Source organism: Paenibacillus sp. J22P169 (assembly GCF_059691995.1).
The window spans coordinates 1,038,087-1,153,429 of record NZ_JCAUAO010000001.1; the positions used below are offsets into that span (position 1 = coordinate 1,038,087).

Sequence of the window (115,343 nt, forward strand, 5' to 3'; positions counted from 1 at the left end):
GTCCCTTCACTTCCATACAAAATAAAAAAATCGCGTAAGGTGACAGCTACATCTTCTCCCGAAACTTCCATTCCCCTTACTGCTTCAATAGGTACTGGCTTTAATGGAGAATTCAATTGCAAAATGTTCCGCGCTTCTCCCCCTTTTACAACCATGAGATAGGTCTTTAAGCGATTTCTAGGATCATGAGTAAAAATATCTAGCACAGTGTCAATGCCATGCATAGCTAAACGTTCACTAAGAAATACAACGCTGCGATGAGAGTAAAACAAATGGCGAGAGCTTTTCTTTTGAAGTTTTTGATGAATCTCATTTCCATTTTCCCCTTCAACCGCTATTACGTAAGATTTGCTGCCGTTCTCGCCACCACTCTTACCTCCATCTGTAGATGAGGGTATGGCAATTTGAAGGGTACATAAAATATTGCCATCGTCTGTCAGATCTAGGGCAGTGCCCATGACAAAAGCAAGATCATTAATTTCTGTACGATCCCAACACCCGCTAATGAGGACACATACGACGAGAAGACTGATATATGTTAGTGATCTCATTTGTTCCCCCACGAACGTTTCGCCCAAATCGGTATCCGAATTAGAACATCCTTCAATGCAGCAACCTTGAATGGCGCAATCGGAGAAAAATATAGAACCCCGAATGAACGTAGAGAGGTCACATGTAACATGATGCCGAGAAATCCTAGAACAATACCATATAGGCCAAGACTCCCCGCTAAGAACAACATGGGGAACCGAAGTAGTCGGATACCATTTGCAAAGCTGTATCGAGGAATCGTAAAAGCAGCAATGCCAGTGATGGATACAATAATGACTACTGGAGCAGATATTAACCCCGCTTGAACCGCCGATTGACCGATGACTAAGCCTCCAACAATACTTATGGTTGGACCTATCTGTTTGGGCAGACGAATCCCAGCTTCCCGCAGGGCTTCGAAAATAATTTCCATTAATAATGCTTCAATCATTGCTGGAAAGGGAACGGCTTCCCTTGAGGCAGCAATACTCAGCACAAGATTAGTGGGAATCATCTCCTGATGGAAGGTCGTTATCGCTACATACAGTGGGGGAGCAAATATCGCAAAATGGATAAATAGCAAGCGAATCCATCGAAAAAAAGTAGCGACTGGCCAACGAACATAGTAATCTTCACTTGCCTGAAGTCCTGTCCAGAAGGTCATCGGGACAACAAGGACAAATGGGGTAGTATCCACTAGAATAGCTACTTTACCATCAAGCAATTCAGCAGCCACCACATCTGGACGTTCCGTGTTATGAACTTGGGGAAATGGTGAAAATGGCTGATCCTCAATGAATTCTTCGATATACGCTGAGTCGAGTATGCCGTCCAACTCAATTGGTTTTAATCTTGCTCTAACTTCGTCAACCAGTGTGTCCAATGCTATACCCTTCAGGTAAGTAATAGCTATTCGAGTCTGGGTATGCTCCCCTAAGGTTATGTACTCTACTTTTAATTTCGATGTTTTGAGTCTGGACCGAATTAGACTAATGTTTGTTGAAATCTGTTCGATGAAGCCGTCCCTTGGGCCACGAATTACTGGCTCAGATGACGCTTCCTCAATACTTCTTTTGGATGGCCCGGGAATAGAAACCGTCATTACATTACTGCTGCCTGTCATTAGAATGGCGGCATGACCTTCTAAGAGGTTTAGAATAATATCCGATACTTTGGTAGAGTTATTCGTGGTTCCTATGGAGATTAATTCATTTTTTAGATCGGCTGTTTCCTTCGGAAACTTATCACTTGTTACACTTGTTAGCATTGGTTTAATTACATGCTCTTCAAGCACTTTAATATCAATCAAGGTATCCATATAAACAATGAGCCAATGCGTGTTATGGTTGCCTTCTACTTTACGGTATACCAAATCAGAACAATCCTGAAACGTTTCTTTTAAAATCTTTTCGTTGTGCTCAATATCCGTTGAAAACTCATTATTATTGTCTTCCTCCAGGCTTATGGTTTTCATTTTATGAAGATTTCTGTTTATTTTGATTTTGCCTTTTTTAAACCATCTCATGAAAGATCCTCCTGGTTGACACAATCACTGCTATTATCCCAATATAAGTAACATAAATGACAAGAACATTATCCCAATCCCTTTTAGCTATCTAAAAAAACTAAAAACCACCCTGTGATTTTAATTTCACATGGTGGCTTGTATACTAGGCTGCGCGAAAACAAAAAAGCCGCGCATGACGCGGCGTGTTTCAACGTATATATCTTGATTCTCGTAAGCGACTACTTCGCTATATGGGACCCTTAACCGTATAGACTTGTCGAATGTTATTGTTTTTAGAATTTTATTTCCTCAGCATCCAATCTTGCGACTTCCTCCCGAACTCGAGGTGCGACTTCCGTTCCCAATAGTTCAATGGCTTTCATAACATCTTCGTGTGACATAGTTCCGACAGGCAAATGAAGGAAAAATCGTGAGAAGCCTAAATGCTTGTACATGTGAATTATTTTGTTGGCCACCGTTTCAGAATCGCCTACATATAATGCGCCTTCTAAGCTGCGTGCAGCATCGAAGTTTGCACGGCTATAATGTCCCCAACCGCGCTCTTTCCCAAAATAATTAAACGAAGCTTGCGTGGGAGGGAAATACTTGTCTACCGCAATCGAAGTACTTTCCGCAACGAACCCTAGGGAGTGTACGGCTATCTTTAATTTCGAAGCATCATGTCCTGCATGAGTTGCGGCTTTCTTATAGAGCGGAACAAGTGGAGCAAATTGCAGAGGACTCCCGCCAATAATCGCCAAAACAAGAGGTAGTCCAAGTACCCCAGCTCTTATAACCGATTCCGAATTCCCCCCACTGCCAAGCCATATCGGTAAAGGGTTCTGGACCGGACGCGGATACACACCAAGATTTGTAAAGGCCGGTCTATGCCCACCTTTCCAGGTCACCTTCTCCGAATCCCTTAGCTTTAATAATAGCTCCAATTTTTCCTCGAAAAGTTCGTCATAGTCTTTTAAATCATAACCAAACAATGGGAACGCATCGACCATAGATCCGCGACCCGCAATAATCTCAGCACGTCCATTTGAAATACCATCGAGCGTGGCAAACTGTTGAAATAATCGTACGGGATCCGCTGCAGAGAGCACGGTAACCGAACTGGTTAAACGAATCCTTTTGGTCATGGACGCCGCTGCCGCTAACACAACAGCAGTTGCAGAATCCCCGAATTCCTTACGATGGTGCTCCCCGACCCCAAATATATCCAACCCAACCTTATCGGCAAGGACAATCTCCTCTACTACCTCTCTCAATCGCTGCGCATGACTTATGGTCTCTCCTGTTTGAACATCCGGAGTTGTTTCGACAAAAGTATCTACACCTATTTCCATTTTTCAATTCCTCCTACATATCATATAAAAAGAAAATCCTCTTTCTGAAAGAATCGGAAAAAGATCCTTTCTTAAGCTCTTATAAATTCAAAACTCTAGTAATATTTAAAATAATATTATTTATTATAATATTAGGATATAATTAGTCTGTCTATTTGTCAACAAAGATAAAAGCAAAAATAATGGTAGCAGCTAATAGAATTGTAAGTATTGCACTTGAACGAACGAAAAGAGGAGCTGCTTTGAAGCAAGCCCCTCAACATTTGTTTTTCATTAGCGTTAGATCGCCGCGTTGTTATAGACGCCGTCGAGCCCACCGTAAACGGCCACGGCATCCTCAACCATTTTCCGCGCCTGTTCGGTAAATAGGTGCGCCTAAGGGTGATGAACGCGCTCCACCATCAACGGTAATTTCTGCTCCCTGCACAAATGAAGAGTCATCGGAAGCGAGGAATAAGGCAACACTGGCAATTTCCTCTGGATCCCCCATACGGTTAAGCGGTATCGTTCGCGCTTGTGTAGCTTCCAGTTTAGCGGTTTCTTCCGGAGTCGTCTTTTTCCAAATGGATGTGCGTGTTGCCCCTGGAACCACAGTGTTTACACGGATACCCCGTGGCGACAGTTCGGAAACGAAAACTCTTGCCATACTGCTGATGGCTCCTTTACTCGCCGCATAAGCAGATCTACCCGAAGCACCGTCAGTTGCACGCGTTGAGCCAGTCAAGATAATCGAAGCTCCTTCCTTCAGATGTGGCAATGCAGCTTGTACCGTGAAAAAGACTCCGGTTATATTAACCTTAAGTACTTCTTCGAAAACCGAAATCTCAGTACCACCTAAAGGGGTAGGAGATGCAATGCCAGCATTCGCGTAAACAATGTCCAGTCTGCCGAAGGATGCGATTGTTTGGGACACTGCATTTTCCATACTTGCCGGATCAGCAGCATCCGCTTGAATTGCAAGTACATTAGTGCCAAGTTCCTCAGCTACTGAGTTTAGCGTCGTTTGATTCCGACCTGTGATCACAACCTTCGCACCTTCTGCTATAAACAATTTTGTAGTTGTCAAACCGATTCCGCTATTGCCTCCTGTAATTAGTGCAACTTTACCATCAAGTTTTCCCACATTCCGACTCCTTTTTATGTACCAGAGTTTCGTAGTTCATTTTTCCAACCATCTGATCCCATTTCTGAAAAATAAAAAAAGCAAACCTGATAAAGGTCTGCTCTCTGCATGGAATACTTGTGTACCTATAGTATTTTACTTTTGATACAAATTGATTCGTCGTAGTATGCCAGTGGTACTGTCTAGAAAAATGATACTTCCGTCTTCATCGGTAGAAAAGAACTCGTGCTGTCTAGTTTTAAAATAATCTGCTTACACGATAGAATTTATTTGCGCGTAGGAAAAATTAGTAGGGAGTAGCATAGCTAATACGTAGAGCAAAAATAGTACTTTTCTTCCCAAGGAATACCCTCCCATTTCACTTTTATTTCCATATTGTAACGATTTCACCTTCATAAGTATAGTGAATTATCCGTAAAATCAGCATTTCACAATAGGTGCTTCAAATGAATTTCTGGCTTGTAAGGGATTAACGGTTGACCATTCCGAAGACGCCGCACGAAATCGGAATTGGCCAGCATTGGCTTGCCAAACGCTGCTATGTCGATGATTCCTGAGCTAATCGCCTCCGCGGCAGAACTCGGAGTCAGACCTCCTACACCGATTATAGCGCCATCCCAACGTTTGCGGACAAGCTCATGCAGGGTTAAGCCGTCCGCCAAAGGCTGTGCGAACGAATTCGTGGACGGATGGATCACACCTAAGCCTGCCTCGCGAAATACGTTGAGATACGCATCTATTTCCACTTCGGGATCCTGCCAGCGGAAGCCGGGTTGATCATCTTTTAGTTCAGAGAATCGAACAATTACGCGGTCCATGCCGACAACCCCTCCGACGGCCGCGAGTACTTCCTTCATCAAGCGAAGGTGCCCCTCTCTATTACTGCCATAACTATCGGTCCTTTGATTCGTAATTGGCGAAGCGAACTGGTCGATTAAGTAGCCATGCGCACCATGGATTTCAACGCCGTCGAACCCTGCTTCCATCGCATGCTTCGCTGCCTGCTCATACTGACGGACAACGTCTCGTATCTCGTCGATTGTTATGGGCTCTGGCATCGCGAAAGGTTTGCGAAGCTTATGCACGAGCCCTTCCGCCTGCAGGGATGACGGGGCTTGTGGCGGAAGTCCGCCGATCAAATCAGGATGAGTCAGCCTGCCGACATGCCACAGCTGTGCAACGATCGTGCCGCCCTCGTCATGTACCGCCTCCGTCACTTTACGCCAAGAGTTCGCTTGCTCCTTCGTATATAAACCAGGCACTCCGAAGGTACCCTTTCCTCTTGGTGACGGCGTAATGCCTTCCGTTATAATTAGACCGATCCCGTCCTGAGCTCGACGCCGATAATAAGCAACGACTTCCTCTCCTACCGTTCCTGTATTATCGTTAGCGAATCCACGCGTCATCGGCGCCATTGTGATTCGTGTCCGAAGTTTCCAATGACCGACTTGCGCAGTCTGCAATAATTCATGATTTGTCATGTGTATTTCTCTCCCCTAAGGCTAATTGTTTTCTCTATATGAATTTTATATAATAATCCCTATTGATCCCATAGCAGTTTCAATCCCTTTGGAGCTTTTATCTTTTAAAATCCTTTTATTCTACAAACATGACCTTTAAATTAAAGGAGCCCTACAAGATGGACGACTTAGACAAACAGATTTTGCTTATTCTGCAGGAGCAAGGACGCATATCGATGACAGATCTGGGCAAAACCGTCTCCTTGTCACAGCCTGCCGTCACGGAACGGGTGCGCCGATTAGAAGAGAAGGGAATCATAGATCACTATCGTGCCGTAGTCTCCCCGGAGAAAATCAACAAGCCGATTGCTGCTTTTGTTCTGTTCTATACAAAAGGATGTGACCGCTTTGTGGAATACTGTAGTGAAATGAGTGATGTGGTCGAGCTGCATCGTATCAGCGGACACCAGTACAATTTTCTCGTTAAACTTGTAACCGAATCTCTTCAAACGCTAGAGAGCGCTTTAAACAAACTAGGAGCTTTCGGCGATTCAACCACACTCATTGTGCTATCCTCGCCGCTCATTCAGGAACCGTTGATCCCTTGAAGCAAATATTATCAATTACATTGGAATAAATTTCCATAAATGTGGGATTAATAATAATGTCAACTAGACATACTCCGTTTCAACACAAAAAGCCAATCGGACCTCTCTCCGATTGGCTTTTCTAATTCTGAACAGTCATCTCCAGTTATCTATGTTAGCATAAAACTAGACATGGCGTGGTTTCTTTGACTTGTGTGTTGATTAAAGTCCCGACTTTCTGCGCACCGGATATAGCATCGTAAAGTCGAAGGTTTCTATTTCCGAATAGGGAATTGTGAGAGAATTCAACGGTTCAAGTGGTACCGTCTCCATCCCGAGTACGCCTTCACCCCGATCAAGCTCATAATCGTGCGACTGCTCTAGCCATGCAAACATCGCATCATATACACGCCACATGTGCGCCTCATCTCCGGATACTCGTGCGCTCGCACAGAGCCCTCCGCGTACATCCAGCGTCTCGATGCCATCCGGTACCTCTCCAAACTCGCTAACCGCCAGTCCGACCCAAAGTGTATCAACTTTCTTGGCCCATTGCTCCTGTGGAATGAACACAAATGCAGAGGGCACCTCAGTGAGCCGCGTATCCTTTAGGGATACCTGCTCTGTTAGCGTGCTCCACGCCACTCGCGTTCCGCTCTTATCAGGTGTCATCCCCGTTCGTACTGCCAAAACCTTGAAAGGCGCCACTTCAACTAACTCAACCGCGGCGGCTTGTTGTTGTTCATTCATTGGTTTTCCTCCAATTATCATTTTAAGTGCTTTTGGAACTGCTACCGGTCGATAGCCTTCTGGCAGTTCTTTATTTATTGGTATTTGGCTCATGGTCCATCCTCCAGTTATATTAACTTATTATTAGTCTCATCCGGATCTAATGTTTGCATCTTTAGGCTATTCACGGCAAATCATTAATTTGTTGCCGTCCGGATCTTTCACAACGAACCAATGGTTATGTTCGATTTCTGTCACAAGCTCTACGCCGAGCTCTTTCATATAGTGTAGTGAACCTTCTAGATCTTCGGTCATCAGCATAAAAGCAGGAGTCTCTATGGACGGCGCTCCACCTGGACGATCGCCTCCCCACTTCGGCATGGTATCTAGAATGAGACCAGTTCCTTCCATCGGCAGCGCACATAAGTGGCCGGAAATGATTTCGCAATCAGCCTCTTTCAAACCAAGAATCTGACAATACCAGCTACGAGATTTCTCGATATCTCGAACAGGGACAAAAATGCTTCCCACTTTGTTTTTGATCGGAGTAGTATGAGTGAGAGCTTCTCCGGTATGTTGTTGTTCATTCATTGGTTTTCCTCCAATTATCATTTTAAGTGCTTTTGGAACCATAACTGGGCGATAGCCTTCTGTCAGTTCTTTATTTATAGGTATTTGGCTCATGGTCTGTCCTCCAATTCTATTTTCGTAAAGAAATGGGTACGCAGCACATCACTTTTACCGATCGCTCAACGTCCCCACCCACTATTAACTCTTTATCAACACTGGACTCAGGTAAAATGTAGTGGGCATACCAGGACCGCTCTCTATCTGGTTCGTAATCGGGGGACGTAACTAGCCATCTGTAAATACGCTCGAGAACCCCCGACATCGAACCGTATGCTCTTGTTAGTAAGCAGGCATAAAGCCCGCCATCCAAACTTGTTATTTGGTTTTGGTTCTCCAGCGAAGGGTCATAATCTTCCGGTGGAGCGATATAGACTTCATAGGTATAGCATTCACCCGGCGGAATGCCGTAACTGCAGCTCATAAATACTTGAATCCGGCTGTCGCCACTAAACCCGTTTCTGTCTAACCAATCAAACGAAGCCTCATCAGCATGTTTTACGCAGTCGACACCTTGGGCTCGAAAAGCAATCACCCCTACCGATGGCCGTTCCAATATCTTGATCGTCTCCGTCTCCTGTCTGCGCTTCACGGGAAGATAAAGTTTCAAGCGAACGATCTGGCCGTTAAATTGCTGATATTCTTCCAAATAACCATGCTCCCCGAGCTCGAACGTACTACGTGGCAGCCATTCCGACAATAGTCGGTTCCATGCGGCAACGATGTCGGGACCGGACCCCTTTGGGGTTCGTGTAACAGCATAAAGACCACCAATTAGTTCAAAAGACTGTAAGTCCTGGTGATCCGCTGGATATTCTCCTTCACCAATGGCGACCATTTGGTAACCGAATGGCTTCGTACTTTCCAGATTGACATTCCATCCGAACAGCCTCATTTGGCCTACATCGAGTTTGTTTATTGATAATTGAGCTTTGAACTGATATAGGGCAGCTTCTTCTAATCCATCCTCACTTTCGGCGGCATACAAATAGCCTATCCCCTTCTGGGGGGCGAGCCGAATGACTTTTACGGAAGGGAAGCGTTCGGATACCTCCCGCTCCTCTGAGTAGGTCACTCGTTCACTCAGGCTGATTCGTTCGAAGCTGTAAATCAACTCGGCTTGCCGGTATTGGCCTGGGGTAAGGCCTGTGTTTTGCTTGAACGACTTTGTGTACGCTTGGTAAGTATCAAAGCCACAACGAAATCCGATGTCGATCGTGGAGAGATCGGTATGACGCAGGAGGCATGCCGCCTCGCTAATTCTTCTTTTGCGTATGTATTCTTTGATGGGGTGGCCTGTCATGGCATAAAACAAACGATATAAATTGGGCACCGACATTGCGGCCGCCTCGGCGATCTGTTCCAACGCAAGTGACTCTTCAAGGTTTTCTTCTATATAGTCAATTGCTTGTTGAACAATTTCGGCAGTTTGCATATCGGCCCCCCTTTTATCTTATTGAGTTGAACTGTATGTATCCTGACGCTAAACTTATCATAGCAAATCGTTTCCAGCTTGAAGTGTATTTTTTTATCAATAATCTATTTGATCTGGTAATTACCTGTAGTAGTCTAGGCTTTTTAAAACAACATCATCGGCTATGTGGTATTCAATTCTTTTGTCTTTTAACCCCTGATCATCTAAAGGGCCATTTACCTTCCCTGACGCAATCTCTATTATCCAAAAATGATAGTTTGTTTCATCAGGAATTTGGTATCCATTTGTACTATTTGGGTCTAGTTTTAAATCAAGTTGTTTCGCAACAATATATGTTTGATTCCATGCGACTTCAGTTACTTTAGTAGGAATAATATTGCTTCCCCACCAACCTTCTCCTTTTTTAGGGGCTATGGTTACATGGTGAGCCGAAGTTCTTATAATCGAATATTCCCCCGGTAAATCAATATCATAATCACCTAAACCAGCACAACTTGTTAATAATAACGGTAGTATGACAGTGCTAATACATTTAAAAAAATGTGATTTTATCAATAACTAACCTCCAATCCTATTACGGAAAACATGATAATAGTTTTAGTAATATCTGAAACATGACATTCATTCATTTTACCACAATTTAGGAGATTGTCGTTTTACTTTTCTGAGCTAATGATGACTTTCCTGAACCGCCAGAACCTAATAACATTATCTTTTTCATCAAATCCTCCGTCCAAATGAAAAACCTTCCAAAGTAAATAAGGAAGGTTCTTTAACTTATCTTATTTTAAGCAAGTATAATGCCATTATCTGATAAATTTATGAGAACAATGTTGATACGCTGTTAGCTGGTTTAGTAGTCCGCTAATTTCTTCATGGTTTTATCCATTCATACTTGATATCTTCAAGCTGCTCTTCATTTTCATGTCCCCTCTCAACAATCTTAAATCCGTTTCTTTCATAAAATTTCTGTGCTTTCTTGTTGACTTCAAAAGTGTATAAAAATAGTCTGCCTTCAGAATGCTGTTTGGCGAGGTTTAGGAGCCTATTCCCAATTCCTCTCCCTTGAAATTGGGTATGAATGTATAATTGATTAACCCAATTCTCGTTAAAGGCTAGTATGCCTACTACTTGCTCTGTTGAAGCTTCAATAGCAAGGTATACTTTATTATTTTTGACCAAAATGTTATTCATAAAAGATACATGATTTTCAAAAGAATGTATCGCTTTTTGACCAATCGCTTGTTCCTTGCTCTCTCTCCACATCTTAACCGTTTGCAACGCGTAGGAAGGGTCATATGAAATAATTGTAAATTCCATTCACTTCAGCTCCTTTTGTAAATTCGACATTCCAATAATCCTGAAGCATAATTCAATCGATCCCAACCGCTTCCCATACCTTCCAATCTTCAAATGAGGTTTTTACGCGGTCTAAGCATTCTTCAATCGATCGTTTCTGTTCTTCAGTACCAGTAAAAAAATATCCACGAGCCTCTAACATCCTAAATCCGCTATAAAAAAGCGCAATAGAATAATCGTGATGAAGCTGGTGAATGCTGTATCCAGAAACACCGCTATTTTTCAATTCCTTATGATAGTGATTTAGAAGATTATGCTCGGTTTCCCGACGGACCTTGGAGGGGATTGATTTACCGATCAAAATAGCCAAATCGTGAGCTCCTTTGATCCTTGCTGTCATTTGCCAGTCAATAACTGCAGCTAACTCATCGTTATCATCAAAGAACAAATTTTCAAAATGACAATCCCCATGAATAAAGGTTACATCCGCTTCGGTTTGAGTACTTTGAAGACGCTTAGCCGCTTCGATGATTTTGTCGATTTTCAACGATACATCATCTAAAAAATCATCTTTCATAGCTTGGGAGAGTTTCAGGATGGCAGGTTTGAAGTAATCGCGGGTTGCGATAGACATTTGACTTACGTGACCTTTTATCCACGGTGCACCCGGAATCGGCTTTTGCCACCACTTTCCGTGAAGTCGCGCAAGGAATGTAACCGTATTCATTAATCGTATCTCGTTACATGCATGTTTCGAACTAACTGAGTGGTACTGATTTAGATCTTCTAGCACGAGAATGAAGGACTTTTCCTCCGGATTACAGTAACTGAAGTAGCATTTGGCAAGTGGAATTAGCTTCGGTTCTGCAAGTTCGGATTGATAAAAGCCATGCTCAGATGCATAAAAGTAATGATGAATGAAATCAGGTACCTTTTGAGAGGCAAATTTCACAATCACAGAGGTCGGAGCTTCGGAAGCGGTATTCGAATCAAACGTCAGACGTACTCGTTTTAAAGGAGCTGTCATCCCTGTGTGTTCAGAAATAGGTTCAACTTCGAAATCAGAAAGCGTCCCATAATCATGAAAAATTTCCTGCAGCCACTGGGCAGTTAATTCATTTTCGTTTTTTGGAATCTTCATATAAATATCCTCCTTAAGCTCAGCTGAAGATGGCTTAGGTTATCCGAATATTGATAATTAGGCTTCTCGAAAATACACGATTTGCTTAATTCAAAGTCAAAATGAACCTCTCCAATTGCATCAATACAGATTTATTCGTCTGTCCGATCGAATAGAATTGAAAAGAGCGGTTTGCATGTCTATCATCCTGAATTATCCAAAAGGCTCGACAAAAAAAGGGACACGTTGCTGACGCGTCCCCTATAAATCGTCTAGAATCGCAGGCAAATCCTTCAGATTTTTAGCGAGCCAGTTCATTTCCTTTGCAAAACGAGTTGGAGGTACACTATGTTTATCCATATCCGCATTTATCCACCAAGGACTTTCCATATACCACAATAACTGCAATGATTTTGTTAAATAACCTTTAGCCACGGATTGTTCTTCACTGTACCCTTTAATCAAAGCTGAAGCGAGGGAGATATCTAAATGATCATCTAAAGCACATGACATTACAGCCCGAGCGACGTCAAGTTGCGGATAATCATAGTTAAGCCGATCAAAATCTAGAATAGCGGATAATTGGCTGTCATGAAATAGAAGATTATCAACCCACAAATCACGATGTGCCCAACCCGTTTCAAGGTTTTCGAATATTGCTATATTAATTTCTTCAGTTGCTCTAAGTTGTACCTCTACCTCAGCACTAAGTGAAGCTTTTCCTTTACTCTTTGTTTGTTGCAGGGTTGAATGCCAATGTTCTATACGCTTCTCACGGCTTGGAGGAAGAAATTGAGGACTCCTTTTTAAACCTACTGCCCCATCATTTAATATACGATGCATTTTACCTGTTGCACGACCTAAATCATGCATTTGATGTATGTTAATTTTACCTGGTTGAATGATCCTGCCTTGGCAATATGCCATTGCCATAAAAAATTCTCCATTACTTGATTTTAGTAAAACATTATTATTGTGTGCTAACAAACGAGGGCATGGTAGCCCATGTTGATGCAATCTTTCTTGTTGAGAAAATGCAAAGATTAGCTTTTCTGGATCATACAATTTATATCTTTCTTTATTATATTGTTTAAGTAAGTATTGTCCTGAATCCGTTGTGAGTTGCCATTTAAGATTTAACCAGCCACGTTTTATAGGGGTAGCATTCAGCACTTTCAAACCAAAAAAATGGTGGAAACACTTTAAAATGTCCTCTAAAATAGCTTCTTCTGAACTAATTGCGTCCATTTTATCAACTCCAATACTGTTTACTTCACCCCACATTAATTCAAGTCGGTATCCCAAAATCCTGCGTGATCTTAATGCTCGGTCAGGTATTTCTTTGCCAGCTCAATGTCCTGTGTTTGCAAAACAATGCCATCTTTATTCGAACTGAAACCCTTACTATAGAAAAACGTAATAAAACAATAACAAAAATTATTGTATCTGAAAGGGAGTGAACAATATATGAAGAAACTGATGTTACTATTATTAATTCTTTCAACAATGTTAATAAGTGCGTGCTCCTTGTTAGACAAAGCAAATGATTCAATCGATTATGCAAATCAAGCTACGGAACACATCAATAAATTGCGCGGTTTTGCAGAACAAGCACCTCAAATGATGAAAGATGCCGCTGTGAATCCAGAGACAAAACAGAAACTTGAAGATCAATTATCCGATTTAAAAATGGAAATAGAACAATTTAATCTAAGAAGTGTCCCTTCGATTGCAAAGGATATTCATCAACAATTGGTTGATAAAAATAAAGTTATATTAGATGAAATAAATAAAGTACTCGTGAATGGCCATTTGGCAATTGATAAACTTCAAAATTCACAAATTATCACTACAATTAGTGATACGACTAACTTAATCAACCGAATTAAAAATTTAGGCTCTTAAGAACTTCACGGATGCGTGAAGTTCTTTTTTTACTTTAAGTGTACGGTGAATAACCTATGCAAAAATGCAGCAAGCCAGCCCCGTATTCCGGAAACCAACTTGCTGCATGTGATATGACGCTATTAAATAGTCGCAGAGGATCCGTGAAATGTTTCAGGAAATTGTTAACGATCCAACATACGCATAATGATCGTTACAGCTTCCGCCCTCGTCGCCCCAGCGAACGGCTCGAACGCATGATTCTCTCGACCGGTTACTAGCCCCAAGAATACCGCTTGCGAAATGGCCGGCAGCGCCCAAGCTGGAATCTGGGAACTGTCGCTAAAGTTAACTGAGGTAGTCATTCCCTCTGCTTGGTTATATGCTCTAATAAGCATAGCAACCATTTCCGCGCGGTTAATAGCTTTATTAGGCCGCAACGACTGGTCTTCGTACCCCTGGAGAATTCCCGCTTCCAGTGCCGCGCCAAGTTCTCCAGCTGCCCATCCCGGAATATCCGCCTTATCGGCGAAATTGTGATCTTTCGCTTTAGGTTTTAAGCCTAGGGCACGGACTAGCATGGCAGCGAATTGTAATCTTGTCATCGGTTCATCGGGCTTGAAGCTGCCATCCGAATAGCCGTTCACGATACCTTTGGCAGCAGCGCGTGAGATGGCATCCGACGCCCAATGATTCAGCGCATCAGCAAATGATTGCTGTTTCGGTGTAGTCTCCGACGGAACTTCCGGTTTTGAAGGCAGCGGGCTGATCGGCACAGGTGCCGGGTTATAACCGGACGAGGAGTCCGATGAAGAATCGCTGCTTGCCGTTGGACGTTGTACCATAATGATATACGTTTTATGCTCACCGGAAGGCAACGACACATCCATTAGAACAACACTGCCGCTTCCAGCAATGGCGAGCGGTCCACTCTCGCTGCCGCTGCGAACTGTTTGCTTCGCAGCTCCGTCTATGCTCACTTGTATGATTGCTCCCGAACTTTCGGAAACCGGCGTAATTTTCAAGCTGTTAATCCCCGTGGGGACCATCGCCGTGTAATAGGTGATATCCGGACTGAATGCCGGTGAGACGGTCAGATTCGGACTGAACTGAAGGCTGTTTAAGACCGGCTTCGCATCTACTACAGGCAAGCTCTTTCCTGCCGCAGGCCCAACATCTGCAGCTTTAAGTGGCCGCTGCGCCAGTTCGATTGCCGGATCGTACTCATCGGCACCTGCATCGGCGGTATGCGTCCGTCTTTGACCGTCCATATCGTCTGATGGCACGTATGGACCTTGAGCCGCATCGACTGCTGGACTTAGCGGCGATAGACGGATCAATCCGTCGCTACTGCGTACCAGCTTCAGATCGCCTTTGTACGTGGCGCTTACGACGGTTGCGTTTGCCGCTACAGCAGCGAGTCCATCAGCCATATTGCCGACATAAGCCGGTCGGCCTGAGGATGTGATATCATTCGTTTCATTGAATATCGTTCCTGCGTTGCTGAAAATAACATTATTATAAATCTGCGTACCCGTTGGCTGGAACGTGCGTTGGGCTATTTTTACGGCAGAAGCTTTATTCCCTAAGTTGATGATTGAATTATTAAATATCTGGACATTATACTGCCTCCAATGTCCGCGCAGCAGCTCCGTTTGTCTCTCCGCCGACAGGCTCTTCAGCTCCGCGAAATCGTTGGCCCCGGTGCCCCAACGGATGATTGGATTCGTGCCTCCGTCCGGCCCAGCGTCTTCCGTTCCACCATCCAACTGAATGGCATCGTCAGTAAGACCTTCCATATAATTGTTATAAATCTTGTGATCATTTCCATAAATGCGGAAGCCGCTCGTTCCGGGCTTCTTACCATCCGCAATAATGAAATTGCCATAAAAGCTATTGCGATGACCATGCCGGGCAACTATGCCTCCGTAAGAATTGAGAACGGTGTTGTACCGGATTGTATTATCGCTGCTCTTCACCGAAACGATCTCATCTTCGCCGTTTAATCCGTCAAATAAATTATATTGAATCGTAACATGACCAGGCGCTAATGATAGTCCGGAAAGCCCGAGACGGATAGCTTCCAATCCATTGCTCACTCGTGGACCGATATCATGAAAGTGATTGTATTCAATCACATCGTATTGCGAAACCGCGTCCTTGCCATCATACGTCATCACAGCGCCAAAACCAGTCTTCGGTCCAATATCATTGTACGCAATCCGGTTATGACTGCTAGTACCTTCTACCTGAATATAATGACGGTCGGTCCCCCCATCCGTGAGCAGCGTTGAGTTCGGCGAATGTGATGTTTCTCCCGTGTATACGAGTCCATTAGGGTCATAACTACTACCATAATGGCAACTATTTGCTACGCCGATGACACACCATATTGGTTTACTTATGTTGTTCTCGACCTTCGTAAAGCGATACTTCTGACCCGTTTCATCCAAGGCAAACGTATTGCGCAAAATAGAGATATTGCTTGAATCGAACAGTTCCACACCTGGGTGCAAACCACTCAACGAAGCTAGCCTGTCTTCGGGAACTGCTCTGCTCCGAAGCGTATCTTCGCCTTGATCCGTTCCGCCGCTCGAGTGAAAAGTAAGCCCCTCAACCATGACATAGTCGGAGTTCTCGATATGGATGTAGCTATCTCCAGCGATTACTGCCTTACCTTGCTCTGCAGCGACAATGCGAATCGGAAGTGCGGCTGTACCCGTTTTATCCTTGATCACGAACGGGCCATTTTGTTGGTACGTGCCGTTTTGCAGTTCGATCGTCATGCCTTTCGTGGCTTGATCCAATGCCGACTGTAACTGACTCGCGGAGCTAACCTTCACCACCTGAACGGGAGGCAGTGGCTCCACCGGTTTATCGCCTGCCTGCGGTGGTCCACTAGGCTCTGTCGGTTCTACTATTATGGGTGCTGTTCCCGTATAAAGTTCAACTTCCGTAATGCTATTCCAGTTTCCTGAACTTCCAGAAGCTGTGTTACCATATCCGACTAGGCGCAAATACCTTACAGCTGAAGGATTACTTATCACATAAGGCTGTATGATGTCATTGCCAGCCTTCAGAACACGGCTTTTCCTTTTGGGCAGCAGCACCGTAGAATTCTGGAAATCCACTTGATTCGAGCCGATAATCTCGAAATTGGTCTGACGATCGATCGCGCTTAGAAAAGCAATATTTAAATAGGTGACCTGCTCAGGCTGCCCCAAATCGAACTGCAGCCACTCACCTTGTCCCGATGCCGACCAACGGACATCATTATTCCAGATACCATCCACCACATTGGCGGGAATATTAGTCGTGTTAGGCTGATAGGAACTGGCAGTAACTGTACTTGCGTTCTGCTGTATGTGACCGTTCGTTCCTTTGGCCGATAGCCGGTAAGCTTGCAACGAATAGGTATTCGTTGAATCGCCGCTTATTAATCGGATCGTGATCTTATTCACGCCCGGCGCCAGAGCCAACTGCGTCAAATCGCTCACCGGTTGATTGAGACCCTCGTTATTTGTCAAGGTCACAGTCGCAGAAATACCGGTGCCAGCTTGCAGCTCTAACCGGATAGGATGGGCATCTTGTGGTACAACCACCTCATATCCGCCCATCTTGGAAGGCGAAAATGCGGTATTCATTCCTAGCTTTTGTCCGCCTGCCCAAACCTCTAGGGAGGACAGTTGGATGGCAGGCATTTTCTCAGCAAAGGTAAAATAGGATCCATTTACCAACTCCGCGTCCACGGCATAATATGCTCCCCCATTCAACTCCACTGGAGCCAAAGGTATTGAAACCGCATCGCTGAAATCACCACTGCTGCTCGTCAAGAGCAATCCACCTAACGGGAGCATCCCTTCAGGGAATGCGACTTGCACCGTCCCGACATTGCCGGTATTCTGTACCTTCCATGTTCGTGAAGACTTCTTGAAGCCCGCACCGTACGGCACCGAAGAAGCAGTACTTCCATTATCTCCCCAGAGTAGATACTGCTTATCAATCAAAGCTTGTTTTGCACTAATAACAACTTGCGATGCTCCACGATTTTCACTACTTCGGCTTGTATCTAGGGACAGTGCTCCTGCTTGATCCCGAACGATGCCCGCTACGTTATTACCAAATGCCGTGTTGGCATCCGAAGGCCATATGACCTGGGAAGACGGACCGGCTGATACGTAATCTTTCCCTTTCAGCGGTGTTCCGAACTTGAGGGCCATGTACGTCTGAACTTGATTTTGCTGTAAGTCGGTAAGCGTATCGCCAAACACGATCATCTCACCGATTTGTCCGTCGTAACCAGAACCCCCTGTAAGAGCCGAACCGAGCGACATCGGATTGCTTCCGTTTCCAAGCATCGGCAGTCGAGTCTGCGTTGATTTGGCGATAATTTGTCCATCTAGCGAAATAGCTTGATAGACGACGTTGGATACTGCTGGTTGCGATTCAAACTGAAAACCCCAACTGTTGTATTGAAGAGGTGGAACTGAATACCCTGTAGTGAGTCGAGGATTTCCAGAAGTGACCGCTCCTGAATCCCATAAAATTTGCGATGTACTTGAAAAGAAAGGGATATAAGCACCGAACTTCCCAGTACCTTGTAAAGTTTCATAAAAAATTTGTGATGTCTGATTCGTTAATGATAGCCCGCCTGTCGTCACATACACACTCGCACGGTTTACGGATTCATTCTGTGCGAACAATCCGTCTCTATCCAATAAGAGACTTCCATTACCTGAACGAATAAATTGCACCGAAGGCTGAAAATTAAGTTGTGGATTGGTAGGCACATACTTTGGCTTCGTCCGTGGACTCTTGTCCCCTACCGTCCCGTCATTCATGAAATGATTACCTAGTGGACTACTATCCCTCCATTCCGTAATTTCACCATTCCCGTTAAGGGTTACGCTAGATGGATCTGCTTTCAGCCACAATTTCAGCAAGCTAGCATCCACGCCACCTGGCGTTCCTGCTTCCGCACCAATTGCAAGCGCTTTAGAAACACCTGTAGGCATTCCTGCAAAGGTTAAAACGGCTGCCAACAGCATGCTGATGGTTCGCTTCGCACTTACTCTTGACTCCTTTATCAAAACAAACATCACCTCTTCTTTATCATAGTGCTCCTCGGCAACAAGGCAGACAAGCGATAAGAGCAACTACACTCATCTTATGGAAACCCTTACAAACATAAAATCGTTAAAACCTCAAACCCATCATCAAAATCCCAAATTCCAATGATCAATTATTAAAGTGAACCATTAAATTAGAAAAGCGGGCTTCAAAATGACCTTTCGCAACGAAATTAATCTTTTCAGGCAAATAAAAAATGGCCGCCTAAGCAGCCATTTACATGTCAATCTCGGTAACTAATTGCGTGTTTGTCCTATATCAAAATATGAAATTATACATATATTAATGTATTGCAAAGGAGGTGCAAGTCAATGTCAGTGAATAAAAATAAGATTAATATTTTAGTTAGGATTCAAAGACAATTGATCGCTATTAACAATGCCGTACTTCTCAATAGAAAGAAAATAATTGACTTTAGACAGACTTGCAAAAAAAGTGAAAAAGAGATCTTATTACAGATTAGAAGACAACTTAGGATAATCAACAGAAAAGTTCTCATTAATCAGCACACGATTGGAACAAAACTAGTTCTTTCAGGCAAACAATACGATAAAGATGCCTTGAAAAGAATACAAAAACAACTTGAAGCAATCAACGAAAATGTTCTTATTAATCAAAAGATGATTGAACGTCTCTTGGTGAGCAAAAAATACAATGAGGAAATCAAAAAGAGTTTGAGAAAAATCAATAAACAACTTAAAACTATTAGCAAAAACGTTCTTCTTAGTGAACGTATTATTGATAATTTAATTCAGCCACCAATTGTTTCATGCCCGGCGGGCCATACTTGTCTTTCTGTGCGTTTGATCGATGGGTTAGGTCTAGACTTAGATGTTGATCCTAGTGATCCAAGTATTAAAATCACTGTGAAAATATTCGGGGCATCTGTTACCTCTGGAACAATAAGTTTGAGGAATCCAACACTTAGCATAGGCGGAGAATTTGGTCTTTTCCTATTAGAATTGACTTTGAGAGGGGAATTTGGAGACCTTGCTCATGGTCATTTTAGACTTATCTTAGGTGGTAGAGCATGCATCGGACCACCAATTGACATTTTACGTACCTGTACCTCATTCAACCAAATCATTTATGACAGATAGTTACTCCGCTATTTAAAATCTGTCGAGTGAATTAGCAAGTGCTAATGCCATGATGAATGGTAAAAGAATGGCTACAGCACTGATTGTAATTGCCATCATACATTTCATTTTATCCGTCTTCATGTTCAGCACACTTACTACAAGACTAATAATCCCACACACAATACCAACCAGCGATGAGATGTATATGCCAAAAATCACTGCAGTCAAACTAAGAATAAGTGCTACATTCCCGTAATGTTTCAAATTTCCGTCATCCTTTCTCCTAGTTGTTGATTCGAATCAAGATCCACAGATCTCCGAGGGAGTAGAACCAACCTCATTCATTGTTTCTTTAAGTATAACATCATTTTTAAGCGATTCTATGTAAATTAGGAAAAGAGGGTTCCCAAAAGCCATTTATGTGGCGGGGAACCCTCTTTATTAATGCTTGCAATCGTGCAACTATTTCTGCCGTCACGCATCATTTCTTCAATAAACATTTTTTTTCATAGGCTACGCCGCAGGAGCAGCGCGTTGTACCGAATAACAGATGATAAGAATGAGGAAACTCCCGGTTGACTCGCTGCACTTCACGGGCGAATTCAACTTGATCTTTCGGCACTCTGCGCAGGGAATCGGCTTTAGCTTGCGTATCTATATGCGCACCAGGCGGAACGAATCGATTGGGTGCAATTCGTACACCGCCGGTAACTACGGAATCCATCGAAATAACTGACCCATGACCTATGAACGCATTAAAGACGATGGATTTAAAACCTACGAATACCTTCTCCCCGATAAAGCAAGGACCATGTATGAGAGCCCCATGAGCAATGGAGACGCTGTTACCGAGATAAATCGAATACATTTTGTTATCCACTACGATATGTTCGTGAGCTAGCCCGTGCAAGACGACCCCGTCTTGAATATTCGTATTATCGCCGATAAAAAAAGGCGTTCCTTCATCCGCTCGGAGGTTGGCACTAGGTGCGATATAGACATTTTCACTAAGCGTGACATCGCCAATTACGCTGGAATACTGGCTGATAAAGGCGCTTTTATTGATTGTTGGGTACCGTTGGACGGGGGTGAAAGTTGTAATTGGATTCGGACTTATGAAACGTGCGAATAAGTTAACAGGTCCGCGAGGTAAATCGCCGGTGTAGCTATTAATTTTAAACTTAGTCGTGGATACAGGTTTCCAAAGACTTTTAATTTTATTCATATGTTCACTCCTAAAGAATTCTCCATGTCTTACATTAAACTATTCAGGATATAGGCGAATGTCACAGAACCGTTCTATTAAGTAACAAAAAAAGCCCACAATGCCCGGTAAAGTGAAGCCGGTTCATTAAGGGCTATTTGAATACATCAATTATTGAGCTATTTTACCCACAGCAGTGGCTGACGAATCGCGATGTTGCGACGGATTTCAATGTCTGAAGTGTCTGGGGCCAGGCTGTTCCAGAGTTCAATATACGCCTTATTTTCAAGTGCAAGTCCTGCAAATAACAGGGATGAAACCTTAGCCGGCCAGCCTTCGAAATGTTCTACATCTGGCGGATACGGCCACGTGGACTTCTCCTTCATATAAGGGAACAGATAGGTTAGTCCTCTACGAATTCCGCGACCATCAGGCAGCTCGAAGTTCCATAAATTATCTTCCGGCGTCGAAAGAATGTGACACAGTGTCACCATATTATCTAGTACGAAAATTGCGTAGCCGTAAGGTTTCGTACGCGCTAACTCACGTGGAAAGCTACCGTCGGGGTCCATTTGCTCAGGGAGCAGCGATTCTTTGTACATTTGGCTGCAAAAACGCAGCATTTCTTCGTTATTCGTAAACCAGGCAAACACAGCCGCCTGTACGCACCAGCAAACTCCATGGTTATTCTCAGCATTCATCTCTTCGATCCCATTCTCATGTGTGCTCATCCATGATAAATAATCGGCAAACCATTGCTTAAGTCCTCGATACATTTCGGCGCTCATGGAAGAAGATGCTTTCAGTGTTTCAATAGCGACTGGCACATCGATCAAATGCAGTGTATCAATAATTCCTATACCTCTACCAGGGCAAACACCGGGTATGGCTTGCGCATAGAGGAGATGCGGATTCATCTTTGTGGCTTCATCCAAGAAAAACTCCCGTAAGAACGTTACCGCTTTCTCTGCGTAGACTTCGTTTGCAGTCATAGCATAGCCAGCGGCCAAGTTCGCCACGTGGGTTCTCATGCTTCTTAAAAGCAATCGATGGCTATCAAAATTAGCGGGATTACTTTCGCCATCCCGCCGCACATATGGCAGTCCGTCTGCGGTATCGGGGTTTGGCCACCAGTAATCACCGTTAGAATAATAATCGTGTATGCTCCCTCCGCTTTTGTCGGCAATAGCATCTGTAATGTGAAGGGGGTTTTCCATCATTGACGCATCGGCTTTTTTAATAATCCAATTCGTATCAAACAAGGAAAACCGTCTGTACTGCTCGCCTGCTTTTGCTAGATTCATCATAATTTTAATCCCACTCCTTGCTCTGTCATTCGTTCGTTTCACAATCGATCATAACATGGATCGTGTCGCCTTTATGCTCATTGCGCAGCTTAAAAGCTTCGGCAATGTCCCTTAAGGGGACCACATGCGTAATCATTTCCTCAGTATTAACCAATCCATCCAGCACAAGCTGCAGCCCTTTGTCGAAATAATGGCGATTATCGATATCCCGCTTCGGCTCCGTTGAGAAAATATCAAGCCTTTTCTTATGTACTTTAAAGAAATCGACCGGCTTATGGCAAGTCCCAATGCAACCGTACATGACGATACGTCCGTTCTGAGAAGCCGAATTAATCGCATCAACCATCCCGTCCCCTTCCAGCAAGCAGGGAATGACGACATCGAAGCCATCTGGGAAGTCTTTGCCCACTATATCCATCGTATTCGCGTCCGAAGACGGAAGCTTATACGTATGGGTTGCCCCATACTTGCGGGCCAGCGCCAGCTTCTCATCGAACAAATCCGTTACTACAAGGTTACGTGGACTGTACAAGCTAACTACTTGTGTCATCACCAGACCACTGACACCTTGTCCGGTGATCAACACATTTTTATGAGGGGATATATCGCCGAGCTCTGCCGCATGAATAATGCCTGGAAGCACTTCAATTAGCGATCCTTCAATGAGAGGAAGCGTCGGTGGTAACACTTTTACAGAAAAAGGCGTACAACAAACATACTCTGCAAATGCCCCCCAAATATAACGTAGTGCGACAGGATCCCCCACCTTAAGCCCGATAACATTGGGTCCTACTTTATCGATAACGCCGGCCACTTCATGACCAAGCCTTGTTGGGTACGAGACAAACTCTGGCTCGCGAGCCCCGCGAAATACTTCCACATCGCTGCCGCATATGCCAACCCATTTCACCTTTACGCGTACTTCCCCTTCGGCAGGTTCGGGAATTAACGCTCTTTTTAACGAGATATTCCCAATCTCCTCCACTACGGCGCACAATTGAGTACCCTCGCCGTCATATTCAACCAATTGCATGGGCGGTACCGACATTTTTCTAACCATTCGTATGACTCCTATCGCTTAATTTATCCAGTATGTGATTAGCCATAATTTTATAACCTTCCGCGTTCGGATGTAGTTGGTCTGGAAGTAGATCAACAAAGGCTTCACCCATAATATCCAAGCCATCTATATACATTAGGTTCGATTCCCCGTAAGAAGTTAGCATTCTCACCGCTTCTTGAATCTCTTTCCTAATCGTAACTAAGTTCATCCCTACTACGTTTTCGTCTGTTTCCCTGTGGGGACAATAAATAGGAGAAAATAAATAAAGTGGCGTGTGGTAATGCTTTTCCCGAATGATTGATACCATGCCAATGACGGCTGAACGAAATGTCCGGATATTCAAAGTATTTCCACCCATCACATTAATGCCGAGGCACAAGGAAATGACGTCTGCCGGAAGGTCACGAATGACGCGTGCAACCATGGGTTCCAAATGACATTGGCCACCATATCCCATACAGGTCAGGTCCCAACCTTTGCTGCGTGCAACGATTGCCGGCCACGTTTGAGCTGGACTTGCAGCGGTAGTGCATTGTGTTATGGAGCTGCCGTACGCAACCCAACGGGGTTGATTGTTTGATAATGGAACGGCCGATGCCCCTTCATCGACCTTTAGTCCTTTTACAATGACGTCTGCTTTTTGAGAAAAATAACATTCTACCCGCTTCATTCTGCCTGGTAAGTTAGTAAATAAACAAGTGTCATCTCCTGCAAGGAGAGTCTTGGTGCCGATGAATTCATCTTCAATAACGATGTCAAATTGTCGATCTTGATCCGTTCTTACGACATGCAGCTCTACGGAAGTGGAATCACTTAGAAAAGCTAGTCTTACACCCGCTGTTTCCCCTGCCTTCTCCACTAATTTAGATGCAAATAAGCTAAGCTGATCGTGAGGCAATCGCCATGGCCGGAGTCCAGTTTCATTCGTTTCGATGGAAACGGCACCCCGAAACCACGCTGTATTGATTTCAATTGTTTGCATACTGCAAGTCACCTTTCAATCTAATATAGCAAGAACATGATCCCATATAACAAAAGAGTCGCATTTACGCGACTCTTTATAAAATAAGGTTCTTGTCAGTCGACTTCAATCTACGATGTAACAGGAATCACGGGCTTATCATGCAAAATATCACTGTAAGCATGCATCCATGCTGCTAATTCGGCGGCAAGCCGTTCAATCGTCCCAGCTTGCGAAGGCTCTGCCGACAAATCTTGTGTTTCCCATGGATCATTTAGGAGATCGAACAACTGGATTCGTTCTGTTCCTGTGTTCGTAATTGGCGAGCGATAATAACGGATTAGCTTCCATCGGCCATCCGTAACCATGCGCTGGAGATCTCGATAAACCGAGCCTACAACAGAACGAACGCCATCACTTTCCCCTGCAAAGATGGGATGAAGACTCTTGCCTTCCGTCTCTTCAGGCAGATCGACATCACAAAGTCCAGCAATAGTAGGGAAAATATCGATATTACTTGCCAGCGCGCGAACCTGCTCGCCCTCCGGCACGCCCGGCCCCCGGAATATAAGCGGAATGCGCACGCTGTGCTCGTAGAGGTTCTGTTTGCCCATCAGTCCGTGTTGCCCGACTGCCAAGCCATGGTCCGCCGTGTACACGATGAGTGTATTGTCATAGATGCCCTTAGCCTTCAGAGCTTCGATGACTCTACCGATTTGCGCGTCCATGTGGCTTATCATCGCATAGTAATCGGCTATATGTTCACGGATTTCACCCTCGTCCCTCGGCCATCGAGCAAGCTTCTCGTCTCGAACCATCATATCGCCAGTATCAAATGGATGCTCTTGCACAAAGTTCGGAGGTAACGTGATGTCGGACTTGTCGTACATGCTTGCGTATGGCTCTGGTGCGGTACGGGGATCATGCGGCGCTGTATATGCGACATACAGGAAAAACGGCCGATCCTCTCGGTAATTCTCAATAAAGTTGACAGCTGCGTTCGTAAACAACTCCGTCGAGAACGTATGCTCTATATACTCTTGTTCCTTCGGGTATATCCCCGTCGGGTCATAATCATACACAGGAACGATGGCATGATCGCTCATCCCGTGAAAGTGCAGCTTATCTCCCCCTTCGAAACTTCGGGCGAAGCTTGCCTTGTCGTTATGCCATTTGCCGACCGCATGCGTCCGATAACCAGCCGCTTGCATCGTTTGCGGCATTAGCCGAACATCCGAGCGAATAACACTCGAATGCTCCCGGTTCATCATGTCCTTGCCAATCGTAGCACGGAAAATTGGCATGCCCGTATGGACGCAAGCTCGGCTCGGCGCACAAACCGCTCCGGTTAAGCCGCCGAATATATGCGTACTCCGACATGAGGTCCCGCTGGCGACGAGCGAATCCAATACCGGCGTCCGCACGGTTTCATTGCCGAATGCGCCAATAGCTTCACCACGATGATCGTCCGCAATGATAAAAACGACATGAGGTCTATCCGCTAAAAACTTCTTGGTGATCTTCTCTTTCATGTTAACCCTCACTCCTACGCGACAAAATTGTGTATGATTCTGGATGTGTTCTACTTTTTGGCTTTATATTGGGTATAGGCTTGTTGATAAATTTCCAAGTAGCGTTTAATGTTCATTTTATCTAAAGTGCTCAAGTAGTTGTTCCACTCTTTCTCAACGTCCAGTGAGCCTGTAACCGTTTTCGCAAAAAATTCAGTTCTGTAGTCCGTGAGTGTCTTCTCAAGCGTAGAAAGCTCCTCGGCTTGTTCGTTGGTGAAGAACAATGGCGGTACAATTTTACTAGGATCAATTTTGAAAGGCTCGTATTTTTTTGTTTCATTATATAAAATGAGCTCAAGTGAATTCTTCGGATCTGCTGCTACGCTTAATCGCAATTCGTTTGTTCGTAATGACGGCCCTGCCTGCGCCCAATGTATGTTTTGCAGCTTGCCAAAGGAGACAACTGGTTTCCATACCGCTTGCTTTCCGTTAACCCCAAGCTCGCCTTGTGCTGGACGTATCCACTCCTGATCAGGACGGCCCTGCGTGCTGCGCAGAGTCGCTTCTTCTGAAAGCAACAAGTCTGCCAAACGGAATGCAGCAGCGGGATTTTTCGCTTTATTCGTAACAACGTATTGACCCGCAGAAACCGCAAATGGATTGTAAGCAGTAGAACGTATACCCGTCGGACCTTTGAGAGGCGGTACGGAGATGTAATCTTTGAATCTCGGGTTATCAACTTCTACAAATACCGTTTGATTTTGCGAAGCAATGGCTCCCACGATAGGGATCTCCGGGTTCATACCCATTTGTTTCAGCTGGTTTCTGTCCTGTGTAAACGTTTGCGGAGATATTAAGCCTTCAGCAAACAATTTATTCATATACTTCAAAGCTTCTTTCCACTCCGGTTGATTATAGGCAACTTGAACCTTCCCATCCTTCACATAGCGCAGGCTGAAATCCTTCTCGATAAAAGCGCTGGGCAGAAATAGATCTAATGTCGAGGAGGGTCCGTTAGTAGCACCAACAAGCGGGATCTCATCTGCTTTGCCGTTTCCGTTCGGATCTTTTTCTTTAAAAGCTTTAAGTACTTGATAAAACTCTTCTGTCGTTTCAGGCATTTTTAGTCCGAGCTTATCTAGCCATGGTTGATATATCCACATCTTTTGGCCGAGTGAGCAATGGTAGCATTCATTCACCTGTGGAACCGAATAAATTTTACCGTCAGGCATCGTAATCAGATCTTTTACATAGGAAACCTGATTGTACATCTTTTTCATTTCAACGCCATATTTATCGATATAGGGATTCAGCGGAATGAATACGCCGTCTTTCCCATAAATCGACTGCTGAACTGGGGAGACACTCATATTAAGCAGCACGTCTGGATAATCACCGCTTGCGAGTGAAACGTTAAGCTTCTCTGCAAATGTTTTCTCTGGAGCAACTTCCCAGTCAATATGAATGTTCGTTTTCTCTTCCAGCCACTTGGTGAACTCGTTCGTTGCAAAGTTTTCGACAATGCTGGAGCCTTTGACCATAACCTTGAGCGTTGTCTTTTCTTTGGTGATCGGGAATTCGCCTGCGGGCGTTACTTGATCATCGATGATTGCTTCCGTCTTCGGGGCAGCTTCCTTTTGTCCGCTGTCTGAACATGCGCTTAGGAGTGCTACAGACGCCGTAATTGCTACTAACGCTTTTAACCCTTTTTTCATGTAAAAACCTCCCTTTAGCCTTTTAATGAACCAATCATCATGCCTTTGACAAAATGCCTTTGTATGAATGGATAGATGATGAGCACAGGCAGCGTAGACACGACGATAAGGGAAAACTTCAACAGCTCCCGCAGACCATCCCTTGCCGCTTGATCAGCAACGTCAGTTATCATCGACGCATCGACCTCGTTTTGCACCAAAATATCCCTTAACACCAATTGAATCGGGTACAACTCCTGATGTTTTAAATAAAGCAGTGCGCTAAAATATTGGTTCCAATGTCCAACTGCGTAGAACAAGGAGATGACAGCTATGATCGGACCTGATAAAGGAATTACAATCTTTCGAACAAACGTAAAATCACTGCAGCCATCCATTTGAGAAGCTTCCAGCAATTCTTCCGGAATGGTCGTTTGAAAATACGTGCGGGCAATGATCATATTCATAACACCAAGCGCTCCTGGAATAATTAATGACCACCTTGTGTCGATCATACCGAGCTCTTTTACTACCAGGTAAGACGGGATCAATCCGCCCGAGAACATCATGGTGAATACGAACAAAGCCATGACGGCATTGCGTGGCATAAAATCTTTTCTCGAAAGCGGATAAGCCGCAATGAGTGTAAACAGCACATTAATCGTCGTTCCCACGACGGTATAAAATACCGAATTCAAGAAACTCGACATAATTAAACGATGTTTAAATACCGCCTCATAGCCCGCTAGCGTCGGCTCAACCGGATACAACCAGACTTTGCCGGAAATAACCGCTGTGGATGAGCTGAAGGAAGCACTGACAATGTAAATCAGCGGATATAAGATCGTAATTGTAAACACGAATAGGATGATGTAATTCAGAATTGTAAAAAGTCTATCATCTGCACTTTCCTTAATACTTCCCGTCATCGATGCGCCTCCTTCTTACCACAGACTGGTTTGTCCTAACTGTCTAGCTATCCGATTAACGAGTACCAGTAGGATTAAGTTAATGACTGATTTAAACAACCCTATGGCTGACGAGTAGGAATAATTAATTGCTGTTGATGCCAAACCGACTTTGTACACAAACGTATCGATGACCTCAGATGAGCTCATATTCAGCGGATTCTGCAAAAGCAATACCTTTTCGAAGCCGATGTCCAGCACATGGCCGGTGTTCATGATCAGAAGAATAACGGCAACCGGCATAATACCCGGCAAGTCGACGTGCCACATTCGGTGCAATTTATTGGCGCCATCCACAACAGCTGCCTCGTGGAGCGAAGGATCAATAGCTGCAAGCGCAGCTAGGTAGATGATGCAGGAAAATCCAACGTTCTGCCAAATACCGGACCAGACAAAAACGTGTGAAAACCATTCGGGTATGCCCATGAAATTGATAGTAGGAAGTCCGAAATATTTCATAATCTTCTGGATGAGGCCAACCCGAGGATCCATCATTTGAAGAATGATGCCTACCATAACGACGACAGATATAAAATGCGGTGCATACGTTATCATTTGTACGGATTTCTTAAAGAAACGAGAATTGACGTAATTCAAGGAAAGTGCGAGTATGATTGGGAACGGAAACCCTGCAAATAAACTATAGATGCTGAGTAAGACCGTGTTTTTCATAATCCGAACAAATTCATACGAATGGAAAAAACGATCGAAATGCTTTAGCCCAACCCATTCACTGCCCCATACCCCTTTCGTTGGAATATAATTTTTGAACGCAATCAAAGCCCCATACATCGGCACGTACTTGAATATCAGCAAATAAATAATCGGCAACAGCATGAGTAAGTAGAGCTGCCAATGGCTAGATGCGTTTTTCTTCAGTCTGAATAAGTAATTTTCCTTTTTACCGACAGCTGTAGATATTGTATTGCTCTTGCTAGCCGAAATCTCCATAAATCCCTCCCTATTTCGATGACCATGACTCGGTATGTGTAATGTACTTCTGTATGTAGCATACAAAAAGAAAGGTATACCGAGCATTGTGTTCATTTACACCGCTATGACTTTTTTTGCACTGGACGACGGCATACGAATCGTAACTTTCGTGCCCATCCCTAGCTCACTTTGTACAGAAAGCCCATACCGCTGTCCGAATACCATCTGAATCCGGTTATGCACATTGAGCAGTCCGATGCTGCCTTCGAATGTGGGTTGCGTATCCACCAGCCTCTCCTGTCGGCTGTTCAGGAGTCGTGTGTTTAATTGCTGAAGGGATTCCGCTTCAATGCCGCAGCCATTATCTTGTACGACAACATAAAAATCCGCTTCATCCTTCCATGCGTCAATAATAATCGTGTGCGAATCTTCGATCCCATTGGGAAATGCATGTTTAAATACATTCTCGACCAAGGGCTGCAGCGTCAAGCGAACCATGCTGTCCAGCAAATAATCCGTGCTAATCCGAACATCAATCTCAAATTCGCGCTGGTTGCGATATTTCATAATCGACATGAAATACAGAATATGTTTAAGCTCATTCGCTACAGTAATTTCCTCCAAATCGGTGCGTATGGAATAGCGCAACATATACGACAGAGAACGAACGATGTCTTTGATCTCGCTTGATTTCTGAATAACGGCGTAACAAATAATTATTTCTAATGTGTTGTACAAGAAATGCGGGTTAATCTGTAATTGCAGCGATTGAAATTCGGCCTGCTGCCGTTTCATTAAATTGTCCTGATTGCGCAGCTCGGTCTCGTAAACTCGGTCAACAAGCTCTTCCAACTTATTGACCATCGTATTGTAACTGATAATAAGCTGATCCATTTCATCTAGGCTTCCAGTGAGAGGCACTCGGGTCCATAGACCTTTTGCCGTCTGACGCATCCCGTTCTCCAGTAGTCGGACCGGACGAACGATCGATTGACCGAATCGATAAGCTAGGAATGTGGCCAAAAATAAGGTAATGATACCTACAATGAGTATCGTTTGCCGCAAATCTGAAATTGGCTGGCGTTGTTCAGAAATTGACATGCTTGCCACCAGCGTCCAACCCGAGTAGTCGGACTTTCGACTAAAGAAAACCCGCCCCGGTTCTCCGGGCAATTCAAATATTTGATCTGTTTTAGCCTCAACCGTATTGAAATGCATACCATCAAGCTGCTTACCGATCCGCCCAGAATCCGGGTGGTAGAGTATTTTCCCACGATCATTGACGATAAAAAAGTACCCTGAGTTCCCGAGCTTAATGCCCTTCCAGAGTGTGTTTAACTCCCCTATCCTTAGTTCAAAGCCCATAAGGCCTTTAAATATAGTAGACGAGGTTCGATCCGCCAATTTGCGAATGAGTGTGAGATGACCGTCCAGAAATCCGGAATCTTTGATCGTCAGCTTTCCATTAATCGTATCGTCTTCCTTCATCTGATCGACATATTCATCAAAACCTTTGTAATTAAAAGGTACAATGTGTGCATTGAAATCCGTTGCTTGGAAACCGTTATAACCGACGATGTAGGTCATTGAGATTTCAGGGTTGTTAATGAGAACGGGTTGAAATACCCCTTTCATAGCCGTCTCGGATGTATAAAACCCAGAAGTGGCATGGTAGGGAAGATCCAGAGCCTCTTTCACTATAGGTGAGATGAGAATAGAAAGCGTTGCCCGCTCGTAGCTTTTCAGAAATAAATCGGTTTCGTGTAAAACATTATCAACGATTTGAGTCAAGAGTCCTTCATACTGCTTCTCCAATTCGTTAGACGACCGCCAATAACCAGTGACCCCCACCGTCACCAAGGCTAATGTGATAATAATGACGAAATAAATGTAAACCTTGCGTACCAGTCTGCTATTCACTATTTGATCCCGAGCAGTCCGCGATATTCGGTGGGGGAATATCCGGTTGCCTTTTTAAATACTCTGGAAAAGTGTGGATAGCTTTCATAACCGACCTCGGCTACAATATCGATGATTTTGTAATGCGGTACGGCAAGCAGCTGTTTGGCTTTATCGATTCGTTTGCGCATCCGGTGTTGCACGAAGGTCTCGTTCGTATGTTTCTTAAAATAATGGCTGAAATAGGTCGGCGTTAAGCCTAGCTTCCCTGCAACCTTGTCGAGTGAAAGCTCCTCCTCGAAAAGATGCTCTTCGATGTACTGGATAGCTGCCTCCAAAACATCGATTCTTTCGTGATTCCGATACTCGCTCAGTCGCTGAATCCAGTTTCTGATTTCGGTCTGAAACCATTCGTACGTATTCGAAATGACCGTATTCTCCTCTAAAGGTGGCTTCGCCTCCATCCTGTAAGCCCCTCTTGCATTCAGTTTCTTGTGAAGCAGTCTGACAGCGTCGGATACTCGCAGGTGTTGTTGGATCTCCGTTTCAACGTCGAACAATTCCTTCTTCCCCTGTTCAAGCAGTTCATCAACTCGATCTTTGTCCATGATCCAAACGGCTTCCTCCAATTGATCGATCCACTGTTCAAAATGCGTGAAGGAAATAAGCGCCGCTTCCCGCATGGCGAGCATTTTATCCAATACCGGAAAAAGCTCGATTTCTGTAATGGGCTTCAGTAAATATTCTTGTACACCATACGACATACACTTTTGCGCATATACAAAATCCCCGTATCCAGAAAGGACAACAACTTTGGTAAAGAGCTTTAGCTCCTGAATATGTCGGCATAGCTCTAGACCGTCCATCCGAGGCATTCGAATATCAGTCAACACAACGTCAGGAGGGTTAGCCATGATGTTCGACAATGCTGACACACCATCAGTAAACGTATCGATCTCATTAAACCGTTTATATTCCCCAATTAGCGTTTTGAGGCCAACCCCGATAATAGGTTCATCGTCAACAATACAGATTCTAGCCATTCGGTTGCCCCCTGTTTCAAAAATGAAAACCTTGATCACTTCAACAAGAGCTCTACACTTTTATTATGTTACGTTTCCCTTTTGTCTGAATACCCATCAAAACCTGAACAGGGTCATCAAAATCGAAAATGCCAACCCTTAATAATGCGAATGAGTATGCAAAAAAAAGACAGACCACCCGGTAAGTCTACCGAGCGGTCTATACATGTTTGAATCATCGAAAATACGAAGAAACAGCAAAGAGCATTATCGGATCGGCAGCCCATATAGGCGCCAAGGCTTGTTTCCTCCAAAATAGCCGCACATATGGCTCTCCACCTGTACAGGTTCGATTTCCCATGAACGCGCATCGGCAGCAGCAAGGTCGGCACTGTAGAGTACAGCCTCTTCGCCTTGCGGCAGGTCAAGTTCGTAAACGCCTCCACCCAGAGAACGAAGCTGTACCGCCGAACTTGCAGACATACGAATGTCTCCCAGCATGTCAGTTTTGATTCGGCATGGCTCTCCGGCTAAGCTTTTTACCCTGATCCACACCGTAGCTCCTTCGGATCGTGTCGCGCTAATAACAAATGCGCCCTCAGCTCGTAAATCATGAAACACCACTTCCTTCCATACGGAAGGAACGGCCGGGAATACTCTAATCTCTTCTCCCCAGCTTTGTAGCAGCATATCGTTGATTGCTTCGGCACCCGCTAGCGGTGACTCGATGACCGGGCCTGCTTCCCTGTACATGGTGTTCGGCTTCAGAAGATGCATCAGCGTCTTCAAGTATTTGAGCGATTCGTCTCCTTCCCCCATTGCGGCAGCAATTGAAGCGGCACCAGTGAACGTGAAACCGCGCAAGTCTCCCTCACGTGAAAACCAATGGCGAAGCGAGCGCACGATGAGCTCACGTTCATCCGGCGTATCACCGCTCATCAGATGTAGCGGAAAGACAGCCATCAAATGGCTGAAATGTCGATGACCAAATTCCAGCGGCTGGTCCCCTCCGACCATAAAGCCAGTCTCATCAACAGGAAGCGGCGTTAATTGCTCCAGTGTCTCTTCCCAACTAGCGCGTCCAGGGTCCTCTACACCAAGGATGCTGCAAATCCGCAGCAAAGTTTGGCAGCCCCAGCGCAGCAATGCCAAGTCATAGTGTGTATCCGGTACGGTTAACTGCAGGAATGAGCCATATTCGGGCGAGATCATTGGGGGCAGATGCAATTTCCCGTCATCGCCCTCCTCCAACAGATGCAAATAGTATTGTACACTTCGCTTCAGTAGCGGAAATAGCAGTTCCTTAAGCATGGAGGCATCCATCGTGTGGCGGTAATGTCTCCATAAGTTATGGCATACCCACGTTAAGTTTCCTACCTCGGTACCGACACTGCCGACCAAATCATAGCTCATACTGCGGCCCAGCCCAGCTGAATCTTCGCGGTACTGTTCAGGCACGTTTCGAATTAATTGCGCCATATTGTCACGAAAAGCACGAACGAGCGATTCGCCGAGTTCCAGACGGCCTGATGTATATACAGGTGAATAGCTCATCTGTACATTCATATTGAACCAGACGCCTGCCCATGGTGTCGTGGTGAGCCATGGTCCTTGGTTGTCCATGATCATCCCGCCGGAGCGGGTTGCCGAAGCCAACTTGTACATTTGGATCCAATAAAAGCTTTCCAGCATCGTATCCGGAATAGAAACAAAGCTTTGGCGATAGTAGTCATGCCACCAACTCCGGTGCGACTCCACCCATGACTCCCATGGCTGTGTTGAAGCACTGCGAACATTCGTTTCAATCTTTTGTTTCACCTGATCATTGAAACCATTCCCAATCGAAAGCCATAGCCGATGACGGTTTTCTCCTTCTTCTGCCTGCGCTTCCAGCCATGCCGTCGTACAACCGCCGTCGTATTCAAATCTTTGTACGGCAACCGTCAATCCATCCTCTTTCGACTGTCGGACGACTTCTGCCTTTGGGATATATTGATTCAAGTTTAAGCCGTCGGCATTTTTCAATACGGGGTCCACTTCACTGAAAGCGTACCATGTCATTCGGGCGTCTTTCTCGCCTTCACTTGTTTCCAGCTCCACAGCCAGCACCATTTCCTGGCTGTGGACGAAAGCGCGGACCTTCACTGTGCCTACTGTCGTTGTAATCTCTGCCCGCATCTCCGCATTCCACAAATCAATCCGTATATTTGACGGTTGATAATACCATCCGGCAAGTTCAAGGTGCAGTTCCCCAACCGGTACGCGTGGCGGAAACCCGCCTCCAGGTTTTTGCGCCGTGACATCCGTGCATCCGAGCACAAATCGCAGCACATTGCGTTTATCGCGATGCTCTTCACTATATATCATGGCCCCGATAAAACCGTTGCCAATAAAAGCCCCCTCGTTCCACGAAATCGGCTTAACGGACCAAGTCAGATCATGTCTTGCCATAAATGAAGGCCAGTCTACCAATGTCTTAATCATCCAATACCCACAACCTTTCTTACATGCTTCATATGGTGCGTACAGTTTGATCGCACCGCGCTCAATGTAAATATACGTTTGTACTTGTCGGCTATCATTGTGTTTATTTATTGTGATATGACTTTTTTTGCTTTTAATCGATCAAGAAAAAAACCTTCTTTCCGCATTTTGCAGAAGGAAGGTTTAGCTTACATCCTATTATTCAAATAAAATAAAACACCTGCTCTGTCTACACTGGTAAATTGAAGGGGATCTTCGTTCATTAGTCGTCTTAATTCATCAACGGAAATCCATCTTGGGTTCTTCGTATCATCACCTGCTAGTAATAACTCACCTTGGACTTTACAACGGAAATACAAACCTAGGGAATCAAAGGGCCCGTTAATGGTCTGATACGCACAGAAGGGTTTCACACATTCCACTTCAAAATTCGGATCGATACCTACGGTATCAATTCTTGTATCCTCCCCTTCAATTTCTATAACATCAAATCCAGTCTCTTCCTTTACTTCTCTAATAAGTGCTGTTACAAACGATTCGTAGGGTTCTATTCTTCCACCAGGAAGTTCAATCAATTGAGCTTCACCGGCTTTATTTCGTGTCTGAACGACAATTTCGATGGTTCCATTCAAAGTTCTTTCAATGATTGCTCGAGAATTCACGAAAAACATGCCATTTCACTGCACCTTTCTTCGAGATATAACCACTTGCCAGTCTCTTAACTACTTATTATATCAACAAGAGTTGCTTCAGTTGCAGCAATTAAATCAGCACCATTTATAAAAATTTGCAACCCACGCCGACCCGCGCTAATACTAACAAGATCCTTAGCCTTTACGGATATGTCTAAATAGATGGGATAGTTTTTCTTAATACCCAGTGGCGAAACTCCACCTCTCACATATCCAGTAAGTTGTAGAATCTCCTTTAGAGGAACCATCTCGACCTTTTTATTTCCACTTTCAGTTGCTAAACGTTTTAAATTGAGCTCACTATCGCCAGGAATACAGGGTACCATCACGCCAGTTTTATCACCTTGGACAATTAGTGTTTTAAAAATTTGATTGGGAAGCACACCAACCTTTTCTGCAACGGTTTGAGCATCTAATTGATTTTCATCCCACTCGTATTCATGTAAAGTATAGGGGATTTTAAGCAAATCTAATTTTCGACAAGCATTCGTTTTAACCATGTTCGCACCTTTTCTGAATGGTAGAAGTATATATTACTACTAATATTAACCTATTTCGGGAAGTCTACAAGGTAGAATAATTTTATAATCAAAATAAGTAGGGATTACAAATCATGGATGGAATTCGCTTACTTTTGTTGAGTTACATTAGAATGTATAGTATAATAAACGTATCTTGAAGGGAGCGATTCATTATGACCAATCTTACATCTTCTTCTATTGAAATAGGAATAAGCACATTCCTCGAAGCTGCACCGAGAGCTAATGGCATCACGCACGCCGAACGGCTCCGACAAGCTGTAGCGGAGATTAATCTGGCCGATCAAGTTGGCCTGGACGTCTATGCAATTGGCGAACATCATCGAGCGGATTATGCGAGCTCAGCGCCAGCTGTTATTCTGGCCGCTGCCGCTTCCACGACCAAACGAATCCGACTCTCGAGCGCCGTGACCGTGTTGTCTTCGGATGATCCGGTTCGCGTGTATCAAGCTTTCTCCACCTTGGATGGTCTATCTAACGGACGAGCGGAAATTATGGCGGGCCGAGGATCGTTTATTGAATCATTCCCTCTATTCGGCTACGACTTAAACCACTATGACACACTATTTGAGGAAAAACTGGAACTTCTGCTCGCGATCCGCGAATCGGAGAAAGTTAACTGGAAAGGCGGTCATCGACCTGCCATCAACAACTTAGGCGTTTATCCGCGTTCTGTACAAGAGCCGTTACCTGTATGGATTGGAACCGGCGGCAATCCGGATTCCGCGATTCGCGCCGGCATACTAGGGTTGCCTGTCGTCTTTGCGATCATTGGCGGTATGCCGGAGAGGTTCGCTTCGTTGGTCAACCTTTATAAGGAATCGGCCGCTAAGGCTGGACACGACGTAAGCAAGCTGCAGATCGCGACGCATTCGCACGGTTTCATATCGGATACCGTCGAGAAAGCAGCCGACTTGTTCTACCCATCGACGGCAGCCCAGATGAACACGATTGGCCGCGAGCGCGGCTGGGCACCATACACGCGCGACTCGTTCGATGCCGCGCGCAGTCTTCGCGGAGCGCTTTACGTCGGCGATCCCGAGTATGTCGCGGAGAAGATCATATTGCTCCGCAAGAACTTAGGCGTAACGCGCTTCCTTCTACATGCGGACGTCAGTACGCTGCCACATCACGAATTGCTGCGTACCATCGAGTTGCTCGGCACGAAGGTCGCACCGATTGTTCGCAAGGAGCTTGCTCGCGACGCAGCACAAGGTTAGTTAGGAATGTCGATTGCTATCGGCATTCACATGGCAAAGGGTCCGAACCAAGGTATAATACCTTGGCTCAGACCCTTTTTTTTACTTCAAATTACGAGAACCTACTTGAAACCTATGATTGGCAATCCAATAACCAACATGCATCCTCTTGCTCCCTGCTCTTCGTCCCCGGATATCTGAAGACTGCCACCCAATTGTGTGAACTGTTACATTATTGATCTAATATCCCCGATTTATATCCACCGATTGGCTAATTCGTTCTTGTCCGTTATCCATTTCTTCGAGCACGGCAAGCAATCCGTCAATCGCTTCATCTACCCCGGTAACAGCAGAAATATGCGGAGTAATGACCACGTTCGGATGATCCCACAAAGGTGACTGTACGGGGAGAGGCTCTTCTCTAAACACATCAAGAATAGCGCTGCGCACCTTGCCTTGTTCAATCGCTACGAGCAGTGCGTTTTCATCCACCGAAGCCCCTCGGCCCACATTGATAAAGCCTGTACCTTGCATTTTGGAAAATAAGTGGGTTCCGAATAATCCATCGGTGAGTGGTGTTAAAGGTAACGTATTAATAACCCAATCGGCCTGTGCTAACAACGAGTGTACTTCGTTAATCGGAATAACCTTACTAAAATAACTGTTCGCTGTACCGCTGCGAGAAATTCCGTATACGGTTACTCCGAATGTTCTAAGCATCCTTGCCACTTCCTCGCCAATCGTTCCGGTCCCGAAAATGACAATGTTCAGCTCCTGCAGAAGCTTCTGCTGTGAAGGCAGCCATAGTCGCTGAGACTGAGATTGCTGAAAATATGCATGACGGTGGACATCGGCGAGAATATAACTTAGGCAATATTCCCCTATTTTCCTTCCAAAGCTGCCGACCGTACGCGTTAACAGGACATCCTTTTTCCAATCACGATTAAATAAAAATGCATCTACGCCAGCCCCAAGTGCGTGGACCCACTGCAACTTGCCGAAATGAAACGATTCAGTTGGTTTAAATGCCACATACCCATCAGCCCAGTCGAAGTGATGCGATCTTACCTCTGCTTCTGGAAGAAACAGATATTCCCTCTTTCTGTCCAGTTCGGCAAGCCTCTCTAGCTCTTTATACATCCGGCCGGTTACAATAATTCTTTTGATATTCATCTGATACACTCCCTGTGAATCCGTAAAACTATACGAAAGCAATTTATTGTGAAACGAAAACAGTTAGCTTGAAAGCAAACCCAAATTCTCGAGAATGCGAAGCTTATTAGCGGGAACATTCTTTGCCAGATCTCCACCTGCTACATCCATGGCCTCTTCATCAGCATAAATGACAAAGGACTCCGTTGCGGGGATCATTCCTTCCCAATTGATCTGGTTAAGTTCCATCGCTACTTCTTGCCAAAGTGCTTTACTCTCACCCCACCAAGTTCTGTGACTCAGTACTGGGTTTTGAGGTTCATGAGACCAATCGGAATGAATTTGCCAATATTGCATTAACAGGTTGAACTTAACTTTTAAAGGATCGTCAGCCAAGGATTCTTGATAATTGACTGGATGTTCGCCAGCACTCCATAGTGTCCATAAGTCCTCACCAGCTTGTAATTGCTCATCACGAATACTTTGTAATCCAGGGTGGAAAATGGGGTCAATTGGGCCTGATGGCTCGTCGTGGAGATATATCCCTACAAAACAAATGGCGTCATTACGAACTTTTTCACCAATTCTTTTTATCGTGTTAATGGATTCATCGACTAGTCCGTTTTTGACATCATTACGAATTTCTTTTACCTGCTCAGCGCTTAGATTCGTGTATGTAACGGCTCCGTTTTCTTTTATCACCGAAAGATTTCCTATTGAATCATATTCGACGTGGAACTCACGATTACGGATAGTTTTCCCCGCATACCAATACTCAGTTCGCTTTATTTGTACTAACATCCTGTTAACATAAATGTATTCTTCTTCAAAATGCCATTCTTGGCCAGGGTTCATGCCATTACGGACTATAAACTCTACATACTTTACCGGAAGTCCATCCACAAGGGATAATTCTTCTACGGAGTCGACTTTGCCATTCCTATACCGCCGATTAAGTAGGTAATCCTCAGTTCTTTCAAAGCATTCTTCTTGATTAGAATCAATAAAGCATAAGTTGTCATTTTCGTCAAATCCGTATGCTATTCCTGCCCCCGATTCCATAAGTGGCGAACGCGGCTCTAAGTTACGTTCAAACCAATATGGGGTCGTATCATAGCGTTTCCAACCGGTATATTCCCAGCGGCATACATCTGATTTGGCTTTTTGTATGTATTGAACTTGATTGATCTCTGCATCTCTGCAAAGAGAAAAATAGTGATCCTTTTCGATCATGCTTAATCACTCCATCTTTTTTATAGAATCCTTATCGTCTACTGCAGCAATACATTATTCTTTATATTGTTCGAAGTCTATAAATTGTTTTATGATTATTTGGATCATTTCCATTGTCATTTCAGGCAATTTATTGGGATTAAAATAACCAAATTCAATTACTTCATTTCTGTCGGGCTTTATCGTGCCTTCATACGTATTCGTTGTGTAAGTTATGGCTACATATTGTATCCTGGATTTAATATAAAATCTTGCATCAGAAAAAATATGGAAAAAGTTTATTTCATTAATATGAATATTAAGTTCTTCTAACATTTCTCTTCTTAATGCATCCTCAACCGATTCCCCAGGTTCTAATAAGCCTCCCGGCAGTCCCCATGTATCATCATTGTGCCGAACAAGTAATATTTCTCCTACCGTATTAGTCAATATTAATGTCGGACGTACTAAGATTAATGGCAAATCACCTGTACGTTCCCTAAGCTCTTTAATATACATGAATGTTCTCCTGATTAGCGAAATGATTGATTAACCTATCAAGTTAATCTAATTTTATCATGATTCGTTCGAACTTCTAGTAGTAACTTTACTATCCCATCGAAACACCTATGTTTGTCTGCTCATACATGAGTTTATGAATACCTGCTCTATAAAAGCATCCACTAAACAATGGGGTGTATCTGGAGTCGAACTTAGCTGGGGTACAAATAGTGTTCCAATAAAAAATGGGTGTTCTGATAACTCAATTATTCTGGGTTCTCCCAGATGATCTATCCCGACTATTTTTAATTCTGATTCTTCTATTAGACTTTGGTAATCAGAGTTAAGCCCATAATTACATCGAAAGTGTTCCTTAGCCATTGGAGTTTGATAAATTTCAAATACTTGTGAAGATGGGATTATCTGAACTTCACCTTGCTGCCCAACAAGTGAACAAGCGAGTTTACTGATAAGTAACTTAGATGAATCCGGAGCTTGCTCCTCGTGTTCTGCATCATCAATCAATAATATGTTCCTGGCATATTCAATGAGAATATGTTGAAAACCTCCGCATGTTCCTAATAGTGGGATATGTTGTTCACGCGCATATTTAATAATTTCCAGGACACCTGTGACAGATTCTGGACTACCTGGAGCGACCCAATATCCGTTGTAACATGGTGTAATTGCACCTAGTTGTTCAGGTATAGATTTAGTAGGAATCCATTGAAACTCAATTTGCATGCCAGACTTCCTAGAAGAATGAATCAACGCTTCATTTGTTGCCTTTTGTGATGGATATTCTGGACTGTAATCACCAATTATACCAATTTTCAATGGTTCCCCTCCTTTACCTTAAAAACCAAATTGCAAAAAGGCAACCGCCGGCTGCCTGGTCCTACGATCTTTTCAATTATCGTTTTTCACTTGAACAATCAAGAAAGCTTAGAATTTGTTTTTTGTGATGAGCATCATGCTCAATAAATTCTTGAACGATGTAACAAAGTGAATATGGTTGACCCGAATGAGGGCAATGTGTTACACCGTTGGCTGTTGTTTCTAATAATAACTCTTCAGATGTCATGCTATTTAAAATAGCAATCAGTTTCATTCTATCATCTGAGAATTCTTGTAGTAGCTGATGTTGAGATACACCTGAATTTGCATATTCATATGCTATGGAATTGTAGGCGTTGAAATCAGGAAATTCAATTCCTCCGCCTTTCCTAACTGACGGAATGACGACATCGATGAGATGAAGATCCCAGTTTCTAAGATGCGCAATAATTTCTGCTATTGAAGCCTTACCTTCTTGAATTGGGCGGTTCCAATCACGATCATTTAATTGAAGTAAGGTATTAGTCCAATTGACCAATTGTTCGTATTCACTGATGGTGTTTTGTATATGCATAAGACATCCCCTTCATCATGATGAATTAATCATAGCACAATTTCGTAAACGAGAACATACGTTTCATTTTTTTCATTAGAATTTCTGGTTCCTGAACTAGCTGCAAATTTATTCCCACAACGAATCCCGTGACAAATTAATGTATTTCAGTTGCTTCATACCATTGAGGAAATCAGGCTTCTGATTGATCATACACATTCCTAAGTTCAAAATTCGCAGGTGCTTCAGCTTCTCAAGCTCGAGCGGCACCTCATGGATCGACGTGTATTGAATCGTAAGCTGCTCCAGTTGTTCCAGCTCTCCAATTTCCGGCGGGATGCGGTTAAGGCTGATCTCTTCCTTCGGCTTAGCCCGATACCCAGGAGTCGGCCGATCCGAACTCGCACATTGAATACAAAGCTCCTTCAGATTCTTCAGCCTGCCTATGGAATCGGGAATACACGCCAAATCCGCCGTCAAGATTTTCAAGTGTTCAAGCTTGCTTAATTCGAACAGCCCTTCTGGAAGATGATAAAGATCCTGTTCAAAAATTTCTAGATCTCGCAGCTCTGTAAGCTCCCGGATTCTCTCAGGAAGTTCTGTCAGCCCATGTCTACTAATATACAGCCAATCCGTTTTATGCTTAATAGCATCATCTAGTAGTCGATCGAGGTCACGGTGAGCCTTTACTTCCAAAAAAAGCCCTGTAATTCGATCCATTAGTTCGATGGCTTCTTCCTCTGTTACTTCCATACCATACATATGTTCATGCACAACCGAGTATAGGTAGTCCCCACCGCCTTCTTTCATGAAACACAAGTCTTCTGGTAAGCTAGGATAAATCCAATCGGACAGACGGTTTGCCATTTGCTTCAATAAGTTCCCACTTTCTTCACAGCATCTATATAAATAATAGGTTCCCGCGCAATAAAAGGCATGACTGCGATAAATATTTCTTATCCTTCTAATTTCATCGATATCATTGCCATGGATAACGATTGTCTTTACCAGGTAAGGTTCCAACGCTTCCAATATATTTGAGTAATGACCCCGTGCCTCAGCAGCCGCAATCTTCTCTCCCAGTACAAAACATTCCGAGTTTCGTATGGCCACATCGATTACCTGCTCGTAAGCTTCGCCTCTTGGATCTGTATACATTCTCATCCCATAACTCTCCATTCCTATTAGCCATCCGATCCCAGACAGGAATCATTACAATTACCTTTATTAACAAATAATCCCAAGCATTTAGACGCTACAAATACTTGGATAGTTGCGTTTAACTCTCCGACAATACAAAAAAGTGGCAGCTAAACTAAGCTACCACCTAACGAAGAGGATTTTCTTTGGGGTCTGGATATGTCAATCTCACCGAATTCGCAATGTTAACTAAAATTTGAACTGGTATTTTCTCTTTTACTCGGTCATTAGTGATTAAAACATACTGCCATTTATTGATTTCAAACGAGAGCAAGTAAAACCGTCCAGTTGGAAACTTTCCGTATTGTGCTTCTGTTCCATCACTGAGCTTGTATGTATCAATCAAATCCCTATTATTCGGAAAATAGTTGACTTTATGTTCGGCTGGTCTTATTCGTATCATGAAGTGATACGCACTCACACGTTCGTTAAGATATTCAATTTCGAGTTCATCATTCGCAGCACTGCCGTTTGTGATAGAACATCTCCCAAGTTGATGCGTAAATACCACTGGAGGCAATTCAATCGGCAATTTGAGATCGCGCCCGAAATGTCTCTCACATGCTGCCACTGCATCTTCAACCGTTGTAAAACCCATTTTAAGATGCATCTCTTCAAATGGCTCTTTCGCCTCCACCAAATCTGGTGTATGACTGATAAACATAATAAGTAAACAAGTAACTGCCAGTCTTCTCCACATGGTGCAACACCTTCCACAATTTTGGATATATACTCTCCAAGATTGTTAGGAAAAATACACCATAAACTTTTTGCGGGATTCCAGATAAGCCGCGATGAGGTTATTTCTTCATCCAAATATTTTTGTACAGATTCGTAATCGTTACTTCGACTATCCCATTAGCTTCAATTGGATCCCCCTTGGGTTGATCACTTAGTAAAAAATTGAATGAAAAACAATCACCATCCTTGTAATTCAATCCACATTGACCTGATGCAGTAGCATTGAAAGTATTACCATCGTAGACAACTGTCATTTTGGCGGTCACGGATGTCGTGAAGGAATTATCGTTGATAGTCTCGTGGTGGATACCTGAAATTAGCGTAGCTCCCGATAAAGAATATGAACCGCTTGATCGAAATCCGATGTCATACTCGCCTTGCGGTGTTCTTTGTAGCCATGCAACGTATATCTTATGCTCGCCATCCTTATAAATCTCTTTACCGATGTTACTTTCAAAATTTGTCAGATCAACGCGAAGTGTATAATTCCCTTCAACTAGGTGACCACTTTTATTCGTAAATTCCTTGGTATTGTTTGCTAGAAATGCCATGCCATCAGACCATAAGCCGATTAACCCAGATGACCAGAGAACTACAATCATTACAACCATCATAATAGTGGTCATGTAAAATGCTTTCTTAGTTCTCATATCTCCGATTAGCCCCTCTCGCTTGCGTCTGTTTATGTATATGATACTACCCACTGGAACCACCCGTTGTCATTGAACGGCTTTTTGCATGTTCCCTTTGGGCATCCGCACGGTCAAAGCAAACATCAGCAAGCCAAGTCCCGCACATGTCCACGCCATAGTGTGCAGGTGCGGTGTCGTAATGTTTTTACCGAAGAGTGCCGCTAGCAAACTCGAACAAAGAATGGTTCCGATAAACCGGGAAGTCATGAAAAGTCCAGAGGCTATGCCGGTTTCTTCTTTCGTTACGAAAGCGTAAAGCGCCGTCTGCATGGCCAAATTGTTAAAGCCGTTGGCGATCCCGAGCACGCAAAGGACAAGGAAGATTGTCACTGAGCTCGCATTGTCCTGAATGAGCAACAGAAGCAAACTTCCCCCAGCGACCAAAGCCGTTCCGGCAATCAGTGGCGGCTTGGATCCGCTCCGGTCAATCCAGCGGCTGACCAGGGGAGTAACAAGTACACTGAAACCGGCGATTGATAACATGACAATACCCGTCTTCTGCGGGTCCATCCGCTGTACGCTCTGTAAGTAAGACGGAATCCCAAACATGATGGAATAAAACGCGATATTCGTTAAAATAAACTGCGCGTAAATACGGGTAACAGTCATATTTTTCCGTAAAAAAGCAACATTGATGAACGGTTTGCTTTGGCCGAGCTCGTATCGGTAAAGCCAGAACGTCAATCCTACGCAGACTATCAACTTCCATAAGCTTAACCCATCAGCCAGCGCAAGGAAAAACAGCAGCCACATGAATATGGTCGCAGAAAAAAGCCCTACGCCCCGCCAATCCATATCGGCTGCGCTTCCAGTGGATTTTGGATCTGTCGGGAACAGCTTCCATGCAAGTACAAATGAAGTAACAATAAACGGAAAGTTGCACAAGAAAATTAATGGCCAATCCCCGTAGTGCAATAACAATCCACCGAGCGAGGGACCGAAAGCAGCTGAGGTACTGGAGAATATCGAGATGATACCCAAAGCCTTCGCTTGATTGGATGTGATTTGACTACGGATCATCCCCATGCCGGAAGGAAACAAAGCAGAACTCCCTAGAGCTTGAATAATTCGAAAACCGATCAACCAACCGAAGCTGGGAGACAGCGGGGCAAGGCTCGAGGACAATGTGACGAGCAGCAGCCCAAGTATAAACACCTTTTTACGTCCAAACAAATCGCTCCACTTGCCCATAAGAGGCTGACCGATCGCGCTGACCAAATAATAGGTGGAAATCAGCCATGATACGTCGGCAAACGTAAGGTGGAAATCCTCCTGAAGCCGGGCCAATGCAACAGAAATCATCGTCGTATTGAGCGGGTTAAGCAAGGTGCCAAGAGCTACAGCAGTAATAAGAAGCATTTCTTTTCGTTGGATCGCAGTCTGTTTGATAGCGGTCTGTTGGAGCGCCATGCTGTCACCTCATTTTCTATGGAAATGGAGAAAATCCTCCATCCTTTGACCGTTCATAGTCAGGGGATCGAGGCATTGAAACGACGCTTGCTGAGTACAGCATATATCTTAAAAACCTATTGGTCTAATATATTATTCATATGATCTTTATAGGAAAAGACAATAAGTTTACCGCGTGTGTACAATTCTCGTTTACTTCTTATTTACAACCTGAAACGGATTTGGGATAAAATCCTTCATTTGAATGTACGCATTTTGCCCACCTGGTCCTATTATCTGGTATACAGCACCGACCTTAGGTATTTGCGTCTCTGTCAGGATAAAGACCGAATTGACCCATAGCTCATCTTTAATCTGACCTTGTTCATCATAGATGGTTGAGTTCTGCGCTAGTGTACCTTCTTTGGCCTTAGCTGGGTCGTAAGCTTGTAAGGAGGACATTGGCACCCACATATCTGCACCATATTCCGCATCATACTGCACGATACGAACTGCTACCCAATCCTGATAGGATTTATGAATAAGAACTACCTTACCAGCCCATAAGTCCAAATGTGCTTCAGTTACGTTATGACCAGGAGCAGAAGATACGGGCACTTCTTTGGCAACGATCATTGCATAAGGTGTTTCAATGTGAACATTGGCAGCTTCCTTACTGAAGTAGAATCCGGGAATCCAGCCTCTTAAAGATTTAGCTTCGACTTGGACGTATTTGTCTTGTATCGCTATTATCCGAAAAGCCTCTCCTTTACTCACTTCAAACACCGGTCCAGACCCTGATATCTCATTTGGATCATACCGAGCACCAATATCTCCCTGCACGGCATAGGTTTGATTGATTTGCAGGCCATATGGTGAGTTAGATTCTATAGTAGCAGTAGTCGGAGTATTCGGAGTACTTTCTTGTTGGCAGCCAGCTGCCATAATGATGCTAAAAAGGAGTAGCAAAATAGGAAGTTTTCTCATCTCTCGATCTCCTATCACTGATTATTTTTTCGTTATTTACTCTGTAACTTCTTTATATGATTAGACGCTTTTATCTGGAAAAAGTTACCTATAATTTAAAGCACCAATAATAAAAAATAGCGTGGGAATTAGCTTGCTAATTCCCGCGCTTAATTATAGTTAATTCAAATTTTCCGTCTACGCCATCTTCAAATTCACTTTACTTTGATTTTTTCTTCATTTTGCAATGCACACCTTCGTGTAAATTCATTCCGGGGTGTTTAGCTTCGTAACCGCATCCATGTTTACATACACGCATTACAACTACATCCCTAGTCGGTTCGATTTCTTTCGTTGCTACGGTATCTAAGCTTTGTTTTCTTAGCGTGTATCTTTCCATTCTTTCTTTGTGATGTTGAATATCTAGCCATCCTCTATCCACCAGGTAACATGCAATGGGCTCCACTCCTATACTCTTTTTTGCAATTTCTAAGCTTTTCTTATTAAAAGCACCGGTATGATATAAAAAATCATAAACCGTCATTTTCTTGTTATTTGTAACAAATACACTTTCATACATCTTATGAGGAATGCTGGCTATCCTTGCTTCGGGGTGCCAACCTTCAAAAATCATGTAACTATTTTTTTGAACCTTCTTAAATACAAATTTTGCTGGATAGAAATTTTTAATGTCAAATGGGTGCCTTGGTTTATGCATGACCTTTCGTTCCTCCTCTGGAGGATATTCTACTTCAATTTCTAGACCATCTGTCGGCAACAATCTCCCTTGCCAATACCACTCTGGGATAACACCTACACCCGTTGCAATGATTCGGCGCTGGTACAGCATTCCGCACCTATCATAGCCAATCAAGGTGTATTTCGCACCTTTTTTAATGCGAGAAGCAATTTCTCTCATATCCATAAAACTATCATTTTCCAAACGAACTCCTCCTATTTACTAATTTTATAGGTTACAAGAACTTATACTATAGAACTTATACCAAAATTACTGTCGAGCTAAAGGTTGGAATTTTTAATTGTTTTGTCGATTCTTTCCAAATTTTTACTAAGCGAGACAAAGAAATGCATGCAATTAATCCTTCCACGTTTCGTTCAGGTTTCGACATAGCCAATATAAAAAAACCGCGGCAGCCAGGGACATTGAAAATAAAGTCCTCGGCGATCGCGGTTCTATGAACTACCTTTATGTAAAATAAATGAACCGCTCTCCAGCGGACATCATATGAAACTTTTGTGCAGGATACGTGTGAAACAAATAATCGACAAAGTAAGATGGGTTATCGCGATTTTTTGAAAACATATCGAAATGAATAGGAATAAGAAGATCTGAACCAATCTCAACGCCGAAATCTGCCGCTTCACGGAAGTTCATGTTACCTACAATCCCCCTAGAGGTTCTCGCATAATCCCCTCCGTTAATTGGCAGCAGCGTTACATGCGGCTGAAATTTCTTTGCCTGCTCGATCAATTCAGGCGTGACCACGGTGTCTCCGGTATGATAAATTCGCACACCATTGATTTCAATAAAAAAGCCTAAATAATACTGATTGCCATCCTGATCCGATTCATATGCCGTATGCGCTCCCGCTACTGGGGTAATGGTTACTCCGCGGACGGAAATCACTTGCTCCTGCTTGGCTGGTAGAATGCGACTTGAATCCAGTTCAATGTCATGCAGCATATATACATGCGATGCAGGAGCAACAAACTTCGTCTCCGGATGCGCTAGAGAAACACCTTTGATTGTAGTCAAATCCATATGGTCACTATGAAAATGTGTAATCAATACCTTGTCTACATCCAACTCATCTGGCGAAAGCGGAGGCGGAATTTCCCTCTTAAATTCGGTATCGGGGTGTTCCGTTTCAATTGAATAACTTAAATATGGATCTACACAAATGATTTCATCTGAGCTGCTGCCTTTTATTAATACACCAGCTTGACCCAAACTCCATACAGCTACCCCGCCTTCAGGAATATGCGTTCTTTGTATATCCTTCAGCAGCGATTCTCCAGAGTTATAAATTGGTCTTAAACGTTCTCTTCCCATATGGCTTCACTCCCATTAACATGTCTATTATTTATGATGCAGGTATGCGTTAACATTCTATCCCGACTCCGTAACGCGCTAGCACTTCCTTAACTGCTTGGCTGCCCGACGCTTGGCTCGGCAATGGAACGCCTGCTTCAATGAGTTGTTTAACTATCGATGGATAATCCCCAGCAGAATCTCGCATGTGAACGGATCCCCACAAACAGCTGCCTAATGCATTCCCTCCGTAACCGTGGGTTAATTGGACGGATGCGCCATGCATGAGCAGCACGCGCACGACTTCCTCATTTCCACGCATAGCCGCGTTATGAAGTGCCGTGAAATCCTTGATACTTTGCCGAGAATCTGCAGGAAACCCGACTTCGAGCATAGTTCGAACGGCTTCTACCTCATTGTTCCATGCTGCATCGGCAATTACGCTTAGATCCTCCGGCGAGAGCGACTTTACTAGATTGGAATCCAGCTCAACAAGTGCTTGCACAGCCGCCTGATTAGCTTGCAAGCAGGCAAGCAGCAGGCGCTGATTTAAAGGGCTATGTTGCGCTATCAGATCTACGATCTCGGGATGATTACGGCGTGCCGCAAGATGAAACGGTCGCGTTTTTGCGCCTAATTTGTACACGTAGATGTGTCCACCGTTCGAATCTCCGGAAGTAAAGCTGCCCCGCCCGACTTGCACTTGGAGGCACTCGGGATCTTCATGAATGAAAGAACGAACTAGCTCCACATCTCCGATTTGGATCGCCATAAAAATATCCGCTGCCGAACCACGCTCAATAAGAAACTTACATTTAACCGTGTTATCTATTGCCCATTGAGCAGGCGTGCTACCATGATCAATATCACGCTTATTGATATCTGCCCCGTGAGCGAGTAGCAGATCGATGATTTCATGTTCATTAGCAAAATGAAGTGGAACTTGTCCATCAGGTCCTCGTTGATTGACGACTGAGGGATTCTGCTCGATCATTTCTTTCACAGTATCGAGCATGCCTAAAGCAGAAGCCGCATGTATATCAACGGGCGCTCCACGTTCAATTAAATATCGGGAAAGCGCATGATGGTCATGATGTAATACTCCGAATCCTCCGGCCCACCAATTGCTTTTTGCATGCAAGTCAGCACCATATTCTAGCAATACATCTACGGCTTCGCGGCTCCCTTTTGCCGCTGCAGCGACGATCGCAGGTGTATCGAATGCAAACCAGGGTTCGTTTATTTGCTTAGCGAGAAATGAATGCTCCTGTAGGATCTGGCTCATTTGGACGGTATCATTGTTCGTGAGCGCTTGCTTGAACTGTTCAATGATATTCTGCTCATTCATGTCTTTAGCCTCCATGTATTTTGCCAATTATTTCACTAACACAAAGCTCGATATCCTTATTTGAACAATCAATCGTGATATCACTATACTTCATATAGAGCGGAAATCTTTCCTCGTAAACGTCCTTCAGACTATTGCCTTTCTTCATTACAATACCTCTAGTAGTTATGTTTATAAGTCTTTTTTTAATTTCTTCGTACGGGACGTGTAAATAAATAATCTGTCCGCCATGTTTAAGGACATTCATAGCTTTTTCCGAATAAATAACACTTCCACCTGTAGCGATAATACAATTTTCCAATTGCAAATCAGAGACAATCTTTTCTTCGACTTCCAGAAATTTTTCAGTTCCATCATTATCAATAATTTCTTGCAATAATCTGCCTTCATGTTGTTGTATAACAATATCTGTATCTACGAAATCCATGCCTATTGATTTGGCAAGCAATACACCTAGAGTGCTTTTACCAGCTCCAGACATGCCTACAAGAACTATGTTCATTTTCTTCCTCACCTTTGTTAAATGGGATTGGTTTCGTTAACCTATTCGGCACTTACCAAACATATCCTTCACGGAATAACGTTATACCTCCCCATTAACGCAGCGAAGCTGCCAATCGTTCCTGGCAGCTTCGCAATGGTATACTAATCTTCATTTTTATAAGAAACACTTCCAAAATCACCACATACATCAAGAAATATGCCATTCATATCAAATATCTCTTTGTCTTCTTCTAAATAGGTAAGGACTTTTTTCCTCAAAGAAGTGTCGGGTTTTGCATCCTTTACCTCGGTCAATTCATTAAATACAAAATTCCATAAAAACCTAACAGAACCCGCAGTCGGATAGAGGTAGAACTGCTCTTGGAACTTTACGATATTGCTTGTAGGCGGTAACATCTCACGTAATTGAGGAGTAAAGAGCCAAGTGTGGCAGACCATCCCTTTGTACGAAACCTCTGGAAAATAGGCTGCATAAAATTCCTTAGCCTGTATGTAGGTGTCTTTAATCTTTTCCATATCAAAAGAAGTATCTCTAGGGATGTGGATCTCAAGCAACGTATCATCCTTATCTAATACTTTTTTCCATTCATTCCTGTGAAGCTTTACTTGTTTGTTTAAACCTTTCCCAATCGGCGTAATGGGATTCCCAATGAAATACTCATCGGTTTCCTCATAATCCGTCAAAAAGCCATCGGTTGTCTTCTCTTTACTACATACGCCTTGCATATCACCATTTGCTCTTAACTCCATCCCCTTACCGCTTAAGAGCATAAATCTTTCTTCCTTCTCATTGTAAAAGCCCTTGACGACCCCAGAAAACTTCGTTGCTATAAATTGCATGCCTCCAACGCGAAACATTCTGGCTTCGAGATGTCTCCAAATCCAGCTGAAATTTCTAATGGCGTAATAACCTACTAAATTATAGGCATTTTGTACCCATACACCGATATCCCTCAAGGTTTCTACAAATAATTCTTCGCTCAATCCCCGTTCAGCATACTTCTGCTCAGCAAGTGGCAGTCTTTGCAAGGCGGCATGTAGATAAAACAACGAAGCCTCTTTTCCGAGGACTTCTTCTACGTAAGTATGAATAGCTAATGGTTCCCATACGGTCGTCCAATATCCACTTTCGATATTATTCTTATAAAATTCCATATAAATGTCCAAAAGTTTTGGATCATTGTTTATTTGATCGGTGATGTTCACTAATATTTCGGTTGCCCCTTCGGGCATCAATATTTTCCGGCAGTAATGCTGTGTTACTTCTTTCGATAATAACAATAGTTCCATTCTTGTACCCCTCGCCAAATAAATTACTTTAATATTACACTAGCTTAACCAAGCTGTCCTTACTTCATAAACTACGTTAGCTCATTGAAAGGCGTTTGTAGCAGCTTCCGCAACATTTACTTAACAAAAGGTGTCTTGTTCCTGGACAATAAATCCTCAAAGAATAGCATGTGGTCTGGAAATAAATTCTGAGGCAGCGAATGAGTCGGAAAAAAATTAATTTCCAACGTTTCATTGGAAGTGCGAAATTCACCTGTAAATTCGTTGCAAACAAACATAATTTGAACTAATGACGTTTGGTCTCCGTTTCCGAAAACCTTTTCTATGTTTGAATATACCCCGAACAACTCCAGCTTGCCAAGTCGCAGGCCAGTTTCCTCAAAGACTTCTCTTCTAGCTGTATCTTCAACGTTCTCGCCAAGTTCCATGAAACCACCTGGAAGTCCCCAATAACCATTGTCTGAACGACGATGCAGTAATAAATGATTGTTTTCGTCAAAAACAAATGCCCCTGCTACCACCATAATAACTTTCGAGTGTCCAACTAATTGACGTAGATCTTGAATGTAATCTGCCATTGTTATCCCTCTTCATGGATAGAATAAACATCATTGTTTAGCAAATCTTTTCCTATTTAGTCTAACTCAAGATTACTATTTGTTAAATAGTTGAGCTACTTTATACTTATAAAAACAAAAAATACCCGCCAATTGGTGGGCATTTCAACTCGAATATGGTTGGCTTGCTTACTTGCCTTAATCATTTAATCCTTTTCCTTCGAGAATTTGCTGCATATATTTTTCAACCCGTGAGACTCTCGTTTTGGATTGTTTGGGTTCAGAGAAATGAAAAAGGTATGCTCTTTGACGTCCCGGTGTTAATGCTTCAAAAGCTGTTTTCAAAGCTGGGCTTTCATCCAATTTATTCTGGAATTCTTCAGGCACGGTGTATTCTGTATGCTTTTTATATTCAACTTCCAAACCTGCTTTTTCCACTTCAATTGCTTCATAAATATAGGCCTTAATGATGGATTCCATAGCTACAATTTCACGAATATCAGTGAACCGAATTTGGCGTGCCGCCTGTACATTCTCCGTTTGTTGGATGAGGATCCCATTGGCATCTTTTAACAAAGCACCTTTGTGAAACAGAAGCGCACAGTAATCTTTAAATCCATGCATTAAAACGATGTTTTTATTCTGAAATGTGTAACAAGGATGCATCCATTTGAAATCTTCGGTCAGCTCACAGTCAAGAACGATACTTCTCAACTTCTCAAATTCTTCTTTCCACTTTTTGGCCTTATTTAAAAATCCATCAACCTTACGATTCATGCTACTACTCGTATTTGTCATCAAACCACACCTCTCACATCATAATTTCCTACTATTAACCGACTGCAAACAACATGCAGCCGGTTTTTGGTGATTCGGTGGATGGAGATTTTATTAACGATAGCGGTTATTGCGCCAACAACTTTTCAAGCTCTCCGCTCCAGTTCGTCCAGCCATACTTAGCGCCGCCCAGTGCCTGAGCATTGGAAATGCCCGTTTGTTCGAGATGAAGATTAACTTTCCCTTCCCCTAAATCCTGCAGTGTCCAAGTAACTGTATGAACCTCACCGCTTGCAAATGTGTAGGACAACCGGGTAGGAGCGTCTACGATAAGCACTTCGCCATTAATAATGCCATTCCAATATTCGGTTGCTTCCGTGCGAAATTGAAAACGGTGTCCTACTTCGGCTTTAAAATCATTTGCCATGATCCACTTAGCCAACTTGTTTGATTCAGTTAATGCGGACCATAGCTTCTCGACTGTTGTCGTAAACTGAAAATCTAAAGATAATGTTAAACTCATTCTTCTTCCTCCTCTAATAGTTGGTTCAAGCGCAATATATTCGTGTTCCAAAATTTGCTATAGAAAGCCACCCAATCTTTAATTTCTCGAAGCGGAGAGGTATTTAGCCTAAATAGCGTTTCTCTGCCGACTTTTCGGTCAATTACCAGTCCGGCCTCTTTCAGGATTGTCAAATGCTTGGATACCGCAGTACGACCCATTTCGAACTGTGCCGTTAATTCATGAAGCGGTATTTCCTCTGCCTCTGATAACAAATGAATAAGTCGGCGCCTAGTTGGATCTGCTATGGCGTCAAACACGTCCCGCGACTGATTGTTATCGCGCACAACAACCTCTCCTAACTATTATTCCCAAGAGACAGCCGATAAATTTCCTCCACCTCCATCACGTAACCGGCTCTTCAAACGCAGCACCCTTGATTGGACACCATTTAGTGACACTTTTATTATATGTCACCATTTGGTGTCATGTCAACCTCTTCATCTATTATGTTACACATTCATTCGAAGTATGAAGACAACGAAACAGCCTGCCGGTTACTCCCGGAAGGCTGTAGGTCGTGATCTATCCTATCAGCGGATAGTCAGGCTATTTTATTTCTGTTGAAGTACTTGCAGCATTGCCGCGACAACGCCATTATGATTGGATAGATGTGCGGCAGTCGTAAGAACTAATTCTCCGAAATTTTCGGCTTTTTTGAAGTTCTCTGGTACAGGCTCATCCAGTCTGTCTTTCAACGTATTGTAAATGTGTTCACGCTGTTCTTTCAACTGAGCGATCATGGTATCCCATAATGGCAGCTGCGCGAGCTGTGTTTCATTCCATTCCGTAGCTTTCGTTCCATAATGGAATAAGTCTTTATAGAGTTCCGGCGTTGTTAGCGTTTGTTGCGAAAGTCCAAACACATGAACGTCCGTTATTCGAAGTACATGCCCCAAATGCCAATAAAGGCTGGTGTTAAAACCTTGCGGGACTACGTTACGTTGATCCTCTGGACATTTTGCAAGCAGCTTCATAAAATTATCATGCTCAACATTATATAGGTGAAATACGAAATCTTTTCTCATTTGTTCATTCTCCCCAACGATATATTTGGTAATTACGATTGTTGCAGCTTTGAATAAAATCGATTAAATTTGGCTGAATAAATGAGCACATAGATCACGATTAGCGCGGCAAATACATTTAGAAGAATCATTGAGAAGTTCAAACTAAAAAATTGAGTCAGTACTCCGACACCAACAGGTGGAACAATGAATCCAGCGTATGCACTTAAATAAAAGGCTGAAATGACTCGCGGACGTTCTTCTGGCTTCGGCAACTGGCTGGCAAACCTTAGAGAAACTTGGAACGTCCATCCCGCGCCAATGGCTTGAATGAATATCCCAGTCCAGAGCATAAATAAGCTCACTGACTGACCAGAAAACACAATAACCCACGATCCAATTGCAAGAAACAAAATGCCTAACCGCATCCGTATAACGGGATTACGCGGCCATGGGAAGAACTGCATCAGTGCCCCGCCGCCTAGAAGTACCAGAATTAACAACCCTGAAATAGAGAGATTGTCAGTCTGAATAACGTGCTTGACGAAAGTAGGAATAAGTGAGAATACAATGCCACCCAATGTAAAAACGGTAAAGATCGGCAGTCCAATAAACGACCAGAAATGAGAGCGAATATTGTCAGGTATACCTAATGAAATTTTTGCTTTAGCTGGCTTCTGTGCCTGGGTATCCTCGGACTTCGGCAGCATTTCCAGTGCGATTAAAGAACTCACTAACATGGCGAGCAGGAACCAATATGGCAATCGAAGTGGCATAAAATGAACATACTGCACGATTAGCCCTGAGATAGCTGGGCCTAAACCAAATCCAATATTTACGATTACGCCTGATAACTTCATAGCCGAACCCACTTTAGCGGGAGCTGTTTGTTTTAATAAAAAAGCACTAGCAGTTCCTGTAAAAGCACCGTAGGCAATGCCTTCTAAAATCCTAGCCGCGTAGAGCATCGATACATTAACACTCAGGATAAAAAGTAACGTCGATGCGATCGAAATCCATATACTAATGCGAAGCACCCTTTTTAATCCCCAGGCGCTCCCTCTCGCTCCCACGACAAGCAGCGTTGGCAGCAGAATAGCGGCATAAACGGCAAACAGAATCGTGATTTCTAGACTGCTCATTCGAAAATGTTCACCATATAACGGGAACAATGAGGAAATAAATGTTGCTCCACAGGACATCATAAGTACAACCCAGAGTATTCTTTTCATAAATAATCACCTCCTTCAATTTCGGGTTACAGGATTTTCAGATCAAGTATTTCCCTTATATTGTCCTCTTTTAATATAGAAATACGAGAAACAACATTTACGAAACCTCATTTTTACTTACTAGTTAGTAAGTTTAGATCAAAAAAAATTAGCTTTTAATTAATCTCTCTATTTGATCCAAAATTTGAGGTGAAATATCCTTATCTATCACGCGTTTGTACTGTAATCCACCTTTAATACATGACAATACGGCATAGGATAAAGTTTCGACGTCTACGGAATTTTTAACTATCCCTTCTCTTTGAGCTTCACCTAAAAGTTCCATCCAACTTGCCACTTCAAACTGGCTTAATTCTCGGACCTTATCTTGAACGATTTCCGGAAGGGATTCAAAGTCGGTTTGAAGCGACGATATCGGACATATCCCTTTCCCACCTAGCTGTAATTGTTTACCGATGAGTTTTTTTATTTTCTCTTCAACGGGTATGTCTTCATTTTTTATGGACACCATGACTGTTTGCAAAGTTCTATGAATCCGATCTGTTAATGCTACTGCCAAATCCTCCTTCTTCTCGAAATGGTAATGAATGCTTGCTTTGGTCACGCCTAACTGTTTAGAAATATCGTCATAACTAATTGCTACATAACCTTTTTCGCGAATCAGATCCAGCGTCAGGTCAAGAATTTGAGTTTTTCTGTTTTCCATTATCGTATCTTAACTTACTAGTTAGTAAGTTGTCAAGCGACATGACCCCGAACAACTGGATCATCGCCGCGAGTGGTGTGTCCACTCATTTTCCCCTCCAGAAATATGTACATGCTTCTCCTCATAAGGTACTACAAAAGGATAGTACTTAATTATTCGATTATTACGTGATACCTTGAATATATAAAACCTTTGATCGTATTAGAGGTGGTTTGTTCTTGGACATTCATAATCGATTTGAGGAGTTAGAGAAGAGAGTTATCGAGCTCGAGAAAGAAATCGCACTATTAAAGCAACGTTCACCAACAGCATTTAAAAGCAGGATGCCGGGTCCAGTTCAGCAGATTGCACCGCCAAAACAAGAAGTACTGAAAGAAGCAACAGACTGGGAACACCTTATTGCACGGGTATGGCTGCCAAGAGTTTTTATGTTTGTACTCCTCATTGGTATCGTCTGGGGATTTAAAGCGGCGGTAGATAGTGGATTTATAACAGAGCGCTTGCGTTGCGCAATTGGTTATTTAGTTGGTGGTGCCTTTGTCATCCTCGGTTTCCAACAACACAAGGCCAATCGGCCTTTACTCTCACAGGTTTTATTAGGCGGTTCAATCGGATTGTTCATGCTAACCACTTTTGCAAGTCATCATTTGTATCATCTCATACAAGCACCGGTTGCGTTTTCACTCAATGTGTTAGGAGTCGTATTGGGAATATGGTTTTCACACAAGCTACAATCTCAAGCATTAGCAATCTTAGCAAGTGCCGCAGGCGTGTTGACGCCTTTCTTATTGGATAGTGACTATCCTTCATCCGTATTTTTTGTAAGCTACGAGACGATCTTGTATGTAAGCTTTATGATGTATGCGCTTAGAAATAAATTTGTTGGCTTATTTTATGTTTCGTTCGGTTTGCTCCCATTAGCCATGTTGTTATTTGGCATTAGTGCTAAAGGGGATACGAAGATTGCAGCCATTGGGGTAATAGTGCAACAATTAGCTTTACTAACCTCTGTATGTTTGAAAAGCCCTTTGAAGCCCCACCAACATAGATTGCTGATTCCGAGCTTTGCGTTCACTGCTATTTGGTTTAAAGTAGCTTACACAGACGCCATATTCAATGTCGTAATGGGTTGCACATGTATTACCTATGCCGCGCTCTCCTACTGGTTCAGGCGAAATGCACAAGAGAAGCTGCCGTTTACAATGACAGTTGCCTCTTATGCTTTATTATTCTACGCGGCGAACTTCCTTAACTCGGATGCTTTACCCGGTTTCTTGCTGATTGAGGGAATTATTGCGTTGTTACTTGGTTTCGTAGTTAAATCGTTATTGCAAAAAATTAACGGAGTCATTATCTATGTACTCGCTTTTGGTTTGTCATTCAATATCCTCTTTGAGGGTATGAGAAATATCATTTCTGTTGAAATGTTACTATGGCTATTGTTATTAGGAACATTGATATCTATGATCAAAATCATTTCCCATTTCGGACCAGACCTAACTTTCAAGAACACCTTAGTTATTCTAAAATACGGACTTGGTGTTTTGTTCTTGTATTTCATTACGGAAGTCACAAGAACATTGGCACACGATGTAAGTACAAATATACAGCATCTACTTGTCTCGACGGCGTGGGTAGCTTACGCAATTGGTGTGATTGCTTACGGTCTGAAGAAGGCAGTTAAACAAATTAGACTTGCTGGTATAGCCTTGTTGTTCCTCACTCTGATGAAGGTCATTTACATGGACTTGCCAAATGTCTCCCTGACCATCAAAGCCGTTTTATTTATCGGACTTGGGTTCATCGGTCTACTGTTATCTCGCTTCTTCTACAAGAAGCAGTAAGGATTATAGACGTGGAAACACGTCTTTTTTTTTGAGGCTGCCGAATTTCAAGAACTGCTTATTCACCGAAATGCAGCTTTGTCCAAGTTGACGGTTTTAATCGTTTTTTTTCTATGAAGTGAAACCTCTTGGGCTTCACATCGTATCAGTGAATAGGCACATATCAAGGAGGAAATTTACACATGACTATGTTCAAACGAATGCTCGCTAGTGTCGGAATCGGCGCGGCTCAAGTAGATCTCATGCTCCATCAAGATGAGGTAAATGCGGGGGATATGATCAGCGGCGTTGTCCGTATTCAGGGGGGCCGAGTAGATCAGCAGATCGATGATGTATATGCCTTCGTGATGACACGTTACTTAAAGGAACAAAACGATACTAAAACGCATGTGGAAACTGCCGTGGCTAAATTCCAGCTTGCCGGTAAATTTACAGTTGAGGCTGAGCAACTATATGAATTCCCTGTCTCCTTCCAGCTTCCTGCCATTACACCTGCGACGATGGGAAGAACGCCTGTTTGGATTCAGACCGGACTTGATATTAAAGAAGCGGTTGATCCGAAGGACCAGGATCAGCTTCAAGTAGGACCTCACCAACATTCCGCGATTATACTGGAGGCGATCACTCAACTTGGATTCCGACTTCGTGAGGTGACGTGTGAATACGCGCCAACAATCGGCAGAGAGAATGGATTGCCATTCGTTCAAGAATTCGAATTCGTCCCCACCTCGCAATTCCGTGGTCAACTGGATGAATTGGAAATCATCTTCTTCCCCGACGAAGATGGCGTCGACTTACTGCTTCAGATCGATCGCAAAGCCCGCGGCTTATCCGGCATATTTGCCGAAGCTACCGGTACGGATGAAAGTTTTGTAAGAGTACGTTTTGATCACAATGAACTAGCTTCCGGAACTAGCTTTATAGCCGGTGAACTGGCTGATTTGATCCGCAATTATGTATAAGCTTTCACCGGTATCCTATTATCTACACATACACAAAAGCCTTTCCGTATATGGAGAGGCTTTTCTCATTATTGGTTATCCAACGGTTTGTTCCAAGAAATAAAGTAACGGTAATAGAAACGGCGTCTTATATTTGCACCTGGAAGCACTTCATGTGCCACTTGACGAATCTCACTGAATGACTCTTTAGGATCTGCAATCCGTACAGCAGGATTTTGCATCCCGCCATGAACTCGGTCCATGACACGAATTGGGAGAAGAAGGAGTCCCGAGATGGTAAGGTCCATAAGTGACTTGTCCGCTGCTAATCCAACGATAAGAAGCCGTCCGCCTGGTGCAAGCACTTGCCTCATTTGTAGCAATGCGCGTCTCAATTCCATATGGTGCAAAGTTGCTACACAGATGACCGTAGCATAACGTTCTTCTTGAGAAGGAACAGGCATGGCGAGGAAGTCACCGTTGACAAGTGACACATTTGACGTTGCAGCAAGCCGTGCTTGCGCGAGAGAAATAGCTTTCGGATCAGGGTCGATGCCGACAACCTGTTGAGCGAAAGGCGCGAGGTGTTGGATTAGTAATCCGTCCCCACACCCAATGTCGAGTACTCGTCCTCCACGCAACTTTGCATCCGCGACTAACTCTTCGTGAAATGCCGTATTGTGATTCCAATATGTCTCCACCGCTATATCCTCTCCCCTCCTCTTTTCATTCAAATATATGGACTATTCATGATCGGTTTAAGTTCAAAAACATGATTAAACCTTAGGTTATCTAAAAAGGGAGTACAATGCTCACGTAAATTAATAAAATAATTCCAACTACAGCAGAAAAAAATCCCTTGTTATCCTGCTTTATTAAGTACGCAGCTCCCCCATTAAATATCAAAGAACAACACATTGCAACGGTCATCCATGAAAGCTTCAATGGTTGGTAGCCTTTGTTCATAAATATAGATAGTGCGAGTATAACCGTTATTACGCTACAGATAATTCCCAGTATTTTAATGAATCGCTTCAATATAAAACACTCTCCATTCATTTATGCAGAAGACTTCAATATTCTTTTCCTAGTTGTGTTGATTCCTTAACCCAATTCTTTAAATCTTCTTTGCTAAAAAATATTTCATTATTAATCTTAATAATAGGCATCCTCATTCCTGTATAGGTTCCCGATTGCTTAAGTGCCGTCTCTTCAAAGTTAATAATTTTCTTAACCTGCTCTTCAGATAAATTTAAATATTCTGCGGTTTCTTTCACGCTCAGTAATAACTTATTCTCATTCACAGTATCACGCGGGGCATTCGTTTGTATGGTTGATTCTTGTTTAATTAAACTACACCCGATTACAAATGAAATAGATATGATTATTGAACTTATAATTAGACTAAACTGAGTTGATTTCATGCGGACAATTCCTCCTAGTGAACTTAATAACACTTACTTATTTCTTTGCTATAAATAAAACAGGATAGTCAAGAACTTTGGTGAATCCCTGTTTCTCTGCCACTTTAATCGATGGGATATTATGACTCCAACAGTCCCAATAGGGTATTTTATTAAATTCTCTGCATGTATCTATAAAATAGTGAAGAGTCTCTGTAGCAATCCCTTTATTTTGATAGTCGGAAACGGTCTCAATACCAATGCCACAACTTTGTCTGCTTACATACTCCGATGTGCACCAACAAACAACGCTTTCATTTGTGATTGCACAATATCCGAAACCTTTTTCAAGGAAGTCGTCTATTGTTCCCCACATCCCTATTATTTCGTCCTTCATTTGTTGTATGTTTGTTAACAGTGCACCTTCGATGATACTCTTGTCTATTCTCCTAAATGTAATGTTAGAAGCCATTGCATGCGAGGGAATACTTCTTAAATCATGTTTAAACAGTGATCTTTTTAGAATTTTTGGAGAAAAGCTACTCAAAGCATCCTTTAAAGCAATTTCCCACTCATAGGAATGAAAGTATACTTTGGCAACGTGGAACTTTTCGTTTTGGAACTTTTCAGCTAGAAACTTGCCTGCACTTAAATAATCACTAGCTAATTGCGATGTTCCACCGATATAGAAACAATGACCCTTATCCCACACTAATGATATCGTCGATTGTTGTAGATTAACATCTATGAAGTTTTCAGCCGTTGTATTTCCTTCAGAAATGGAATCGAATATAAAGCGTACCTGTTCTCTCTCGTAGTTTTCTTTGAGTCTGGTTATATCGGGTGTTTTTTTAAAAATAAATGGCATCCCCTTTATCCATAATTGTATGATCTACCTGGATTTTACAGGATGCCTTCTTTTTTGAATACAGAAAAATTTCTTTTATTTAACATTTCTTTCCTTACTCAACGAAAAAGAAGCCGTACCTTTTGGCCGACTGCTTCCATTTTTTTATTCAGTGATAAAACTAGTTCAGCATGTAATGCGATCTTTTACGAGAAAAGCCCCGTCCCTTCATCAAGTCCCAACATGATATTCATACATTGAATTGCTGCTCCCGATGACCCCTTCCCGAGGTTGTCTAGTCGGCACGCAACAAGGACTTGATCGTCATTCCCAAGCACAAAAATCTCAGAATGATTAGTTCCGTTGCAAAGAGTAGGATCAAGAGCATTCTGGGTATTTCCCTTCGTATCATTAAGCGGGATGACGCTTACAAACGTTTCACCTTGGTAATAATCTGTGAGGATAGCATGAATTTCCTGAAGACTAGGCTGATTATTAAGTAATCGAGTAACAAGAGGAACTGTCACAACCATCCCATTATAAAAATTGCAGACAGTCGGAAGGAAAACTGGTGGGAACTCAAGATCTGTAAACTTCTTCATTTCAGGTAAATGCTTATGATCTAAGCTTAAACTATAATGCTGAGTGTGACTACTTAGGCTGTGGTTTACATCACGAATAGGGCTTTTCTCATATTGTTCAATTAATGCCTTGCCCCCACCACTGTAACCCGTTAAAGAATTGCAACAAACCGGATAACTACGTGGAAGGATACCCATTTGCACAAGTGGATTAATAGCAAGAATAAAGGCAGTAGCATGGCAGCCAGGGACTGACACACGTGCAGAGTTAGCTATCTCACCCCTTTGTAATGACGATAATTCTGGTAAACCATAAGTCCACGCAGCATGGGTACGAAAAGCGGTACTACTATCTATAATTCGTGTATTAGGATTCGTAATAAGTGGTAGTGCCTCACGAGCAGCTTGATCTGGCAGGCATAGGAATACAATATCTGCTTCATTCATTAAAGCTATTCGGACCTCGGGATCCTTCTTATGTTCCTCCGAAATCGATAAAAGTTCCATGTCGCTTCTTTGGTTAAGTCTTTCGTGAATTTTTAATCCTGTCGTCCCGTACTGGCCATCTACAAATACTTTCATCGCATATTCCTCCGTACACATAATGCATAATTATACGTTAATATGTATTTATATACAATCCAATATTTTCCTACAATCCCTAAGTGAAATACCAATAAAATCAGAGATCCCTAAACAGATAATCAGATATTTGTTGCATGTAAATCCTACTCTTTTTTGTCATACAGAATTTATTCACAGTAAAGCTGCGATCCTCGTAACCTACAAGATCCTAACTCCATATCTCGACAAACAAAGCAGGTCGCCTCGGCGCCTGCTTTGTTTGTCTGTCAGTATGCATCTACATGGTTACTTACCAGGAAATTTCGATCATTCCCGTCATCTCCGTTAAACGGATTGTATGCCCGACCCTCGTACCGTTCAAATCCAAATAAGTAATTCCATTTAGCTTAACTTCAACACGATTCTCCTCCAACGCTTTCAATGGAGGATAAATGGTAACCGAAGCTTGCTTCAAGCCAGAAACAGCAATCTCACGCTCCGCTTGCTTCTTCCGTGTTGGCGAAGCTGCGTGCTCCCTACAGGAAACTCGCGAACGTTCCTCCTGCTTGACGAATACGCGGCATTCCTCATGGAAGGTACGATTGAGCGAGTACAAGGCTGTCTTCTCATCGCCGCCAACAATTGTGGATTCACCAATGAGTATTGGTGAGCCATCAGGAAATTGCAGACGAAGCTGAACCGACGTATCCTGTTTGCAGCCATTAAACAGATACCCGTTCTGATGACGGGTCACGAAGAATAGGGCAGATGGCGAATCAGATGCTCGTTTTTCCTGAAGAATCGTATAGCCGAAGTCCTGTTGTAGATACCGCAGAAAAATCCCAGTATCAGCCCATTCCTCCCCTTGCCGTACAGGCAGATGTGTAATGTCTTGACCCAGGAACGGCAATGATCCGCGTACCCAGCCAACTTTTCCGCCATGCCAATCCGGCTTGGAACGCGTTAAGGCAAATGCGCGCTCTTCCTCGCCTTGTTTAACGACTGCACAAAGGTGAGTATGACCATCCTCTCCCCGTACTTTTTCAGCTAAGCCACCTCCGGCTATCATACCCTGATGACGTAATTGACGAATGCCCATAGTCCCCTCAACACGGTCCTCTTCTAATAAAGCTGTTATCTCTACGTCACCTTCAATGCCATCCACTACAGCCAAATGCAGAAGTTCCAACAGTATAGGCTCTTTTACGGCCCCATAAAGGATAACGTTGCCGCCACTTTGCACATAGTTAGCAATGCGACGCGCTTTCTCCCCCGACAACCAGGATGTCGCCACGAGTAACACGGTATCATTCAGCGTATTAAACGCCATATCCGACATAGCAAAAAACTGATCCGTACTTATTACGGTATTTACCGGAAGTCCTTGATTAATTGCATTGCGGATAAACCAGTCGTGGAAAAACACATCCCCTGACGCTTCATTAGATACCTCAACAGCCTCATGCAATTCTCGAAATGGATACAACCAAGTAAGCAAACCAGGTTGATCCGGTGCATCTTGAAGCGCCTTTCGCAGATGCGGGATAACTTCCGCTGGACATTCCGCGTTCAACTCACCTTTTTCCGTATCAATGGTCAATATTTCAATAATACCTGGCGATTCTAACTCGCCCAGCTTATTCACACGCGCCACGGATAACGGGACATAAATGTCGTGCGGCTCTCGATCATAGAGATCCCACCAAGGATTTTGCCAGAACCACGGATCATTCGCATAAAATCGGAACGGGTACACGTCGCCTGGGAGCTCCGCAATGCGTGACAGATAGCCTGTTATTTCCAAGCCGAAATCATAGTTCAGCGCACCCCAAGGTGAGTTCGGCGGGGGAAATTCAATGTATTTCTTGTCGTATAACTTCTGCATAGGGATATAGTCCTTTGCCAAATCCATGGCTGTACCAAAGTTCGTACCGCGTATTTCGGTGCGAACATCAGGGCATTCCTTTTTGAACAGATCCCAAAAAGACATGACCTTCTCCGTCAACTCATGATAATCGGCGAGTGGCAGTTCTTTCCCGTTGTAATTAGCGCCTAAATACGTCCAAGGGAAATACGATACCGCAAATCCATTCGAGAACCAGATATAATCGAAGCCCAGCGCTGGTAAGAAGCTTGCGCATTGTTTGCCGAGAAACTCGCCGAAGGGGGTCTCATCAGGAATACCATCTGGATAACTAGCGTAAGCCACAGAGTCCCCTTTTAGCTTCGACCACGTACAAATGACCGTATAATCCGCTTTCAATGACACGAATTTGCCGCCGATATCTGCTTTATTAATCTCAGGATGCAGCTTATATTTGAAATCCGAATAAGCAAATTCAGGACCCGCATCGAACGTAGCGCCAACCTCCATGGAAACACCGAACGTATCTGCAGCAACTCTTTTAAAAGAAGAAACAATTCGTTTCAAGTCTCCATATGTCATGCGGACAGGATCTTCGATATAGGGACGTGCGATGCGAGGATCGGACTTACCCTGCACATAGCTGAAGCATTCCTCATTCGCGAACCCAATGTAACGCCCCCACTCGATCTCCGCCTTCTCGTCAGCGTTCCACGTCAGGATTTCACTCCCATCGGAAACCCATAATAGGACGGATGCCGTTTCCCCCATCTCAATCAATGGCATCCATTGCCGGATGGCTTCCGTACATACGCGATCTATCGCATCTTGCTCTAGACTTTTGAAAGGCTTCAAGCTCATTTCAAGCGTTGACCGCCGCAGTGGCTTCCCGCTCGTTCTAACGTGTTTCATTTCCCATGCCTCCTCAGACAATCTCTAATTCGATCCCCATCATTTGTGCAACTCGGCGAATTTGACCGCTGACATGGCCAACGCCTAGGGCAAAATGATGCGTAGGACCGGCCGAACACCATCGCTCAACGAATTCGGCAATGGTATATGGGAACTTGCAACGCGTATTCGTATTACCGGTCTGCGGGATTGCCCCCTTAATCGATTCACCTTCGGTGGCGATCATTTTGAAACGCCCATCAGCCGTTTGTGAAATCCCTAACAGGGTAACCGGCCCCGCTTGAATGCTGAATTCAACGCCAATGCCTGAGCCGCTCTTGCCATGAAACAGATCCAATCCGCGAATAATCGGGCGACTGTCGCTGATCTTAATATTGTGCGGGCCATCATGCCCGACAAGGACGATGTCATCGTCGAAATCGCACGGATGCAGCTCCGCGAAGGAACCTCCAGCATCGAGGCGATCCATGATGAGCATGGCGGCGCACGTTTTGAGATCGGCTTCGCCTGCAAGGGGGATGCCTTTCCCTGTTAGCAGCGAATTCCCCAACACCATGCCCGAGCCGATTCGCTCATACTCATTATTGTCGAGTCCGCGATAATAATAGGCTAGTCCCGTTAAGCCAAAATCCGCAACGAGGCGATCTAACCCGACAGCTACTTTCGCTGACCAGGAGAGGTCTTCAGGTTTTATCGGACGTGTGATCGGGTCGATAAAGGGATCGGAAAGCTTAAACACGCTATGAATTTCCTCGAGTTTATTAGCAATTTCACCCTCTGTAGCGGCATTCACGCGTTTGGCCAAATCACACATTTCGAGCATCTGAACGTGACTGCCGAAGGATGCCGTAAACGCCGTTGGATCGGAATTCATATCATACATACCCTCATAGGTATGCCCTAGATATCCGATTTTGGCATACTTAAAAGCTCTGCACGCATTCGCTGCTTGACACCAGGCCCGCAACTCACGAACAGCTCGCTCATCATCGTAAAGCTTGCCAACGATCATCCCAGCCGCAGGCTTACCTGCGCGAACGAGTACACCGCCAATTTCCGGCAAGGAGCATATATTGTCGTTGGCAAGCTGCATATACGTCGTCGTATTGCGATAGTCAAGCCTGCTGCGCGGTTGAAGCGCTACCAATACCGTAGGCACGGATAAATTGAGAATCGGCGTCGCTGCTGTAGCTGAAGTCACATACGTACTCAAGAAACTGAAGAGAAAGTCGACTCCCTGACGCTTCAAATACTTCGTTGCGGCAAATGCCTTATCCACGTTATCGACGAACCCAGCCGAAATAACCTCCACATCATTGTTGCGCAGCATTACCTCGAATTCACGTCCGTACCCTTCCAATTCTTCCTTCAATCCGGGGAATTGCGCCCAATATGGCTCATGACCTACCGTCATAACACCGACACGCGCTTTTTTTCTCATGAATGGATCACTCATTTTCCTTACCACCCTTTGGTTAAATTACAGATCTCGAAGATGCGCTCCCCTGTCCAAAGCACTCTTGAATGAATAGATGAACCCTTCGATGATGTTCTTCCCCCGTTTCATGACCAGAGAAAGGATAATCGTAGATGCGTTTCGGACAAGACAGCCGATTATATGCTGCATAGACCGTATCTGGCATGCAAATCATATCCTTCCACCCAACGGACATTAGCACGGGAACTTGAATGCGGTGAGCCAGATTTACGATGTCAAAATAGGACAACGTCGCTAACACCCCTTCAAGTTTTTCAGGGTGCCGTTTGACGAAATTGGCGATTTCCGATAGTGAGCCTGTAGAGTTCAAAACCCCATACTCCAAGTGGCACATATTCGGGATACTGGCGGCTACAGCGTTAACTTTCTGGCTGAGCGCACCAGCCAGCAAGGCCATCCCGCCTCCTTGACTCGTGCCGACTGCAGCGATCCGATTCGTATCAATTTCAGGTTGTAGATAGGCAACTTCAGCCGCTCTGACTACATCCAAAGCTAGCCCCATGTAATAACTATTCTCTTTATCCAATACGTTCCTCGACACCCAGCCGTGAGAGGAGCCCCACTGATCTTGCATATGGTTGCCTGTTTCCCCGGTTTGACCTCTAGCATCAATTGCTAGTACAGCATAACCAAGCAGGAGCCAAGTGGCATGGCGTTCTGGCAATCCTTTATCCCCGCCATAACCGGGGAAAATAATGACACAAGGCGATTTCTCCGAATCAAGCCTGCTCAACTCAGGAACAAGAAACCAGGCATGAATCGGTGTCCCGTCATGACCGAGATACGTAAGTTTATCCACCTTCACAGCGGGAAACATAGAGGGATGCTTCTCTCTTTGAATACGGAGTGGGAGCTTTCCGAGTAGTTCCAACTTATGATCCCAGTAGGCATCGATCGTTGCCGCATCCAACGTCGGTTGTGTTCGATAGTTCTCTAATTCCTTTTTTCGCTTTGCGATGACCGTCATATGCAACTATTCTCCTCTGCTTAATGCCATGAAATTACACAATTGTCACTGCGCCTTATAGGTGATCAGCATTTGATCAACCATCATTTTAAAAATCCTCAAATCCTGCTTATAGTCTTCCGGTGTCGTCTTCAGGTTCTTATCTTGCGTGATGGCATCATGGAAGTATTCCAATTCAATGGTGTAGGGATCTTTGAAAGTTGGCCGATGAACCCGCTCTTCGTAAGCTTCTCCTACCGTTTCACCTACATGTAAGGTCGTCGGCAAATGTCGAATATAGGGTGTGTTGTACTGTACTTTCAACTGCTTCGTGGATCCAAACACCTCAATGTGTGCATCGAAGCGTCGGTTCTGATCAAGACCTGTTTCATAAGTAGCGTAGAAACCATCGTATTCAAATGTAGCTGCCATACAAGAACCATTTTGCCATTGCACGGCCGAAACGACGCGATTCGGAACCCCAATGAGCTCTCGCATAGCCGAAATATCATGAGAACCTAAGCCAAGCAGCAAGGAATAGGCATTATATATCTCCTGCGGAACCTCACCAATTGCTTGCTTCAGCAATCTTTGCTGAATAGTCCTACGTTCTACTGCTGCTTCAGCGGGAATATCCGTAAAGCGAACTACTTTACTTGTTTGATTGGTGAAAAAATGGTTCATGCCTATAATGCCTCGAATTACTGCATATTGAATCGGTCCCATCTCTTTAACAGCGCTGACAGCCTGTGTAAATGCAGGAGCATATCGGCGCATATAGCCGACCATCACTTTCACGCCGTATTCATCTCGTGCTTCAATAATGGAGTCTGCCTCTTGCTGGGTCATCGTCATCGGTTTTTCAATAAACACATGCTTCTTCTGCTTCATTGCAGCAATCGCACATGCCGCATGGTACTCATTGCTATTTAGGATAATGACAGCGTCAAGATCTGACTGCTTAACGAGCTGCAGTGCATCCGTATACTGCTGGTTAACACCGTACCTTGTTCCTGCCCACTGTACTAAGCTAGGTGATATATCACATACCGCAGCTATTTCATAACATTCGCTAAGTGATTCTAGAATGGGCAAATGAATAATCTGAGCAACCTCACCAAGCCCGATGACACCAACTTTTAGTTTCTTCATGCCAGTAACCTACCTCCGATTAACAATGTAAATTGAACGCTAATTCCCCTATAACGATCCGTCGAATGTGGAAGAACGGTTTATACCTGAACAGTACGATAGATACGCATCTATGTATATTTCAATTTACGTAGTTTACTTCAAATTCATGTGATTTCGGGGAGGACAACCCCTTATTTCACTAACATCGTCAACGCTCGCGCATAAATTCCGTGTCCATACGCATTGGGATGATTGATATGATTAGTCAGCAAGCTTCCATGACTTTTACCAGCTGCAAGCTCGGCCATCCATAGTTGCTGCACATCAGCTAGGCAGACACTTCGCTCACAGGCAAGCCGACGGATCACTTCGCCATAGGCAGTGACATTATGGCTGGCATACCGCCATTCTGGATTCGGTACACATGGCGTTAGCAGCACGATGTCGGTCTCTTGATGTGCCTGCACAAGCTCGATCATACGCGCAATATTTTGCTCAAACTGATCGAGTGAAACGGCATTACCACCGTTATCACTAAGGTTCTGATCATTCATGCCATAGCCGATGGAGATCAGATCAAACGACGATTGATTAACCATGTTAATTAATCGTTCTAAGCCCCTTGTGCTCGTTTCCCCGCCAATCGCTCCCATTGAGACTTCAATACGCGCTTGCGGGTATCGTACTTTCACCCCCTCTATGAATTGCGCATAGAACGGTTGACGCGAGTCCTCCATCTCGGCACCCATGGAGATGCTATCGCCTAACACGAAATAGGCAATGGGCTCTCCACTTTCTAGCTTGTTAAGAAGTCGTTTACTAAATGTGATACTTTGCGTGCTTGGAACAGATGTGCCCTCGATCTCCCTATCTGATTCAGCAGCTATGAGGTAATCCGCATACACGGTAAACGGTACATTCGTAATGACCCCATAATCCCGATGATCAAAGCGTTTCTTCTCAAATAACACATGCTGACGCCAATCGGGAATAGCGCTCATCTCGGTCCTGATCAACATTCCTTGCTGATAATCAACGATGAAATCGATACCTTCTATAAACCAAATCGTATCGGAATGTGCTGCGTTGTAATGACTCCGCACCTTTACACCGCCACGTTGATGCGGTGTATAACGAAGAAGTTGGGGCTCCATGCCCACGAAAAGCAAAGCTTCACCTATTTGATTCCGACTAGACATCTGATCAATCCCCTTTGAATCAGGACGGACCACCCCGTCCTCGGCGTGGTCCGTTCTTTAATGTAGATTCATTGCTCTGGTTGGACAGCACATACCATTATCTTGGCCATCGATGTAAAGATGTGGGTAATGTTGGAAAAGCCGCATGAGGCTCTAGTTGATACCAGTAGGCCACCGATGAAATATCATCCGATCGTTCAAAAAGCCGCTTGCTATCGTGACCGATCACTTGGATCGTGACCTTGAGATCGCTTTGGAATCGAATGGGATCCGGTAAATGCCAACGGTACATACCGTGCATGGGAACCTTACTCCCATATTCACGATCTATTTTGGTAGATTCCTTGTAGTATTTGTACCCGAGAAAAGGCGTCGAATACGACTCAGGTTCAGTCTCGCCCGCGAAGCACCAAGCACCTCCAACGTAATCCTCGGTTCCAGTTCCACAAATGGTCGGCCAATCGGTGTCCCCATCTAGAAAGAACTTGATCTCGCCTTCCCCCCACCAATTCCGCTCCAGCGCAGCCCAAGCCAGATAGGTGCCAATATACTGCCCAGCCCCTTCTACACCATCCAAAATTGTGAAGTCCTGCCCGAGTTCCGTTTGGCGCATCCTTCGCCATTGTGCATGGAAATACGCTGCATTCGAAGGGAGTTCATCGACCAGTGAGTAGTTAAATGTGTAGAAGAATCCATGAATGTCTTCCGTATGCTGATTCTCAATGGTGATCTTAGCGGATTTACGGAAAGGCATTGCGAAATAGCAGTTCATACCGCCAGTTGGATTCACGGAGATCGGCAATGAGTTGACATTCGTACGAATCCCAAAGCCATTACAGAAGAAATCTCCCAGCGGTGTTTCCACGGAAGGCGCTTCTTCCTCATCCCAATACATGCGGAGCACCAAGTCCCGCAGCAGATAGCTGCCTTCCTGTGCGCGATTGTGCAGTTTATCCGTGACAGTTACCCAGAAATGCTGTAGAACACCAGGCCCTTGGATGTTGGCTATTGTGACCGTTTCACCTGCCTTAACTGCAATACATGGACGTCCTTTTCGGCCGATGCCTAGATGATTCACTGCTTGCCCGCCTTGCCCTTTCTCACCATTCGGATTCTCAGGAGAGATAGAACGACTGCGAGCCGTCGTTACTAAGGAAGCGGATGAATAATCAAACCCATTGCCGGACTGCAAATTCATAGGTTACACCTCTGTTATCATGTAGGGTATAGTTCTCAATCGTACGAATAACGTTTACATAAAAGCTGTGCCTTTCTTCACTTCTTCAATGATCCGAACAACTTCAAGCGCTTCCTCCATCCGAATTTGAAAAGGTTGATTTCGTCTATAGGAAGCAAACAACTCATCCCAAATATTGAAGGTTTGTGTCGGTTTTATCGGGATTCGTTTTTCAATCCAAACCAACTGTTCGCCGGATTCATAAGTACCCGTCTTGCCGAATGCTTCACCAGGTGTTCCAGGATTAGCTTCTAATTTGGCAAGCTGTACATCAGGATCCAAATAACGAAGATGAATGTCATTGTCGGTCAGCGAAAGGGCTCCCTTGGTTCCATACACCATATAAGTAGGTGAGTTGATCGCGATTCCGCCGCTTATTTCCAAATCAACAATACGGCCGTTTTCTCCAGTCAAAATAATTTTCAAGTGATCTTCGGCATCGCCCGCGGCCACGACTTGCTTCAGGTCGCTCCACACATGCTTCACAGGACTTTCCAGTAGCTGAAGCCCATGATCAATAATGTGCGGCCCCCAATTTAACAGCTGCCCGCCGCCAAAGGCTTTAATCGTCTGCCAGTCCGCACGGCGCTGAAAGTTATGCCGCGTGAGACGGATTTGATAGACATCGCCAAGGATGCCACTCGCGATAATTTCGCTCACATGCAGGAAGTCTGCATCAAACCGCCGGTTATGACGGATGAAAATACGTCTGCCGCTTGCTTCCGCAGCCTTGCATAGTTCAAGCGCTTCCTCATAGGTTTGAGCAAATGGTTTTTCAATCTGAATATCTTTGCCTGCGGCCAACGCAAGCATCCCATGGGTGTAGTGGTCACTGGAGCGAGTCGCGATATCCACTAACTCAATTTCCGGATCTTGCACCATCTCTTCTATCGTCTCATAAGTGCGGATCCCGTTTTCTTCTGCGATTTGCCGACGTAAAGCAATCGGATCCGTCGCTGCCGTCACGATAAAATGCTCGGGCTTATGTCTCAACTCCCCGTAATGGGCGTTCCATCCGGCCCGTCCCAGCCCAGCAATACCAACACGAATTGGTTTAATGCCAGTTTGTACAGTGGAATGTTCTTCTTGTTTCATCTCTTTTCCCTCCTGATTATTGTTCAGTTCACTTTACTAACCATGACATCATCTAGGAAATAAGAATCGGTTTGTGCCGGTAAATCGGTATAGATCAGCACAACCACATTGGTCACGGTTCCTGTCTCATCTGATGTTGATTCGACCGATGCGTTTTCAATGGAAGATTGAAGCCGCATCGGTCGCTTTGAACTAAGAAACCAAACTAGGAAACCTTTCTTACTTCAACATCATCAAGATAATACGTATCCAGCTGTGCAGGTGCATCTGTGTAAATAAACAGGGCAATATCGGTCACCGTTCCTGTTTCATTAATCGTATAATTGCCTGTCACTTGCTTCCAACTGGTTGAATCTAAGCCGGGACTGGTCAACATAATGAGTTGCTTCAACACACCGTCCAGCTTATACTGGATGCCTAATCGCAGAACCTTGCCTGATGCTGTATTGGGATTAAGTTTGGCCCATGCTGAATAATGATACGTATCACCTTTGGCAATAAGGAGCGGAATTTGGAAGCTGCCATAGTTATTCGTTTTCGTAATTTGCAGGGCTTGAGCTCCGCTATGATGCTCTGTCGTCATCAGTAATTGCTGTATGGCGTAACCGGAATAATGTGTAGTGCTGTCTTCAAAACTTGAATCAACGACTAAATTCGGTCCATATGTCGGTTCAGGATTTGGATTCGGTGGAGTTGTAAGTCCCTCAACAGGGTCCACAGTTCGGATATAATCGATGCTAAACGAACCAGGATCATTCAGCATATCTACCCGAATTTGCCGAATTGTCCCTTGCCATCCCGTAACCTGATACATCGGTATGTTATACACAATCTGATTCTCACCGCTATTCTCCACATAGAATCGAGTTACTTTATTCTCGCTCCAGACACCATCAGCTTCGGTAATAAAATAAATCTGTCCTGACGCTCCTAAGCTTGTGCTCATCCCAATTTGGAGATAAGCGGCATCCGCTGCTGCTATTCCCAAATGATCCCCAGAAACAATACCTGGATCGGTGCCTGTCGTTATACCCGAATATTTCCCTCCGGACACGGTCAGATCACTAACTTGCTTCGTCGCACTCCAACCTTGACTATTTCCGTCCGTATTGAACTCCCATTGGCCAGAATAGAAGGTTGTAATCGGTAGAGCTGGCGGCAAAGGCGGCCATACGACCGGTATTTGCCGATCTGTCGGGAATAGCACATTGATTCTATTCGTTTGTGCTAGCGTTGGCTCACTATCAGTATGATCCCCTCCAGTCGTAAAGGTGCTTCGAAGAGCATCCAAATACGCAAACCCATGCAAGCCAGATGGCATCAGAAAGTGGCCTTCCCCATACTCGTTCCAATTGTCCAGCATAACGACCTTCTTACCTAAACTAGTAGCAGGCAAGGAAGGAATGAACGTATTTTTCGCCCACGTTGCGAGCGACTGAAACTCGCTTGGCGTCGTCCAATAGCCCGGCTTATTGCTCCATGCCGTGTCATCTCGGCCCATGCTGAGCGTAGGTATAATGTCAATAATGCCTAGATTTTTCTGTTTGACCATATTCTGTTGCTGAAGTTCTGCATGCGACTCCAGTGAGCCAAACGAGTACGTATAAGCCGCATCGAATCCTGCTGAAGTCAAATCGGTTAACTTCTGAACTTCCGTGCTGCTGCTAACGGTGATGACAATCACGTCACTGAAACCAGCCGCTTGCACTGCGGATCGCAAATAATTGATTTCGGCTTGGGCATTGGCCACATTGCCGAAATCCCTTATCATCCCACTCAATTGATAAATGGAAATGACCGGTTTGTTGTCAATTTTCAGATACCGTGGATCCTTGAAATAGTACTCAATCCAGTAAGGCACGATATTCGTACGGAAATCTTCACTGTTCTTCGAATAGGAGCTAGAATTCTCCCAAGTAATGATGAATTTCATTTTATCGCTGTATTTCGCATTCAAATAGCCGTCATGCAGGGCATAACCTAAATACGGATCTTTAATTGGCAAGCCTTCGTTGCCTCTTGGTCGGAACCAGCAATAGTTCTCGAAGGTGATGCCATGTTCGACCATCCATTTAATTTCCCAATCGGCCGTTTCCGGATTTCCTTCATCATAATAGCCCAGATATGGCTTGCGATCTGGGTATGGCGTAATGGAATCCCAACCCAAATGGCTGCCTTCTCTCCACATCGAGCAGGATTGCGCGCCGACTTCATAGCCTGCGGATTGTGGAATAACTGGTGCTGGCACATAATCACTCGGAAGCGGTCTATCTTCGTATAGCTTCACATCATCCAGCCACATCAGCTTGCCGCTGCCTGGCGGTGAGTAGAATCGCAGTTGCGAGATACCACTACCTTTGGATGTAGTCGGAACTTTATCCACAAGCAGTTTACCGTTCAAGTAGATGTACGCCTTATCCTTTTCTGTGATCTTAACTTTAATGGCGTACCATACGTTTGCTTGGTAATCATAGAAAGCAACTGGCTTTCCGCCACGGTTAATATAGTTCAATTTTCCATTGGCCGTGATTAGCTTCAGAGCGCTTTTTCCATCACCTTGCAACTCGAAGGTTAAACCATCTGCTTTGGACGGAATGAGCATCTTAAATTCGAATACCTGATCCTCGGTTTGTACAGGAATCGATTTAGCGAAACTAACCCCGTTTAGTGAGTTGGACCCATCTAGTTTCAAGCTGTAAATATCGGGACGTGTCGCACTTTTGTTTTCCGCAACTTCAATTAAGCCGCCCGTATTCTCTGTCTGCCAATCAATTGGCACGTTCGTCATCGTTGAAATGAACGTTTCATTCACGCTATACCCTTTATAGATTTTAACTGGTGTCACAATGACTTCTCCGGTAGAAGCCTCCCCTGTTTGCATCCAGAATCCATTGATTTGACTAGTCGCTTGCGTGAAATCCGCATTACTCGCTTTCAACGCGCCGTTGACGTAAATATCTGCTTTACCCGTGCTGATATTAGCAATAACCTTCACACCGTATTCCGTATTAGGTGCATAGGTCTGTAGAACTTGCATGCCTGAAGGCGCTTCCAACACCAGATTATTATTGTAAGTCGCTATACTCACGGATGCTGTATTGTCATTTCGCAGCTGCCATTTCAAACCATCCATAATTGTAGTTGGTTTGAACCGGTATTCTAGCGTTACTGTGCCTGCCGATTGCGCAAGTATTTTATGGAAAAATGTTACAGGAAGCGTAGCGTTGTTGTCAGTGATTTTCATATAGTTGTTGTAACTATAAGTAACACTGCCGCCATTTCGCTGAATATCCCATCCAGAAGGTTGATAGATGTTGTTTGGAGCTGTAAATAGAAATGAAAAGTTTTCATCTAGCAAATAGCCGGTATCCACCGGACCACCTTCTGCCTCTGCTTTATTGACGATAATTGACAAACCGAATAAACAGATTAACAACGGAACAATGAGCTGAATAACCCATTTTATAGGCTTTCTCACAAATATTTCCTCCTCTGTATGTGTTTATAGATTCGGCCGATGCGCGCTTCATATTGAAACCCACACCGGCCGTTGTCAAACTCTTCTTCACCTACTTTTTGTTGATGGTTTTCCATTCATCTAACTGTTTTTGCATTTCCTGCATAATTTTGTCGAATCCAGCGTCGACATATTTTTTCTTCGCTTGTGCAAGGAAGGTATCGAAATCATTCATTGAACCAGTGATGAGTACCGGATTTACCTCTTTAGCTACAGCGCTCACTTGTGCCATTTCAGCTTTAACCGGATCTGGATTAAACGTGAATCCAACAATTTTGGAAGCAACCGCATTTTGGTTGTTATCTTGCATAACCTTCAGAGCGGCTGTGGAGTTCCAGTTGGAATCCCATTGGTCCCAAAGTGGTCCAAGCCAGTTGTGCCAGATTGCCCAAGTTTGCTCAGCGCCGGATTTGGCCGTAACGGACACTTGAGGTGTTCCTGCACCAGACTTCACGGTGTAGTTTTTACCTTCGACCCCATATGCCAATGTGTTGGACAAGGTCGGATTCTTCCAAATTTCATTAAGAAGCATAATGGCACGATCTGGATGCTCGGACGTTTTACTAATAACCGCCATTGCACTCGTAATAGCGCTTGTTGTAATTAAAGTTTGACCGTACTTCGTTTCAAGTGTCGGGTAACCGAACAGCGCTGTCGATTTGGAGCCATCTGCTGTATAACCGCCTGAATCCTCTAGAACGGCATATTTACCTGATTTAGCCTCAGCAATGAAATCTGTTTTGATTGCTGCATCCTTCGCCACATAACCTTTTTTATAAAAATCGTTCATCGTTCTATAAACGTCTACGTTGTCTTCCGCTTCGAGTGAATTGACCAGTTTACCTGATCGCTCGTCATAGAAGACGTTACCTCCTAGATTGGAGTAGTGATACAAATTCGTTCCGATTGCTGCCACATTTCCTGTGACCAGCAATGGCGTCATGCTCGGCTCATTCTTTTTAATAATCTCTAAGTAAGGCTCAATACTTTTCAAATTTGTAATTTTAGTCGTATCAAATTTGTATTTCTCTGCAATATCCTTTTTGAATACCCAACTATGTGCATCTGAATAAGGTGTTTGGCCTGGGATGGCATAAATTTTCCCGTCAAACGTTACTGCTGACCATGCACGTGGATCAACCTTCTTCTTAATGTCGGGTCCGTATTTATTCAAAAGATCATCCAGTGGCAGTATTGAACCCATCTTCACATTGTTCATAAATTTATTCGATCCCGAGGTTGAGAAAGCGATATCATATTTAGTGCCAGTTGAGTTCATTAAACTCATTTTTTGTTCCCAGCTCGCATTGTCAATGAAATTAAAATGCAAGCTGGCGTTAATGCTTTCTTTCAACATTTTATTTGCTACCGCTTCAACCGCCTCTTGGTCTGTTTCGCTATTGATTGGACTCCGCATGTACCAAGTAAGGTTAACAAATTCCTTGGCAGGTTCCGCTGCTTTTGGTGTTGCTTGAGCGGATGTTGCAGGCGCCGTTGTACTGTTAGGACTAGGAGTGGAAGTGGTGCTGCTGCAAGCGCTTAACACTACAGGTATCGTCAAAACAAGGGGTAAGGTAGTTCCTAACACTTTGAATTTTTTGGATTTTAGCTGACTCATTTTTAAGTCCCTCCCGTATCATCTTCCATCTACTCTTATCATGCTATATTAAACAGTTACTGCGCAAGAGCACAGTAGCTGGGATACTACCCTTTCACCGAACCAACGGTCAAACCGCGGACGAAGAATCTTTGGAAAAAGGGAAATACCACAAGCATTGGTCCTGCAGCAAGCACACACATCGCCATTCGAGCGCTGAGCGACGGGATTTCCATACCAGGCTTCACGAGTCCATATTGGATGGCTTCTGCACTGTTTAAGAATTCCATATTCTTCAAAACACGGATAAGCAAATATTGAAGCTTCAACATATCCTTGCTGTCGACATACAACAGGGTCAGCCACCAGTCGTTCCAATATTGTAAAACGAAGAACAGTCCTACGGTTGCAAGTGCAGGTAACGATAATGGCAACACGAGTTGAATGAAAATTCGCGTCTCACCTGCTCCATCCATTTTGGCAGACTCGAAGAGCGCAGTCGGTAGCGCTTGCAAGAAACCTTTCATGAGCAGAACAAACCATCCACTGATTAAATAAGGCACAATCAGAGCGAGAATATTGTTCTGTAAGCCTAACCATTTGGAAATTAGGATGTAAGAAGGAACAAGTCCTCCCTTGAAGAGCATCGTGAAGAAAATGAGAAAAGCCAGAATCCCTCGGTACGCATAGTCATGCCGTGAGATGGCAAACGCATAGGAAGTCGTCACCCACAGACCGACAATTGTTCCAATCAAGGTGGTTACAATGGTAACGGCATAAGAATTCAACAATTGCTTGGGCTCGACCAGAATCACCCGATAGGCGTCCAGATTAATCTCTTTGGGAATGATGGTGTAGCCGTTCTGAATAATACCGCTCTCCGACTGAAACGAAGTCGCCACAATAACGAGAAAGGGATAAAGACAAGCCACACAGACCGCGATAAAAATGGCATGAATCCATATTTGTGTGACTGTATTCGTATTTCGTAATGCCATAGGTTTGCTCATAGTTCATACTCCTTAGAATAGCGCATTTTCCGCATTGACTCGGCGAACGATGAAGTTCGTCATTAGAACCAATACGAAGCCGACAATGGATTGGAAGAAACCCGCAGCCGATGACATGCCGATATCCCCCATATCAATCAATGATCTGTATACGAATGTATCGATAACGTCCGTAGTCGGATAGAGTAACGTCGAGTTTAACGTAACATTGTAGAACAACCCGAAATCACTGTAGAACATACTTCCGATATGTAGAATCGTTAACATAATGATCATCGGTTTGAGCATCGGTATTGAAATGGAGATCACCTGACGCAACCGGCTTGCACCATCGATCTTGGCTGCTTCAAAATATTCAGCATCAATTCCCATCAGCGCTGCGTAGTAAATGACTGATCCGTAACCTAATCCCTTCCATACAGCAGCAGCAACAATGAGGACTGGCCAGTACTTGGGTTCGTTGTACCACATAATCGGATCCTTACCCAAGGCCGTTAGAACTTGATTGAAAACGCCATAATCCATATCGAGCAACGCTTTAAATGCAAACCCCGCTACAACCCAGGAAATAAAGTAGGGAATAAACATAATCGTCTGATACACTTTGACAAATTTACGGTTTAGTTCAAACAGCAACAGCGCAAAGCCAACAGCGAAAATTGTTCCTAACACTATAAATACCAAATTGTACAGAATCGTATTTCTTAACACACGAAATAGAACGTTACCATTAAACAAGAAATCAAAGTTTTTAAATCCCACCCAAGGGCTATTCCAAATCCCAAGATCGAATTGATACTGCTTAAACGGCAACAGCAATCCATACAATGGCACATAATCCAAAATAATAATAAGTATGAGCCCAGGCAAAGCCAGTAAGGATAACCCGCTATTTTTCTTGAAAATCTTTATTGCTCTTTCCATTCGTTCTCACCTCCTACTTGGTTGCATGTCGTGATTCACAATCAAATCGTAGTTAAAAATGGGGAGATTGTATATTGCAACATAGGAAAAACTCTTCAAAATCATGCACAAACAACTGAATTTGCAGACTGTGAATGAAGTAATAGTCTTGCTTTTTAACAGAAAAAGCCTCCGTTTGAACGGAAGCCTCTTGGTATGCCTTATCTTCTGAGGTGTATCGTCTTGGTATGCCCCCGATGCGCTTCCTGTTGCCTGACTACCTCACAATTGCTCCCTGCCTGTTAGTTCTGCGGAACCCGAGCTTCAATAATAACTGGAAAATCTCCAGTTAAATATTGGATTTTACTTTGAATTTGAGCTTTAAATGTAAAAAGTACAGTTATTTTTTATGATTATTGTCCATTTGGTGGAATTACCTAAAATTAGCTGGAGAAAATCCATTTAATTTAATTTCCAAGCCAAAATGAGTGGAATTAGCTGTAGATTTTCCAGTTAAACGAGGCGCAGCACTCGTCAATCTATGCACAAAAAAGACAGGGCGCTAGCCCTGCCTTTTTCGAATGCATATTTTGCCTATCGAAGCGTCAATCCCCTTGATACAGCTTAACTGTCTTCTTCTGCAGCGCGTATTCCCGTGGAGTAACATGGAACCTCTTCTTAAATAAGCTGAAGAAATAACTTTCATTCACAAAACCGACCTGCTCCACAATTTCACGAACGCTAATTTGCTGATCAACCAGCAGCTCAGCAGCTTTCTCCATCCGCAATTTATTAATATAGTCAGGAATGGAGATATCCATCGATTCTCTGAAGATTTTGCTTAGCTGCCTCGCAGAGATTTTCATGGTCGCAGCAATGGATGGCAGGTTGAGCGAAAGATCGCGATAATTCAGATGGATATATTCTTTTACCGCATCGACAATGTAATAATTGTGTTCATTATGCTTGTCAGTATGGTCGTTCGCCATGGCATCCTTCAAAGCAGCCTGTAGCAGATCTCTGATCTCTACAATGGTTTCCTTCTCGAGGAGGTTACGACTGATAGCGGAGATCGCCAATGACAAATTCGTCGCTGCTGCAAACTTCGTTTCCGAAAGCGCATCCTTAACGGCGTCCACGAATCGAATGACCGATACTAAAGCATTATTATAACTCAAAGCCCCAATCTCATTGAATATTTGTTGCAAATGTTCACCTGTTAGCGAAGCATTCCCTGCTTTCAAAGCTTGCAGAAAGGTCTCTTCCAAGTTACGATCATAGCTCATTTGCTTATTCTCACTATTTCGTTTGATGATATCGGACGTGATAATGCTTGAATGACCAAAAATAAAGCGGTACATCGCTTGATTCAGAGCTTGATTATACAAGTTAGCTAATTCGTTCAATGCATAAACCGTGTCGCTCACCATACAAGATAGTGTGACTTTAAAATAGCGAAAGACATTATCCTGAACTTCCTGCATCAGAGAATGAATGCTGTCTGTGTACGATAGCTCATCTTTCGGAATACGAACAATTAACACGACTTGGTCATCCATCATATCTAACCCCTCGTTCGGATATTCCTTTCCTACAATTTCAGAGGCGATGTTACTGATGGCATATCGGATGGTTTCTTGATCTTTGGTCTTTATGTTTTGTTTAAAATCCTTGTATTTGTCAATTTTCATAATGATCAAAGCATACGGGCCTTCAAGCGGGAGCGAAATACGCATTTCTGCAAAAATGGGCTTAAGCTCTTCACTGCTTAGGGTCAAACCATCACTCACAATCCGGTTCAGCCAATAGTTCTTCATCACATTTTGATACCGAAATTTCTCTTGATTAAAATGCTCAAGCTTCACCATCGATTGTTTATAAACGGTTCCTAGATAATTAATTTCATCGATCGTATCGACCTCTTCCAAATGCGAATGACCCACTCGGTCCGAAATAATCGTATGAACTAATTTATCGAATGGCTTGTAGATTCTACGAGAAATGCTGTATGAAAGGACCAAAGCCAGAACAATAAAGATAAGTGTAATAAGTACGATGGTTGTTTTCAGTCGCTCGATCGATTGAAACACCTGATTAACAGGCTGCGTCTTGATCAGAGTTAAGCCTGTTTCTTTCTCGATCACATACGTGACATAAAGCTTTGACCCTTCATACTTGCTCTGGAAAAATCCATTTTTTTGGGCATCCGCATGCGATGCGGCGTAATTCTTATATTCATTTTTCAACCACATTTTGTAATCGACTTGATCCGTATTGCCTTCAAGGAACTCGCCAGCGTCATCCAGCACATACACCCGATCGCCCTTTTTGGGATCAATACTATTAATCTTTACGATATTGTTAATGAGCCACTCTGGTTTGACATTTACGACAACGACTCCATCTGGTTTCGTGTTATTGATCGATGAACTATAAATAAAATACGAGAATACCCGCTCGGGCACTGTTTTCCCGTTCACTAGATTTTGGATATTACGAATGACGGGTTTCAGAACAGGCAGCATCTGATTCGCATTATAAAAGCCATCTACAAAAGGATCTTTGAAAAAAATGGAGCTCCCTACATTATAAAATTGATCTAGATTTCGATTATAGATACTGACCGAATGAATATATGGATTCGCTGTCACCAATGAAGTTACAATCGTATTCAATCGGGTGGCGACGTCAGCCATATTTTCGGTTTTTGCATACATAATCGAAGCCACATCACCATTTACGAATAGAAATTTGCTAAGGTTTTGAATAGATTCATCCATCACGTTCATATTGTATTCGATCTGATACAATATTTTCTGGTTGGACGAAGACTCATTCCGAAGCAGCAGCTTCTGCGTACTTATATATTCAACCATAGAAAGAACAAGGACTAGCAGCAGCACAGCCGCGCTAATCCATAATACCATTCTTGCAAAATACGTTTTGGTTCCAAACCATTTTCGCTTCATCAAAATGGCCTTAACCTCCTCGTGAATCTGTTAGGTTGATATCGCGTTGTGTGGACGAGTTACACGTCAATTCCGAGTTTCTTCAATCTCGCTAAACTGATTGCCATACTATCAAATGGATTCCGATCAAAGCAGAAATCCTGCTCAACTGCTCCCCACTCCACGCCGATTTCTCGGCACGCAGCTAATATCCCGCCAAAATTCATATTCCCCTCACCAATTTCAGCAACACGCTGCTCACGGGCATGCGTCACTAACATATCCTTTAAATGTACAACTTTCATCCGTCCATCAAATTTCCGAATCCACTCAATCGGGTCCGCTCCGCCTGCTTGTGCCCAATATACATCAAGTTCAAAGTGGAAGGCTTGACTGTCTGAATTCTCTCTTAAGATGTCCATGCCAGTTTGACCTTCAAATTTAGCAAATTCAAAATCATGATTATGATAAATAAACGTCAATCCTGCGTCTTGCAGCTTCTTGCCAATCTCAGAGGCTTCTCTGGCGAACGAAGCGTAACCTTCCCCGCTACCTTTATATTCGTCCGGCAATCCCCCAATTCCTACATACTTACAGTCCCAAATGTGATGTTTTTCAATAACGCTATCTATGCGATTGACTAAGTCTGCGTAGCTGATATGAGTAGCGCATATTTGAAGACCTTCGCGATCGGTCATTTCCTTCAATTCCTTGTTACCGATCGGTCCCATTCCCGAAACCTGGACGGCGTTGTACCCGATTTCCTTCACCTTTTTGAGCGTAGTAGCAATATCTGTTGGTGTCTTGAGATAATCACGAAGGGTATATAATTGTGCTGCAACTTTCATGTCCTTCACCGCTTTCTACTATAGTTGATAAAATGAGTAATCTTCTATCCAAATAACTGGTTGTTTAGTTAATCCATAGGGGACAATCGCGTAATCATCCCGCCACAAATTCGCTTGGCCGTTCAGCCTGCGATCGTACCAATCGACTTCGCCAGTCCCTGGGTACGTCCAGCTGCTCTGACCTGTGAAGCTTTCGGGACTTACCTTCGTAAGTTCACCACCAATATGATGATGAGGGCCAAGCATATTACGGAGCGAGTTAGCTAAAGTGAGCTGCAATTGATTTTCACCTACGCGTATAGCTTCTGTCACATCAAACCTCCAAGAACTGCTGGCGATGGTTCCCAGCATTTGGCCGTTTAATTCCCCTGTAAGCGTTATCACTTCAGCCCCAGGGAAAGATAGAAAATATCGCTTATTGTTCATCTTCTCGGGCAATGAGAAACTCTTTGAGAGTATATATTCCCCTGCGTAAAACGGATATCCTGCGACAGTTAAGTCACCTTCAACCGTCTCTTGTTCAGCCGTCATCACAAAAGTAGATAACCAATGATAAGAAGTTTCTTGTCCTGCTCCCTCGGTACTTTTCGTCTCAATACCAAAGTCACCCGCGATATAGATGCTCTCGATTTCCGTTCCATATCTTGAAACCGCATGACTACTATCCAAAATAGGAGCTATGTAATTGAGCGTAAGCGTGATGTGATTGGTGCCTATTTTTAGGCTGTCTGTGATGTCTATTTTATGAAAAGAAGCATCTCGATAGGATTCGCATCCTGGATCGTCAATAGATAGACCATTCACGCTGATGTTCGCGTACATATCAGGCTGCTCAACAATAAGAAAGGCTTGTAAGGGTCTGACGACCGCCTCATATTGATAGGCCAGAATGAGCGGGCCATTGTACCCTTTTTCGGTCAAACGTTCATGAATCCCAATGACCGGTTCCGCCGAATCGCTGTATGTCTCGCCCTCATTTATGGAATACTTGGCAAAATCGAGAGTTAGCAGATTCGGATCTTGACGTACTCCTTTCCATGGCCCTTCCAATGTCATGACAGGCTTGTGCTTGCCTGGTAAATGATAATCGCCTGAAATCGTAGCCGCTCGCGATGCCTCGCCAGTCGTCACGATGAAGGAATGCGCGGGCTCCAATTTCAAATGGAACATTCCAACTTGGTCTGGTCTGAAATTGTAGCAAAGTCCTGTTTCAGGATCCCAAAGCAACGGACTTTCTGCTTCTTCCCGCAACGTGAAAGCAAACTCCAATACCTGTGATTTGGAAAGGTTAGTGACGTATATGAGACTACCACCCTGTAGATTTCTATGTTGTGTCCAAATGGATGAGACCTCATTGCCAAACAATTGAATGGCTGGTGCAGACGCTTGTGCGAGTGCTGATTCCAGCTGGTCATCTTGAATTGGAATGGCATAGTCTCTCAGCTTATCTAGGGCAGCAACAGCATCCTCCCCATCTACATAAATCGGATAGCCGCCAATTGCAAGAACTTTACCGCCGCTCTGCGAGAAGGACTCGAGTAATGTTAGCGTTGATAGTCGTATGGTGCTCATGTAAGGCAACAAAACTACCTTGTAACGCATATGACCAACCTGCAGCTGATCCCCTTCGATCATGCCAATGTCTTGCAGAATTTGTTCATCTCCCAGATCATAATCCCGATGCATCCCCATTAGCTGCTCCAAGAGTGTTATGAATTTGGTATCTCTTTCATTAATGCTAGTCGTACTTACCGCATTAATGGAAACAACATCCGCACCTGCTAATTCCATGATACAGCTTTCCAGCGGATGTAGCACCAACAGATCTGGCGCAAACTCTCCTTGAGACGTTAGGTAGCAGATCCGCGCCATGTAATCTTCCACCAGCTTGTTGTTTTTCCAATAGGGTTGCTGCGGTGAAATCGTAGGCGGATAATCGCGCTTCCTACAGCCCTTCATGCTATATAAAGCAAGATGCGGGCAAAAGTGATTGATGCCAAGCACGGCGTGCCAGCCAGCGATCCATTTGCGATCTTCAAAGCTCATATTTTGACCGCTGATGCCAAATAATTCGGAGAGCCTGCGCTCCATGCCATACTGGTTGGCGACGCTAGTTAAGCTTTTGGCTGCAATCAGCCCGCCATCAATTCGTAAGCCCAAATGATCAATGCCAGGCTGCTGCATATGACGATACTGAATCATCATATTGCCTACATTCAAGATAATGGAGCCAAACGAGTTCTCCCCATTAAAGTGTCCCGTCCACGTCAATCCAGCCTCAGCGCAATATTCGCCAATCTGGCGGCTAAAGCTGCTTTCTAACAGAGCAGAAAGACTCCGGTAATAATCCAATCTAATCTTTCTAAACGCACCCGTGTTGTCAAAAAGGGCTTGCACGTGGTCCAACATATCGTAGCCATGCTGATGTTGAAAAAATTCTCTCAACCAAGGCGAGTAACTGATTATTCCCAGATGGGGAAAGCTTACGGCTCGTGGACTGATTTGGGGTTCATCTGTGAAGATCCCTTTGGCCGTGTGACCAAGATAAGTGTTATATTTCTGGGCATAGGGCGCATAAGAGCAATCGATAAATGACTTTACCATATCCGGATTCATCAAATCCACCCAACAGGTGCCGTTGTACCACGCATTGCCCAGCGCATCTTTGCAGCTAACATAGATATAGTTATCATCCTCTTGCAACCATTCACAGTTAGGTGGAAGGACTGAGCTCTTGTCCAGCCTGATTAGTGATCTTGCATGATAATCCGAACTTAGGTTAGGCACAATCCCTCCAGCGTAGCCGGAGGGCCATTTCTCTTCGTCATAAAACCACGCCTCAATCCCCAACTCCTCACACTCTTCACAAGCGGCTTGGATCGCAGCCCACCATTCTTCTCCTAAATATTCCGTCATTAACCCAGTTCGGCTATGGAGGTATGCACCACCAAATCCACCTTCAGCAAACTGCTGCAATTGTTTTTTTATTTCTGCGGGTTCCAATCGGTCATTGAGAGACCAAAATGGAATCGAACGGAATTGTGCAGGAGGATCCTTGAACGCATCAACATGTATTCTCATCGAGTCTGGCATTGCTTTACCTCCCGGATCGAAAAGGTGCGCCATCCGCTCACCTCTACAATTATTCTAGGAGTCGCATCTCACAAAGTAAATTGCAATATGAGTAATTCTCTTCAATTTGCGTCATGATGTGGAGGCGATAGCACAATAGCAAAAGCCTTACATAAGTTTTGCCCATGTACGGCTTTTGCTGTCTTCTTTTCAATTTGTTATACGGATACCGGCTGTCCTATTTTAGCTGACTCATAAGCAAGAAGCGCTACTTCTGCTGCTCTTAACCCGTCTTCCCCCGTGACTGGCACCTGCTCGTTATGAAGTAATGCTTTAACGAAATCTCGCATCATATAAGCGTCCATATCATCGCCCCAGAAAGAGTAAACGCCTTTACCTAGTGAGTTTCGGAACAAATCGTTCTTTTGGGCGAATCCATCAACGGAGATAACACCTTTGGTACCGACAATCTCCATGGTCACATCCCCCCAGGTAGGGAACGATTTCGGACGCGACCAACTTGTATCTAATACCGCGAATACGCCATTCTCGAACTTGATGTGCACCATTCCAGCATCATCCACTTCAAGCTCTTCTCTGAAAAGCGTTGCCGCATAGGCATAAACTTCTTTGACCTTGGATTGTAAAAACCAATTCATTAAGTCCATGACATGGACCGTATGATCAAGGACAGCTCCGCCACCTGACAGCTCTTTATTGACAAACCAACCACCAGGATTGCCCCCGTGATTCGTCCCTTTAATCGCGACAATATCACCAATCTCGCCTCTATCAATGGCTTCCTTCGCTCTCACAACTGCCGCTAAGTATCGGCATGGAAATGCCGTCATGAGTTGCACACCATTTTCCTTGCATGCGGCAATCATCGCTTCCATCTCTTCTACGGTAGTACCAAGCGGTTTCTCACAAAGTACATGCTTTTTCGCTTTCGCTGCATCTATGGTCAGTCTCGCGTGATGCACATTCTCCGAACAAATGACGACAGCATCTAGATCTTGAGCTAATAGGTCATGGTAATTCGCAAAATACGGAATATTGTGATGCTCCACAATGCTTGCAACACGACTTCGATCCTCCTCGGCGATGCCGACGATTGTAACCTCAGGTGATTGAGCCAAATAATTGAAATAGCTAAACGCATGCCCATGCGCGAAACTTATCATCCCTACTCTTAACGTTTTCATGATATTTCCCTCCCAAATGAATTTCGGTGATTATAACAGCACAGCTTTGCCTGTGCGTATGGATGCCAGAGCCGCATTGGCAATTTCCAAAGCTTTCACTGCGTCGTAGGCTGTTACGAGAGGTTCCGTCCCGTATCGGATACTGTTAAGGAAATGCTCCAATTCGATGAAGTACGGATCATTAAAACCTGGGCTTTGTGGAATTTCCACAACCTTACCCCTATTCTCCTCAGAAGCCACTTTACGGATTTGCAAAGATTGTGCATTCATACTATCGGTACGGACTAGTCCTTCCGAGCCAGCAAATTCAGCCGCATAGCGGAACGAGCCTGGATAACCCCAGAACGCCTCCAAATTCGCTACGGCACCACTTTCAAATACCAGCGTAACGAGCGCATAATCCATATTTGAATCACATTTATTCATGCCATATACCGACTTGACCTCACCTAACGTCCAGCGCATGAAATCGATGTCATGAATCATTAAATCAACGATTACACCACCGCTTTTGTCCGCTTCTTTAAACCACGGTCTTGCATCCCCTGGATGACTGCCGACACGTCTTGCATTCGCTACTCCGACTTTACCAATCTCACCTGCGTCGATCTGCTTCTTCATTTGACTGTATTCGGGGAAAAACCGCACGACATGTCCTACGAAAAGTCTAACTTCGTATTCTTCACAGCAGCGGATCATCTCTTTCGCATCAGCAACATCAAGGGCAACGGGTTTCTCACAAATCACATGCTTTCCTGCCATAGCAGCTTTACATACGATCTCTTTATGTAAATAGGAAGGTACTGCCACACTGACCACGTCAAAATCCACAGCAGCAACCATCTCTTCAAAAGATTCATAGGCTACAGATCCTGTTTTTTCAGCAACTTCATTCGCATACGTTATAACGTTATCACAGACGCCGACCAATTCGACGCCAGGCATCTTCGCATAACTCAGTGCATGCCATTGTCCCATTCCACCGCAGCCGATAACAGCAACTTTCATATCTCACTCGCTCCTTCATATGTTGTATACTATTCTTAGCCATCATAACTTTTCGACTCCCATACCAAAATAGCGGTGTTTGTCTAATTTATATCCAAATTTGCCGTTATGGACAAGGTGATCCTACACATGAACACATTCAAAGAACCTATTCATTATCAAAATGAGCATTTATGCATGAAGGTGTGGCAGTTCACGAATACTAGCCCCAAAAAGCCGTTCGAATACCAATGGCACTATCATAAGGAGATCGAATTCGTTATCGTACAAGAAGGGGTTCTTGATCTCCGCACACCAGACAATGTGTATTTGCTACATCCAGGAGATGTCGTCCTGATTGGCTCTAATCAGCTTCATCACAGTCATAAACCTGAAGATGGTATCCTCGTTTTCACCGTGTTACACGTAGATCTACAACCTTATTTCGATCCTGCTATGATGATGTATTATCGTCATTTCTCGGAAATGGCAAGGCCACTCGAAGATCTCAATTATATGTTCCGGGAAAATGAACAAGCCAAAAAAGAAATCGTCCGAATTATCGTCGATATACATACGGAAATGATGAACAAATCCAAAGGTTACGAAATTGCTATGAGCATGCATATCAAGCATCTGTTACTAACGCTTTTACGCTATGACCGGCATGAGTTACTTCAACCGTTCGAATTTGTAGATGCCACTGTGATGCGGCCCATACTTCAATATGTGGAAACTCATCTTAATGGGAAGATTGAAATGGAAGAGGTTAGTCGGCTTGCCGGAATGAGTTATACCTACTTTTCTAAGTTTTTCAAAAAATCGGTAGGTCTTTCATTTACGGATTATGTAAACAGACAGCGCATCCAAAAAGCCGAAAAGCTGTTAATCACGAAAACTGAAATCATCACCGACATAGCCGCCTCCGTTGGTATTGAGAATATGGCACATTTCTATGAGCTTTTCAAAAGATATAACGGCTGTACGCCCAAAGAATATGTCAGAAAACTGCTGAATCAATGATTACGTAACAACCACGTTTACGAGTTTTCCCAAAAGACACTGTAAAAAGAGCTGCCAATCGGCAGCTCTTTTTGCAATTCATATATCGTTTTACGTCTTACTCAATGTTTTTTCTTTAACAAGAATGGTCTGTTCATATCGCTCGATTTTATGATCCAACCGATCTAACACTTTCTTCATCTCGTCCATTTTAGTTAATAGTTGTCTTCTTTGCTCAATGAGGACGTCCTTTCTAGCATCTATGGTTTCGTCTCCCTGCTGAAACAACCCCACATACTCGATTAGACTCTCAATGGGAAGACCAACGCCACGCATGCATTTGATAAATTCTACCCATCTGCAGTCTTCTTCTGTATAATGTCGGATCCCGCTTTTATTGCGGTTCACACGTGGAATAAGTCCGATACGTTCATAATAACGCAGCGTATCTTGGGATAAATCAAACTTTTGGCTTACCTCAGTGATCAACATTTATATGGCACCAACAACGCGATGAGGAACATACAGTTCTTCAAGTGCTGCAATATCTTCAGGGGTTAATGTAACTGAGATCGCAGCTACCGCATCATCCAATTGAGACATTTTTGTAACACCGATAATCGGAGCTGTAACCGGTTCTTTCTGCAACAACCAAGCAAGTGCGATTTGCGCGCGAGGCAGTCCGCGTTTTTCTGCGATTACAGCCAAGCGCTCTACAATCAATCGATCCACTTGTGCGGACGCATCATACTTCGATCTCTGAGCTTGGTCCGTTTCTGAACGATGCGTTGTCTCCGACCAATCCCGGGCTAATCTGCCAGATGCCAGCGGGCTGTAAGGGATAACGCCGATCTTTTGATCTTTGCACAGCGGCATCATCTCCCGCTCCTCTTCGCGGTAAATAAGGTTAAGATGATTCTGCATGGATACAAATCGCGTCCACCCATTTGTCTCAGCGACATGCAAAGCCTTTAAGAACTGCCATGCGTACATAGCAGAAGCACCAATGTATCTGGCCTTCCCCGCTTTTACGACGTCATGCAAGGCTTCCATCGTTTCTTCAATTGGCGTATGGTAATCCCAGCGGTGAATTTGGTACAGGTCAACATAGTCCGTCCCCAATCGCTTAAGACTCTTATCTATTTCACTCATGATTGCCTTACGAGAAAGACCAGCACCGTTTGGTCCTTGATGCATGCGGAAATGAACTTTCGTTGCGAGGACAATCTCATCACGATTGGCGTAATCCTTAAGTGCGCGTCCAACAATTTCCTCGCTTGTTCCGTCTGAATAAATATTCGCTGTATCAAAAAAATTGATGCCTAGCTCCAGCGCTTTTTTAATAATAGGACGACTGTGCTCTTCATTCAGCACCCATGGATGCGTCCATCGCTCTGCTACACCAAAGCTCATACAACCGAGGCTTATTCGCGAGACATCCAAGCCCGTATTTCCTAGTTTCACATAGTCCATTTCGATGTTCCTCACTCTCACCCAATAAAGTTGCCTACCTGTCTAGTCTACCCTCTGGAGTGAACTCCAAGTCAAGTATTATTCTTCAAATGAACTTCCATCTGTCGAGAGGAGAACAAATAACCCGAGTAAAGATTGAAGCAATCTTTACTCGGGTCTGCGATTCAAGCAGCGTTTATCGTGGTCTTCACGACCACAGTCCAATCAACGAATTGGCATCTGCATTCAGTATTTCTTGTACGTTGGCACTTAAGTTCGGTCCTATTTCCTCTTTGTTCAGATGCTTAACTAAATCCTGCAAATGTTTGGCTGCTTTATCAGCACTACCTTTATCTAGCTGATGCTGAGCCTGGTCAAGGGCATTCGTTAATTTCTTAACTAACGACCCTCCCAGCTCACCTGCTTGCGTATAACGTTCGATTAAATTTTCCATGTCAGGAATACTCGTAGTCACCGTGAACAAGAAGGATTTCTCCAGCTTGTTGCCGGCGCTATCCTCTGCGCTCACCGTCGCTGTATGATTTCCTGCCTTGCCCGCCAGGTCGATGATCAGGCTTGATTGTACCTGGGGATCTAACACATAGTTTGATCCGTCGATAGTAATCGTTGCGTAAGTTATGCCTGATAGGCTATCCCATGCTTTGAAAGTTAGTGGCTGGCTGTCATTCAAGGTGCCTCCTTCATTCAAAGCGGTTCCGTTTACTAGCAATTGATAGGAAGGCAATGTCTTGTCGATTTGTATGGCAAGCGACATGATATCCTCTACCTGGTCTGCCTTATCAGTTGCACGATACTGGAGCGTATTTAATCCTTCAACAGTTAAGAGAACGGGTGCCCCATAAGGTAACCAGCCACCAGTATTACCTATCCTGTACGCAATCTTCGCAATACCCGAGAGTTTATCTGTTGCACTTAACGTCACGGTAACATCTGAATTGTACCATCCGTTACTTCCCGTTTTATCCACTATAGCCAAGGTTACAGGTGGCGTGTTGTCCACGGTGATTTGTACGGTGCCCTCTTTTGTTACTCCCCGTATAGATACTGATGCACGAACCGTAGCCGTCCCTTCCCCAACGGCGGTTAAAATACCATTTTCCGCCACATTTACCACTTGCATATTATCGCTCGTATATACGATCTGTGCCTCATTTAAATTAACTGGAGAGCCATCACTCATGGTTCCGCTGACGGATAACGCAGCGGTAGCTGCGGATGTTAACATCGTTTTATCCGCTGTCAAGCTAATCTCGTCAAGCAGGGGCAGCACTTGCTCAGTAACGCCATATACGAAGGATACTTGATTGATGCTGCTGGTCCAGTTATCATCATTAACTGTACCATATGGGTATTCAACCTTCAGATACTTGTAGCCTCTGGCTATGCTGTTTGCTTTGATTTGCAGCGTATTAAAACCAGATGCAGAGCTGACCATCGTTGAACTGGCATTTATTTTAGTGTAGCTGCTACCATCATTCGAACCATAAATAGCAAATACACTCGTTGCTGGCAAATTGTAAAACGCACTCACCAAGATGTCGAAAGCATATATATCGCCATCTGGTGATTTATACACGATATATTCCGGATCGATGGCATCGTCATTGGTGTGAATGAAACGGCTGCTATCGTTACCGTATTTCTCAGGCTGACTGCTAGCTGTCCCAATATGTCCGGATTTGGCATACAGCTTGGATAGATTAGCAGCCTCGTCCGTGAATGTGGCTTTAACCGCATCTTCAGGGGGGCCTGCCGGTTCCCCCACGTATTTAAAGCTGACATTCAATAGCTGCTCTTTCCAATTTTCCTTGCCTGGGAACTCTATCTTTACATATTTGATTCCCGTACCTAGCTTATTGGACGTATTGCTGAACACAGAATAGCCGTTCGCTCCGCCTGTCAACGTTGATTTCGGCGTGACCTTCGTAAAGTTGACGCCATCCACGGAGCCGTAAATCGAGAATGCCGGAGTCCCATTAAACAATCCTGTCGCGATATCAAAGGAATAGATATCGCCAAACGGCGACTTATAAACGACGTACTCGGGACTCGTCGGATTGTCGATATTATGGGCAAACCGATCGGCATCTCCCGAAAAGTTTTCTGGATGGCCGCTTGATAAGACGATCTTCGGCGTCTTGGCGAAAACCTTTGTCAAATCTGCGTTATTGTCAGTAAATTCAAGCAGTCCCTCTGGTTCAGGTTCGGTCGTTTGCGGCAGCGGAAGACTCAAGTTATGCAAGAGGAGGTGTCCGAAAGCGGACGTATTCCGCCAGTTATCACCAGTTCCATTCCACATAAGCTGGCTTTCGCGATTTCCAACATTTTGCCCGTCATCGTCATTGTTTCCAATATCAAACCCTAACGAAATATCGCGAGCAGGCGTTACATTCAGCCCTGACCATGGAATGGCCAATTCCACCGTGTAACCGCCGGCAATATCCTTCTGCGCAAATTGTATGCCAGGAATATCCCCTATTATCGAAAGCTGATTATCATGCCAGCCCAATGTGATTTGATGATCCTTCCCATCATAGGAAGTGCTTTGATTATGGTCCGCATCGATATAAATTTCAACGGAATCATCTTGATAGGCTTGTGGTGAATCATTTTTCAAGCTTGGATCGAGAATTTCTACGCCTACATACAGATTTTGAGTATCTCCCAATGTACCGAATCTAACGCTATTATTCGATGAGCCAGTAATAGCTTTCACCACGTTGCTTCTCAGCGCCCAATATGGTTCATCCAAGCTTCCGTCTATGGTCAGAGCACCCGAAGGGTCAAGCGCAACTGTCACATTTTTACCATTATTGAGATATAAGCTGCCAAAAGCAGCTGTGCTCTGCCAGTTGTTCCCGTTGCCACGCCACATGGTTTGGCTTTCTCGGGATCCGCTATTGTGGCCGTCATCATCGTTATATCCCACATCGAAGCCAATAACAGAGCCTACCTTCGGTGGTGTAATGCCGACCCCGGCCCATGGAATGGCCATTTCTACAGTGAAGCCGCCATCGATATCTTTTTGTGCAAAAGTGACCCCAGGAATTCCCGCGCCAGCTGAGAGAAATTGGTCATGCCAGCCGAGCGTGAATTGATGGTCGTCTATCCCGTATTGCGTGCTTCGGCTGTTGTCCCCGTCGATATAAATTTCGACCGAATCATCCTGATACGTTTTTGCCGCTTCAGAGTCATTGATTAGGTTGGCATCCAGCACCTTCACACCAAAGTAGAAGTTTGTTTCATCCCACATCGTTCCGAATGTCAGATTATTATCAGAAGTGCCAGTAATCATTTTAGTCACGTTATTGTTGATCACCCAACCTGATTCCGTCAAGTCGCCATCAATAGCCGGAGCATCTGAAGCGCGATTAGCTGTAGTAACCCCTGGGGTTAAGGAACCATCTACGATTGGATTGCAATCCACATTGACAATGGCTTGTGATCGATTACCAGCAGGGTCCTCTGCCATAACGGTAATGGCATTCAATCCTTTGCTTACTGGAACTACCGCAGTGAACGTGTTATCCGCTGCCAAATTCGTCAGTATTCCGTTAATTTTAAGCGTAACTGCTTCATTAACACTACCTTTTAATACGTAGCTAGTATTTGTAGTCGAACTTGCAGTTGGTACTGTAATAACCGGTGCAAGGGAATCGTAAATTACGCGAATCGTTGTCGGCACGGCTTGCTGCCCTAAGTCATTGTAGGCTGAAGCAGTAACGGTGTTTTCCCCTTCCCTTAAATTCAATACCGTATTGAAATAAGGTAACCCTGTCGATGAGGAAGGTACACTCGTATACACAATCCTAATGTCATCGACGTAAGGATCATAATACCCACTTGTGATTGTAGAGCTGGAAAAACCTACGCCTTTCACCTTACTCCACAGGAAGGGCACTGTTGTTGTTTGCCCCGTGGCAGCGTCATAATTGACACCACTTGTCGTGAAGTCGCTAAATGGGATTGTGACCTTCACCCATTTGTTTCCATAATCAGCAGTGGTCAAATAGTTAGACAGTGGAAGTCGCGCTTCAACACCTGTTCCGTTATTATCCGAGTCCAGCACAACGGAGAAGCTATCTACTTTCTTCTTGGTGTAGACCCAAAATTGCAGACCAGCTGAACTTTGTAACCCTGAGAAATCCCTAAGCTCTGATTTTGAAGAAGCATTAAGGAAATTAATGCCAAGTCGCGCAAGATCGACGCCACCCGTCAACTTCAATCTCAGTGATTTCGATCCTTCAGCTGGGATAAAAGTGGTACTAGGATCAATCACTTGCTGAGCGTTAATCGTAAATCCGCCTTGAGCGCTGCCTAATACACCAGCTGAGACGAAGCTATCATTAAAGATCGTTTTTATCGTGTCCCCAATTTGGTGATTGTTCGGTTCCACGACAACGCTGTACGTTCCTTCACTAACCGTAGTACCTTGATGCTGTTGGTTGATTTTCACTGTGGCATTGCCGTTCGTTTTTCCTGAAACCGTGTAACCACTTTGATTCACATACTGTAATGCGCTCTGATCTACGGTTAATCCTAAATAAGATGGATCATGCCGAATCAGCAATTGTGCCGGAGTGCCTACATTGCCTAAGGCATCTGTTGCAACAGCGGAAATGGTATTATTGCCATATTGCAGAGTAATAAGCTTGCTGAAGCTCAAATCACTGCCTACAGTTACCGTTTCCCCATTAATTTGTAAAGTTCCCGCTTCATCTAAATGTCCGGAAACCGTAAATTGTGGATTTCTGACAGCATAAGCCGCATTCTGCGTAGAAGCACTATTTGATTGGTCAAATGTGACCTGAGGCGGCGCTGTATCAGAATCTGAGGTGATGACGACGGAAATACTCTTCGCTGGCAGTCCGATCGTAGATGCCGTTCCGCCATGGATGTTCCGCAAGCCCGCAAGCGGCATATCCTGACCTAACCCAACGCTTGACGTGAGTTGATAGATGCTGGCAGTCGATCCGGTCAGCCCTTTGACATTCACTGTCTTTGCTTTATCTGTTGAATTCACAACAAGGGCTACCGTTTTGTTACCATTGACGAATGCAACAGAATCCATCCAGAGCGAGTCGGAGGTCGTGATTCCTGAAGCAGCATCTCCGGTCATGTGCCTTACCTTAGAACCAACAGGTACGTTCTTGAAAATTTTGCTTAACATATAAAAGGTCTTTGATTTGGTTACGGTATATCCGTCTCCATCCAGCAGCACTTCACCTACATCAGATGGATGCCGGCCATTCGCCCAGCCCAACCACCAAAACCAGTAATTATTTCGTATAAACGCCATATCGCTAGCCAACCGTTGAGAAGCATTGATTGCCATATCCATATCGGAAATGCCAGCTATGAGCGTACTGTACTCGGTCTGCCATCGATCCTTCTCTGGAAAGTTATCCAAAGCATCCTTATACTTTTGATACACATCCGTGGTATCGTACCCTTTGGAGAAATAACTGTGTGAAGCAAGGCCGACAATCGCATTGTTCAAGGCTGCATCTGTTTGTAAAGCGGAAAGCCCCTGTCCGAGTAAGAGCTCATTCTCATGATAGGTTGCACCTTCAGGTGCTAATATTTGCACATTCGTGTAACCAGCACTATCCAATTTGGATCGCAACATTTTAGCTACACGTTGATACTGTTGCCCGTTATCTCCACCCCAATAACACCACTCGCTAATAATTTGCGAGAGCGGTTCATTCTGAAAGCTCAATGCTTTCGGAACACTCGCTCCCTTAGCAACAAGCCATTGAATCGCGCTGACCAAATAACTTGTATACGCCTCTTCTTTGTCAGGACGTAGTCTCACATGCTCTGTCCCCGTCCATCCATTAACGGTTGGCAGCGTTTTCATTCCTACGGGAGGCGACCACACAGAGATGATGTACTCGTGAACCCCTTTACTTTCAGATACTTGAACGAGATCTGAAATTTCTTGCATTTTGGGATCAATCAGATTGCCATCCGCATCTCCTGCGACGGGCGGGATCATGATTCGAAACATACTTACGCCTAAATCCTGCAACAAAGCATTCTGTGCGGCGGTTCTGTCCATGAAATTACGATTCCAGTCTGCACGGTTCCAAGAAGGGAATACACCCCAGCCTTTGACCGTTTGTTGATCGGTGTTCGAGATCGTCAGGTCATAGACCTCAGGCGCAGATTCTGCCTGCGCTGGCAAGACTGGAAAGCAAGACAACAGAATGAGCATGGAAAGTACCAAATACCAAGTGTTCAGCAACATCTTTCGTATCATAAGACTTATCCTCCCTATTCAATTTAGAACAAACTTACGCTTTACTTCCCCCCTTCCCTTCTAATTTTAGCGATTACGGCTCGAAACGGAATGAAATTATCTACGACAGCTTTCGAATTTCTATCGTTTAATTTTGAAATTCCATGATGAAACTTTCTATTGCCGTAATCTCTGTAATGATGAAACACCGCTGTACACTTCAATTCCATCGCAAAGAATACGACAATAACCAGGTTCCATATGCACATCGATGCATTTCCCACGATGTTGGTATCCGGTTATAGATACACGTCCTTCAGCCAGTGGCTGAGGATGTACGAGTAAACTGCCATCCAACTGCGGACGGATACCGGCCAAGCCCATGATGAGCGCCTGTGTGCCAGCCATGCCCGCAATATTATTCGCACGCTTATGCGCCGGTGTCTGCGGACGGTCGCAATAATGCTCTTGCGGAAAATACGGCAAATGCTTACCCATCCAGAGATGGCGCTTCATCACATCCCACGCCAGTTCAGGCTGACCAATCTCCCACAGTGTTTGTGCCAGAATAGGACCTTCACCGGCAAAGCTCCCGCCTCCGGACCAATCCGGATCGTTCAATTCGTAGTGCAGTTGATCCTCTGCAGATATGCTGGATACCCCGTATTCTCCTAGGAAAGCGCCATCGCGCAGATGCGACAGAAGCGCTTTCTCCATCTCTTGTGTGCATGCGCCCATGCGAAGAGAGTCGTAATACTGAATCGAATAAATATACTCCTTATGCCCATCGGGATATAGGCTGCTGAACCATTCAGCAGACGGGTCCCACAGCTGCTCTTCGATCGCCTTCCGTATGCGTGCTGCTTTCTCTCGCCAAATAGAAGCTCCCTCAATTCCAAAATGGTCCGCCAGCTCAGACATGCGAACATAACACCAAGCTCGTTCTGCATTCGGACTTGCAACCGCATGCTCGTAACCGCTGCTGCGCATCTCCAACAGATGATGATGATTACCATAATCGAGCAGCTCTCCCTGATGCAGTAGCCGTTCCTCATCGACTTCCAGAATTCGCTCTAGCATAGGATAAAGCTCTTTCACAGCACCATGCTGGCAAAATGTAGACCAAGCAAAATGGAAAAATGACCATAAGCTATAGGAATAAGGAAATGGTTGATCCCCCGTTCCATCGGGGAAGAAACAGATATGCCGATCGATGCCGCCTTCATACATGAATGTTAAAAACTCCGAAGACCTCTCAGGGCCTAGCAGCATCGTCAGTGTCTGACCGACATAACCCGCCGTATCCCATGGGTAACAGCTAATACCGCCGCCATCGATCCCAGATACAGCTAGAAACGGTTGAATCTTAAAGTCGGGATGTTCCCACATGCAGATGAGACCGCTAATCAGCGACCGTCGATAATACGATTCAAGACCAGGGATGTCACTTTGCAGCTGCGGGATCGTTGCTTCCGCATGCGCAATGCGTTTTGTCCAGCAGTCCGTTGTCTCTTGGTCCCAATCCGCCAGGTTTGCTGGCATCGCAACGCCGCATCCAGCTGGCGTAAATACAACAGCTATGCGGAAGATGGCTTCCTCCTCTTGCTCCAATTCAGCTGTAAGCTGATCTTGCAGCATGGTTATGCGAACGGAATCCGTTTCCCATATATGGTGATCGATGTTCGTCGCAGTCTCTCCCCCTCTAGGTGGACAAAACCCCCACTCACTTAATGGCACTTGATTGACAAGTCCCGGGGTTAGCTGGGGAGCAATAGAAAGCGGAATAACCCTTCCACATCGATTCGTTACCCGAACCGTGAGGACAAAGCCCGCTCGCCCCGTCAACGGAACGAGGTCGCTGCTTACATTAAGAGAGTACATACTCCCTTCTTTTAACCAATGATACGTTCCACGACGAAGTATGCGATCTGGCTGCCAAATCGCTCCAGCAAAGAGTAGGCCGCAATCTTCCTTGCCCAAGTTGCCAGTATCCTCTACCGGATTACCATCTGCCATGAATTGTAACTGCAAATGCAATTCGCCTGCCGCATATGGCGGGGAAAAAAATCCTTTTACCCCTGTAACCGTGCCATACTGTGGTGCCGTCACACTATATAAACTTGTGACCCCGATATGATTCGGTGGAGCCACACTTTTGCGAAGATCAAATGCATACTTTTCTAATAAACCCGTCATATTCGCTCACCATCCTAAATGTTATATTGTGATGTCTGACTATCCTTTCACTGCACCTACGGTCAAGCCTTTTACAAAATATTTCTGTAGAAACGGATACACGAAAATTATAGGACCCACACCAACTATCGCCATCGCCATCCGTACCGTTTCCGTCGGAATCGAAGCAGCCGCATTCCCTGCTACCGTTGCATCTACCATGCCTGAATTCAAGTATTGAATATTGTAAATGACCTTGTACATCAAATACTGCAAGCTGACCAAATTGTTGTTGCTGATGAAAACTGAGCTCGGAAACCAGTCATTCCAATAGCTCAGTGTCTGAAAGAGTCCGATCGTCGCCATAACCGGCAGAGAAAGCGGTAGGACGATCCGACCGAAAATACGGAACTCGCCGGCTCCATCAATTTTCGCTGATTCGATCAACGAGACCGGAATCGTATTGGCGAAAAAAGTACGCATAATAATGACATTAAACGGCGCAACCAAATGCGGAATAATGAGCGCCCATAGGGTGTTTTTCAACCCCGCTGTCGAATACGTCAAATACCAAGGAACCAGTCCACCGCTAAAGAGCATCGTGAAAAAGACAGCAAAGGCAAGAAAGTTACGATATGGCATATCTTGCCGGGAGATGGGAAAAGCGATCAAGGAGGTCAAGAGTAGACTTCCAATGGTTCCAACGACTGTGACTATAATCGTAACGCCGTATCCCCGCCATATTTTATCCGCGTCTTGGAATAAATAGCGATACGAATCTAAGGAAAAAACCTTCGGAAATATATTGTATCCGTGTGTTAATATCGCTTGCTCGTCCGTAAATGAAACCGAAATGACTAACAGCAGCGGGTATAAGCAGGCAATACTGAGCAGTGTGAACATGATAACCAGTAAAGTATTAGCTAGGGGAGATATCCGATTGCTGTAACTATGCGTATCCACCTTTGCACTCTGCGCTGCATCTATTGCTTTTGTTTCCATATGTGTATCTATGTGTGTATCCATGTCTCTTTCCCCCTAGAACAAAGCATTTTCCTTGCTTACTTTACGCACGACGAAATTGGTCAACAATACGAGGACAATACCTACCGCCGACTGATACAATCCGGCTGCTGCCGACATGCCCACATTTCCGCTGACGAGCAAGGACCGGTAGACAAACGTATCAATGACATTCGTTGTATCGTATAATGCGCCTGTATTCAGTGGCACTTGGAAAAATAAGCCGAAGTCTGCATTGAAGATTCTGCCGATCTGCAGGATGACCAATACGATGATAACTGGCGAAATTAAAGGAATTGTAATCTTCCGGATCTGCTGCCATTTGGACGCCCCGTCTATGACGGCTGCTTCATAATATTCTTGGTCTATCCCAACGATGGCCGCTAAATAGACCACCATGCTGTAGCCGATGTTTTTCCAGAGATTTACAAGTGGTAAGATAACGGTCCAATACTTCGACTCTGTATACCAGGAAATTTCGGAATAACCGAGCGGTTCAAGGATCGCTTTATTGATATACCCATACCCGCCGAGGAAAGCGTACGCCAGATAACTGACCACAACAAAAGAAAGAAAGTACGGAAACAGCAGACTGCTTTGAAAGAATTTAGTTAGCTTTCTACTTCTCAACTCATTCAGCGCTATCGCTAGAAAAATCGCACATACCGTATTCAAGACAATAAATAACGCGTTGTACAGCACCGTATTTCTCGTGGCCACCCAAGCGTCCTCTGTTTGGAACAAGTACTTAAAGTTGCCAAACCCCTCCCAAGGGCTGTGTAGGATACCGTCCACAAAGTTGTAGTTTTTGAAAGCAACGATCACGCCAAACATGGGAATGTAGTTATTAAAAATCAACACCAATAGCGGTAATAGCAGCATCAGGAATAAGGCTCGGTACTTGACAATGTTGAAAAGAAATCCTGTGCGTCGACTCATGTAGTCCACTCCTCTTTTTCTAGGTTTCTTCTATTGTAAAAGAGCACCCGAATTTGCTGAATAAAATTATCTAAGATAACATTAAAATTTCTATGCATTTGTTAAGATGCCAAAACAAGGCAAAAAAACGCCAACGATCCTAAAGATCGCCAGCGTTTCTCTCCATACGTTATTTTTTTGTGCTCAAAAATTCATCAAGCTGCTTTTGTTTCTCGGCAATAACTTTGTCCAGACCTGCCTTCTTCATCTTATCGATAAAGACAGGAAGTTCCTTTTCATAATCTAATACGCCCGTGCTAAGTCCATCGATGTAAGCATTGTAAATGTTAACGATGGCCGCTTCTTCATTTTTCACTGGTTCTGCGTTGTAACTGAAACCTACGATTTTGGACGGTTTTGCCGACTCATTGAATTTCTTGTATTTATCCCACTTTTGCGGATCCTCATTATCCCACAGATAGTTGATAAATTGCTTACCAAACATATAGTTATTACCAGGTGAATATCCGGTTTGACCAGCTTTCATGCCGTCAGGTACTGAAATGATATTCCCACTCTTTTTCACAAAGTGCTTGCCTTCTACACCAAATACAAGCGTATTGAGGATCTTCTCATCCGTATGCATTAAATTAATCAGCATCATCGCGCGATCCGCATTTTTGGATGTTCTGGAGATTGCAGTCATTGCACCGCTCAGATCGCCACTGGATGTGTATGGCTGCGTTAACTCCACTTGCACCATTGGATGGCCCCATTGTTGGCTTAGTACAGCGTCCTTACCTGGTGTCAGCTGTTGCCACTGGGCAAATGTTGTACCTGCCTTGTTCGACGGTCCAGCATCTTTTTGTGTAGCAGGATCCTTCTGGAAGTACCCTTTTTGACTCCACTCTTTCATCAATTTCAACGTTTGCTGCATTTCAGGCGTTTCCCACTGGTTAACAACTTTCGTCGTTCCATCCATTTTAATAGCGCCTGGTACTGCAGTGTTACCGATTTGCTCGAATGGAATCAAGGAAACGTTGTTTTTGCCACCCCAGAAAGGCGTAACGGTCGGCTCTTTCTCCTTAATCGTTTTCAGCATCGGTTCCAAATCTGCATACGATTTAATTGTGCTGATGTCGAACTTATATTTATCCACGAGTTCTTTATTCAAAACAACACCGAACTCACTAGCCATTTCTTTCTCTACCGGAATCGCATATAATTTACCACCAACTGCCGTGCCTGACAAAAGAAGCGGATTCATTTGGGCTTTCGTCTCTTTTGCAAATTTATCTAACAACGGAGTCAACTCAAGAAATGCACCTTTGGCAACGTTACCGCTGAAGTTATCCCAGCCGGCTGTGAATAGGAGATCGAATGGCTCGCCAGAAGCTGACATCAGGTTGATTTTCTGAGCCCAATTCCCCCAGTCAACCGCATTGATCTTCACAGTCGCATTAATTTTGTCCTTCAACAGATTGTTTAATTCCGCTTCCACCGCAGCCTTATCCTTTTGTTCTGTACCTGGGTAATAAATCGATAATTCTACAGGATCAAGTGCCGGCTTGCTGCTTGCTGCTGTTGTTGCTGTTGCCGAAGCTTGCGCACTTTGTGCTGGAGTCGAACTTGCGGTCTCACTTTTTCCGCAACCCACAAGCGCCATGGATAACACGGTTACTGAAGCAAGAAGCGTTGCTCCGATTTTCGTTGTTCTGACTTGCATGTAAAACCCTCCTTAGTGGTTGAGCGATAGAATTAATTGCTTTCTGTCCCCATTGTAGACGCTTCGATTGCGGAACTGAATAAAATAATCTATGACAACCTTCAAAAATCTATTGGTTTTCCTTTAAAGGTTTCCGAGGGTCAAACTGTGGTTTCACGTAATCATTGTAATTGATGAGATTTCTGAGAACGGCATCGTCGAGCGAGATGTTATACTGCATGGTCAGGTTATTGAGTATTTCAGCGGGTGAAAGGATTCCTTGCATAATGTCTCGATAAGCCTTCATGCGCGACGTGTCTCCTAAATCTTTTGGTGAAAAAGGGGTCTGGATATTTTGTAAAATAAATTTAGGTTCTTTTGGATAAGGTGATTCTTTCTCAGTGGGAAGAAAGGCATCAAACTGCGGCTGCACCGGTCGGTATTGAGGATCATTAGTAATCCCTTCAAGGGTCGGTATCGCGCCTCCCTGCTTGTACAAGGCTCCTAAGTATTCAGCGGAATGTAGAAATTTCCACAGCTCCACCGCTTCTTGTTTATGTTTGGTATAGGCATTAATGGCGATCGGCGATTCGGGATAAATCATCAAAGCTCCCTTGTCCGAATCCGCAGATGCAAGCAGTGGCGGCATGGCAAGACCCCAAGCAAAGGGCAACGTCTTCATACGGCTCAGTGTGACAAAATCACGGTTGGTGACATACATCATCCCGATATTACCTTCTGCGAATTGTGTTAAAGCGGTATCGCTCTTGAGCGAGGTTTCTCCTGGAAATAAGCCACCCTGCAGCTTCATGTCCAACATGGTTTGGAACCACGGTTGATACACCATGAAGTCGTATTTTCCTTTGGCAAAATCATAGTAATTAACGCCACTGTATGTGTTCGCGATTTCTAGTGCCTGTTGAAATCCCGCCCAATCCTCACCCGCAGGGAGCGCAAATCCGTATTTTTGATACCCCGTACCTGCTTGGGAGATCTTATTCGCATAAGCTTTTAATTCCTGCAGAGTGGTAGGTGAATGTTCTGGATTGTAGCCTGCTCTCGCTAACAATTCTTTATTATAAATGAGCCGTAATGTCATCATGCCAGATGGAATCGCGTAGAAGTGATCGTTTTGCTTCGTAAAATCTAACGCCCACGGTGGAAAAGCAAGCAGCTCCTTCTTGGAGACATATTCGGATAAATCCAACAACCAGTTCTTGTAGATATATGGCGTTAACCATCCCGTACCGATTTGAAATACATCAGGTCCTTCGTCAGAAGTCATTTGCATATTCAGCGTTTGATCATAGCGATCACGGGGAAGGTTAATCACTTCCACATAGGTTCCCGGATGTGCTGAATTGTATTGTTCAATTAAACTTTCGATTACTTTCAGTTCCTCGGAAGACTGCACGGCCAGTGTAATTTTGGTTTTCTGATCGGTGAAAGTTTCTGCCTCATCATCTGGAAATTTCGTATCCTTGAAGCTGCAACCCGCCGTTAGGAATACGCCGATGGCGATACATCCAACTAGCAGCCGTTTTGTCAACCCCAAACTAAAGCTTTTCTTCATAATTAATTCCCCTTATAATGTTGATGAAAGCAGCTCATTTCGGGCCCAAAGGAGGCGATTGCCATGCTCCGGAAAGTTGCCGCTTATATTTCATTGACCCGGACAAGCTTGAAATATCGACTTTTGCTCTACTTCTTAATTCTGGTTATTCTGCCAACATCCATTATTTCAGTTACGATATACAATGAGTCCTACCAAACAATTACGGAGAACATTAACGTTTCCGTGCAAAAAAACCTTAACATGGTAGAGACCATTTTGCTGAAAAAATTTGAAGAAATGGACGGCGTTGCAGAATCGATCTATTTGAATCCAGACATGCTTGAGATTTTATCTGCTGATCATCCCACCGATCAGGTTTCTACCGTTAATGAATTAGCCAATTTAAATAAAATCATCGATGGTTATCGTGTAACCGGCGGTCCCCAGACACAATTCGCACCGAAACTGTATATGCTGGACAGGCCCGAATACTTACAGTATAACTTTTCCAGGAACGTTTCGACGATTAGCCAAATTGAGCAGGAAACCTGGTATACGAAGCTGCCTCCGAAAGCGCAATATTCGATAGCAGGTTTGTATGCGCATACATCCGCGAATGGAACTTCTTATACAATCAAGCTTGCGAAACGACTTTTCGGCTTGAACAATGTCATTATTCCTTATGTAGGACTCCTGACAATTGATGCCGATATCGATGATTTTAATGACATACTCGTTGGGCTCAAGCCTTCCAAGAACAGCTCTATTCTCATCATGGACAGTAATGCGACCGTCATCGTAAGCCCGGATTTAGCTTTGTTAAACCAAAGTCTCGCCACAGCACCTTATATTCAAAATATTAGAAAGATGCAAGCCCGAACCGGCTCATTCGGTGAAACCATTCAAGATGAATCTATGCTTGTATCCTATAGACAAATCGGTTCGCTCGGTTGGACTGTCGTATCCGTCTCTCCGATCACCGACCTGAATGGCAAGCTTATCTCTTTCAGGAAAGTGATGTACGCCGTATTGGCGTTATGCATGGTCCTCGCATTCGTCATCGCCCTGCTTTTATCAGGAAATATTACGAACCCTATTCGCAAATTTATCAAATCAATGTCTTACGCACAGGAAGGAAACTTCGATATTCAAATTCAATACAAACGGAAAGACGAGTTTACCTACCTGTTCAGTGAATATAACAAAATGATACTTCAGATCAAAGAATTGATCAATAAATTGTACGTCAGTGAGATTAAGAAGAAAGAAGCGGAATTAAAAGCGCTGCAAGCGCAAATTAATCCTCATTTTTTATACAATACGTTGGATTCCATCAACTGGATCGCACTGCGCAATAATGTGCCGGATATCAGTCATATGGTAACCTCTCTGTCTGACTTTTTTCGATATAGTTTAAGTAAAGGCCGAAATATTATTCCAATTGAAGATGAATTGCGTCAGGTTGAGAGTTACTTATCGATTCAACAGGTTCGTTTCAAAGAAAGGCTGGCCTATTCGATCCAGGTTGAACCTGAAGTCTATGGGCATTACACGGTCAAACTCATTCTCCAACCCTTAGTCGAGAATTCCCTTATTCACGGTATTGAAAAAAGGCGCGGTAAGGGTCTTATTACGATTAGAGCTTACAAAGCTCAGGATCAGATTGTAATTGAAATTAGTGATAACGGCATAGGTGCCAATGTAGCTGAGCTCAACGAGATACTGTTAAGCAACAATGGATCTGGCAAATCATTCGGCATGATCAATGTACATCAACGGATTATACAAGTTTTCGGAGACGGTTGGGGTATTCAATACAGAGATCAGGAAGGTCCTGGCCTTACGGTCACCGTGACGTTCCCGGCAGTTTCAACATTAGAAGGGTTGGATGAAGATGCTCAAGATGATCATAGCGGATGACGAATTCAATGTGAGAGAAGGTTTGAAAGAAGTTGTCCGATGGGAAGAATTAGGTATTGAAATTATCGCTGATGCTGCTGACGGCTTAGAAGCACTTGAGCTATGCCAGGAATTAAAACCTGATATTTTACTTACGGATATCCGAATGCCGATGATGGATGGCTTGGAAGTCGCGTTAAAATTGAAGGAGCTCGAAGAGACAACACGGATTATCATCATCAGTGGCGCACAAGATTTCAATTATGCTAAAACAGCCTTAAACTTAAACGCAGACGGTTATATCTTAAAGCCAATCCGGATACCCGAGCTGCAGGATACGGTAAAAAAAGTCGTCTCTTCGATCGCAATGGAACGTAACCGAGAGGAAAAAAGTCAGCAGTTGCAGCAGCAGTTGTACGAAAACATGCCTGTTCTACGCGAGAAATTTCTAGCTAATTTGACGCAAGGCATGCACAAAAGCGAACAAGATGCTCAAAATAAAATAGACTTCTTCGGTATCTCATTAGAAGTTAATCAACTACACGTAGTGGCGGTCATACAGATTGATGACTATGAGAAAGCGATCGAACGCTACACGGAAGAGCATAGACAGCTCCTTAACTTCTCGGTCAGCAATATTTTAGAAGAAATCGCCGATCGAAACCGGGCTGGGCTTGCCTTTTGCATGAATGAAAATGAATATGTTGTCATCTTTAATCAAGCTGCTCAGCAAGGCCATAAGCATCTTGAAATTTGCCAAGAAATAATCGACTGTATGAATACGTATCTCAAAATGTCTGTATCTGTAGGCGTTGGCAATCCGATCCAAAAAGTTTACGATTTACATCACTCCTACCAAGAAGCGCGGCTAGCGATCGAATACAAATTTTACACAGGGAAAGATTCCATTCTGCAAATCAGCGATTTCCAAACGAATACGAACAACATCGAGTATCCCAAGCTCTATGAAGTCGAAAACAAGTTGATTAACTTTATGAAATTGGGCAACAAGGCGGAAGTTTCAAGAATGGTCGAGGATATTTTCCATACCCTTTGTGCCAATCACAATCTGCCCGTCGATTATGTGCAAAGCATTTGTATTGAACTTATCCACATGGCTTCAAGAACACTGTATGAGTTTGGTGAGAACATTCATCAGATCATCCCTGATTACACCTTATTGTTCAGCGAGGTCTACAACAAACGCGAAGCTGCGGAGCTTAGAGACACCATGATAAATCTTTTTGATCAGCTGACTCACTATTTTGCTCAGAAGCAAACCAACAAAAATAGCCGTACCATTCAGAAAATTAAAGATATCATATCGCAAAAGTACATGGAAAATCTCACCGTTGCCAGGCTATCTGAAGAAGTCTACCTCTCCCCCAATTACATCAGCCTCATTTTCAAGCAGGAAACGGGAGAAAGTGTCACTGAGTATGTGACGAAAGTCCGTATGGAAGCCGCTAAGGAGCTGTTAAAAGATCCTGATCTGAAAATATTAGACGTCTCCGATATGGTCGGATATGAGAATTCCACCTATTTCAGCACTGTATTTAAAAAATACACAGGGATGCATCCGCAGAAATATCGTACCCTTTTTCAGATTTCATAGTCAAAGCAAATACGATTCTAGGAGTTGCACCATTGACAAGCTATTCTTATTCAACCAATCATTTCGAATGTAGAATTGATTAAGTATGTAAGTGAAGTTCTCTCTTATATCCATCCCTGCATAATGCTGACCGATATAAAAATGAAGTACCGCTATATGATACACCTGGGTCAATAATTGGAGTTGATTGATTTCTTGCATCGAACCCTTTCGATAACGGGCATAGCCCTTAATAAATGCCTCTGCCATTTCCAAAGAGCCATTACTCATCTGAAGAATATGATTAAGGGAAATCGTAAACTCCATAAAGCTGATATCCAAGGAGGTGAAATCAAAATCCAGTACACCAACGATTTTGTTATCTTGGGCCAATAAGTTAAATATCAATAAGTCGTGATGAACTAGTTGTTTTGGTAATTCCTTTATCTTATATAAGTTAGTGTGAAAGGACGAAATCATTTCTCGATAAAAGATTAGATTAGTTTCGGAAACTGGAAAAGGTGGATTTTCCATAAAAGATGTCACTGCAAGCTGATCGGCTAGAGGGTGAAGAGCATATATCTCCGAAAAAGATTTGCCGTGATATCTGCCGTGTTCTGTTACGTATTTACTCAGTGTGGAAGAAATTTCTCCGACAACCTTACCGAATTCAGCAGCATGTGTACGATCTAACAATTCGGGAACATTCCCATGAATAAACGAAATGATTGCACCTATCATTCCGTTTGACAATCGTACAAAGTCATCCCCATGAAGTGTTCGAAGAAAAATAGGTACTTGAAAACTAAGATCATATTCATTTAGAAATGATGTAATTTGGGATTCTAGTACGATGCCATCTATATTTTTGGTATATGAATGATAGATGCGGATTACGTACTTTTTATCTTTTACAGATATTATTTTTGTCAGGTTAGTCAGACCAAATGGAACCGACTCCATCTCATAATTTGAATGCTTAAAATAATGACGAACCAACTCATCGATTGCTTCCTGCATAAAAACCTCCATTTTCCCAGCATTTCCTTCCAAACCTACATGAATAACTCACATTTCATAACAGTAACAGCTTCTCCTGCCATTAAAACCCTGTCTTCTTGTATATTTATTTTAAGTATGCCGCCACGTGCCGAAGCCTGAAAGGCAACCATTTCAGCTTTATTTAATTTCTTTCTCCAGTAAGGCGCAAGAGCACAGTGAGCTGATCCTGTAACGGGATCTTCGTTGACGCCTATGGCTGGGAAAAAGCATCTCGAAATAAAGTCATACTTGTTAGATTTACTTGTTACAATGATCCCTCTGGTTTCGATCGTTCTCAGGATAGAAAAATTAGGACTTAGATCTTTTATGACATCTTCGGACTCAACTTCAATCAAATAATCGAATCTATTTCGGCCTGCATAGCTTGGTTCAATTTGCAAAGCTTCAATTAACTCCAGGGGATATTCGCTCTCACGCACAGGCTCTGCAGGGAAATTCAATTGCATCCATGAACCTTCTTTACTCGCCAAGAGAAGTCCACTCTTTGTATAGAAGTTAATTGTCTGGTCTCTCGATATAATCTCTGTTTCCCATAAAATGTGAGCACTTGCTAAGGTAGCATGTCCACACAATTCAACTTCCGTGTTCGGAGTAAACCATCTTAGGGAATAACCATCCTGATGTGGGGACAAAAAAGCAGTTTCAGATAAATTCATTTCGGCGGCTATATTTTGCATAATAAAGTCATCGAGAGGTTCGGTAGTTAAACATACGGCTGCTGGGTTCCCCTTGAAGACCTTATCTGTGAAAGCATCGACAACATAGATCGTCAAAACCATACTAATCCCCTTCCATTACGTAGCATGCGCAGCTAAAAGAATTGCTGCTTTTTCAAGTATCGTCTTATCTCGTAAAATCATAAATGAACTCGAATAATCCGTACAGCTTTGAACGGAAGCATTCATCACTTCTAATGCATGATCTAGTGTCATCCACTTGACCACCATACCGAGCTCCATTTCGCTTTCAGTAAGCATGGTATTACTGACGCTATTCTGTACTTTTGCTATATAGCAGTAGGAGAACTGCATGTAGTTATTTCTGTTCTTATGTTCCTCAATATACCCTAGTTCATACAAAATTTCAGCTTCATAACCAGTCTCTTCCTTAATTTCACGTAAAAATGCCTCCTTTGTATTTTCACCATCATCTACCCCTCCACCAGGTAACTTGTAAAGGTTCGTTTTGGACATAAACATCATTGCAACTTTCTTCTGGTTATCTACTACAACACCTCTGGATCCGTATCGAGAAATGGTCTCTAGAAATTCAGGTGCACCACCTAGCATATCACTATCCGTTATTCTTTTAATCAGTTGCATGACATCACCCTTCCATAATGAATACCTATCTTAAAAATACAAACAAGGAGCAGCTGCCAACGCAGTTCTGCTCCTTGCATATGAACGATACGGTCTACCCTACTCGCTTTTGTACTCTAAAATATCTCCTGGCTGACAATCTAAAGCTTTACAAATCGCTTCTAAAGTCGATAATCGAACCGCTTTAGCTTTTCCATTTTTCAATATAGAAAGATTAGCCATTGTGATGCCAACCTTCTCCGAAAGCTCTGTTACGCTCATTTTTCTCTTAGCCAACATCACATCAATATTGATTATTATCGCCATGTTTTTCACCTCAGACCGTCAAATCATTCTCTGATTTAATATCAATCGCTTCTTTTAAAAGCTTTTGGAGTACAGCAGCAAAAACGGCAATCACCATGGATGCAAAAATCATAACCATTCCGATTAGAATGAGACCAGGGGCATCATCTCTCTCCGCCACGAGATAGAACAGCGGCAACCCAACCACATACAAGCAACTGATTATAATCGCACACAATTTAATATTCTTAAGTACGTCTACAGATAATTCCGAGAAAGCTTTGTTCTTATCAATATAACCTAAAAGCTTAAACGTTTGATACAGTGCAACGTAAAAGGGTATGGCAGTTCCATACAAATCGATGAAAAGAAGATATTTAATATACGTATGATCTGGATACAACTCAGCTGCATAGTTCGCTAGCTCTGGCACCAAAAATATACACAAAGCTAGAACCGGTATTCCCATAAGAATAACAGCTATCTTTAAAAAGAGTGTTGTTCCTCGTTTCATGTAAAGTCCCTCACTTATCTTTAAATTTAATTTGAATTTACCATATTATTTATCGTTTCGCAATAAAAAACAAACGAAATTAAACATATTATTGTTGTTATATTCGCTTTTATTTCGCAACACATTGTTATAAAGCTTTCTTTATGCTAAAAAAACAGCCGACCCTATGATGGCCGACTGCCCAGATTTTAAGTAAGTATTTAACATCTCACATGTTTGCGTTTGAAGCCAAGAGCATCTTTCTGTACGGCCTTTTGAATATTGTCGGAAGCGTTTATGAATTTACTTTTAGTCTTCTCTCGACCGACTTCTACGGGTCCAACTGACTTTGCGATCTCGACTGCCTTATCATGGAGCGGTATAAAAGAGACTCCCACTGTGTAAATAAAATTATTCATCGCATATTTAGCTCGTTCAGGAGCTTCGTGAATCGTACTTTTCACAATTTCAAGCATATTGGCAATTTTGCTTTCGGAAAATTCGCTGTCTGAGCGATTTCCCAGAAGCCAACAGTAGCAGCTCCAGCCCGCCGACATTCTCAGTTCCTCGCCGCTTGCAATCCATGTATCTGCTACTTCTTGTGCAATATTGGCTTCTGACAAGGTGACTGCAACCACGTAATCGGATAGCATATAGAAATAGGCCGCGTCAATCCAACGGTCAAAATCAACTGCAGTCATGGCTATTGGATCTGCAATGATACCAGCAAAATACATGGCATCATAGTTCCCTGTAGCGTAGAGCTGTTCAGCTAATGCCTGATTGATTTTTATTTTCTTGGCAAGTGGCTTCATCGCACCTGTCGCTACACCGAAAAGTGGTTCGTGCGCGCCATTGGACACGTATATTTTCTTAGTACGTTCCTTACCGAGAGCTTCAAGCTCCTGCATGACGATTTCTACATTCATAGTCGAATACTTCCTTTATTATATGATTTTATTTCCTACGTCTGCTCATCCACTACCCTATTCATCATGCCAAATAGCTTATAAGTCGCAATTACTAAGTTTCCAATCATATTAACTACTTTGTGGAGCCAATCCAAAATGAGATGATTAGGTTCCTAATGATATCCATACCATAACATCGTTGAAATGTAAATAAATCGGCCATTTCTAATGGACAATTTCGGGAAAATGATACAATTCCGTTATTTAGTCCAGTTGATTGACAACTTTCACTGTTAAAGTATAAATTTAAGAGAATCAGTCTCGTATAAGGCTTTCAAAGGAGGGGAACTCCGTGTATCGGCTAATAATTGTGGATGATGAAGAACATATCCGAGAAGGATTAAGCGATTTAGTTGATTGGGCGTCTCTCGGATTTCAACTTGTCGCTAAACTGGAAGACGGTAAACAGGCTGTTGAATGGTTGCAGAAAACTGAGATCGATATCATTCTTTCTGATGTGAAAATGACGCATGTATCCGGCCTTGAGCTCGCTAAATACGTTCATGAGAATCACAGACAGACGAAAATCGTGCTCATCAGTGGGTTCAAAGAATTTGATTATGTGAAACAGGCAATGAGTTACAATGTCATTCATTATTTGTTAAAGCCGACGAAGCTCAGTGATATCAGAACCGTATTTCAAGACGTGAAGCTGAGATTGGACAAGGAAAAAGAGGATTACGAACAGGTGTCCAAAGTCCTGAAGCATAAGAATGAATTGCTCCCTCTGATTCGGAAACAATTATTCCGTGATATGTCGACAGGTAAATTGACCGATCCAACTGAGGTAGAGAAGCTGCTGCGGCTGACCGAAGTCCATGTCAATACACTCAATCATCGATGTGCATTAGCTCGAATCTCCTTTGCAAATCCTGGCGTTTCCGCTGAATCTATTGAAAAAATGATTCGCAATGACGGGTCAGGTATTTTGTATATCCCCATCCTTATGAATACCCAACAACTTGATCTTGTAGCTCTTGATCTTCCAGATCAGCATGATGCTCAATCCTTTCGCGCTTCGATAACGTCTAATATGCAAACTGTTTTACAGCGCATAAACACCTTATTAGGAGTTGAAGCACAGACAGATATCGTAGGTTCGTTCGAGAATTTACGCCAACTCATGAGTGAAAGTGCTGTACATTTTAATAAAGATGATGATCTGTTCGAACTGGATGTAACTGAAGTGTCCTTACGAAACACCCCTCAATTAGCGGAACAACGCAAACAATTCCTCACCTATCTGAACGCAGGCAATATCGAAGCATTACCTGGGCAGTACGAAGTCTTATTGGATACCGTACATCAAGGGAAATTACCTACTCATTTTGTGAAAAATCTATTGATTGAACTCTTCTCCTCTCTAAGCTTCAAATTAAATGAGATGGACTTGCCCATCGACAAAATAACGAACAAACCCTTCTACTATGAGACCATTCTTCGTCTGAATAGCTATGACGAATTGCTGAACTGGGGTCTATCCGTGCTAAACGAAATCGTCAACTACTTTCAGAAGCATATGGCAGCGGAGCCTTCAGCGATCCAGAAAGCCAAAGATTATGTGTCTCATTATTTTGACAAAGATATCTCACTGGAAAGTGCAGCCTCACAAGTGTATTTAAGTCCGGATTATTTTGGCAGAATCTTTAAACAGTACACGGGAAGCAGCTTTACTGACTTTGTTACTGAAACTCGTATACATAAAGCATTAGAATATTTACAAGACCCTCAATTTAAAATCTATGAGATCGGATCGATTGTTGGGTATAAGAATACGAAGTATTTTTTCAAAATATTTAAAAAACAAACAGGTTATACGCCTACCGAATATCGACGTAAATCGATAAGTAAGGATAAGCAATGAGAGATCCCTTAAGCTTATGGTTTATCTTGAAAAACTACCGATTTCAAAGCGTCTTTATCAAAAATTTTCTGATTATATTGGCTCTTATCCTTCTTCCAGTCACGGGATTAAGCGTGGGGATTTACAATCTTTACAGTAAGACAGTTACAGAAGAAATCAGTAGCGCACACTTGAACTCCCTCTCACGGATCCGGGATATGGTTGACATGCTCATGCGCGAAGTGGATGATTTCTCCGTGCGATTTGCATCAGACGATGTCGTGGCCCAATTGATGGAAAAGCGGAACGCCGGACAATCAAGTTATGACACAAGTATGCTTACCGCGAAGCTGTTTACAAAGCTGAATTACACGAACAATATACAGGATTTTGTTGATTCTGTGTACTTGTACTCGGAAAACAACCAGTCCGTCTGGACATCTGATTTAAGAAGATGGTCTTTAGAAGAATTTATGGATCAGGGTTGGGTTCCCAGCTATAACGAAAGAAAGTTAACGTATAGGGATTGGTCGCTTGCCAGACAAGCGAAAACCCATTACTCCGACAGCAATGAGCGTCAGTTGATGACGTTAATCCGCATGGCTCCTTTGCTTCAGACAAAGACAGGCAGTGTCATTATGAATATTGATACCGCCAAGTTCATGAGCATCATTCACAATACCAACAATCATTACATCGATAACCTCTATATTATTGATGGGAATGGCCTTATTGTGGGTCAGGACAATTTTGAAATGATTAACCATCCTATTTCAGATATCATTCCTAATGTGGATCGGATGGAAGAAAATCCGAATGAACCCGTCTTTTTATACAATGAAGAAACCAAGCAGTCCATTTCTCATGTTAAATCTCAATACAATAAATGGCGATTTATATCAGTCGTTCCCTTGAAGCTATACGAGGATAAAGCAAGGTACATACGCAATTACTTACTCGTCTCTTCCCTATTCAGTATCGCGGTAGCCATGATTTTATCGCTAAT

At 43.7% G+C, this 115,343-nt stretch carries 95 protein-coding genes (2 of these 95 cut by a window edge); 11 read left to right on the forward strand and 84 right to left on the reverse strand.

What is annotated here, in order from left to right:
• The 5 genes from AC58QG_RS04950 to AC58QG_RS04970 form a co-directional block, all read right to left on the reverse strand.
• On the reverse strand, nt 1-551 hold the beginning of the coding sequence (locus AC58QG_RS04950) for a Ger(x)C family spore germination protein (protein ID WP_497360985.1). 601 nt of this gene lie to the left of the window's left edge; the window shows 551 of its 1,152 coding nt (coding positions 1-551); the start codon lies at nt 549-551; the stop codon falls past the left edge of the window.
• On the reverse strand, nt 548-2,056 hold the full coding sequence (locus AC58QG_RS04955) for a spore germination protein (protein ID WP_497360986.1): 1,509 nt from the start codon (nt 2,054-2,056) through the stop codon (nt 548-550). The genes AC58QG_RS04950 and AC58QG_RS04955 overlap by 4 nt, the downstream gene beginning before the upstream one ends.
• 275 nt (nt 2,057-2,331) lie before the next feature.
• On the reverse strand, nt 2,332-3,390 hold the full coding sequence (locus AC58QG_RS04960) for an LLM class flavin-dependent oxidoreductase (protein ID WP_497360987.1): 1,059 nt from the start codon (nt 3,388-3,390) through the stop codon (nt 2,332-2,334).
• A gap of 337 nt (nt 3,391-3,727) precedes the next feature.
• Nucleotides 3,728-4,513 carry an SDR family NAD(P)-dependent oxidoreductase gene (locus AC58QG_RS04965; protein ID WP_497360988.1) on the reverse strand — a complete coding sequence of 262 codons (786 nt, stop codon included), beginning with the start codon at nt 4,511-4,513 and terminating at the stop codon, nt 3,728-3,730.
• Nucleotides 4,514-4,941: 428 nt separating this feature from the next.
• Nucleotides 4,942-5,994 (reverse strand): oxidoreductase, encoded by a 1,053-nt coding sequence (locus tag AC58QG_RS04970; RefSeq protein WP_497360989.1) that lies wholly within the window; start codon nt 5,992-5,994, stop codon nt 4,942-4,944.
• A gap of 158 nt (nt 5,995-6,152) precedes the next feature.
• On the opposite strand from AC58QG_RS04970, the gene AC58QG_RS04975 reads away from it, so the two are divergent.
• Nucleotides 6,153-6,581 (forward strand): Lrp/AsnC family transcriptional regulator, encoded by a 429-nt coding sequence (locus tag AC58QG_RS04975; RefSeq protein ID WP_497360990.1) that lies wholly within the window; start codon nt 6,153-6,155, stop codon nt 6,579-6,581.
• A 201-nt stretch (nt 6,582-6,782) separates the two neighbouring features.
• Here the strand turns inward: AC58QG_RS04975 and AC58QG_RS04980 are convergent, their stop codons facing one another.
• From AC58QG_RS04980 to AC58QG_RS05010, 7 genes are all read right to left on the reverse strand, one after another.
• The gene (locus AC58QG_RS04980) at nt 6,783-7,403 is read right to left on the reverse strand and encodes a GyrI-like domain-containing protein (RefSeq protein ID WP_497360991.1); all 621 of its coding nucleotides are present in this window, start codon (nt 7,401-7,403) and stop codon (nt 6,783-6,785) included.
• 66 nt (nt 7,404-7,469) lie between these two features.
• Nucleotides 7,470-7,973 (reverse strand): VOC family protein, encoded by a 504-nt coding sequence (locus AC58QG_RS04985; protein WP_497360992.1) that lies wholly within the window; start codon nt 7,971-7,973, stop codon nt 7,470-7,472.
• Between the two features lie 16 nt (nt 7,974-7,989).
• Complete coding sequence (locus tag AC58QG_RS04990; protein ID WP_497360993.1) at nt 7,990-9,351, reverse strand: helix-turn-helix domain-containing protein; 1,362 nt, start codon at nt 9,349-9,351, stop codon at nt 7,990-7,992.
• 120 nt (nt 9,352-9,471) lie between these two features.
• A complete protein-coding gene (locus AC58QG_RS04995) occupies nt 9,472-9,906 on the reverse strand; it encodes a DUF3997 domain-containing protein (protein ID WP_497360994.1) in 435 nt (144 codons plus the stop codon).
• 318 nt (nt 9,907-10,224) lie between these two features.
• The gene (locus AC58QG_RS05000) at nt 10,225-10,671 is read right to left on the reverse strand and encodes a GNAT family N-acetyltransferase (RefSeq protein WP_497360995.1); all 447 of its coding nucleotides are present in this window, start codon (nt 10,669-10,671) and stop codon (nt 10,225-10,227) included.
• 52 nt (nt 10,672-10,723) lie between these two features.
• A complete protein-coding gene (locus tag AC58QG_RS05005) occupies nt 10,724-11,791 on the reverse strand; it encodes an oxidoreductase family protein (protein WP_497360996.1) in 1,068 nt (355 codons plus the stop codon).
• Between the two features lie 240 nt (nt 11,792-12,031).
• Nucleotides 12,032-13,054 (reverse strand): phosphotransferase, encoded by a 1,023-nt coding sequence (locus AC58QG_RS05010; RefSeq protein WP_497360997.1) that lies wholly within the window; start codon nt 13,052-13,054, stop codon nt 12,032-12,034.
• 183 nt (nt 13,055-13,237) lie between these two features.
• On the opposite strand from AC58QG_RS05010, the gene AC58QG_RS05015 reads away from it, so the two are divergent.
• Nucleotides 13,238-13,675: a DUF6376 family protein gene (locus tag AC58QG_RS05015; protein WP_497360998.1), complete on the forward strand. Its 438-nt coding sequence runs from the start codon at nt 13,238-13,240 to the stop codon at nt 13,673-13,675.
• A gap of 164 nt (nt 13,676-13,839) precedes the next feature.
• On the opposite strand, the gene AC58QG_RS05020 is transcribed toward AC58QG_RS05015, so the two are convergent.
• Nucleotides 13,840-18,744: a chondroitinase-B domain-containing protein gene (locus AC58QG_RS05020; RefSeq protein WP_497360999.1), complete on the reverse strand. Its 4,905-nt coding sequence runs from the start codon at nt 18,742-18,744 to the stop codon at nt 13,840-13,842.
• Nucleotides 18,745-19,095: 351 nt separating this feature from the next.
• On the opposite strand from AC58QG_RS05020, the gene AC58QG_RS05025 reads away from it, so the two are divergent.
• On the forward strand, nt 19,096-19,884 hold the full coding sequence (locus AC58QG_RS05025) for a hypothetical protein (protein ID WP_497361000.1): 789 nt from the start codon (nt 19,096-19,098) through the stop codon (nt 19,882-19,884).
• A gap of 12 nt (nt 19,885-19,896) precedes the next feature.
• Here the strand turns inward: AC58QG_RS05025 and AC58QG_RS05030 are convergent, their stop codons facing one another.
• The 14 genes from AC58QG_RS05030 to ybaK form a co-directional block, all read right to left on the reverse strand.
• A complete protein-coding gene (locus AC58QG_RS05030; protein ID WP_497361001.1) occupies nt 19,897-20,085 on the reverse strand; it encodes a hypothetical protein in 189 nt (62 codons plus the stop codon).
• A 262-nt stretch (nt 20,086-20,347) separates the two neighbouring features.
• Nucleotides 20,348-21,091 (reverse strand): LbetaH domain-containing protein, encoded by a 744-nt coding sequence (locus AC58QG_RS05035; protein WP_497361002.1) that lies wholly within the window; start codon nt 21,089-21,091, stop codon nt 20,348-20,350.
• 158 nt (nt 21,092-21,249) lie between these two features.
• Nucleotides 21,250-22,377 carry an alginate lyase family protein gene (locus AC58QG_RS05040; protein ID WP_497361003.1) on the reverse strand — a complete coding sequence of 376 codons (1,128 nt, stop codon included), beginning with the start codon at nt 22,375-22,377 and terminating at the stop codon, nt 21,250-21,252.
• A gap of 25 nt (nt 22,378-22,402) precedes the next feature.
• Nucleotides 22,403-23,437 (reverse strand): zinc-dependent alcohol dehydrogenase, encoded by a 1,035-nt coding sequence (locus tag AC58QG_RS05045; protein WP_497361004.1) that lies wholly within the window; start codon nt 23,435-23,437, stop codon nt 22,403-22,405.
• Nucleotides 23,430-24,422, reverse strand: a complete 993-nt coding sequence (locus AC58QG_RS05050) for an SGNH/GDSL hydrolase family protein (protein WP_497361005.1) — start codon at nt 24,420-24,422, stop codon at nt 23,430-23,432. The genes AC58QG_RS05045 and AC58QG_RS05050 overlap by 8 nt, the downstream gene beginning before the upstream one ends.
• Nucleotides 24,423-24,532: 110 nt before the next feature.
• Complete coding sequence (locus AC58QG_RS05055) at nt 24,533-25,933, reverse strand: sulfatase family protein (protein ID WP_497361006.1); 1,401 nt, start codon at nt 25,931-25,933, stop codon at nt 24,533-24,535.
• A 50-nt stretch (nt 25,934-25,983) separates the two neighbouring features.
• Entirely contained in the window at nt 25,984-27,627 is a 1,644-nt protein-coding gene (locus tag AC58QG_RS05060; RefSeq protein WP_497361007.1) for an ABC transporter substrate-binding protein, read from the reverse strand.
• 14 nt (nt 27,628-27,641) lie between these two features.
• Nucleotides 27,642-28,535: a carbohydrate ABC transporter permease gene (locus tag AC58QG_RS05065; RefSeq protein ID WP_497361008.1), complete on the reverse strand. Its 894-nt coding sequence runs from the start codon at nt 28,533-28,535 to the stop codon at nt 27,642-27,644.
• Between the two features lie 15 nt (nt 28,536-28,550).
• Nucleotides 28,551-29,525 (reverse strand): ABC transporter permease, encoded by a 975-nt coding sequence (locus AC58QG_RS05070; RefSeq protein WP_497361009.1) that lies wholly within the window; start codon nt 29,523-29,525, stop codon nt 28,551-28,553.
• Between the two features lie 96 nt (nt 29,526-29,621).
• On the reverse strand, nt 29,622-31,427 hold the full coding sequence (locus tag AC58QG_RS05075; RefSeq protein ID WP_497361010.1) for a cache domain-containing sensor histidine kinase: 1,806 nt from the start codon (nt 31,425-31,427) through the stop codon (nt 29,622-29,624).
• On the reverse strand, nt 31,427-32,449 hold the full coding sequence (locus AC58QG_RS05080; RefSeq protein WP_497361011.1) for a response regulator transcription factor: 1,023 nt from the start codon (nt 32,447-32,449) through the stop codon (nt 31,427-31,429). Before AC58QG_RS05080 ends, AC58QG_RS05075 begins: the two co-directional genes overlap by 1 nt.
• Nucleotides 32,450-32,695: 246 nt before the next feature.
• Entirely contained in the window at nt 32,696-34,912 is a 2,217-nt protein-coding gene (locus AC58QG_RS05085; protein ID WP_497361012.1) for a glycosyl hydrolase family 95 catalytic domain-containing protein, read from the reverse strand.
• Between the two features lie 188 nt (nt 34,913-35,100).
• Nucleotides 35,101-35,583, reverse strand: coding sequence for an NUDIX hydrolase (locus AC58QG_RS05090; RefSeq protein WP_497361013.1), 483 nt, complete (start codon nt 35,581-35,583; stop codon nt 35,101-35,103).
• Between the two features lie 47 nt (nt 35,584-35,630).
• Nucleotides 35,631-36,104, reverse strand: coding sequence for a Cys-tRNA(Pro) deacylase (gene ybaK, locus AC58QG_RS05095; protein ID WP_497361014.1), 474 nt, complete (start codon nt 36,102-36,104; stop codon nt 35,631-35,633).
• A gap of 194 nt (nt 36,105-36,298) precedes the next feature.
• Between ybaK and AC58QG_RS05100 the strand changes: the two genes are divergently transcribed.
• Complete coding sequence (locus AC58QG_RS05100) at nt 36,299-37,363, forward strand: LLM class flavin-dependent oxidoreductase (RefSeq protein WP_497361015.1); 1,065 nt, start codon at nt 36,299-36,301, stop codon at nt 37,361-37,363.
• 219 nt (nt 37,364-37,582) lie between these two features.
• Here the strand turns inward: AC58QG_RS05100 and AC58QG_RS05105 are convergent, their stop codons facing one another.
• From AC58QG_RS05105 to AC58QG_RS05210, 22 genes are all read right to left on the reverse strand, one after another.
• Complete coding sequence (locus tag AC58QG_RS05105; RefSeq protein ID WP_497361016.1) at nt 37,583-38,515, reverse strand: D-2-hydroxyacid dehydrogenase; 933 nt, start codon at nt 38,513-38,515, stop codon at nt 37,583-37,585.
• A 63-nt stretch (nt 38,516-38,578) separates the two neighbouring features.
• Nucleotides 38,579-39,727 (reverse strand): hypothetical protein, encoded by a 1,149-nt coding sequence (locus tag AC58QG_RS05110; RefSeq protein WP_497361017.1) that lies wholly within the window; start codon nt 39,725-39,727, stop codon nt 38,579-38,581.
• 54 nt (nt 39,728-39,781) lie between these two features.
• The gene (locus tag AC58QG_RS05115; RefSeq protein ID WP_497361018.1) at nt 39,782-40,225 is read right to left on the reverse strand and encodes an NUDIX domain-containing protein; all 444 of its coding nucleotides are present in this window, start codon (nt 40,223-40,225) and stop codon (nt 39,782-39,784) included.
• A gap of 108 nt (nt 40,226-40,333) precedes the next feature.
• Complete coding sequence (locus AC58QG_RS05120) at nt 40,334-41,044, reverse strand: CTP synthase C-terminal region-related (seleno)protein (RefSeq protein ID WP_497361019.1); 711 nt, start codon at nt 41,042-41,044, stop codon at nt 40,334-40,336.
• A 76-nt stretch (nt 41,045-41,120) separates the two neighbouring features.
• A complete protein-coding gene (locus AC58QG_RS05125; protein WP_497361020.1) occupies nt 41,121-41,618 on the reverse strand; it encodes a DinB family protein in 498 nt (165 codons plus the stop codon).
• 108 nt (nt 41,619-41,726) lie between these two features.
• Nucleotides 41,727-42,761, reverse strand: a complete 1,035-nt coding sequence (locus AC58QG_RS05130) for a leucine-rich repeat domain-containing protein (protein ID WP_497361021.1) — start codon at nt 42,759-42,761, stop codon at nt 41,727-41,729.
• A 163-nt stretch (nt 42,762-42,924) separates the two neighbouring features.
• On the reverse strand, nt 42,925-43,497 hold the full coding sequence (locus AC58QG_RS05135) for a hypothetical protein (protein ID WP_497361022.1): 573 nt from the start codon (nt 43,495-43,497) through the stop codon (nt 42,925-42,927).
• A gap of 100 nt (nt 43,498-43,597) precedes the next feature.
• On the reverse strand, nt 43,598-44,188 hold the full coding sequence (locus AC58QG_RS05140) for a hypothetical protein (RefSeq protein ID WP_497361023.1): 591 nt from the start codon (nt 44,186-44,188) through the stop codon (nt 43,598-43,600).
• 69 nt (nt 44,189-44,257) lie between these two features.
• Complete coding sequence (locus tag AC58QG_RS05145) at nt 44,258-45,640, reverse strand: MFS transporter (RefSeq protein WP_497361024.1); 1,383 nt, start codon at nt 45,638-45,640, stop codon at nt 44,258-44,260.
• Between the two features lie 192 nt (nt 45,641-45,832).
• Entirely contained in the window at nt 45,833-46,606 is a 774-nt protein-coding gene (locus tag AC58QG_RS05150) for an SH3 domain-containing protein (RefSeq protein WP_497361025.1), read from the reverse strand.
• Nucleotides 46,607-46,805: 199 nt separating this feature from the next.
• Nucleotides 46,806-47,528 carry a hypothetical protein gene (locus AC58QG_RS05155; RefSeq protein WP_497361026.1) on the reverse strand — a complete coding sequence of 241 codons (723 nt, stop codon included), beginning with the start codon at nt 47,526-47,528 and terminating at the stop codon, nt 46,806-46,808.
• A gap of 264 nt (nt 47,529-47,792) precedes the next feature.
• Nucleotides 47,793-48,659, reverse strand: a complete 867-nt coding sequence (locus AC58QG_RS05160) for an MBL fold metallo-hydrolase (RefSeq protein WP_497361027.1) — start codon at nt 48,657-48,659, stop codon at nt 47,793-47,795.
• 49 nt (nt 48,660-48,708) lie between these two features.
• A complete protein-coding gene (locus AC58QG_RS05165; RefSeq protein ID WP_497361028.1) occupies nt 48,709-49,986 on the reverse strand; it encodes an ankyrin repeat domain-containing protein in 1,278 nt (425 codons plus the stop codon).
• 4 nt (nt 49,987-49,990) lie between these two features.
• The gene (locus tag AC58QG_RS05170) at nt 49,991-50,488 is read right to left on the reverse strand and encodes a shikimate kinase (protein ID WP_497361029.1); all 498 of its coding nucleotides are present in this window, start codon (nt 50,486-50,488) and stop codon (nt 49,991-49,993) included.
• A gap of 143 nt (nt 50,489-50,631) precedes the next feature.
• Complete coding sequence (locus AC58QG_RS05175; RefSeq protein ID WP_497361030.1) at nt 50,632-51,780, reverse strand: acyltransferase domain-containing protein; 1,149 nt, start codon at nt 51,778-51,780, stop codon at nt 50,632-50,634.
• Nucleotides 51,781-51,896: 116 nt separating this feature from the next.
• Nucleotides 51,897-52,358 carry an NUDIX hydrolase gene (locus AC58QG_RS05180; RefSeq protein WP_497361031.1) on the reverse strand — a complete coding sequence of 154 codons (462 nt, stop codon included), beginning with the start codon at nt 52,356-52,358 and terminating at the stop codon, nt 51,897-51,899.
• 177 nt (nt 52,359-52,535) lie between these two features.
• On the reverse strand, nt 52,536-53,135 hold the full coding sequence (locus tag AC58QG_RS05185; RefSeq protein ID WP_497361032.1) for a YdeI/OmpD-associated family protein: 600 nt from the start codon (nt 53,133-53,135) through the stop codon (nt 52,536-52,538).
• Between the two features lie 106 nt (nt 53,136-53,241).
• Nucleotides 53,242-53,637: an SRPBCC family protein gene (locus AC58QG_RS05190; protein WP_497361033.1), complete on the reverse strand. Its 396-nt coding sequence runs from the start codon at nt 53,635-53,637 to the stop codon at nt 53,242-53,244.
• Nucleotides 53,634-53,963 (reverse strand): ArsR/SmtB family transcription factor, encoded by a 330-nt coding sequence (locus AC58QG_RS05195; RefSeq protein WP_497361034.1) that lies wholly within the window; start codon nt 53,961-53,963, stop codon nt 53,634-53,636. The genes AC58QG_RS05190 and AC58QG_RS05195 overlap by 4 nt, the downstream gene beginning before the upstream one ends.
• Nucleotides 53,964-54,230: 267 nt before the next feature.
• Nucleotides 54,231-54,704 (reverse strand): DinB family protein, encoded by a 474-nt coding sequence (locus AC58QG_RS05200; RefSeq protein WP_497361035.1) that lies wholly within the window; start codon nt 54,702-54,704, stop codon nt 54,231-54,233.
• Between the two features lie 32 nt (nt 54,705-54,736).
• Nucleotides 54,737-55,915: an MFS transporter gene (locus AC58QG_RS05205; RefSeq protein ID WP_497361036.1), complete on the reverse strand. Its 1,179-nt coding sequence runs from the start codon at nt 55,913-55,915 to the stop codon at nt 54,737-54,739.
• 148 nt (nt 55,916-56,063) lie between these two features.
• Nucleotides 56,064-56,621 carry a TetR/AcrR family transcriptional regulator gene (locus AC58QG_RS05210; protein WP_497361037.1) on the reverse strand — a complete coding sequence of 186 codons (558 nt, stop codon included), beginning with the start codon at nt 56,619-56,621 and terminating at the stop codon, nt 56,064-56,066.
• 218 nt (nt 56,622-56,839) lie between these two features.
• Between AC58QG_RS05210 and AC58QG_RS05215 the strand changes: the two genes are divergently transcribed.
• Both AC58QG_RS05215 and AC58QG_RS05220 read left to right on the forward strand, forming a co-directional pair.
• Entirely contained in the window at nt 56,840-58,465 is a 1,626-nt protein-coding gene (locus AC58QG_RS05215) for a DUF2339 domain-containing protein (protein WP_497361038.1), read from the forward strand.
• Between the two features lie 182 nt (nt 58,466-58,647).
• Entirely contained in the window at nt 58,648-59,427 is a 780-nt protein-coding gene (locus tag AC58QG_RS05220; RefSeq protein WP_497361039.1) for a sporulation protein, read from the forward strand.
• A gap of 68 nt (nt 59,428-59,495) precedes the next feature.
• On the opposite strand, the gene AC58QG_RS05225 is transcribed toward AC58QG_RS05220, so the two are convergent.
• From AC58QG_RS05225 to AC58QG_RS05325, 21 genes are all read right to left on the reverse strand, one after another.
• Nucleotides 59,496-60,107 (reverse strand): class I SAM-dependent methyltransferase, encoded by a 612-nt coding sequence (locus AC58QG_RS05225; protein ID WP_497361040.1) that lies wholly within the window; start codon nt 60,105-60,107, stop codon nt 59,496-59,498.
• 372 nt (nt 60,108-60,479) lie between these two features.
• A complete protein-coding gene (locus AC58QG_RS05230) occupies nt 60,480-60,830 on the reverse strand; it encodes a helix-turn-helix domain-containing protein (protein ID WP_497361041.1) in 351 nt (116 codons plus the stop codon).
• 37 nt (nt 60,831-60,867) lie between these two features.
• Nucleotides 60,868-61,677, reverse strand: a complete 810-nt coding sequence (locus tag AC58QG_RS05235; RefSeq protein ID WP_497361042.1) for a GNAT family N-acetyltransferase — start codon at nt 61,675-61,677, stop codon at nt 60,868-60,870.
• Between the two features lie 185 nt (nt 61,678-61,862).
• Nucleotides 61,863-62,819 carry an N-acetyl-gamma-glutamyl-phosphate reductase gene (gene argC / locus AC58QG_RS05240; RefSeq protein WP_497361043.1) on the reverse strand — a complete coding sequence of 319 codons (957 nt, stop codon included), beginning with the start codon at nt 62,817-62,819 and terminating at the stop codon, nt 61,863-61,865.
• A 292-nt stretch (nt 62,820-63,111) separates the two neighbouring features.
• A complete protein-coding gene (locus AC58QG_RS05245; protein ID WP_497361044.1) occupies nt 63,112-65,577 on the reverse strand; it encodes a hypothetical protein in 2,466 nt (821 codons plus the stop codon).
• Nucleotides 65,578-65,590: 13 nt separating this feature from the next.
• Complete coding sequence (locus AC58QG_RS05250) at nt 65,591-67,018, reverse strand: L-arabinose isomerase family protein (protein ID WP_497361045.1); 1,428 nt, start codon at nt 67,016-67,018, stop codon at nt 65,591-65,593.
• 34 nt (nt 67,019-67,052) lie between these two features.
• Nucleotides 67,053-68,042, reverse strand: a complete 990-nt coding sequence (locus AC58QG_RS05255) for an acetylxylan esterase (RefSeq protein WP_497361046.1) — start codon at nt 68,040-68,042, stop codon at nt 67,053-67,055.
• A 45-nt stretch (nt 68,043-68,087) separates the two neighbouring features.
• Complete coding sequence (locus AC58QG_RS05260) at nt 68,088-69,173, reverse strand: Gfo/Idh/MocA family protein (protein ID WP_497361047.1); 1,086 nt, start codon at nt 69,171-69,173, stop codon at nt 68,088-68,090.
• Between the two features lie 173 nt (nt 69,174-69,346).
• Nucleotides 69,347-70,354 (reverse strand): SGNH/GDSL hydrolase family protein, encoded by a 1,008-nt coding sequence (locus tag AC58QG_RS05265; RefSeq protein WP_497361048.1) that lies wholly within the window; start codon nt 70,352-70,354, stop codon nt 69,347-69,349.
• Between the two features lie 97 nt (nt 70,355-70,451).
• A complete protein-coding gene (locus tag AC58QG_RS05270; protein ID WP_497361049.1) occupies nt 70,452-71,552 on the reverse strand; it encodes a glycoside hydrolase family 172 protein in 1,101 nt (366 codons plus the stop codon).
• A gap of 54 nt (nt 71,553-71,606) precedes the next feature.
• The gene (locus tag AC58QG_RS05275; protein ID WP_497361050.1) at nt 71,607-72,686 is read right to left on the reverse strand and encodes a Gfo/Idh/MocA family protein; all 1,080 of its coding nucleotides are present in this window, start codon (nt 72,684-72,686) and stop codon (nt 71,607-71,609) included.
• A 23-nt stretch (nt 72,687-72,709) separates the two neighbouring features.
• Nucleotides 72,710-72,865: a hypothetical protein gene (locus tag AC58QG_RS05280; RefSeq protein WP_497361051.1), complete on the reverse strand. Its 156-nt coding sequence runs from the start codon at nt 72,863-72,865 to the stop codon at nt 72,710-72,712.
• 26 nt (nt 72,866-72,891) lie between these two features.
• Nucleotides 72,892-76,164: a glycoside hydrolase family 99-like domain-containing protein gene (locus tag AC58QG_RS05285; RefSeq protein ID WP_497361052.1), complete on the reverse strand. Its 3,273-nt coding sequence runs from the start codon at nt 76,162-76,164 to the stop codon at nt 72,892-72,894.
• Nucleotides 76,165-76,255: 91 nt separating this feature from the next.
• Nucleotides 76,256-77,821, reverse strand: coding sequence for a DUF3502 domain-containing protein (locus tag AC58QG_RS05290; RefSeq protein ID WP_497361053.1), 1,566 nt, complete (start codon nt 77,819-77,821; stop codon nt 76,256-76,258).
• 86 nt (nt 77,822-77,907) lie between these two features.
• Nucleotides 77,908-78,810: a carbohydrate ABC transporter permease gene (locus AC58QG_RS05295; RefSeq protein WP_497361054.1), complete on the reverse strand. Its 903-nt coding sequence runs from the start codon at nt 78,808-78,810 to the stop codon at nt 77,908-77,910.
• A 12-nt stretch (nt 78,811-78,822) separates the two neighbouring features.
• On the reverse strand, nt 78,823-79,734 hold the full coding sequence (locus AC58QG_RS05300) for an ABC transporter permease (protein ID WP_497361055.1): 912 nt from the start codon (nt 79,732-79,734) through the stop codon (nt 78,823-78,825).
• Nucleotides 79,735-80,318: 584 nt separating this feature from the next.
• The gene (locus AC58QG_RS05305; RefSeq protein WP_497362784.1) at nt 80,319-82,682 is read right to left on the reverse strand and encodes a helix-turn-helix domain-containing protein; all 2,364 of its coding nucleotides are present in this window, start codon (nt 82,680-82,682) and stop codon (nt 80,319-80,321) included.
• A gap of 59 nt (nt 82,683-82,741) precedes the next feature.
• Complete coding sequence (locus AC58QG_RS05310) at nt 82,742-83,509, reverse strand: sugar phosphate isomerase/epimerase family protein (protein WP_497361056.1); 768 nt, start codon at nt 83,507-83,509, stop codon at nt 82,742-82,744.
• Between the two features lie 18 nt (nt 83,510-83,527).
• Complete coding sequence (locus AC58QG_RS05315; protein ID WP_497361057.1) at nt 83,528-86,602, reverse strand: glycosyl hydrolase family 2 protein; 3,075 nt, start codon at nt 86,600-86,602, stop codon at nt 83,528-83,530.
• A 197-nt stretch (nt 86,603-86,799) separates the two neighbouring features.
• Entirely contained in the window at nt 86,800-87,786 is a 987-nt protein-coding gene (locus AC58QG_RS05320) for a Gfo/Idh/MocA family protein (RefSeq protein WP_497361058.1), read from the reverse strand.
• Between the two features lie 30 nt (nt 87,787-87,816).
• Nucleotides 87,817-88,794, reverse strand: coding sequence for a Gfo/Idh/MocA family protein (locus tag AC58QG_RS05325; protein ID WP_497361059.1), 978 nt, complete (start codon nt 88,792-88,794; stop codon nt 87,817-87,819).
• Between the two features lie 129 nt (nt 88,795-88,923).
• Here AC58QG_RS05325 and AC58QG_RS05330 point away from each other — a divergent pair, with 129 nt between their 5' ends.
• Nucleotides 88,924-89,796 (forward strand): helix-turn-helix transcriptional regulator, encoded by an 873-nt coding sequence (locus AC58QG_RS05330; RefSeq protein WP_497361060.1) that lies wholly within the window; start codon nt 88,924-88,926, stop codon nt 89,794-89,796.
• A 90-nt stretch (nt 89,797-89,886) separates the two neighbouring features.
• Here AC58QG_RS05330 and AC58QG_RS05335 read toward each other — a convergent pair whose 3' ends face one another.
• The 8 genes from AC58QG_RS05335 to AC58QG_RS05370 all read right to left on the reverse strand — a co-directional run bounded on the left by AC58QG_RS05335 (nt 89,887) and on the right by AC58QG_RS05370 (nt 104,886).
• Complete coding sequence (locus AC58QG_RS05335; protein WP_497361061.1) at nt 89,887-90,267, reverse strand: MerR family transcriptional regulator; 381 nt, start codon at nt 90,265-90,267, stop codon at nt 89,887-89,889.
• The gene (locus tag AC58QG_RS05340) at nt 90,268-91,248 is read right to left on the reverse strand and encodes an aldo/keto reductase (RefSeq protein ID WP_497361062.1); all 981 of its coding nucleotides are present in this window, start codon (nt 91,246-91,248) and stop codon (nt 90,268-90,270) included.
• A gap of 187 nt (nt 91,249-91,435) precedes the next feature.
• Entirely contained in the window at nt 91,436-97,513 is a 6,078-nt protein-coding gene (locus AC58QG_RS05345) for a sugar-binding protein (RefSeq protein WP_497361063.1), read from the reverse strand.
• 156 nt (nt 97,514-97,669) lie between these two features.
• Nucleotides 97,670-99,688 carry an MGH1-like glycoside hydrolase domain-containing protein gene (locus tag AC58QG_RS05350; RefSeq protein ID WP_497361064.1) on the reverse strand — a complete coding sequence of 673 codons (2,019 nt, stop codon included), beginning with the start codon at nt 99,686-99,688 and terminating at the stop codon, nt 97,670-97,672.
• A gap of 39 nt (nt 99,689-99,727) precedes the next feature.
• Nucleotides 99,728-100,693, reverse strand: a complete 966-nt coding sequence (locus tag AC58QG_RS05355; protein ID WP_497361065.1) for a carbohydrate ABC transporter permease — start codon at nt 100,691-100,693, stop codon at nt 99,728-99,730.
• A 12-nt stretch (nt 100,694-100,705) separates the two neighbouring features.
• The gene (locus AC58QG_RS05360; protein WP_497361066.1) at nt 100,706-101,629 is read right to left on the reverse strand and encodes an ABC transporter permease; all 924 of its coding nucleotides are present in this window, start codon (nt 101,627-101,629) and stop codon (nt 100,706-100,708) included.
• A gap of 169 nt (nt 101,630-101,798) precedes the next feature.
• Nucleotides 101,799-103,334 (reverse strand): ABC transporter substrate-binding protein, encoded by a 1,536-nt coding sequence (locus tag AC58QG_RS05365; RefSeq protein WP_497361067.1) that lies wholly within the window; start codon nt 103,332-103,334, stop codon nt 101,799-101,801.
• Nucleotides 103,335-103,443: 109 nt separating this feature from the next.
• On the reverse strand, nt 103,444-104,886 hold the full coding sequence (locus AC58QG_RS05370) for an ABC transporter substrate-binding protein (protein WP_497361068.1): 1,443 nt from the start codon (nt 104,884-104,886) through the stop codon (nt 103,444-103,446).
• 63 nt (nt 104,887-104,949) lie between these two features.
• On the opposite strand from AC58QG_RS05370, the gene AC58QG_RS05375 reads away from it, so the two are divergent.
• Entirely contained in the window at nt 104,950-106,788 is a 1,839-nt protein-coding gene (locus AC58QG_RS05375; RefSeq protein WP_497361069.1) for a cache domain-containing sensor histidine kinase, read from the forward strand.
• Nucleotides 106,757-108,382 carry a response regulator gene (locus AC58QG_RS05380; protein WP_497361070.1) on the forward strand — a complete coding sequence of 542 codons (1,626 nt, stop codon included), beginning with the start codon at nt 106,757-106,759 and terminating at the stop codon, nt 108,380-108,382. The genes AC58QG_RS05375 and AC58QG_RS05380 overlap by 32 nt, the downstream gene beginning before the upstream one ends.
• Here the strand turns inward: AC58QG_RS05380 and AC58QG_RS05385 are convergent, their stop codons facing one another.
• The 6 genes from AC58QG_RS05385 to AC58QG_RS05410 all read right to left on the reverse strand — a co-directional run bounded on the left by AC58QG_RS05385 (nt 108,383) and on the right by AC58QG_RS05410 (nt 112,452).
• The gene (locus AC58QG_RS05385) at nt 108,383-109,393 is read right to left on the reverse strand and encodes a phosphotransferase (RefSeq protein WP_497361071.1); all 1,011 of its coding nucleotides are present in this window, start codon (nt 109,391-109,393) and stop codon (nt 108,383-108,385) included.
• A gap of 23 nt (nt 109,394-109,416) precedes the next feature.
• Entirely contained in the window at nt 109,417-110,202 is a 786-nt protein-coding gene (locus AC58QG_RS05390) for a PhzF family phenazine biosynthesis protein (protein WP_497361072.1), read from the reverse strand.
• A 15-nt stretch (nt 110,203-110,217) separates the two neighbouring features.
• Entirely contained in the window at nt 110,218-110,745 is a 528-nt protein-coding gene (locus tag AC58QG_RS05395; protein WP_497361073.1) for an NUDIX hydrolase, read from the reverse strand.
• 99 nt (nt 110,746-110,844) lie between these two features.
• On the reverse strand, nt 110,845-111,051 hold the full coding sequence (locus AC58QG_RS05400; protein ID WP_497361074.1) for a helix-turn-helix domain-containing protein: 207 nt from the start codon (nt 111,049-111,051) through the stop codon (nt 110,845-110,847).
• A 10-nt stretch (nt 111,052-111,061) separates the two neighbouring features.
• The gene (locus tag AC58QG_RS05405; protein WP_497361075.1) at nt 111,062-111,544 is read right to left on the reverse strand and encodes a DUF2975 domain-containing protein; all 483 of its coding nucleotides are present in this window, start codon (nt 111,542-111,544) and stop codon (nt 111,062-111,064) included.
• A 200-nt stretch (nt 111,545-111,744) separates the two neighbouring features.
• A complete protein-coding gene (locus AC58QG_RS05410) occupies nt 111,745-112,452 on the reverse strand; it encodes a DNA alkylation repair protein (RefSeq protein WP_497361076.1) in 708 nt (235 codons plus the stop codon).
• Between the two features lie 334 nt (nt 112,453-112,786).
• Between AC58QG_RS05410 and AC58QG_RS05415 the strand changes: the two genes are divergently transcribed.
• Complete coding sequence (locus AC58QG_RS05415) at nt 112,787-114,358, forward strand: response regulator transcription factor (protein WP_497361077.1); 1,572 nt, start codon at nt 112,787-112,789, stop codon at nt 114,356-114,358.
• Between the two features lie 26 nt (nt 114,359-114,384).
• Nucleotides 114,385-115,343 carry the 5' portion of a sensor histidine kinase gene (locus AC58QG_RS05420; RefSeq protein WP_497361078.1) on the forward strand. 844 nt of this gene lie beyond the right edge of the window, so 959 of the gene's 1,803 nt are visible here — the first part of the coding sequence; it begins with the start codon at nt 114,385-114,387; its stop codon lies off the right edge, out of view.

Excerpts from the sequence above, each read along its gene's own strand:
- AC58QG_RS05400 (WP_497361074.1), bottom strand. The coding sequence starts at position 111,051 with ATGGCGATAATAATCAATATTGATGTGATGTTGGCTAAGAGAAAAATG.
- AC58QG_RS05230 (WP_497361041.1), bottom strand. The coding sequence starts at position 60,830 with ATGAAATCAACTCAGTTTAGTCTAATTATAAGTTCAATAATCATATCT.
- AC58QG_RS05015 (WP_497360998.1), top strand. The coding sequence starts at position 13,238 with ATGAAGAAACTGATGTTACTATTATTAATTCTTTCAACAATGTTAATA.
- AC58QG_RS05070 (WP_497361009.1), bottom strand. The coding sequence starts at position 29,525 with ATGGAGATTTCGGCTAGCAAGAGCAATACAATATCTACAGCTGTCGGT.
- AC58QG_RS05165 (WP_497361028.1), bottom strand. The coding sequence starts at position 49,986 with ATGAATGAGCAGAATATCATTGAACAGTTCAAGCAAGCGCTCACGAAC.
- AC58QG_RS04970 (WP_497360989.1), bottom strand. The coding sequence starts at position 5,994 with ATGACAAATCATGAATTATTGCAGACTGCGCAAGTCGGTCATTGGAAA.
- AC58QG_RS05350 (WP_497361064.1), bottom strand. The coding sequence starts at position 99,688 with ATGACGGGTTTATTAGAAAAGTATGCATTTGATCTTCGCAAAAGTGTG.
- AC58QG_RS05110 (WP_497361017.1), bottom strand. The coding sequence starts at position 39,727 with ATGATCGAAAAGGATCACTATTTTTCTCTTTGCAGAGATGCAGAGATC.
- AC58QG_RS05005 (WP_497360996.1), bottom strand. The coding sequence starts at position 11,791 with ATGAAGATTCCAAAAAACGAAAATGAATTAACTGCCCAGTGGCTGCAG.
- AC58QG_RS05305 (WP_497362784.1), bottom strand. The coding sequence starts at position 82,682 with ATGAAGCGAAAATGGTTTGGAACCAAAACGTATTTTGCAAGAATGGTA.
- AC58QG_RS05000 (WP_497360995.1), bottom strand. The coding sequence starts at position 10,671 with ATGGAATTTACAATTATTTCATATGACCCTTCCTACGCGTTGCAAACG.
- AC58QG_RS05275 (WP_497361050.1), bottom strand. The coding sequence starts at position 72,686 with ATGAAACAAGAAGAACATTCCACTGTACAAACTGGCATTAAACCAATT.
- AC58QG_RS05125 (WP_497361020.1), bottom strand. The coding sequence starts at position 41,618 with ATGCATATACAAAACACCATCAGTGAATACGAACAATTGGTCAATTGG.
- AC58QG_RS05050 (WP_497361005.1), bottom strand. The coding sequence starts at position 24,422 with ATGCAAACAATTGAAATCAATACAGCGTGGTTTCGGGGTGCCGTTTCC.
- AC58QG_RS05245 (WP_497361044.1), bottom strand. The coding sequence starts at position 65,577 with ATGAAACACGTTAGAACGAGCGGGAAGCCACTGCGGCGGTCAACGCTT.
- AC58QG_RS05185 (WP_497361032.1), bottom strand. The coding sequence starts at position 53,135 with ATGACAAATACGAGTAGTAGCATGAATCGTAAGGTTGATGGATTTTTA.
- AC58QG_RS05260 (WP_497361047.1), bottom strand. The coding sequence starts at position 69,173 with ATGAAGAAACTAAAAGTTGGTGTCATCGGGCTTGGTGAGGTTGCTCAG.
- AC58QG_RS05235 (WP_497361042.1), bottom strand. The coding sequence starts at position 61,677 with ATGCCATTTATTTTTAAAAAAACACCCGATATAACCAGACTCAAAGAA.
- AC58QG_RS05130 (WP_497361021.1), bottom strand. The coding sequence starts at position 42,761 with ATGAGAATGTATACAGATCCAAGAGGCGAAGCTTACGAGCAGGTAATC.
- AC58QG_RS05310 (WP_497361056.1), bottom strand. The coding sequence starts at position 83,509 with ATGAAAGTTGCAGCACAATTATATACCCTTCGTGATTATCTCAAGACA.
- AC58QG_RS05115 (WP_497361018.1), bottom strand. The coding sequence starts at position 40,225 with ATGTATATTAAAGAGCTTAGGGAACGTACAGGTGATTTGCCATTAATC.
- AC58QG_RS05290 (WP_497361053.1), bottom strand. The coding sequence starts at position 77,821 with ATGAGTCAGCTAAAATCCAAAAAATTCAAAGTGTTAGGAACTACCTTA.
- AC58QG_RS05090 (WP_497361013.1), bottom strand. The coding sequence starts at position 35,583 with ATGTTTTTCGTGAATTCTCGAGCAATCATTGAAAGAACTTTGAATGGA.
- AC58QG_RS05145 (WP_497361024.1), bottom strand. The coding sequence starts at position 45,640 with ATGGCGCTCCAACAGACCGCTATCAAACAGACTGCGATCCAACGAAAA.
- AC58QG_RS05010 (WP_497360997.1), bottom strand. The coding sequence starts at position 13,054 with ATGTGGGGTGAAGTAAACAGTATTGGAGTTGATAAAATGGACGCAATT.
- AC58QG_RS05135 (WP_497361022.1), bottom strand. The coding sequence starts at position 43,497 with ATGTGGAGAAGACTGGCAGTTACTTGTTTACTTATTATGTTTATCAGT.
- AC58QG_RS04960 (WP_497360987.1), bottom strand. The coding sequence starts at position 3,390 with ATGGAAATAGGTGTAGATACTTTTGTCGAAACAACTCCGGATGTTCAA.
- AC58QG_RS05270 (WP_497361049.1), bottom strand. The coding sequence starts at position 71,552 with ATGAATTTGCAGTCCGGCAATGGGTTTGATTATTCATCCGCTTCCTTA.
- AC58QG_RS05365 (WP_497361067.1), bottom strand. The coding sequence starts at position 103,334 with ATGCAAGTCAGAACAACGAAAATCGGAGCAACGCTTCTTGCTTCAGTA.
- AC58QG_RS05085 (WP_497361012.1), bottom strand. The coding sequence starts at position 34,912 with ATGATTAAGACATTGGTAGACTGGCCTTCATTTATGGCAAGACATGAT.
- AC58QG_RS05265 (WP_497361048.1), bottom strand. The coding sequence starts at position 70,354 with ATGTCTAGTCGGAATCAAATAGGTGAAGCTTTGCTTTTCGTGGGCATG.
- AC58QG_RS04990 (WP_497360993.1), bottom strand. The coding sequence starts at position 9,351 with ATGCAAACTGCCGAAATTGTTCAACAAGCAATTGACTATATAGAAGAA.
- AC58QG_RS05390 (WP_497361072.1), bottom strand. The coding sequence starts at position 110,202 with ATGGTTTTGACGATCTATGTTGTCGATGCTTTCACAGATAAGGTCTTC.
- AC58QG_RS05200 (WP_497361035.1), bottom strand. The coding sequence starts at position 54,704 with ATGAGAAAAGATTTCGTATTTCACCTATATAATGTTGAGCATGATAAT.
- AC58QG_RS05295 (WP_497361054.1), bottom strand. The coding sequence starts at position 78,810 with ATGAGCAAACCTATGGCATTACGAAATACGAATACAGTCACACAAATA.
- AC58QG_RS05045 (WP_497361004.1), bottom strand. The coding sequence starts at position 23,437 with ATGGTTAGAAAAATGTCGGTACCGCCCATGCAATTGGTTGAATATGAC.
- AC58QG_RS05220 (WP_497361039.1), top strand. The coding sequence starts at position 58,648 with ATGACTATGTTCAAACGAATGCTCGCTAGTGTCGGAATCGGCGCGGCT.
- AC58QG_RS05380 (WP_497361070.1), top strand. The coding sequence starts at position 106,757 with ATGAAGATGCTCAAGATGATCATAGCGGATGACGAATTCAATGTGAGA.
- AC58QG_RS05170 (WP_497361029.1), bottom strand. The coding sequence starts at position 50,488 with ATGAACATAGTTCTTGTAGGCATGTCTGGAGCTGGTAAAAGCACTCTA.
- AC58QG_RS05250 (WP_497361045.1), bottom strand. The coding sequence starts at position 67,018 with ATGAGAAAAAAAGCGCGTGTCGGTGTTATGACGGTAGGTCATGAGCCA.
- AC58QG_RS05300 (WP_497361055.1), bottom strand. The coding sequence starts at position 79,734 with ATGGAAAGAGCAATAAAGATTTTCAAGAAAAATAGCGGGTTATCCTTA.
- AC58QG_RS05160 (WP_497361027.1), bottom strand. The coding sequence starts at position 48,659 with ATGGGAAGAGAACGTTTAAGACCAATTTATAACTCTGGAGAATCGCTG.
- argC (WP_497361043.1), bottom strand. The coding sequence starts at position 62,819 with ATGAAAGTATTTGTAGATGGCCAGTACGGGACGACAGGATTAAAAATT.
- AC58QG_RS05360 (WP_497361066.1), bottom strand. The coding sequence starts at position 101,629 with ATGAGTCGACGCACAGGATTTCTTTTCAACATTGTCAAGTACCGAGCC.
- AC58QG_RS04985 (WP_497360992.1), bottom strand. The coding sequence starts at position 7,973 with ATGAGCCAAATACCTATAAATAAAGAACTGACAGAAGGCTATCGCCCA.
- AC58QG_RS05140 (WP_497361023.1), bottom strand. The coding sequence starts at position 44,188 with ATGAGAACTAAGAAAGCATTTTACATGACCACTATTATGATGGTTGTA.
- AC58QG_RS05025 (WP_497361000.1), top strand. The coding sequence starts at position 19,096 with ATGTCAGTGAATAAAAATAAGATTAATATTTTAGTTAGGATTCAAAGA.
- AC58QG_RS05395 (WP_497361073.1), bottom strand. The coding sequence starts at position 110,745 with ATGCAACTGATTAAAAGAATAACGGATAGTGATATGCTAGGTGGTGCA.
- AC58QG_RS05040 (WP_497361003.1), bottom strand. The coding sequence starts at position 22,377 with ATGATGAATCTAGCAAAAGCAGGCGAGCAGTACAGACGGTTTTCCTTG.
- AC58QG_RS05375 (WP_497361069.1), top strand. The coding sequence starts at position 104,950 with ATGCTCCGGAAAGTTGCCGCTTATATTTCATTGACCCGGACAAGCTTG.
- AC58QG_RS04975 (WP_497360990.1), top strand. The coding sequence starts at position 6,153 with ATGGACGACTTAGACAAACAGATTTTGCTTATTCTGCAGGAGCAAGGA.
- AC58QG_RS05190 (WP_497361033.1), bottom strand. The coding sequence starts at position 53,637 with ATGAGTTTAACATTATCTTTAGATTTTCAGTTTACGACAACAGTCGAG.
- AC58QG_RS05325 (WP_497361059.1), bottom strand. The coding sequence starts at position 88,794 with ATGAAAGTTGCTGTTATCGGCTGCGGTGGAATGGGACAATGGCATGCA.
- AC58QG_RS05035 (WP_497361002.1), bottom strand. The coding sequence starts at position 21,091 with ATGAATAAAATTAAAAGTCTTTGGAAACCTGTATCCACGACTAAGTTT.
- AC58QG_RS05150 (WP_497361025.1), bottom strand. The coding sequence starts at position 46,606 with ATGAGAAAACTTCCTATTTTGCTACTCCTTTTTAGCATCATTATGGCA.
- AC58QG_RS05255 (WP_497361046.1), bottom strand. The coding sequence starts at position 68,042 with ATGACGGTCATCGCAAAGCGAAAAAAGGAATTAGAGAACTATCGAACA.
- ybaK (WP_497361014.1), bottom strand. The coding sequence starts at position 36,104 with ATGGTTAAAACGAATGCTTGTCGAAAATTAGATTTGCTTAAAATCCCC.
- AC58QG_RS05385 (WP_497361071.1), bottom strand. The coding sequence starts at position 109,393 with ATGGAGGTTTTTATGCAGGAAGCAATCGATGAGTTGGTTCGTCATTAT.
- AC58QG_RS05370 (WP_497361068.1), bottom strand. The coding sequence starts at position 104,886 with ATGAAGAAAAGCTTTAGTTTGGGGTTGACAAAACGGCTGCTAGTTGGA.
- AC58QG_RS05100 (WP_497361015.1), top strand. The coding sequence starts at position 36,299 with ATGACCAATCTTACATCTTCTTCTATTGAAATAGGAATAAGCACATTC.
- AC58QG_RS05065 (WP_497361008.1), bottom strand. The coding sequence starts at position 28,535 with ATGACGGGAAGTATTAAGGAAAGTGCAGATGATAGACTTTTTACAATT.
- AC58QG_RS04955 (WP_497360986.1), bottom strand. The coding sequence starts at position 2,056 with ATGAGATGGTTTAAAAAAGGCAAAATCAAAATAAACAGAAATCTTCAT.
- AC58QG_RS05105 (WP_497361016.1), bottom strand. The coding sequence starts at position 38,515 with ATGAATATCAAAAGAATTATTGTAACCGGCCGGATGTATAAAGAGCTA.
- AC58QG_RS05055 (WP_497361006.1), bottom strand. The coding sequence starts at position 25,933 with ATGAAAGAGAAGATCACCAAGAAGTTTTTAGCGGATAGACCTCATGTC.
- AC58QG_RS05280 (WP_497361051.1), bottom strand. The coding sequence starts at position 72,865 with ATGCGGCTTCAATCTTCCATTGAAAACGCATCGGTCGAATCAACATCA.
- AC58QG_RS05315 (WP_497361057.1), bottom strand. The coding sequence starts at position 86,602 with ATGCCAGACTCGATGAGAATACATGTTGATGCGTTCAAGGATCCTCCT.
- AC58QG_RS04980 (WP_497360991.1), bottom strand. The coding sequence starts at position 7,403 with ATGAGCCAAATACCAATAAATAAAGAACTGCCAGAAGGCTATCGACCG.
- AC58QG_RS05345 (WP_497361063.1), bottom strand. The coding sequence starts at position 97,513 with ATGATACGAAAGATGTTGCTGAACACTTGGTATTTGGTACTTTCCATG.
- AC58QG_RS05180 (WP_497361031.1), bottom strand. The coding sequence starts at position 52,358 with ATGGCAGATTACATTCAAGATCTACGTCAATTAGTTGGACACTCGAAA.
- AC58QG_RS05410 (WP_497361076.1), bottom strand. The coding sequence starts at position 112,452 with ATGAATGTAGAAATCGTCATGCAGGAGCTTGAAGCTCTCGGTAAGGAA.
- AC58QG_RS05320 (WP_497361058.1), bottom strand. The coding sequence starts at position 87,786 with ATGAAAACGTTAAGAGTAGGGATGATAAGTTTCGCGCATGGGCATGCG.
- AC58QG_RS05205 (WP_497361036.1), bottom strand. The coding sequence starts at position 55,915 with ATGAAAAGAATACTCTGGGTTGTACTTATGATGTCCTGTGGAGCAACA.
- AC58QG_RS05340 (WP_497361062.1), bottom strand. The coding sequence starts at position 91,248 with ATGGACTATGTGAAACTAGGAAATACGGGCTTGGATGTCTCGCGAATA.
- AC58QG_RS05330 (WP_497361060.1), top strand. The coding sequence starts at position 88,924 with ATGAACACATTCAAAGAACCTATTCATTATCAAAATGAGCATTTATGC.
- AC58QG_RS05080 (WP_497361011.1), bottom strand. The coding sequence starts at position 32,449 with ATGGCTAGAATCTGTATTGTTGACGATGAACCTATTATCGGGGTTGGC.
- AC58QG_RS05210 (WP_497361037.1), bottom strand. The coding sequence starts at position 56,621 with ATGGAAAACAGAAAAACTCAAATTCTTGACCTGACGCTGGATCTGATT.
- AC58QG_RS05405 (WP_497361075.1), bottom strand. The coding sequence starts at position 111,544 with ATGAAACGAGGAACAACACTCTTTTTAAAGATAGCTGTTATTCTTATG.
- AC58QG_RS05355 (WP_497361065.1), bottom strand. The coding sequence starts at position 100,693 with ATGGATACACACATAGATACACATATGGAAACAAAAGCAATAGATGCA.
- AC58QG_RS05060 (WP_497361007.1), bottom strand. The coding sequence starts at position 27,627 with ATGAAAAAAGGGTTAAAAGCGTTAGTAGCAATTACGGCGTCTGTAGCA.
- AC58QG_RS05335 (WP_497361061.1), bottom strand. The coding sequence starts at position 90,267 with ATGTTGATCACTGAGGTAAGCCAAAAGTTTGATTTATCCCAAGATACG.
- AC58QG_RS05175 (WP_497361030.1), bottom strand. The coding sequence starts at position 51,780 with ATGGAACTATTGTTATTATCGAAAGAAGTAACACAGCATTACTGCCGG.